We start from the raw sequence: 94,776 nt of genomic DNA, 5'->3' as shown, positions 1-94,776 counted from the left end.
TACGCTGTTGACGAGACAGGATTTCAATGAATTCTTCTTTACTCATTTTTTGCATAGTCTTTTTTCTGGCAAAGATCGAGACTTAAAGATACAAAGACAACGGGTACTTTATCGGGGGCTTACGTTATTATGATGGTGGCTAAATTTCTTATCTTAGATAAAGATACAGGAGGTGCCCCTTTTTTCATAAATGCCATTGTCGTTTCTGTCTATAACCATAAAACATACTTGAAATCGGAAGTTTTTAGGGGTATACCCCTAAAAACTTCCGATTAATTATTTATATTTGTGTCTATAACCCTAAAAACTTCAGTTGTATGATTAATCGTGAACTTTATATGGAGCAAATCACTCCTTTTATTGATAAGCCATTTGTGAAAGTTATCACTGGTATTCGTCGCTGTGGCAAGTCGGTCGTGTTGCGTTTAATTCGTGAGGAACTTTTACGAAGAGGAGTATCTGAGGATTATATTATTTATATGAACTTTGAAAGTTTCGAGTGGATAGACATGAAGGAGGCGAAGGCGTTATACGCTCATATTCGGGAAGCTACGAAAGCCTCGGGAAAATATTATATTCTCTTGGATGAGATTCAGGAAGTTACAGATTGGGAAAAGGCAGTGAATGCCTTTTTGGTTGACTTGGATGTAGATATTTATGTGACAGGTTCTAATTCACGTTTACTATCTTCCGAGTTTTCGACTTATTTGGCAGGAAGATACGTTGCCTTTCACATTATGACTTTATCCTTTAGAGAATATCTATTATTTCATGATCTCCCGCTGACAATTTCTGTATCCGACCGTAAAACGGAGTTTCTGAAATATCTTCGTATGGGAGGATTTCCGGCTATTCATACGGCAAACTATGATTATAATGCTATCTACAAAATAGTGTATGATATTTATTCTTCTGTCATTCTTCGTGATACCGTGCAGAGGCATAGCATTCGTAACGTAGAAATGCTTGAAAGAGTGGTGAAGTTTGTTTTTGATAATATTGGGAATAAACTAAATGCGAAAAATATTGCCGACTATTTCAAAAGTCAGCAACGGAAAGTAGATATCAATACGATTTATAATTATCTCAATGCTTTAGATAGTGCTTTTGTCATTCAACGTATACCACGTTATGACATCAAGGGCAAAGAGATTCTGCAAACCAATGAAAAGTATTTTGTAAGTGATCTTTCATTAATTTATTCTGTGATGGGATATCGGGACCGCTTAATAGGGGGAATGCTCGAAAATTTGGTTTGCATGGAGTTGAAACGCCGCGGATACGAAGTATATGTAGGTAAACAGGATGAAAAAGAAGTTGATTTTGTAGCCATTAGGCGTGAAGAGAAAATATATGTGCAGGTTACTTATCAACTTGGCTTGCAAGCAACCATCGATCGTGAGTTTGCCCCTTTACTGGCAATTGATGATCATTATCCTAAATATGTGGTTAGTATGGATGATCTATGGCAAGATAATATTGAAGGGGTTAAGCATCGGCATATAGCCGATTTTCTACTTGATGAGTGGTAAAGACGGACTAAAGCTTTAGTCCGTCTAACAAATCTAAATAAATCCCGATAGCCTCTTCTATCTCTTTCAGCATAATATACTCTTCGGCTGTATGTGAACGTGAAGAGCGTCCCGGACCGATCTTTACCGACGCAAAGGACATCAATGCCTGATCTGACAAAGTCGGGGAACCGAAAGGTATGCGTCCCATCTTCACCGCTTTCTGTACGAACGGATGTTTCTCATCAATTCGTGAAGAGTTGAGGCGGAACGAGCGGGCTTTCGCATCGCAGGCTATATGCTTTCTGATCTCTGCAAATAAATCTTCGTTGGAGTAAAGTTCGTTGCTTCGGATATCAACAACAAATGTACATTTATCGGGAACTACATTGTGCTGAGTGCCTGCATTGATGACCGTAACGCTCATTTTTACCGGTCCGAGTAAAGGTGATTCTTTCTCGAAACGATAATCACGGAACCAGGCGATATCGTTCAATACCTTATAAATGGCATTATCTCCTTCATCGCGTGCGGCATGTCCGGCTTTTCCCGTAGCAGTTACATCCAGTACCATCAACCCCTTTTCGGCAATGGCAGGTTGCATCTCCGTAGGTTCGCCTACGATAGCGAATGAAACAGGGGGTAACCCCGGTAATACACTTTCAATTCCCTCCTTACCCGAAACTTCTTCTTCGCAGGAAGCCAGATAGATGAGATTGTAATTTTGAGAAGTGCGACATAGTTGCAGGAACACCTGTAAGAGCGAAACAACACTGGCTCCGGCGTCGTTACTGCCCAATCCGTATAATTTACCGTTTTCCTCGCGGGGTGTGAAAGGGTCTTTGCGCCAGCCATTTACGGGTTTTACCGTGTCGATATGAGAATTGAGCAGGATTGTCGGCTTTTTAAGGTCGAACATAGGACTGAGGCACCAAACATTGTTTCCCTTGCGTCCGGTCTGCATCCCTTCGGCTTCGATATAATTTTGCAGGAAATCAGCGGCTTGCGTCTCTTCCCGACTGATGGACGGAATGCTGATTAGTGATTTCAACAGGCTTACAGCTTCGGCTGTCATGGTTGGAATATCGTATTTCATATACAAACTTGTTAATTTAGAGCTTAATATTTGCACAAAGATACTCGTTTTGCGCAATAGTTTCAAATAAAACTAATACCTTTGTACCATATTTATCAATACAAAGAGTATGACTTATCATCATTTATCTGTCTTGGTCCACCGTCAGGCTGAAAAGTATGGCGACAGGGTAGCATTGAGATACCGCGACTATGAGACAGCACAATGGATTCCGATTACCTGGAATCAATTCTCCGGAACTGTACGACAGGCTGCTAATGCTTTCGTTGCGCTAGGAGTGGAGGAACAAGAGAATATCGGTATTTTTTCACAGAATAAACCTGAATGGTTCTATGTCGATTTCGGCGCATTTGCCAATCGTGGGGTTACTATTCCGTTCTATGCAACGAGTTCACCCGCACAGGCACAATACATTATCAACGATGCGCAAATCCGTTATCTTTTTGTAGGCGAACAGTATCAGTATGATTCTGCATTCAGCATCTTCGGCTTTTGTTCCTCGTTACAACAACTGATTATTTTCGATCGTTCGGTAGTAAAAGACCCGCGTGATGTCTCTTCCATCTATTTTGATGAGTTTATGGCAATGGGCGAAGGATTGCCGCATAATGAGGTGGTGGAAGAACGTACCGCACGTGCTTCTTACGATGATCTGGCTAACATCCTTTATACTTCCGGTACGACGGGAGAGCCGAAGGGAGTAATGTTGCATCATTCGTGCTATCTGGAGCAGTTCCATACGCATGACGAGCGTCTGACGACAATGACCGACAAGGACGTTTCTATGAACTTTCTTCCGTTGACACACGTATTCGAGAAGGCATGGTGCTATCTTTGTATTCATAAAGGAGTACAGATCTGCATCAATCTTCGTCCGGCAGATATCCAGACAACCATTAAAGAAATTCGTCCGACACTGATGTGCAGCGTACCCCGTTTCTGGGAAAAGGTATATGCCGGTGTACAGGAGAAGATCAATGAAACGACAGGATTGAAGAAGGCGCTGATGCTGGATGCCATCAAAGTCGGCAGAATCCATAATCTGGATTATCTTCGGTTGGGAAAGACCCCTCCGGTGATGAATCAACTGAAATATAAGTTCTACGAGAAGACCATTTATTCTTTGCTGAAGAAGACGATCGGTATTGAGAATGGAAATTTCTTCCCGACAGCCGGTGCAGCCGTGCCCGATGAAATCAATGAATTTGTTCATTCGGTAGGAATCAACATGGTGGTCGGCTATGGACTGACAGAATCTACGGCTACGGTATCATGTACTTTGCCGGTAGGTTATGATATCGGTTCGGTAGGTGTGGTATTGCCGGGACTGGAAGTGAAGATAGGCGAAGACAATGAAATCCTGCTCCGTGGAAAAAGTATAACCAAAGGATATTATAAAAAGGCGGAGGCTACTGCCGCTGCTATCGATGCTGACGGCTGGTTCCATACAGGCGATGCCGGTTATTTCAAGAATGGGCAGTTATTCCTGACAGAGCGCATTAAGGATTTGTTTAAGACATCGAATGGTAAATATATTGCTCCGCAAGCATTGGAAACCAAACTGGTGATAGACCGTTATATTGACCAAATCGCTATTATCGCAGATCAGCGGAAGTTTGTTTCTGCTTTGATCGTTCCGGTGTACGGGTTTGTCAAGGACTATGCGAAGGAGAAAGGAATCGAATACAAAGATATGGCCGAACTGTTGCAGCATCCAAAGATTGTCGGTCTGTTCCGTGCACGGATAGAGACCTTGCAACAGCAATTTGCGCATTATGAACAGATCAAACGTTTCACATTACTTCCTGAACCTTTCAGCATGGAGCGTGGAGAATTGACTAATACATTGAAGTTGAAACGCTCAGTGGTTTCTGAAAACTACAAAGAACTGATTGAGAAGATGTACGAAGAATAAGGCTTTTCTCGGTCTGGCCTGATGATAAACGATAAACGGTGAACAAGCTGCATATTTGGCAAGCTGTTCACCGTTTGTTCTTTGTGTATCAATAGGCTATGTGTCTGCTATTTTATGGAGAACACTATGCTTTAGTAACCGAAGATTTGTTCCTGAGTGAGTTCCTCGATAGGGCCTACTGCTTTCAGCTTATTCATGTCAAGGTCTTTCTTGTCTCCCAAGATGCAATACACATACGTGCGTCCTTTCACCCATTCCTTTTGGAAATCAACGATATCTTTCAATGTCATAGTCTGCACGTCATTATAGAGTTTGATGCGTGGATCTACGCTTTGTCCCAAATCCTGTGCATTGATATAAGTCCAGATAATATCGCTTTTGATGATGCGGTCGGTACGCATGCGGTTGATTAATCCTTCTTTTGCCAATTTGAAGGCTGCTTCGGATTCCGGCATATTGTTGATAATATCGTTGAACGTATTGACGGCATCAATCATCTTGTCATTTTGAGTTGCAATCTGGGTACGTATTGTATATGGATACTTCAGATAGCTTGGCGGCATTATGCCGGCCCATGCGGAATAAGCCAGTCCGCGGGTTTCACGCATTTCCTGGAAGACGATGGAGTTCATACCTCCGCCGAAATATTCGTTATATAATTCGCGGGTAGGTTCGATAGCCGGATCATATTTCTTATCAAGATTGGAAATTTGCGCCATATAGATCTGTTTGGCTTCATAAGGAGCTACCAGTACTTTGGTCGCCGGTGTTTCAAGATAAGAAAACTCGTTTCCTGCAGGAATATCTTTCAGAGTAGCCGGTACCTGGTGATATTGGTCGATGGTAGCCAGCAGGTCTTTGCTGCTGCTAGGACCATAATACAGGATACGATGTTTGTAGTTGTTCTGATTATGAATCCGGTCAACCAGTTCCTGTGGATTCATGCTGGCGAGCTCTGCTTCCGTCAGTAAATTGGTGGTGGGAGACTTCGGACCGTACATCGCATAATTCATCAGGCGGGAGAAGTTCTGTCCTTGATTCAGTTTGGCATCTGCACGGGCTTTCAGTATATCTCCGACCAGATTGTTGTAAGCTTCCTTATTTACTTGTGCGTCTGCCAGTAACTTTTCGAATAGTTGCATGGCAGCCGGCATATTCTCATTCAGACCGGAAAGAACCACGTAGGTGCGTTCGTTGCCCGGAGAAACGTAGAAAGTACACGCCAGACGATAGAACTCGCTCTTCAGTTCTTCCGGTGTCATGTCGGAAGTGCCCAGATATTCAAGGTAGTCGAAAGCCGTTCCCAATGCCTTGTCGTTGTTGTTACCCATATCGAATACGTAGATCAGTTGGAAGAGATCGTTGGTAGTATTCTGCTTATAGAGTACCGGAATGTCGGATTTCGCTGTCAGCTGGCTCATATCTTTCTTGAAGTCGAGGAATACAGGTTCGATGGGCTTTACTGCATTCTCCTGTATGGAGGTAAGGAATGGACTTGCCACATCCCGGTTGGATACGATGGGAGTAATCTCCGGTTTTGTCATCTTCTTCTCGTTTGGGTCTTTGCCTTGTTTCTTGTAGACAACGGCATAATTATCCTCCTTCAGATATTTATCGGCAAAGGCCACGATATCCTCTTTGGTCAGTTTAGCCATGCGGTCGATGGCGGTTACTTCGTCCTCCCAGTTTGTTCCGTTAATGAATGAGTTGACGAATATGTCGGCACGTCCTTCATTGCTTTCCATGCTTTGGAGCTCGTAGAGCTTGAAGTTGTTGATATTAGCTTGCAGCATCTTCTCATCGAACTCTCCGGCACGAAGTTTCTTTATTTCGTTCAGCAAGAGGTCTTTGACTTCTTCCAGCGTTTGTCCCTGTTTGGGAAGTCCGCCCAATATGAAGGCTGAGTAATCTGCCAGTCCCATCGGGTAACCGTAGCTGTTCAGCACCTTCTGCTGCTGGTTCAGATCAAGGTCGATGAGTCCTGCCTTTCCATTGTATAATACTTGCGAAACAACTTGCAGAACCTCGAAATCCTTGCTGGCCAATCCGGGGAATCTCCATGCCAGTGCAACGCTTTCCGCATCCGGACCTAATACTTCTTTAACTATAGGTGCGGTGATCGGATCTTCTTTCGGCAGATTCAGTTTGGGAAGTTCCGGATTCGGCTTCAAGCCTCCGAAGTATTTATCTATCAAGGCAATGGTTTCATCCGGGTCTAAATCTCCGGACATACAGATCGCCATATTATTGGGAACGTACCATTGTTTATAGTAATTCTTGATATTGGTGATGGAAGGGTTCTTCAGATTCTCCTGTGTACCCAATACGGTTTGTGTTCCATAAGGATGCTTGGGGAAGAGAGAGGAGAAGATCGCCTCCTGCACTTTGCTGTTGTCCCGGGTCAGAGACATATTTTTTTCTTCGTATACAGCTTCCAGTTCCGTATGGAAACCGCGGATGACATTATTCTCGAAGCGGTCTGCCTGAATCTTTGCCCAGTTCTCTATCTGATTGGAGGGGATATCTTCCTGATAGACAGTCTGGTCATACCATGTGTAGGCATTGCTGCCGGAAGAACCGATAGCAGCCATCAGCTTGTCATATTCGTTGGGAATGGCGTATTTGGATGCTTCGTAAGAGAGGCTGTCGATGGTGTGGTAGATCGCTTTGCGCTCTGCTTCGTCCGTCGTCTGGCGGTATATCTCAAATTGCTGTTCAATTTGGTCCAATAGTGGTTTTTCGGCAGCATAATCCTGTGTGCCGTATTTGTCGGTACCTTTAAACATCAGGTGTTCAAAGTAGTGTGCCAGTCCGGTCGTTTCTGCCGGGTCGTTCTTTCCGCCCACCCGCACGGCGATGAATGTCTGAATGCGGGGAGTTTCCTTGTTTACAGTGAGGTAAACTTTTAATCCGTTGTCCAGTGTGTAGATGCGGGCTTTCAGCGGGTCATTGGGCACTGTCTCGTAGCTATACTTCTTTTGTGAGCTACAACTGCTCATCACTAATGCAAGGAAGAGCGATAAGCATGAAAGTTTCAGGAGTTTGTTCATATTGTGACAACATTTTAGTGACAGAAACAAAGGTAGCGGAATTTTTCTTACCTTTGCACCGAAAAGAGAAATTTGTAAATTGTAAATGATAAAATTGTAAATCACATGATTACTATTGAACAACTTAAAGACGTGAAAGAGCGCACTGATGCGCTGAGGAGGTATCTTTGACATCGACGGGAAGAAAATTCAAGTCGAAGAAGAGCAACTAAGAACGCAGGCGCCGGGATTCTGGGATGACCAGAAGAAAGCGGAAGCCCAGATGAAACTGGTGAAAGACCTGCAAAAGTGGATTGACGGCTATAATGAAGTCAAGACACTGGCGGACGAACTGGAACTGTCGTTCGATTTTTATAAAGAAGAATTAGTGACTGAGGGAGATGTGGACACGGCTTATGCGAAAGCCAGTGAAGCGGTAGAAGCACTCGAACTCAAGAATATGCTGCGTGATGAAGCTGACCAGATGGCCTGTGTGTTGAAGATTAACTCCGGTGCGGGTGGTACGGAAAGTCAGGACTGGGCATCTATGTTGATGCGTATGTATCTGCGCTATGCTGAAACGAACGGTTACAAGGCTACTATCGCCAACCTTCAGGAAGGGGATGAGGCAGGAATCAAAACCTGTACCATCAATATTGAGGGAGATTTCGCTTATGGTTATCTGAAAGGAGAGAACGGTGTTCACCGTCTGGTGCGTGTTTCTCCGTACAATGCGCAAGGCAAGCGCATGACATCGTTTGCTTCCGTGTTCGTCACTCCGTTGGTGGACGACAGTATCGAAGTGAATATTCTGCCTGCCTGCATTTCATGGGATACATTCCGAAGCGGTGGTGCCGGTGGTCAGAACGTTAATAAGGTGGAATCCGGCGTTCGTCTGCGCTATCAGTACAAAGACCCTTATACGGGAGAAGAAGAGGAAATCCTTATCGAGAATACCGAAACTCGTGACCAGCCGAAGAACCGTGAGAATGCAATGCGCCAGTTGCGCTCTATCTTATACGATAAAGAATTGCAGCACCGCATGGCAGAACAAGCGAAAGTGGAAGCCGGTAAGAAGAAAATCGAATGGGGATCGCAGATTCGCAGCTATGTATTCGATGACCGTCGCGTGAAAGACCATCGTAGCAACTATCAGACTTCGGATGTAAACGGAGTGATGGATGGTAAAATCGAGGAATTCATCAAAGCCTATCTGATGGAATTTTCATCGCAGGAATCATAAAAACAAAAATTAGCGAGTGTTATTTTTGGAAAGTTAAAAGATTTGTTTTTACTTTGTTAGCGTTGAACTTTAAAGCTAACATTATGGGTAAAAGTAAGAGAAAAGTAGCACATAGTAAGAAAGAGGAGGAGCAGGCCCAGCGGGTAGTCAAGATAGTATTTGTTTCACTCATTATTTTGGCGCTGATTATGCTGATCGCATATTCCTTTTTCGGCTGATTGATTCACCACAGGTTACACAGTTTTGCATGGACGGGGACACGTTGATTGTCGACGGTGAATATCCATGCTGACGAGGGTAGTCCGTGGTGAATTCTTTTTTTGTAACCCCTTTGTTATCCGTGTAACAGTATTGTAACCATTCTGTAATTTCACCGTATCTCTTTTGTAATCTCTCCGTATCTTGCTCATTGTACCTTTGCCGCGAATTAAGTAGCAAACAACTGAATGAGTAGAATTACAACAACCGTCGCCCTGCTTTTGATGGCGACAGCAGCCTGCGGACAGGCTAAAGAAGATGCCGGGGATGGCAAACAGCTGGATAAGCAGACCATGGAACTGAAAGATTATTTGCCTGAAATTCATGGGACAATCCGGGGAAAATATGAGTTTCAGACAGAAACCAACGAAAGCCGTTTTGAAGTGCGGAATGCCCGCTTCAGTGTTTCGGGAAATGTACATCCGATTGTTGCCTATAAAGCGGAGATCGATTTGTCCGACGAGGGTTCCATCAAGATGCTTGATGCGTATGCCCGTGTATTTCCTGTCAAGGACCTGAATTTTACGATTGGTCAGATGCGTGTACCTTTCACGATTGACGCCCATCGTTCTCCCCATCAGCAGTATTTTGCCAATCGTTCTTTTATAGCCAAGCAGGTGGGCAATGTGCGTGATGTCGGCTTCACCGGTTGTTATACACAAAAAGAAGGTCTTCCTTTTATCCTTGAAGGTGGATTGTTTAACGGCTCCGGACTGACTAATCAGAAGGAATGGCATAAGACCTTGAATTATTCGATAAAAGCACAGTTGCTGCCTAATAAAAATTGGAATCTCACTTTGAGCACTCAAATGATAAAGCCGGAACATACCCGTATTAATATGTATGATGCCGGCATCTACTATCAGAATAATCGTTTTCATATCGAAGCGGAGTATTTGTATAAAATGTATGGACACGAAGCGTTTAAGGACGTTCATGCGGTCAATAGCTTTGTGAATTATGATTTGCCGTTGAAAAAAGTATTCAATAAGATTTCTTTTCTGGCCCGTTATGATATGATGACTGACCACAGTAATGGGCTGGCGGACAGTGAGACAGGTGTTTTGAAGATAAACGACTATGCCCGTCATCGTGTGACAGGCGGTATCACGCTGAGCCTTTCCAAAGCTTTTATTGCCGATCTCCGTCTCAACTTTGAGAAGTATTTCTATCAGAAGTCCGGAGTTCCCAAAGAATCGGAGCGTGATAAAATCGTTATTGAGTTTATGACGAGATTTTGATTTTTAATTATCTTTGTGCTATGGCACAAGAAATAGAACGTAAATTTTTAGTTTCCGGTGATTTTAAATCCTTTGCTTTTGCGCAGAGCCGGATTATGCAGGGATATATTTGCAGCGCCCGTGGTCGGACGGTGCGGGTTCGTATTCGTGACGATAAAGGTTATCTCACTATCAAAGGTGCTTCCAACGAATCGGGTACCAGTCGCTATGAGTGGGAAAAGGAACTTCCCCTGTCCGAAGCGGAAGAACTGATGAAACTTTGCGAACCGGGAATGATTGATAAGACCCGTTATCTGGTACGTAGTGGCAATCATGTCTTCGAAGTAGACGAGTTCTACGGTGAGAATGAAGGACTTATTGTGGCTGAAGTAGAGCTGGGCACGGAAGATGAGGCGTTTGTCAAGCCCGGGTTTATTGGCGAAGAAGTGACCGGGGATGTACGCTACTATAACTCTCACCTGATGAAAAAACCGTATAAAACGTGGTGAATGTTAACAAATAAGCTGTATATTTGTTCCTAGTACTAAAAGAGCAGTATATGGAACAGTTGTACAATTATCTACCGAGGGAACTGATAACTTTCGTTCTGGTTACTTTATTTTCTTTACTTATCGGACTGTCACAACGACGGATCAGTCTGAAGCGTGAAGGGGAAACAACTCTCTTCGGGACTGACCGTACATTTACTTTCATTGGTATTCTAGGCTATTTGCTCTATATACTCGATCCTACGGATATGCGTCTGTTTATGGGTGGTGGTGCTGTGCTCGGTTTATTGCTGGGCTTGAACTATTACGTCAAGCAGTCTCAATTCCATGTTTTTGGTGTAACGACCATTATTATTGCGCTGATTACTTATTGTCTGGCTCCTATTGTGTCTACCCAGCCTTCCTGGTTTTATGTGATGGTGATTGTGACGGTGCTTTTATTGACGGAGCTTAAACACACTTTTACGGAGTTTGCCCAGCGGATGAAGAACGATGAGATGATTACGCTGGCAAAGTTCTTGGCTATCAGTGGTATCATATTGCCTATGTTACCGCACAAGAACCTGATTCCGGATATTAATCTCACTCCTTATTCTATTTGGCTGGCGACGGTTGTTGTCTCCGGTATCTCGTATTTGTCTTACTTGCTGAAACGCTATGTGTTTCATGAATCGGGAGTATTGGTTTCCGGCATTATCGGTGGATTGTATAGTAGTACTGCCACAATTTCGGTATTGGCCCGTAAAAGCAGAAAGGCTTCCGAGCAGGAGGCGAACGAATATGTAGCTGCTATGCTGCTTGCGGTCAGCATGATGTTTCTGCGTTTTATGATATTGATTCTGATCTTTAGCAGGGAGATATTTACATCTATCTATCCTTATCTTTTGATTATGTCTGTGGTAGCTGCCGTTGTTGCGTGGTTTATCCATTCCCGTCATCGACGCTCCAAGGATATGACCGATGAGTCGGAAGATGAGGACAGCAGTAACCCGCTCGAATTTAAAGTTGCTCTGATTTTTGCCACTCTCTTCGTTGTGTTTACAGTGCTGACGCACTATACTTTGGTTTATGCGGGTACAGGCGGATTGAATCTGCTTTCTTTTGTATCCGGACTTAGTGACATTACTCCTTTTATCTTGAACCTTTTGCAGAATACAGGGAGCGTAGCTGTACTGGTTGTTGTGGCTTGCAGTATGCAGGCTATTATCAGTAATATTCTGGTGAATATGTTTTATGCTTTGTTTTTTGCAGGGAAAGGTAGTAAGTTACGTCCCTGGATTTTGGGAGGATTCGGGACGGTGATCGGGGTAAATCTTGTGTTGCTTCTGTTCTTCTATTTGTAGAAAAGGGGGGCATCTTTTTTGTTGCCGAATACATTCAATGGAACTGGCTTATATTTTGTTTTTTTGAATAAAGAAGCTATCTTTGTATTTAGATATAATAGTATCTGAATAGTACTGTTTTTTAATTAATTGAATACAATTGTATGCCTTTATTTTATAATTTTGATGTAGAGAGACCCGAAGAGTTGCTGGCAATTCTGGCTCAGAATCTGCAGAAACGCAGGCTTGAGAAAGGACTTTCCCGAGAAGCTCTTACCGAACTTAGCGGAGTTCCGACGCCTACTATTGCCAAGTTCGAACAAAAGCATACTATTTCATTGGCATCCTATGTGGCATTAGCAAAAGCACTGGGTTACTCTAAAGCTATCAAGGAACTTTTATCTGAACCGCTGTTTAGTACAATGGAGGAGTTGGAAATGATTAATAAGAATAAAAACAGAAAGAAGGGGCGTAATGAAATCAGTAAATAAACTGATAGTAACCTATCATAGTAGAAGTGTTGGAACTCTCAGTATGACACCTGATAATCGGCTATGCGCATTTCAGTATGATAGAGAGTGGTTGGCTAATGGGTTTTCTATCTCTCCGCTTGACTTGCCTTTAAAACCTGATTTGTTTATTGCTAAACCACAACCTTTTTGGGGAAACTTTGGTATTTTTGAAGACAGTCTCCCTGATGGATATGGGCGTTATTTACTTCATCGTTTACTCAAAAAACAAGGGGTGAATGATAGCGAGCTAACTCCCTTGCAACGGTTGAGTATAGTCGGAACATCAGGGATGGGAGCTCTTTGTTATATACCGGAGACATACATTGGCGAAGAAAAATCTCTTCCGACACTGGATTGCCTTCAGCAAATGGCATTGGACATACTGTCAGAGAAATCGTATGAGGATGAAGAGGTACTTTACTTTAATAGTGGCAACTCAGGTGGATGCCGCCCTAAATGTTTACTTCACGATACAGAAGGAGCTTGGTTGGTGAAGTTCAGGCATACATATGATCTGAAAGATATGGGAGCGATGGAGTATCGTTATAATGAAGTCGCTCGTAAATGTGGCATAACAGTACCGGACTTTAAATTGATGGACGGAAAGTATTTTGCTACCAAACGTTTTGATATTGAAAATGGTATTAGGTATCATATTGCTACGGCAGGGGCACTACTTAATGAATCTATTATGCAACCCAGATTGGATTATAAGACTTTACTGCACTTGGTTGGTTATCTTACCCAAGACCCTAAACAGGTAGATGAAATGTTCCGGCGTATGGTCTTCAATGTCTTAACGGATAATAAAGATGACCATGCCAAAAACTTTAGTTTCATTTATAAAGAGGGGAACTGGGCGTTAGCTCCGGCTTATGACTTGACCCGATGCAATAACGGATATAATGGAGAACATGCTACCTCTGTTAATAATCATGGTAATCCTACTATAGAAGATATGCTGATTGTTGGAGAGAGCATTCGTATTCCTCGGAAAAAGGGAAAAGAGATGATATTGACTATTGCAGAAGGGTGTGCTGAGTTATTATCTAAAAAAGGCATCTGAGAAACAGATGCCTTTTTTAATGAAGTTATTTAGAAATCAATATCGTTCATGCTATTAACCAATAACTGATATTTAATATATCCTCCACTTTTAGAAGAATATTTGGTATAAATAGCGGTGATATTACCTTTGGCACCATCTGCAGGCAGAGGCTGAAGTGCGAAGTTTGAATATCCGCTGACACGCAGGATATAGTTGCCACCTGTAGATGTCGCATTGTCATAAGCAAACCAGGAAGAACCATAATAGCGATTACCTCCATAGCTGTAAGCATAGGTTGGAGTCAATCCTTCTTCTGCATAATATTTGTTTTCATATACAGCGGTGGTTGAACCGTTCGGGTAAGTTGTTTCCAGATATTGAGGATACTTGTCGCCGTCGTATGTGCCTTCTTTGTAAGTCAGTCCTTCGAAACGTACCAAACGTCCTAATGCATCATCATTCAATTCTGTTTTATAATTATTTTCATTGATAACCAATATGTCGTCTTCTGTCAGACTGCCGAGTTCACCTTTGAATACATGTTGATCTACAAATAAGGTATTCTCGAGATTACGGTTTGCATAACCTTTGGAAATGTCTTCTGCTGTCGGCATTCCACCTACACTTAACATATAACGATAGCTACCGATAGCCAGACCTTTGGTTTTAACAAAGAGAGTCTGCCCTACATGAAAATAAACATAGTTGCTAACCATCAATTTCAGTTCAATGGCTGATTTGGATGATTCATCATAGATGTATACTGATTTGTATACATTACCGGCTTGGTCGCTTGAGATGACTTTTCCGCTGATGACATAGTCTTCTGTGATTTCCAGAGTTTTTCCCAGACTGGCTGCACCGTTTCCGTATTCTTTATAGAAAAGTTGCTTAAAGTCCTTGATGGAGATTAGTTTGCTATTTGAGAAGTCTTCTTTTGTCCAGACTTTGGCTGGAGCAGGCTCTTCAAATTCGTTGTAGCAGCTACTGAAACCGAGCACTACTACCGCAAGCATAAATAATTTAAATATTTTGTTCATAACTGTTCTTTTTACTTATGATGTCCTTAGAAACGGAAATAAATGTTCATGTAATAGGTTGTACCGAACATATAGAAATATTTCGAATCAAACGGTTGGTAAGTTTGATAACTTTCATCCTTGTTCTTCAGCAGACGAACTTGTTCATAACCGCCGGTCTTGATATTCTGGTTGTTGAGCAGGTTCTTTACCTCCAGGCTGAAACCAAGAGTATAGGCACGGTTAATGTACCAGTTCTTACCAACACTTGCATTTAAAACGCAAGCAGAGTTGAATTTCTCCTGATTACGTAACGTTGCGATATCTTCTTCAGTCATTCCCGGTGTCAGTACGGCATCTGTACGATAGAGCGGACTCATAGATAAGTATATATTATTATAATAGTTCATATCTAATGACGCAAATATGTTTTTAGGACCACGGTAAGACAAGCCTACGTTCAGTGCTGTTTGCGGAGTGCTTTCTACACGGAAGTTCTTCCAGTATACTTTACCCTGGTTTTTGATTTCTCCACTATTATCCTGAATCTGTACATAATCCGGGTTATTGTCATAAGTGAATTGTCCCCAGCTGATGGCTGCATTCAGAGAAAGTCCTGCATAGATAGGTACAGAAGCTGCTGCTTCAAGTCCGAAGTGACGTTTGTTGATACCGCTCATTGCAAAGTTGGAGAAGGTAGCTTCTACGTCATCATAATAAGAGAGAACTTTGGACTGATCCATAAACTTCGTATAGTATCCGGAGATACGTGCTTTAACATCCCCCCAACGCAAGTTATAAGAGGCGTCTACACCAAATACCTTCTCGCTTGAAATACCCGGAGTCGCAGAGTTGCGGGTACGGGGAGAAACAAATGAAGCTTGGAAGGCAGGAGCATCCTGCATATAGATGATGTTGGCATCAATAGAATGAGCAGCAGAGAACTTATAGCTGAAGTTGGCTTTCAGTTTATAAGTCAGGTAATTCTGCTTCTTAGAGTCTCCTTGAGAATTGTCAAGGAACAACCCTTTTTTCCAAATACCATGACGCCACAGAGTAGTATGTCCGAGTTCTCCACCCAGATTGACTCCAAAGTTGCCGAAGTTTCTGCTATATTGTGCCCAGGCGCGTGCGTTGATAATATTTCCGTAGTAGTCGTAGCTGTATTTATCACCCTTCTTGACAGCTTGGGCATGACCGTACTTATCATAGTACTCCATGTTGTTCTGGTAAAGGATTGGGTTCATACCACCCATGTCACGTTCGGCAAACTTGTCTACGTCTACCCAGTAATCACCACCCAGCAAATCTTTCACTTCGCTATAATATTCTGTGCGATTACGACGCAAGTTCAATCCACCGTTAATTTTAGAATTGTCACGGAAGATATGAGAGAATTGTGTGTAGAGATTCCAGTCTATCTGATCGGCATGGCGTTCTTCAATCATGTTGATGGCACGATGACCGGCTCCATAGGTCGGGTTCTCTTCCTGGCTTTGGTTGATATGATACAAGTTGTCCCAGTTGATGTGGCGGATGTTATTAGTATTTCCTATCCATGCTTCATACAGTTGTGCTCCGACGTAAGTGTTGTTATAGAAACTCGGTAAATAACGGTAATAGTCGGGACGTGGGTCGGGACCACCGTACCAAGTCAGCGCAGAGTAACCGTTCTGTCCGAAACGTACAGAGGTTGCAACGTTTAATTGTGAACGGTCATTGATGTCGAATGTATAATTCAACATCGTAATAGGTTCATGATAGCTGCGCACACGTGCGTTGACACGCTTTCCATTCAGCCAACCCCAGTTTGGATTGTAGTAGTTGTTGCCTACTAAGTCGTAGACTTCCTGAGTAGAAGCTTGTTGTGCACCACGTTCTGTGGGAGCACCCAGGATGCTTAATGCCAAGCGGTGTTGTGAATTGAATTGCTTTTCTACAGCGGCAAAATATCCGAAGGCATTGTAGTACACACCGTTTACATAAGAGTTTCCTCCTTGGCGGGTTGATACGGAGAAGGCATAAGACCAGCCGTTATCCTGTAATCCGGATGCATAGGTCAGCATACCACGGAAGCGGTACATGGAGTTACCGTTAACTACGCTGGCGCGAAGGCCTTTGCGCATCTGTGAAGGACGGGTATTGATATTTGTTGTACCTGCGATACCGCCGATGCCCATATCCCCCATGTTCAGTGCAGATGTGACTTCCTGATTACGAGTCGCATCATTCAAGCCGCTCCACAAAGACCAGGGAGTATATCCTGTCATTGCGTCATTCAGTTGAATACCGTTCATATAAACGTCGGAGTATTGAGAATCATAACCACGTACATTGAAACGCATTTCACTGAATTTGTAGGAAGCGATGTTATTGAATACGTCTTTTGATGCGGACAGAGACGAGGGAAGTGATTGTGCATCCTCCAGCGTTTCTGTGTCAAATTCGGCAAAGATAGCATCGTCCATCGTAGGAGCAACGTTTTCAGGGATCAAAATGACGTTATTGATATCTCTGATCAACTTATCCACACGGACAGCCAGAGTTAAAGGTTCGAACTCTGCAGCTTCGAAAGACAGAGTGTATTCTCCTTTTGCCAGGTTTTCGATAACGAAGTTACCCGACGCATCAGTCTTGGTTGTTACATCTCCCGGGGTTAATGTCACTTTTACGCCGTCTATGGCCGCACGTGTCGTACGGGAAACGACTTTACCTTTGACTCCACCATTGTTTTGTGCAAAAACAGTGAATGACATCAAAGATAATACCATGAATAGGATTGTTTTGATTTTCATATAAACTTATTTTTTTATTTACCTATATAGATATATACGGGGAAGTGGTCACTGTAACCTCCCTGGAAGTTATTACCTACGTATGTGCGCAATGGATATCCTTTGTATTGTCCTTCTTTCTGCACCATGTAAAGTTGCTTGAAGATATTTCCATAGAATTTAGATCCGGGAGCTTGCTGCAATTTCAGCTTTCCTGTCGATCCTTTTGCTAAATTCTCGGATACTACAATATTATCAAAGATATTCCAGGCATCTCCGTAGGCTAGTGTTCCGTATCCTGCTTTGAGCATATCGGCATAAGGAGCGAAGAAGTCGCCTTCCTTCAAATCTTTCAGTTTGAATTTGGCTCCTAACCCTTGTGCTATACTTTTGTCGGTCGGATCATCATTGAAGTCTCCCATCATAACCACTTTCGTGTTAGGATTGGCCTTCATTACAGAGTCTGCAATGCTGCGCATCTGTTCGCCTACAGCGATACGTTTAAATTCTGAAGCTTCTTTTCCTCCCAGGCGTGAAGGCCAGTGTGCTACCATAAAGAAGAAGGGTTCGTTTTCAATCGTTCCCCAAAGCGTCAGGATATCACGGGTCTTGAAGTCCGGAAGTGAAGGGATGACTGTTCTTACAGCTTTTTCTCCTTCTATTTTAAACACATCGGGACGATACAGAAAAGCAACGTCTACACCGCGGGCTTCAGGAGAGTCGAAATGTGAAATCCGATAGTTTGCCGGAGCCAGTTTGCGGGTTGCGATAATATCTTCCAGTACACTGCGGTTTTCTACTTCCGATACACCGATAATTACCGGATAATCCTTGTTGATAGCTGCAATATCGAAGAATACACGTTCTGTGTTAGCCAACTTCTTATTGTACTTGGCTGAGTTCCACTTCTTAGGACCTTCGGGAGTAAATTCATCATCGTGAACTTCCGGATCATTGATTGTATCGAAGAAGTTCTCAAGATTGTAAAATACAACCTTATACGGTTTCTGCGCAAAGCTGAACGATATCAGCAGCGCAAAGAGCGCGGTTACTAATAACAGTTTTTTCATAAGCTAGCTTATTAGTTAATCCCCCATTGAGTGGGATTATTTTGTTGTTTTACACTGTTGGATACTTGTGGGAAGAAGGTAAATCCTGTCATCTTTTCGATGTCTGCTACAGAAGTACAGATAGACTTAGGAGGTTCAATGTTTCCATACGATTTGTGATCTACCCAAAATCCTATTGATATCAGTTCACTGTCTGAACAATCTTTGATGTTCTTTCCTGTTTTTCCACTCTTCGTACGCAGAAGTACTTTGAAGTAGTTCGTAGGAACCGGAACTGTATTCCTTGCTCCATCCGTAGTGGTGGTTGCACCTGCCCCAAAATATGCGCCGGTAACTACATACAAGGTATCAGAACAGTTATTTGCCCGAACTTTTGTTTCAAGTTTAGCCCACATATCCTGATTCAAACGATTAAGCTGTGGGGTCATATTGGACATATAGAAGGTTTGAGCATTCATTTCGTCTGTTCCTAGGCGATCGGCTGATGGAAGCTGATGACCACGGTCATAAGATCCTCCATAAGATCTTAATGTACAATCAGCCTGATAACTTTGAGGAATGATAGGGTCGAAGGCCCAACGGTCTGTACGTTCTCCTGAACCTTTGAGGTATGCGTTATGTATCGGATAGGCTACCCATAAAGCTGCTTTCTTTGTTTTATCAAAACAAATAGAATAATTACGTATTGTTTTATTATTCAATAGAGCATAATGAGTTACATACTGATAATTAGCATTTTCCTTGAAATCAGGAACTTCAGCCCACAGTTTGAAAGCTGGCAAGTTCTGCTGTGATTCAGATAATTGTACTAAATCAAAGACTTTCGCCTCTTGGTCTGCAAACTGGAGTGAAACTTTTGCTACACGTTGTTCTTTACCTGTATTGCTATTATAATACACGTATAAAACATTGAGTCCGTCTTTTATTTCTCCGGATTTAGAGGATAAGGTCAGATCATTGCTACTGAAAGAACACCATGTTGTGCCCTCAGTGATTTCTGCATTCCATATTGTCCCAGGAGTACCTGTGATGATTATGGCAGACGATCCGGATGCCGATTTTACAGTGGAGGAAATTTTCCAGTAGGCATCACCTGACTGTGACGAGCCTCCACCGTTGGAGTCATCATTGCTACATGCAGCTATAAATAGTATAAGTGCAGTTAACCATATTGATTTAGAAATAAATCTATAGTATTTATTGGGTGGCATTATTAGTTATTATATGGGTTTAAGACAATCCAGTCTTGATAGAACATTTCTACCAAGACTGGAATATCATTATTCTAGAAGGATATTATTCTGTTAATCTGTAGATGGTTACGTCTACTTGAGTTCCTTTATAACAAGCAAATCGATATTGATTGTTATTATTATTCCATTGTAAATTACGGGCAGCGTATTTTACTGGAATAATTTTAGTACCATCAAATTTCCATTGGAATCCATCTTTTATAGAACTATCGAAGTGTAAATTATTACCATCTTTTGTCAATCCCAAATAGGTTGATCCAAGTAGAATAGTATATTGATCTTCACTACCTTCTACCTTAGCTATAGTACATGCATATTGATTGGTCTCATCATTTGCCGCTATAGTTTCATTAGATGAATTATAGGCTGATAAAATATCTACATATCCGGCATAATCACCTGCGCCTTTTCCTGATAAAACATTGACTGTCGTTCCATCCTCCTTAGTATATGTAATCAAATACTTCCCACTCCAATCAGAAGGAGCCGATGTTACTTTTTCATATACTTTTGTTACGGCTCCCTTAGCATCTTGTTTTACAACTACATTTACTTTGCTATTTCCAAGAGCAATTACCAGGGTCTGTTCAACGGCTCCACCGTTATTCTCTATTGCAGTAACTGTAACAACATTGCCTTCAACGGATGAGGATAAGTTACCGCTTAAGCCTGTAGCTGTAATAACATTTGCTCCTTGATTTGCAGTGGTAACTGTAATTGTTTTAGTACCACCAGTTGAAAGGAAGCTTAATGAAGATGGATCTACTTCAACAATTGTTGGTTCAGTGACTTTGAATCCGCTCACGTCTTCAAGATTACGAGGTGCTAATTGTCCTGCACTTTGGTAGATGGAAGCAATACCCGTCATTGATGCAGTTGTTGCTGCATATGGCTGATTATCGAACGGAGTTGCGTTCTTGTTTATATTGACAGTGAATGATGTCCCTGCAACATTGAATGTGTGATTTTTGCCAGCATCAGCATCTTTCCACACTCCTCCTGTTGCAATATTGACATTTTCAACTGTAACAGGCATACATACAAATGCTGCTAGTTGGGATAAAGTGACTTTTACAGGTGTTACGGCATTGTTTGCAGAAATAACCTCAATATTATCTGCGCTGAATCCTTCAACTTGAGGTACATCATAACGTTTATATATTTTGGCTACATCTTTTTGTAATGTTACTTTGATCTCTTGACCTAATGCATATTGAGTTACATCTATTTGGTTGTTATATAAAGAAAGTGCATTACCCGCTGTGGTAGCTCCTTTGCTCATCAGATAAAGAGTACCATAAGAGTAGTTCTTGCCTGCAGGGTCACCACAAATAATACCTTGAATTACATAGTTTTCATCTACAGCTGTGGAAGTACTTGTCATTTTTGTTACTAAGTCTGCTATAGAAATAGGAGTTGCAGTAGACTCGATAGCGACAAATGTTTTAGGCTCACCGTAAATAGTACTAGAAGCAGTTGTTGCATAAGCACGGAATGCATATTGATTGTCTTTAGTCAGATTAGTAACAGCTACTGTCCAAGGATTTTCTTTTACCGATGCGGCTGTTTTAGTCGCTTTTGTCCAATCAATATCTGTTACAGTTCCAGTACTGAATTCAATATACTGTACACCAACTTCGGTGGCTTCAGAAATCTCAATATTAGCAACTGAACCACCTAATGTTGCAGTGGTAGCTGTGATGGCTTTTGCATCTGTTGTTGTTACTTTAGGTTCTCCTGCTGTTCCAAAATCAATTTCAGTACCACCAGCACCTGTTGCCAAAGTGATATCATCTAAACGAATAGCTGAAGCATCTAAAGCTGTGAATCTGATATATAGGTTTTCAGGAACTTGTTTTAATGTGAAGTTTGCTGTTGCAAAAACCCAATAAGGATAATCGGCATCGCCATTATTCTTAGTATATGTAATTGGTACCCAAGCCGTACCATCAGCACTTAATGCAACTTCAAATTTGGAAACATCGAAGGTGTTGTCGTATGTTCCGTTATTGTTCACAGAACGGCTGGCTCCAAATGTCAATTGCAGATTCTTTTGTTCGGAAGTAAGCGTGATCGTATTAACATTGAAGTTTGTAGGAGTTTTGCCGAAAAATACAACGTTAGGTCCTGATGCACCTGCATAAGCATCTGTATTTGCTAATCCACTATTACGGACTGAAGCATTTACGCCTGTATAAGTAACGGATTCTGAACCGACCCCTGTTTTATTCCATCCTTCGTATTTATCAACAAAAGGCCAATTCGTTTTATCAAGCTCAATTGTACCAACATTGTCGTTATAGATTACTACAGATGGCTCTACGCTTCCACTGCTAATCTTAACAGTCTCTGACATCAACACACCCACTTTATTTGAAATCTCAATAACAACGCTGGCTTCATCATTAACGTTTTCCGGAATGCTAACCTGAATAGTAGCAGAACCTTCACCTTCATATTTTGATAGAGTAACCCATGATTTGTCATCCTTTACTGTAGCTTTCCAACTACGGTTGGTTGAAATGTCAAAAGAAGCTTGGCTTCCGTTGGCTGGTTGACCGTCTAAGCCGAAAATCAAGGTTGTAGGCGAAACTTCGAGGTATGGAGCCTCGGTATCATCATTGTCGTCAACGCAACTTACGAAAGCTGTGCTAACCATTACAAGCATAAGCCCGTAGAATAACTTCAGAAAGTTCAAATTTCTCATTTTGTTGCTTTGTTAATTAATTAATAAAATTTTTGTGAATCATTTATCATTTTGTTCTCTCTCGATAATAATAGTTTAGCAAAGTTATTTTTTTCTATGAAACGTGCAAAGTTTCTAACGTCTTTTTCATATTACAACTGTGTTAAATTTTAGTGACTTAAGAACCGGCAATGAGGTGATTTTCGACATTGACGAATAGATTGATTCTTTTTATCTTCAATATATAACATTGTGAAAGAATTTAGAGATGTTTGTTACTTTTTTGAAAGATTTGCATTATGCCTTTATTGGACTTGGCCTTGTTAGCAATTGCACTGTTTACGGAGTATTAATAGAAATATTTTTGAATGGACTTCATTTATAATTTGATAGATAGAATCCTAATGGTATAAATTTATTTTAATATTTGGATGCTGAAATACCGTATTGGGAATGAATGCGTCTTTTTACTTTCATCTTGATGGTGGAATCTTATTGTATAAACTATTTATTTCTTCTTTTGTGCTCTGATTGCCGAATGTTTTGTGATGATCTTGTTGCTTTGATCTTCATCCACAATTTCTCCCACCATCCACTTTCAGCTTTACTTAGCGTATCAGAAGTTATCGTGATTATCTTTTCTCTCAACTTGTTCTGTTCGGTTGCCATCGCATACTGCTTTTCCAACACTGAAATTCTACGCTTTTTGCATTGAAGGTCTTGCTCTTGTAGCTCAATGACTTCAAGATAAACTTTGCATACTTCGGATTGGTTATTGCAGAGTTGTTCCAGCGTATGAATGTAGTCTTTGGTGGGAAGGGTTTCGTGCCAACACAAGAATTTCTGAAGGCTCTTTTCGTCAATGATAAGAGTAGTCTCTGTGAAATATGCGGTGATTGCTTCCATTTCTGCCCACAAACAGATGTCTTCTTCTTTGACTCCGTACTTGTGCGCCGCTTCGTCTATGCTAATCCATTTCGGCATAGTGTTTCTTTGTTTATGCGTTTAACAAAAAAGAGCGAATAACTCTTGCCAAGCATGGTGCAACAAGCATCCCTGCATTTTGCTTTCTAGTCGGAGGGTTATGGGGTATGGGGATTATGTAGGGGAACCGACCGGATACAAAAGAGGCATGGATGCTGTTGAACCATTATCTGATTTCGAGGCCTAGCAAAACCCTTGCAAAAGATAATGATAACAACAGACATCCACGCCAATCGTTTATATATAACACATCTTTAACTGATATGTTGATATACAGCCATCCACGTGGAGTATCTGTTGTATCATCTCTCTTTGCATAGAAAATTGCTAGTTTTCGAAATCGAGAGACAATACATTATTAATACTCCTATTTAAGGAATAAAAAACACTACCCGCTTATTACATCTCGCTGATGCGCAGAAAGTGTACAGCAAAGATATATGTTTTTTCGGAATAAAGTGGGAGAATGGGAATAAATAAAAGAAGTCTGGTATTTAGAATGATTTTTTGTGTTTAGGTGATGTTATTTCAAGGTGTTGTTGCCATTAATATCACTTAGCACATTTATCTCCTTCGTAAAGCAATGCTTTGTATCTTCAAAAGCTATGCTTTATGGTTGCTAAAGCATTGCTTTAAATAACCATACAGCAGATGTTACGAGTGTCGCCTTCACCTTCACTTTTTCCTCTCAACCTTTTATTTATCAGTGATCTCGGGTGAAGGGACGGCTATTCACCTAGTGAGTGGAGAAAACATTGTAAGTGTTTGAAATAAACTATCAATGGTTTGAAACAAACATTGGGAAGAAAAAAATAATCTATTAGCATCTTTTTATTAGGTTATAGCTAATACGAATATCATTATAGCAAAAACAAATTAGCTTATAGCAAAGTGAACGATGTCTTTATGATTACATATGAAAATTGGGTGAAGGATCGGTGAAGGGCGATATGCTTCACCCGTTATCACTTATGAATAAAAGGTTTCGAAGAAAAGGTGAAGGCTACCCTTCTATTTGAAAATTTATAGTATGGCGTATAAAAGCATCTGGCTTTGATGGGAAGGGGGCGTTTCAGCGCAAGAATTTCTGACATTATACAACTCATACCTCATACAAGTTACTTGGTATATGGTTGATGCAAGCTCAAGAGAAGGGAAATCAAGGTGATGCCTGCATGGAAGTGGATGTGCAATAAAATGAAAAACGATTCTCTGATATATCAGGAATTACTTGATATTAATGGCAAATAAAATATGGGTTCTAAATATAATACCTTTTAGTGTACAACTTAATCTCTTTTAGTGAATGAATTAATTCGTCCGCCTATAGGCAAAGTTGCGTTTGCCTATAGGCAACCTTTCGTCCGGCTATAGGCGGACGAAAAGATGCCTATAGCCGGACGAATTAATTTATGAATGCGGTGACGTTATTTTCTACAGAGAAAACCTTTATTCAATTATGCCGTTGTTCTTAAGATTTTGAAGATGTATTTATAATGTGCAGCCAAGAAAGAACTCTGCTATTTTATGGCGTAGAAATCAGTTTCTCTTTTCGTATAATCTTTTTTATCTCTTCTTTTACGATTCTTAACTCCGAAGATTTCGTAACCATAAAGAAACCATCTACTTTTACCCCGTATTTGTAAGAAATTGAAAGAAACTTCGTCTAATAAACTAAAAACTAAAACGGTTCCAAACATGAAACACAGATTGTTGCTACTATTACTATTCGTGTTCACCGCAGTGATGACAGGTTGGGCACAAAACTCCGCTACGCCGTCCTATACTGTCAAAGGGGTACTTTTGGATTCACTGACTCAGGATGGAGAACCATACGCTACTATTAAGATTACTAAAAAAGGAGCACCGGACAAGGCTGTCAAGATGGCGGTGACGGGTGCCAATGGTAGGTTTCAGGAGAAACTGAATGTAGGTGCGGGAGATTACGTCATTACTATTTCTTCGATAGGCAAGGCGCCCGTCACGAAAGAGTTCACTTTGAAACCATCGGTTAGAGTCATTGATTTGGGGACAATGCTCTCCGCTGAGGCTAATAATGAATTGAAAGGAGTGGAAGTCGTGGCGCAAAAGCCTTTGGTCAAGGTGGATGTAGACAAGATAGAGTATAATATTGAGGATGACCCCGACTCGAAATCGAACAGTATATTGGAGATGCTTCGAAAAGTGCCTTTAGTGACAGTAGACGGAGAAGACAACATACAGGTGAATGGTAGCAGCAGCTTTAAAATACACGTCAACGGGAAGCCCAACAATATGATGAGCAACAACCCGAAAGAGGTGTTGAAGAGTATGCCCGCCAATTCCATTAAATATATCGAGGTGATAACATCGCCCGGAGCTAAATATGACGCTGAAGGAGTGGGAGGTATTTTGAATATCGTAACAGTAGGTGGTGGATTCGAAGGATATACGGCAACATTCCGGGCAAATGCCAGCAACTACGGTGCCGGTGCCGGCGGCTACGCAATGGTGAAGCAGGGGAAAATGACTGTCTCTGCCAATTACAACTTTAATTACAATGACCGGCCCCGTGGATATTCGGACAGCTACCGTGAGAACTATGAGTCGGATACGGAAAAATATCTTGAATCAAATAGCAGTTCCAAGTCGAAAGGCAACTTCCAGTATGGAAACCTGGAAGGCAGTTATGAGATCGACACCTTAAGGCTGCTGACGGTGGCTTTTGGAATGTATGGCAGCAATAGTAAAAATTATGGTGATGGATTTACCACCATGTATGGTGCTAACCATGAGGACATAGCCTACAGCTATCGGACCGGCAATCATGGAGATGGCTCCTGGTATTCCATCAATGGAAACATCGACTATCAGCGCACGTCCAGAAAGAACAAGCAGCGGATGATCACTTTCTCCTATAAGATCAATACGCAGCCTCAGACAAGCAATTCTAATACTGGCTATGAAGATATTCACGCCAAAGAGGAGGTGGACGACCTCGTGAAACGGTTGCTGTTGAAAAACAGCCAGTCGGACGGCAAAACGAATACCATGGAACAGACCTTCCAAGTGGACTATACAACTCCGATAGGCGAGTTGCATACCGTGGAGGCAGGTGCGAAATATATCTTCCGCCGCAATACCAGTGACAACAAACTATATGAAGCAGCCGGAGGAAGTGACGATTATTTATATAACGAAGACCGCAGTAGCGACTATCGTCATTTGAATCATATTTTAGCCGCTTATCTCGGATATACATTGAAATATAAGGATTTCACCTTCAAGCCGGGAGTGCGCTATGAACAGACTGTGCAGCGGGTGAAATATATCGTTGGACCGGGTGAGAATTTTCACACGAACTTCAGCGATCTGGTGCCATCCGTTTCTCTTGGCATGAAGCTCGGCAAGACTCAAAACATGCGTGTCGGTTATAATATGCGTATCTGGCGTCCGGGCATCTGGAATCTGAATCCTTATTTTAATAATCTGAATCCGATGTTTATCACCCAAGGTAACTCGAACCTGAAAAGTGAAAAAAGCCATGCGTTCGACTTGTCTTATAGCAATTTTAGTGCGAAGTTCAATATCAATGTGTCGCTGCGCCATTCTTTCAACAATAACAGTATTGAGAATATAAGCCGGTTGATTACGGCGCCCGAAGGGGAGATGTTTGACAATGATCCTACACACATAGCACCGGAAGGAGCTTTGTACAGCACTTATGCCAATATAGGAAAGAGCCGGAACACAGGAATGAGCTTGTATCTGAACTGGAACGCGTCTCCTAAAACGCGCCTGTACGTCAATGGCCGTGGAAACTACAGCGACTTGAAAAGTGAAGCGCAGGGATTGCACAATTATGGATGGAACGGTTCTTTCTATGGTGGCGTCCAGCATACTCTTCCGTTGAAAATACGGTTAAGTCTGAATGGTGGTGGTAGTACTCCTTATATTAATCTACAGGGAAAAGGTTCTGGCTATTATTATTATAGTTTGGGTGCGAGCCGTTCTTTCCTGAAAGATGAGCGTTTGAGCCTGAATGTGTATTGCAGTAATATATTTGAGAAATACAGAAGCTATAACAATCATACGGAAGGCGTAAACTTCCTGTCGAAGAGCAGCAGCAAGTGGCCGAGTCGTAGCTTTGGAGTCAGCATCAGCTACCGGATTGGTGAACTGAAAGCTAGTGTGAAGAAAGCTGCCCGAAGCATCAATAATGACGATGTGAAAGGTGGTGGCGGCGAAGGTGGGAATACAGGTGGAGGAGGTGGTCAGTAGACCACTTCCACGCACGCTGTGATTTCTTTATTTCTGCCTTACATCCTGCTTATTGGTATTGAAACCTAACTTGGTAAGTCCTGCTTGTACATCGGGATGACTCATGAAGAGTTTCCATAACAGCCCTGTCCGGTAATTCTCGATCATGACTGCAATTGGTCCCTGGTCGATGGCAAGGTAACGTTGCGGATACCAGTTGTCTGTTTCGCTGAAAGCATCGTAGAATCCGAAAGGACCGAAGACTGTGTCCCCCATATTATACAGGTGGCGCATCACTTGCATCGAATATTCCGGTGTATAGACGATGGATGAAAGGGCGGCGGTGGGAGAGATGACCCCTTTGTCATCCTGTTCATTCGGTGAATGAGCAGCGTATCCATCGACGGAATAGCTGGCAGTCAGTCCCCAGCAGTCCGGTCCGAAACCTTTGTAGTGTTTGGGGTTGCGGATGCAGTAAGCACGGTTCACTAATGTCAGATTGCGCATTTCGTGGAAGTAGCTGGGACAGTATTCGTCTTTCAGACCGACGGGGTCGAGTCCGAGGAAGGAGTATTGTGCCCAGAAAAGCGGTCCGGCTTCCGTGCCCTGATAGCGGAGATGCAGTTCGATGCCTTCCACTTTATGTGGGGAGACGATAGCTCCGTTCTGCGCCCAGCCATCGTGATAGACAGCTGCCGGTACTCCGTGGGTAGGAGAGGCTGCGGCAAGGATATACATAATCATACATTCGTTGTACCCATGTATGGGGAAGTCCATTTCCCAGCCATAGGTGGGGCTCCAGTGCCAGTATAGCACATTTTGGTCACCGTTGCGGTACCAGTTCCAGTCAACGTCTTTCCATATTTGGTCAATGCGTGCTGCCAGTGCTTTTTCTTTCTCATTACCGTTGATGTAATACTGGTGTACGGCGAGCAGTCCTTGCATCAGGAAGGCAGTTTCTACCAAGTCACCTCCGTTATCCTTCTGTCCGAAAGGTTTCACCTTTCCCGTATCGCCATACCACCAGTGCGGATATGCTCCGTGAAAACGGTCCGCTTTTTCGAGGAAGGAGACGATGCGCTCCATTCGTGCCAGACCTTCTTCGCGGGTGACGTACCCCCGGTCTATTCCGGCAAGGATAGCCATGATGCCGAAGCCGCTGCCGCCGGAAGTGACTACATTGGCATCATTCTGCGGATATACCCCGTCTACATGATACCGTTCGGGGGCAAGTCCGCTGTTGGGCTCGGCACCTTCCCAAAAGTAGAGAAAGGTGCGGCGCTGAACGGTGTCCATCAAGGCATCGTCCGTGAGCTCGGAACTGGCGGTGGCTGGTCCGCCGGTCTTGTTTTTGCAGGCTCCTGCTGTCAGTATCAGGCAGAGGAGCGAAATATAGAGAGATAGTTTTTTCATTGATTGTGGATTTAAATGAGAGAATAAAATTTAGGCATGGATTACACGGATTTCACGGTTTTAAGAGATTTCGCAGTTAAAGACCGTGTGAATCCGTGTAATCCATGCCTATTGTACGATTTTTATTTTAGCGTGAATCGTGCGGATTTCACGTCCCGGCTGTTTGTTCCGATCATTACTTCAAATTCACCCGGTTCTGCTACTAGTTGCAGGTCGTAGTTGTAATATCTCAGCATTTCCGGTGCAATCTTGAACCGTACAATTTCCGACTGTCCCGGTTCAAGGAATATCTTCTGGAAGCCTTTCAGCTCTTTCACCGGACGGGTAGTGCTGCCGACGAGGTCACGGATATAGAGTTGTACTACTTCCGATCCCGGCCATGTGCCAGTATTGGTGACCATTACTGCTGCCGTCAGTTCTCCCGTCATGTCGATGGTAGAACGGCTCAGGTCGATATCACCGTAAGAGAAGGTAGTATAAGACAGTCCGTATCCGAACGGGTAAAGCGGCTCATTGTCCACATCCAGATAATTGCTGCGGAACTTTTCGAACCACTTGCCTTGTGCCAGCGGGCGTCCCGTATTCTTATGTGCATAATACAGCGGAATCTGACCGACATTCTTCGGGAAACTCATTGTCAGTTTTCCACCCGGATTGACATATCCGAAGAGTGCGTCACCGATGGCATAAGCAGCTTCGCTGCCTCCGAACCATACGTTCAGAATAGCAGGTACGTGTTCCTGTTCCCAAGTCAGCGTCAGCGGGCGACCTGTGAATAATACCAGTACGACAGGTTTTCCGGTTTTCAGCAACTCCTTCAGCAGGTTTTGCTGTACATCCGGAATGTTCAGGTCTGTACGGCTGCTGCTTTCTCCGCTCATCTCGGAAGATTCTCCGAGAGCCGCAATGATAATATCCGACTGATTGGCTACCGTCAATGCTTCGTTCAGCAATTGCTCGTCTGTCCGGTTGTCACGGTTTAGTGAACGTCCGAACATCGTGGCACGTTCTTCGTAAGAGGCGTCGCTGATCAGATTGCTCCCTTTGGCATATAGGATGTTTGCTTTTCCGGCAGTCATCTCTTTCAAGCCTTCTACCAGTGACGGACAGCGGTCGAGTACGGCAGCTACGCTCCATGTACCCGGCATGTTTGTCCGGCTGTCGGCTAACGGACCTATCACGGCGATGTTACCTTTCGGGTTAAAAGGAAGAAGAGGTTCGGCAGGAGTTCCCGGACGCAGGGTCACGTTGTCATTCTTTAAAAGAACAAAGCTTTCTGCGGCAATTCTGCGGGCAGCGTCTCGGTGCGCTTTCGTAAAGATATCACGTGCCGGACGTTTTAAGTCGCAGTACTTGTAGGGATTGTCAAACAATCCCAGTTTATATTTTGCTTCCAGGATACGGTGGCAGGCAGTATTCAGTGTTTCCATAGAAACTTTGCCTTCCTGAATGGATTTCTTGAGTGTGCTGACAAAGCCTTCGCTCACCATATCCATGTCTACTCCGGCATTGATGGCACGTGCGGAAACCGTTTGCAGGTCGCCGATACCGTGGTCGATCATTTCGGAGATTCCGGTATAGTCGGTTACCACAAATCCGTTGAACCCCCACTGACCACGCAGTACATCCGTCATCAGCCACTTGTTGGCGGTAGCGGGCACACCGTCTACTTCGTTGAACGAAGCCATTACACTACCTACACCGGCTTCTACAGCCGCTTCGTAAGGCAGCATATATTCATTGAACATCCGCTGGCGGCTCATGTCTACCGTATTGTAGTCACGTCCGCCTTCTCCTGCGCCATACAGTGCAAAGTGTTTTACGCATGCCATAATTTCGTCATTCCGTTGCATGTTCTTTCCCTGATAACCGAGTACCATCGCTTCGGCAATCATGGCTCCAAGGAAGGGATCTTCACCGCTGCCTTCGGAAACACGTCCCCAACGAGGGTCGCGTGAGATGTCCACCATCGGACTGAATGTCCATGAGATACCGTCGGCACTGGCTTCTATGGCTGCGATACGTGCCGATTCTTCTATGGCGGTCATATCCCAGGTGCAGGATAATCCCAGCGGGATAGGGAACATGGTTTCGTATCCGTGAATGACATCCATACCGAATAGCAAGGGGATGCCCAGACGGGATTGTTCTACCGCCTGTTTCTGCACATCGCGTATTTTTTCTACTCCTTTCAGATTGAACAAGCCTCCTACTTCGCCCCGTTTGATTTTGGCGGCGATGTCGCTGCTTTTGGCTTGTCCCGTAGTGATTTCTCCGGTGACAGGTAGGTTCAACTGACCTATCTTTTCTTCCACCGTCATCTTTTTCATCAATGCGTCGATGAAGCGGTCCATGTCTTGTGGCGACTTCTGCGCTGCCGCACTCAGGAAGCCGGCAGCGAGCAGCAGAAGTGAAAAAAATATTTTCTTATTTATCATATCGTTCTATCAGTTTGATTTGAATATTAATTAATAATCCGGATTCTGTACCAGTACTCCTTTGGACTTGTCAATTTCTGACTGAGGCAAAGGCAATAATGCGTTCTTATCCTGGTAGTTTACTTTCCCGGCAGCGTGCAATACTTCCGAGGCGATCCCCCAACGTACAAGATCGTAGAAACGGTCGGGCTCCAGCCCGAGTTCCACGCGGCGTTCGTGGCGGATGGCTTCCCGCAATTCTCCCTGATCGTTGGTCGTTATTTTGGGCAGTATATTCGTATTGGTGCCTCTGGCACGTGCACGTACCATTTCCAGATAATCCACCGCTTCTCCGGGGATATTCTTTTCGTTGGCAGCTTCGGCAGCCATCAATACTACATCCGAATACCGGATCAGGCGGATATTCACCCAAAAGCCTTTGTTGGTGTATTCCTTACGCAGTGCGGGGTCGGTATAAGCTTTTTTGTTGAAGTAAGCTCCCATAGCCGGAGAGACGGGGGATTCACCATAAGGTTCGTTGGTGTTTTCCGGGGTGATCGGTTCATCGTCCGTTTTGCGGAAGTAGAGCAGGGTGGCGTTTTTACGCGGGTCACCTGTCTCGTAGGCGTCTGCCATCAACTGGGTTGCCATGTGCCATCCCCAGCCTAAGTCCCACTGACCGGCTCCGCGAACGCCTTGCACTTCGCAGAATTGGCTGCCGATAACGTCACTCTGTGGAAGGGCGGCAGTGGCGGTACATTGCAGTTCGAATATAGAACCGCCGCTGTTCTCTCCGTCGTCGGTGAATATTTCGTTATACGGAGTTTTCAGATTATATAAACCTTTGTTGATAACGTCTGTAGAGGCTTTGTACATGTTGTCCCAGTCACTGCGCATCATATAGGTGCGGGCATGAAGTGAACGGGCAGCTCCCCAAGTCAGGCGTCCGGTATATTCGGTGCTCCATGTTTCGGGCAATGACTCTTCCGCAGTTTTCAGGTCGGTATCGATCTGCTCGTAGATTTTATCGGCGGTAGTCTTCGGGATGTTGGCTTCCGAGGCATCGTTGATCTTGTAAGTCACCAAAGGTACTTCGCCAAAAGCTCTCACTAGATTGAAGTAACAATAAGCACGGAAGAAAGAAGCTTCCCCTTTGTTGATGATATCTTCGGTTTCTGTTTGTCCGGCAGTCTCTTTCTCGGCAATGGCGTCGAGGATATCATTACACTGGTAGATGATGGCGTAATTCTTTCCCCAGTATGAACCTAGCAAACCGTTGGTCGGGGTGTATAAGAAGTCATCGTACATTTCGGCTACATCCGATCCGTCACTCGGAATACTTCCTTTCTCGGAGTCTTCGGAGCGTAGATAATGGATAGCAATGGCGGGAGTACCGGCGGTGATGTCGAAACTTCGCATCATGGTATAGACATTGTAGATTTTACCGTTGACCAGCGCATTGGGATTATCGTCTTCGGTGAATTGTCCCTGCGGACTCCGGTCCAGAAAGTCGCTGCAACTGCTTATCAGCAGAGCGGAAGCGGCAATAAAGGTGGAAAAAAGATATTTATTTAGTTTCATACAATTATAGATTTGATTCATTAAAGTTATATTCCGCATGGAAACCTGGCTGTGGCACCTTGCCACCCGCATGGAAACTTGGGTGTGGTACCTTGCCACGCCACTAGAAGGTCAGGTTGATGCCGAAAGTGTAGACAGCAGGTACGGGGTAGCTGCCGTCGTCTACTCCGAAGGTGGTGGCGCTACCTCCCAGTTCCGGTGTGTAGCCGGTGTTGTGCTTCCATGTCTTCAGGTTCTGTATGTTGACATAGACTTTCAGTGCCTGCAAGCGTATTTTGGCAAGGAGGGCCTTGTCGAACGAGTAAGCAAGTTGCACGTTACGGATACGGAAGAAGCTGCCGTCTTCGATGTAATACTCCGAATTCAGGTTGTTGATAGAATGTTTGGAGTTCAGCAACGGCTGGCTGTTGGAGGTACCTTCTCCGTGCCAGCGGTCCATGCGCTGTGACAGATAGTTGAACTGTGCAAAGTTATAATTGTCCCAGGTACGGAAAATTTCGTTACCGTGCTGTCCCATCATATCGATGCCCAATGACCAGTTCTTGTAGTTTACTCCGAGAGAAAGACCATAGGTGAAATCCGGTGTCGGGTTACCTATCATTGTACGGTCTTCCGGGGTAATCTTACCGTCTCTGTTCACGTCGGCGAATTTCAGATCACCGGGAGTGACTGTGGCAAGGGTATTTTCGGGTGATGCATCGATGTCGGCTTGCGACTGGTATACGCCTGCCACCTTGTAACCGTAGAAGAAACCGATAGGATAGCCCGCCATCGTGTAACTCTGCTGTTTGTCTCCGGCGATGATGGAGTATCCGTCCTGAACGAGGCTCTTCACCTTATTCTTGATGGTGGTCAGGTTGGCGCTGACAGAGTATCCCCAGTCACCGATCTGGTCACGCCAGCTGGCTGCCATTTCAACACCCATGTTTTCGATTTCTCCCAAGTTGCCGATGCCGGGTACTGTTCCGGAGATACCGGGCACTTCGGCAAGCAAGTCTTTGGTCCTCTTCTTATAATATACTCCTTCGAAGTGCAGACGGTTGCGCAGCACGTTCGTTTCGAAACCTGCTTCCCAAGCTTCTACTTTTTCCCAACGCAGATTGGGATTGGGCAGATAGGAGAGCTGGTAACCGGGATAGATAATGGACGGCTTGCCGAAAACAGCCGAGTAAGCATTTGACAACAGCGGTTCGGCGGGATAGGCCCTGTCCAGATTCTGATTGCCTAATGTACCGTAAGATGCTTTGATTTTCAACATATCGAGCCATTTGATATCCTTCATGAACTCTTCTTCGGTCATCAACCAACCGCCGCCTAGTGAGAAGAAGTTCTGCCACTCATTGCCGGTGTATGAGAAGGCGGAAGAACCATCGCGACGGAACGAACCGTTGAACAGGTATTTTCCTTTGTAGTTGTAGATCACACGTGCCAGCATGGATACCGTAGTCCGTTCCCATTGGGTACTTCCGTTGGTAGCTGTTGCTGCATCACCGATGCTGACAAACCATTTGTCCGGATCGTCAGGAATCACCAGACCGACACCTTGCTTGCGTGCTCCGTCCAGTCGGCTCAGTGAATTGTAATACGTCGTGAAACCGACTGTAGCGGTCAGGTTATGATTGCCGTGATCAAAACTATTGGTGTAAGTCAATAGATAGTCACTCTGCACTTTCGTTTCATTTTCCTTGAACTGGCTGACTTCTGTCTTGCCGGTTCCCAATGTAACTACATCTCCTGCGGCAGTATCGTCATACACCTTCATGACAGGCAGATATGTCCGTCCGTTGTTGGAAGCATAGTCCATGGAGAACATCGCTTTGAAGTTGAAATGTTTCAGGAAGTCCACTTCGCCATAGATATTACCCGATGCCCGGTAGTTTTCGGCTTTGGTCGTATTGGCTTTCAGATCGACGTCTACCATCGGATTGTTGATCTGTGCTTTCTGAAATTCGGGCAGAACACTGTATAAGCCATATTCCTTATTATATACCGGTGCGATAGGGGCAGCACGAAGAGCGCCGAGCACCTGTTTGGAGTCTGCCGGAAGCGTGCGTGCTCCGTTGAACTGGAAACCGACTTTCAGAAAGTCCGTGATCTTATAGTCATTACTTGCATTGATGGTCACTTTACTGAACTTCTCATGCTTGATGTTTCCCTGTTCGTGAGAGTAACCTACGCCCAGATAGAAACTGTGTTTCGGCGAAGCTCCGGTAATACTGATATTATTGTTGGTGATGAATGCAGTCTGGAAAATCTCATCCTGCCAGTTGGTGTTCGCGTTCCAGCCGCTGAAGTCGAACGGAGTGTCCTTCTGATTGGCAAGCTGTTCGCTGTATAGCTCCTGAAATTGCGGACCGTTGACCAAATCAACCTTATCTACTACTTTCTTGAAACCGAAAGAGGTATTAATGTTAACCAGTGTCTGTCCTTCTTTGGCTTTCTTGGTGGTGATGATGATGACACCATTCGCACCGCGAACACCGAAGATAGCCAGTGATGACGGGTCTTTCAGGATCTCCATAGATTCGATGTCCTCCGGATTAAGGAAGTTGATATTGTCATTGAATAGTCCGTCTACCACGTACAACGGTTTGTAGCCATTGATGGAGTTTGTACCACGGATACGGATTTCGGGGTCGGCACCGGCACGTCCGGAGTTTACGATTTGTACACCTGCCACTTTTCCTTGTAAGGAAGATAATGGGTTCGTTGCAGGTTTGTTGGCAATTTCTTCTCCTTTGACGTTGGTAATAGAACCTGTCAAGTCTCTTTTCTTCGCGCTACCGTATCCGATAACGACTGTCTCGGCTAGTACCTGCGAATCTTCTTTCAGGGTGACGTTGATCACATTCTGTGCTCCTACCTTGACACTCTGTGTAGTCATTCCTACATAGGAGAATACCAGTACGTCTTCTGGGGTGACAGAGATTGAATACTTACCGTCCATATCGGTGATGGTTCCGGTGGAAGTTCCTTGTACGAGCACCGATGCACCGATCAGCGGTTCATTGGCGGCATCTGTTACCGTACCGGTCACTGTCTTTGTTTGTGCAAAGGCGGATACGGAGGTCAGCAACAAGCAAGTGAGCGCCACTATGCTCTTAAACCTGATGGTTTTCTTCTGAAGATCTTGTAAAAGTCTAGTCCTCATTGCATTAAATTTTTCCATTCGTTACTATTTAGGTTGAAGTTTATTCTGCCGTCTTCCGGCGAAAGTAACAAAGTGAACAAATGAAAGGCAAAAAAGATTAGGGAAAGAGAGAGAAAGGGCAATTTTAACATTGTAATTATGATGTGTGAAAAAATTATTTGTCTTTTTGTTGCTTGTTTGTTTTATTCTATTTACATTTGTAAAACGAAACGAACTATGAAGCTACTTCTTTCTTATATTATAGGGTTGTTCCTGATTTTGTCTCTCTCTGCTTGTCATGATGGAGGTAATGCAACTACTCTTTTACATCAGGCAGACTCACTGATGCAAGAGTTCCCCGATAGTGCCCTGTCTCTCCTCGAATCCATTTCTCATCCTGAAAAGTTATCCGGCTCTGAAAGAGCTGATTATGCTATATTTTTGACACGGGCAAGGACTAAGTTGTATGTTCATGAGTCAAGTGATTCATTGATTCGGTTTGCAGTAGATTATTATAAAAGAAGTTGGAATAATGAGCGTAAGATGCAAGCCTATTATTATCGGGGTTGTGTGTATCGAGACATGCGGTGTATGGATTTGGCGGTAAAAGATTTCTTGCAAGCATTAAAGGTAATTCCTAAAGAGAGCGAGTATCTTTATTTGGGGGCCATTTATGAGAATCTGGCGGGATGTTATGCGGAACAAAATCTTTATAAGGATGCTATGCACGCCCATCATAAAGCGCATGAAATTTATATTAAGCAAAAGAAAGATGATGGTCTATTTTATGCTGTTAGAGGGATAGGGTATGTTTTTATGCTTCAACATCAATTGGATAGTGCTTTGGTCTATTATCAAAAAGCATTGGATGTTGCAGAGAATATAGGGGAAGATTATTATAAATCTATAATATTGAGTGAATTGGGAATTTTGCATAATGAAAAAGGGGAATTTCAAAAGGCTAACCAATATCTTTCTGCATCTATATCTTCTGCACCAACTGGTACTAATTTATTTTCTGAATATCTTCGAAAAGGTTGTATCTTACGTAATATCCATCAAATGGACTCTGCACGGTATTATTTGAATTTGAGTAAATCTTCTCCTTATATATTTAACCGTGGAGGAAGTTATGGAGAATTATATAAATTGGAGAAAGAAGAGAAAAATTATCCAGCAGCTATAGCGGCAGCTGATTCTTTTATTTATTATCTAGATTCAATTTATGATACAACAAAGGCAGCTGAGATAACTCGTTTGGCTGATCAATATGAAATCGAATTTTATCAGCAAAAAATTGCGGGAAGATATAAAATTGAGGTCTTATCACTTTTGCTGTTATTTATTATTGGAGGAGCGATTTCTCTTTGGATTGATAAACGTCGAAAAAAGAAGTATCTTGAGTTACAAAATCAATTAATGAAGAGTCGTACAGATATTCTATCTGGGGACTTTGAGGATCAGGGTAATGCTGAATCTGATTTTATGAGGATGTTGGAGCCGAGTTTAGAACTTTGTCTTCAGTTGTTTCGAAGGACAGAAACCCATGAGAAACTTCTTTCTTTGGAGAAAAAGATGGGCGTTGCTACCTCTTTGAGTATTCATGAAGGACAGATGATTTGTGAAAGCATTTATGAAACTTTTGGCGACATTATGCTTAAATTGAAAATTCAATATGCTGATTTAACTAAAGAAGACTTGCTCCATTGCGTATTTTTCTTATTGGGTTGCTCCAAAGAAACAATCTTATTATGTACACGTGCTTCTGAAGGAGCATTTAAAAGTCGGAAAAGTCGCATGAAGATTAAGTTAGGAGAAGAATTCTTTGAATGGATGACTATACGCCAATATCTTGTCTCATAGGTGTTTATGTTGGATTGTGACATTCCTGTAACTTTTCTGTAACTTGCAGTCGAGATCCATAGTTATCTTGTAACTTTATTGTGACCAGGCATCTGAATTTATTTAAATCTTATCCCTTACATTTGTATCATAACCAATAAAAATAAGTATTATGAAAGCAAAACTATTATTATTACTTTGTTGCTTATTTGCGATTGAAGGATGGGCAAATTCAAATGATATTCATTTACTAAAAGATAGCCGCTCTAATCCTATGGGAATACCTATTCAACCTACTTATGAGAAATGTGCTATTCTCTCTAATATTCTTAATGTAAGCTTCGGTAGAGCAAAAGATTATGCTATCATTACTGTAACGAATAAAGCTACAGGTGAAATTGTACATTCCAAAACTTATCACAACACTAGCATTGTCATGATTGATATGTCTTCTTGTGAAAAAGGAGAATATACTATTCATATAATTTTGAATGATTGTTTGTTGGAAGGTACATTTACTGTACAGTGAAACTGAACTGAATAAGGTAATGGATAAATGTACTTTTAGTCTTAGTGACAAGAAGTAACTTTTTGTGTTCCTTTTCTGTATAGTCGATATTTCTAATTGTAAAATATTAAGTTAGAGGAAGGAGGTAATTTCCTTTGGGATCTGTTATTTATTATTGTTGTAACGTATTTATCAACCTTTAAATTCAATCGGTTATGAAAGCAATTTTTTTTATGTTTTTATTATGTTGTATTTGCTGCTTATCATGTTCGGATGAGCAAAATACTCTTTCAGAAGAACAGAATGTTATTGAGAATAAGACTTTTGAAAAAGTGAGTAGTTTAGAATTGAAACAACAACTACTGGATTACTTGAATAATTCGGTAAAAACAAGAACTACTTTTAATAATGCTGAAATGAATTACGATTTAGGTATGCAAGAAATTTTGCGTCCACAAATCCAAACCTTTGGGGAGGAAATGATAGTTGTACGAAGTAAAATGGATGCTAATAATATAATGGCATTTTATAAAGAGAATGGTGTTATTGAAAACTGTCTTATAATTGAATGTGCACAAAATGCTGAAGATGCACTTGAAGAAACTATGTTCACATGTTATGATAGTAACAATATTCCTATTTTTAAAGCAATGGTTAATAAAAGAAATAATACATGTAATGTTCTTGAAATATATGATGGACTTGACGATCTGACAGCCCGTGGTGGAAATTGGGGGTGCAATGTATCTCTTGGCTTGGCTGGTGCTTTATGGTCAACCGCTTTTGGAATGGTTACGGCTGGTGCGGGATTTGTTGTGGCGGTTGGTTGGTGTGTGTTACAAACTTGGCTATGTAGCTCCCGTGTAGTCTCTCGCCCTCCAACGGAAATACAAATAGATACAATAGAATTTAAGCCGATGGAAAGAGATGATGATAGTATAGCGAGAGACACAATAGGTAAACTATTGCCCCTGCGTTGATAATTATTTAATATGTACAGTAAATGAGAAATAATATCAAATTAGCATTGTTTTATATTTTAATATTAGGTCTGTTCTCCATTCTTTTATGTACAGAAAATAGTATTTGGTTTTCTGCTTCTATTGCAATGATTTGTACATCAACGGGAGTTTGCATAGGACAACTTATTAAGAAAAGAAAACGATTTCATGCTAGTACTGACAAATTATGGGTTCTATCAGGACTGTTTTTATTATCTATCATAATTTCATTATGCATTTATTTCTTTTTTGATAATAACCCCAATAAAGTGACATATATTTTACTGATGAATCTAGTTCTAGCTTTAGGTTCTATATTGTATATCTATATCACTAGAGAAAAAACATAAAATAATTAGTCGTATGAATTGATAATTAGAATATTTCAATTCATACGACTTTTCAAATATAGTATTATGAGAAAACTTATTTTATTTTTCCTATTTGTGTTTTCTGTTACAGTAGGATTTGCACAGAGTTTTTCCGGAGATAAACTGTTTATTTCGGTAGATGGTGGAAAAGGTGTATTGTTCGGTAAGTCAAACTTGTCACCTTTTGGTGTTAATTATCGTGGGGAATATAATGGAGGCTTGACGTGTAATGTGAAGGCACTCTATCGAATTGATAAATTTTGGGTTGCCGGATTAAAGTTTAATCTCTCCGGTACTTCTGCCAATTATACAATTGATGATAAAACGAATGTAGCTGACAATGTAGAACTTTGGTATTTAGGACCGCAACTTGGATTCAAAATTCCAATAACCGAAAGAACTTTAATTAGTTGCGTATTGGGAGCCGGATATCTACATTATCGGGATGAAGGTCGAAGTAATAGTGAATTTAAATGTACTTCCGGTGCATTGGCTGGGAATATGGACTTTCTGGTAGAATATAAATTGACAGACCACCTTGCGGTAAACGGAGGCTTTTCTGTTTTAAGTGGAGACTTTAAGAAGATTGAAATGACAGCCGATGAGAAAAAGGAAACACTACGTCCAAACAAATTGGATAGACTCTATATGAGACGTCTTGATTTTCAGTTAGGACTAGTTTTCTGCTATTGAACATCTTAGGTCAAAAGATTAGCTGGATAGAGTGAACCTTGAAAGATATTTATTACTTTTGAGGTAAAGCTTGGTTTAGCTGAAAGGTATACGAACAGTCTGAATAATAAATAAAAATAGAACAATGAAATTCATGAAAAAAAATAGGCCAGATGTGATGATTATTATACTGCTTATTCTTTGGGGAATATATGAGATATTCGTAGTACCCTTTGAATATGATACTTTGGTATCTATTTTTGTTGGCTTTAATTTGGTGTATCTTTTTCCTTGGTGCTGTAAAGAAACAAGTGCTGAATATTTAAAGATAAGAAATGCTGCCTTACAATATGCTTTCACATTTATCATTGCAGTACTTTGTGCTTTAAAGATTGTCGGAGTTCTGTGTGAACGTATGTTTGATGTTGATGGTTTGAAAATGATATTTATTGGCGTCTTCTTTCAAAGTGTCTATTTCCTGATTGTTAAATTTAAACGTTCGAAGATACATGAAAGGTAATATTAAATTGGCATTATTCTTTGTTCTACTATTGGGACTGTTTACTATTCTTTTATGTACGGAAAGTAGTCGTTGGTTCTCGGCTTCCATTGCAATGATTTTCACAATGAGTGGCGTTTTTCTGGGACAACTTATTAAGAACAGGAGAAAAAGTAGTTAATAAACAGAGCGCTGTTTTATCTTGAAAAAGGATGAAACAGCGCTCTGTTTATTGATATTAATGCCTGTATGGCTCTCTTTTAGTACATCTGCTCCGCAGTCTCCATACACCGAATAACATCTTCCTTATTTCCACAGAAAGGACCGGATTTCTCGATCTTCAGCGTAGACATGGCGGCAGCAAATCGTCCTGCTTCTTCGATGCTCGCACCCGATACCCGTTGATACAAATATCCGATAGTATAAGTATCTCCACAGCCGGTTGCATCTACTACTTGTCCGGGCTTATAAGCCGGAATGCGATAAAAATCCGTACCGTCGTAAATGAGAGATCCCATACTTCCCAGGGTGACTAACACTTCTTTCACTCCCCATTCGTGCAGTTTGCGTGCAGCCTCATGCGGATCGGAAAGTCCTGTGAGCACTTCCATTTCGTGCTCATTTACTTTAAGGAAATGAATATATTGCAGAGCTTCCCGCTTGTCAGTCCAGTCTACCGGATATACGTGCGTATCACGTACTTCACGCAGGTATCCTTGCGAGTCGACAGCTATCAATCCTTTCCGGGATAACTCCTTAATTACTTCTAAAGAAAAATCATCTGCTAACAGTGAACCAAGATGATAAATTTCCGCCTCTATCTCCTGAAGTTGGGAAGCGGTGAAAGGATCGGCTTTGGCCAACACACGTTGTGTACGGTCATCCGGATTTTCTCCATAGATGTTCTCGAAGTATACAGAGTGCTGGCTGGGTAATGCGGTTACGCTGATGCCTATCCCGCGCAGCTGGTCTACGACTTTCATTTCCGTAGCGCCGACTGCTGTCACTAATGCATAATCTATGTCGTTGAAATGGCGAATAGCGTGTGAACAATAGAAAGCAGTGCCTCCAGGCATATAGACTGTGCTTTGAGGAGTGACTACCTTATCCAAAGTGATATGGCCGATACAACAAAGTTGATGTTTCTTCATATATGTAATCAATTAAAAAGCCTCCAAGATATTTCTTGAAGGCTTTCTAGTTTATATAAATGTGTGCGGATGATAGGACTCGAACCTACACGCCTCACGGCACCAGATCCTAAGTCTGGCGCGGCTACCAATTACGCCACATCCGCATGCGTCGCTTTTTGTTTAGCGGTGCAAAGATAGGAAGATTTTCTGATTTGACAAATAATTAGGCAACAAAGTTACTCACTTAAGATTTCAAAAGCCTTTTCAATCAGTGTGTCCCTATGCTTAGATTGGTCATCCTCAGTCATATCGATAGCTATATCAGGCAAAATACCTTCTTCCAGCGGCTGCATATTTTTGTCGAAATGAGGACTGGCGGAGAAGCGGATGCTCCATCCGTTCGGCAGTTCCGATGTGAAAGGAAGTCCCGAACCGCCACCTGTCTGGTCACCGACCTGGATGATCTTGCCGTTGTCTATGCTGCGCATCAGATTGACGAAATCATTGGTTGCACTGTAGCAACGGCGGTTGGTCAGTATAACGACTTTCTTCTGCCAACGGATGCTGTTGGAAGGCTCCAGGTAGATCGGTTCCGGTTTAGAGAAGTCACTATGTCCTGTTCCCGTCTTATGCTGTATGAATCCGGTCAGAATTTTACTATTGGTAAATCGGGCGGCAATACGGGAAGAATTAGTCAGATTACCTCCTCCGTTGTCGCGTACATCGATAATCAGTCCGTTGCAGGTTGCCAGATAGACAAGGATTTCATCCAGATTGCCATCGCCGACCCCGGAACTGAAACTTTCGTAGCGGATATATCCGATATTATTGTCGAATATTTTGTATTTCATCCCCGCCGATGTATAGTAGTCCTTGCTGGCACTTCCCAGATAATACTGGTAAAGAATATCTTCCCGATAATTCCACGGATACCCCTGATACCATGCGTCGTAATAAGAGACACGCTTGGCAGATGAAAGATTGACATGACCGTCTTTCAGGATATAGAGCATTTCACTGAGTTTATCGAAAAGGTCGTCATTGGACATGCCCGGTACAATCAGTTTGCTGTATTTCTCATGAACCGCATCCCAGTCAATACCTTTCGAGTCCAGAAAGCAATACCGTTCGTCAATGATCTTCCATAGTTGCTCGAAGTTTCCTACGGGATCATCAGCGTAATCATCTTCTCCGATGCACCCGGTCTGTATCGGGAGGCAACAGAGTAGTAAAAGTATTTGTATAATTCTATTTCTCATTCTTAATCTTTCAGTTCTTGTCCATAAACTCTCAATTCTCAACTCTTCACTTTCAACTCTCAACTCTCCACTTCTTCTAGTACGCCCTCACTGACGGAGGCAGATTCGTTCCTTTTTTGTTGGAAACCCGATACAAGTCTTTCACGAATCCTACCATAAATACATGAGAGTAGGTATGTGTCTTGATTCCGTTAACATTGGATTGTTGCAAGTCTGCCAGATAACTGAAACGCATCTTGGTATATCCTATCGGCAGATCGACAGAAAGCATCTGACGAAGAGACGGTTGATTGTGGAGAGAGGTAAATTGAATAACTCCACTGGAGTTGCCCAGTGAGAAGATTTCGTAATAAGACTGTCCGTAGTGCGGTGAGAACATAAGTCCGATCATCGGCATGTTGACCTGATAGCGGAGTACCATCGGATAGCGCTTGATTTTCAAATGCCAGATAGCCATTCCCGAAGCGTCCAGATTGACGTATGCCCGGGCTGAAGCCGGATTGTTCGAATTGCGGAGATTGTAGACAAATCCTCCGTTGACGTCAAACAGTCCTCCTGCCAGTAACTTGAAGTTCTCAGTGAGGCGGAACTGGTAATGGAGGCCATAGTTCCAGTTGACGAGTCCGGAGAAGGTATTGTTGTTGTCTGCGCGGTTGTGTGTATAGCCGACGTCTGCCTGAAAGAAGTTCTGCACAGAAACATTCCCGTCGAACAACTTTGTCATCCGGATCGTCTCGCGGGAAATACGGAAATCTATTCCTTTATATTCCTGAGGCGAAAGATAGGTGTCGAACACATTGGTAAATCCGACTCCGTACATGGTGGCACGTGTTACGTAGCGATGTGCTTGCAGACTGTCGGTCTGCGCCTGTAATCTTGTGCAGAGGGCGAACAGGAGGTATCCTGTCAGCCCTAAGTATAATAAGTTTTTCTTCATTGGCACATTGGGTATTTTTTTACCGCATGTATACATTAGCTAAAACAGCTTCATCTGTCCCGTAATCTCATCGATGATGTCCCCTTCGCTCTTATCGCTGTCCGGGTCCAGATTTTCCGGCTCTTCTTCCGGTTGTTCCGGTTGTTCGTTAGTCGGTTCCGGGAAACGAGTCGGTTCAAGCTCGTTGATGGTATCCACCGTATAGGTAGTGATACGCTTTCCTTTTGCCTTGAAGCCTTTGACTGCAATAAATTCTTCTGCGTCAATCACCATCGCTTCACGGAAACTGTCGTGTCCGCCGAATATGACTTCCAGACGAGGATAGTACTCATCAGTCAGCAGGATCAGACGGGTATTCTTGTTGTCTCCCAGATAGTTCTGCTTGCGGTTGGAACCTTCAAAACAGAAACGTTTCAGATACGGATAGTTCTGCTGGTCGGCATCATAAAGCGCGGCAGTCCATATCTTGTTCGGGTCGAACTTCTCGACGATGCTGACATTATCTTCGTAATGGTTGCTCAGATCGAAGTTGCTGGTATAGAACTCGCCATTGTTGAGCACTACCAGGATGGTGTCGTCGCTCTGGAATTCTCCCAGATATTCACCCCGTCCGTCATAGTTGAGGCGCAGGATATCTCGGTCGAACCATACTTTTCGTCCTCCGAGGGTAGAGCCTCCTTTCTGTTTCAGGGCAATCTTATGCACCGGCAGACGGGTGAGGATCACTCCTTGTGCCTGGCGTCCCTTGATGCTGATTTCACTGAAATCACGCTCGAAGATGATGCGTCTTACACGCGGGTTCGGCTTTAATGTCACTTTGATGATTTCGGCTTCTCCGTTCGGGTTGGCGCTGAAATAAGTGATGCGTGAGTCCGGCGTTCCTTGCGTGACATCGTATTCACGGTCGCGGACCACACCTGTCACGGCAAAACGTTTGATATACGTCGTTCCTTCTTTGCCGTCCCGGTAAGTGATATTGTAGATGGTACGTTTGTCATTCTTCTTGAAGACATTGACGTAAAGTATGTTTTTGCCCACAAACTTCTTGTCGGCTACCGGAGTGACGATATATTTACCATCCCGGAAGAAGACGATCACGTCATCGATATCCGAACAGTTGGCTACGAATTCATCCTTCTTCAGTGCTGTTCCGATAAATCCTTCATCACGGTTGATGTAGAGTTTCTCGTTGGCCTCTACCACTTTGGCGGCTTCGATGGTGTCGAAGTTGCGCAGTTCAGTGCGGCGCGGGAAGTTCTTTCCGTATTTGCTTTTCAGCATCTGATACCAGTTTACGGTATAGTCCACGATGTGAGCGAGGTGATCGTCGATTTCGGCGATCTCTTCTTTCATACGGGCGATCAGTTCATCGGCTTTGTCGGTGTTGAACTTCAGGATGCGTCCCATCTTGATTTCCATCAGTTTGAGAATATCCTCTTTGGTCACTTCACGGATAAAGCTCGGGTAGAAAGGAGTCAGGCGGTCGTCGATATGTGCGCAGGCGGCGTCCATGTCTTTGGATTGCTCGAACTCTTTGTCCTTATAGATTCGTTCTTCGATAAATATTTTTTCGAGGGAAGCGAAATGGAGTGATTCCAGTATTTCCCCTTTCTTGATTTCCAGTTCCTGTTTCAGCAGTCCCAGTGTGTTGTCTGCCGACTTTTTCAGTACCTTGCTAACGGTGAGGAAGTGAGGCTTGCTGTCATCAATCACACAGCAGTTGGGTGAGATGCTTACCTCGCAGTCGGTAAAGGCGTACAGTGCGTCGATCGTTTTGTCCGATGAAGTTCCGGGTGCCAGGTGTACCAGTATCTCTACGTTGGCGGCTGTATTATCGTCTACTTTGCGTATCTTGATTTTTCCTTTGTCAACAGCTTTCAGGATGGAGTCGATGACGGTAGAGGTGGTCTTGCCATACGGAATCTCCGTGATGGCGAGTGTCTTGTTGTCCAGCTTGTTGATCTTGGCGCGTACTTTTACCGCTCCGCCGCGTTCTCCGTCATTGTATTTGGCTACGTCGATGGAACCGCCTGTCTGGAAGTCGGGATATAGCTGGAACGATTCTCCATGCAGATAGCTGATGGAGGCCTCGCAAAGTTCATTGAAGTTGTGAGGTAATATCTTGGATGAAAGTCCGACGGCGATACCTTCCACTCCCTGTGCCAGCAATAGCGGGAACTTCACGGGGAGGGTGACCGGTTCCTTGTTTCTGCCGTCGTAAGACAGCTTCCATTCGGTCGTCTTTGGATTGAATACGATGTCCAGCGCAAACTTGGAAAGGCGTGCCTCGATATAACGGGGAGCTGCCGCACCGTCACCGGTGAGTATATTACCCCAGTTACCCTGACAGTCTATCAGCAGGTCTTTCTGCCCCAGCTGTACCAGTGCATCGCCGATAGAAGCATCACCGTGCGGATGGAACTGCATGGTGTGTCCCACAATATTTGCCACTTTGTTATACCGCCCGTCGTCCAGACGCTTCATGGAATGTAGAATACGTCGTTGTACAGGCTTCAAACCGTCATTGATATGGGGAACGGCACGTTCCAGAATCACATAAGAAGCATAGTCCAGAAACCAATTCTGGTACATGCCTGTTAACTGATGCTTTACGTTTTCGTCCCGCGCGTCCGCCGGTTTGTAGTCTGAATGTCCTTCCGTTATCTCGTTGATTTCGTCACTCATATATCAATCTTCGCTTTGCTTTAACAACAAATTTTCTTCTATCCATCAAAAAAAGGAGGATGTGCACGCAAAAATACGAAATAAATTCAATATGAGGACGAAAAGAACTCACGTTTTTTATGATGCTGACAGCTTCAGTAATCCTTTGTTTTCTTGTGTAAACTTCCCGAAGACTTGACAAAGCCCTTTTTATGTTGTATATTTGTAGTCGGCTATCCAGCTTTAATTAAAACCTGAACCAATGAAAAAAGAATTGTTTTTTGCTGCATCTGATAGGAAGTATATGCCTTTAATTTGGTATGATATACTGACAATATAAAGAACGGAAGTCTGAGAAAACAGACTCTGTGAGACTCATTTATCATTGATGGGCTGCGAACTCTTAGCGGGTTTGCAGCCTTTTTTGTTGCATAAAATTAAAGATTAATCTTTGAAAAGGGGAATTTGAGTTTATAATAAACTGGGGGGACGTTTATAATAAACGATGCAGGAATTTATTAGAAACGTTTGTCTGGTTTATAAATAAAAGGTTGAAGTTTTTCATGGGAGCTTGGTCGGGGTGTTGCAGTATCTCTGCCACGGATGCGCTTATATGGTGAAATATGATAACATAAACTCTGTTCGCTTTATGATACAAAGAAGGAGCGTGTGTCAGAGTCAATAGTAACAAAATTCTCCTCCTTCAGGAAGGAGGAGTCCCCGTAGGGGGAGGTGGTAGGTGAATACATAAACTATTGATATTCAATTGTACAGTACACCTACCACCCCGGCTTTCAGCCACCCTTCCTTCCCGAAGGAGGGGAGTTTAGTTACTTTTGACATACCCTCCAACAAAACTATAACCTAATGAAAAAACGAGGAAGAGAAGGGCGGGGTTATACCCGTATTTCCCAACCTTTTTCGTATTCTCTGCCCCAGAGCTTGTTAGCTTCCAGATCATTCAGAATACGTCCGCTTCCCGGATCAATATCTAAAGAATGACCTACACGCTGCGCGATATTGCCTAACTGTACTAACTGAGTACTGATGCAGGCATCTACAATGCCGGAATTCAGCTTACCACCTTTGCGGATGGCGTCAAACCAGTTTTCGAAGTGATAAGCATCCAGCTTTTCCGATGGATTTAGCAAATTACCAGTTTCAAACTTCAAGTTACTTTTTACATCTTTGATTACTTTCCCTTGTAAGTCTGTTATTTTGTACTCATTGCCTCCACTGATGAAAAGGGTGCCTGTTTCTCCGTAGAAAGCGGTACCTACTCCGTATCCGTCTACCGGTGTGCTGTTGCAACTACGTCCTTCCCAAGAGCAGGATGCTTCGTCGCTGAACTGAAAAGTAATGAGTTGTGTATCCGGAGTTTGCCAGTCGTCCTGAAAGCGATAACGTCCTCCGACAGAATCTACCTTTGTCGGATAATCAACGCCCAGCCCCCAACGGAGGATATCAACGAAATGAGTTCCGTTATTCAATGCTTCACCGGTACCCCAGTTCCAGAACCAGTGCCAGTTATAATGAATATAATTATCTTTAAAATTGGGCACCCGTGGTGCAGGACCTTGCCATAAATCCCAGTCCAGATAGTCGGGTACAGGAACCACTTTTCCTGTGCCGATGGAAGGACGGTTGTTGACATACCAGGACTTGGCATATCTTACTTTCCCGATTGCCCCAGACTTAATCTCTTCTATTGCTTTGATAACGTTCGGCCACGAACGGCGCTGGTTGCCGACTTGGACAATCCGGTTATATTTAAGCGTCGCCCTGACTAACATTTCATTCTCTGCCGGATTGTGGCTGGTCGGTTTTTCCAGATAAACATGCTTTCCTGCTTGCATAGCCATAATGGCTGCTTTGGCATGCCAGTGGTCAGGCGTGGCAATGACTACCGCCTCAAAATCGTCCGATTCCAGCATTTTGCGGATATCTTTTTCTCCTTTGGGAGTGCGTCCGCTTATTTTATGAATATCTGCCTGACATCTTTCAAGTGCTCTTGAATCAACATCACAAAGGTAAGTAACTTCACAACCTTTCATCTTGGCAAATCCTTGTGCCAAGGCATTACCTCTGGAGTTTACACCAATGACTCCGATTCGTATTTTTTCGTTCGCACCCAGGATTTCCTGATAACTATTTGAACCGAAGCCGGGAATAATGCTTCCCAAGGAAAGGGCGGCCGTGCCTGCAACTGTTTTTTTGATAAAATCTCTTCTTGTTGTCATAGTGTTTATTTTTCCTCAAAGTTAAGCCGTTATTAACTGATATCAGACTTCTTTTCCGTCAATCAATCTTCAAAAAACGTAAAGCTGTTACTTCTTTTTTCGAAGGAGATGACGTAACCCGATAACGAGTATACGCGGAATCCATAGTATGAAATAGATGAAAAAACTGATAACGAGCACATACCCCAGTTGAGTGAATATTTCAATCCACGGACGTGTATAGACAAGGATTGCAATAATATTGATTGCAAAAGAGAGAAGAAAGCATATCAGATAAATGTTTCTTTCCCTTTTAATTTTTTGGGAGGTGATGATGATATCTTTCATAATTTAAAATTTCATATATGGTATTTTATATTCGTCGGGGAAAAGGATATGGCGCTCTTCCTCCATTGCTTGATTGCCAAGCAGGCAAAGTACGGTGGAGCAATAGGCTTCTTCTACCACATTTTGTGCTTTTTCTCCAGTGATACATGATTGGCAGAAAGAAGAGAGAATGATATCGGAACCATCTTTGTCGGCTCCGATCATGCTCAGCCCGTTGTTGACGTTAATGTCTCCTTCAATAACAAAATGTGGCGTGTATTCCATTTTTGTTTCCGGTCTCCAACTGGGTCCGGCTGTCGGGATAGCAGCGAATACTTTATCCTTAACCTGTCCGATAAGTTGCCGGATGCCCGATGTTGAATGGTCCTCTTCCAGATAATAGATACCTTTTGCCATTTCCATAGTACCTTTGTGCCCGAGGATCTGGTCTTCCATACCGTTGAATTTATTGGAAATCAACGATTCGTAGGCAATCTTCGTTCCGTCGGAGTATCGGTAAGTCACATTTACGCTATCGTATACTTCACGACCGTCTTTCCAGTAGACGATGTCACCCATACCGATGATGCTTACCGGCATTCTTTTAGCTGCCCAGTTGCATACTTCCAGTTGGTGGCAGGCCAGTTCGGTCATTAATCCGCCTGAGCTTTCTTTGTACAATCGCCAGTTGATTTGATGTTCCAGTTCCGGTGAGGGGACGGGACGGCGCCAGTCTGCATTTCTGAACCAATGGCAGCGCATTCCTACCACATCTCCGATGAGTCCGGAATGAATCATTTGCATTCCTTTGATATACTTCTCGTCATACATACGCTGCATGCAGAAGTAGAGAACCTGGTTGGTCGTTTGATAGGCATCATAAATAGCTTTGCATTCGTCTAAAGTCCGTGCCATGGCTTTTTCACAGAATACGTGTTTGCCGGCTGCCAGGGCATCCAGTACAATGGGAGCATGCCAGTTCAACGGAGTAGAGATAATTACGCCGTCAATATCTGCCGATTCCAAAAGCTTCCGGTAGTCTGTGTATGCTTTGGCACCCGGACATAACTCTACTGCTTGTTGGAGGTTAGGAGCATAATTGTCGCAAACGGCAACAATCCGGGCATGGGGAATCTCCTTCAGATTGTGGATATGATACTGTCCCCTGGAACCTGTACCTATTAAAGCGATCCGGGCTTTCTCGTTGCGGATTTCTTTAAGCTTTTCGGGTGTGCAGGAAGACAGCCAGGGTGTGCTTGCCAGCAGTGCAGTTCCTCCTGCGATATATCCCAGACTTTTGATGAATTGTCTGAGATTCAAATCGACTCCTTTTTCTATTTTGTTTCTCATATTTTATAGAGTATATATAGTTCCTTTTATATGTTTGAAGTTCTCGTTGATCTGTTCCCGTTGTTGGTCGTCGGCAATCATCCAGACTGTACTGAGTATTTCTGCATCCAGCGGATTGTCAGATAAGATACTCGTAACTTTTCTTTGTTCGTTGCAGGTTCCTGTAAGCGGATTTATAATATGTCCGGTGTACTGTTCCGTATTCCCGGAAGTGGACAACGTATTGTCAGTAAGGCAAAATTCGTCAAGAGTTTGTTGAGTGTAAGGATTCTGCAAACTGACTTTCCAGCAGTCTCCATAAGGATGGTGTCCTATTCCCATAATCGAACTGTTGCCAAAATCGACGAAAGCATTCTCTATATTTCCCCGCAAGAGGATTTCTTGAATCTTTTTTAAGGCGTATCCCTTCGCGAAACCTCCAAAATCAAGTGTTACGGAAAAGTTGCTAAAAGAGATATGGTGATTGCCGTGAATTTGTATTTGTGAGAAATCGTTTAATGTGATGTCGAAAAGATGAAGAGTCTTTTCATAATAATATTGGCATGACCGTAGGATATCTTCCAATTCCGCACTGACAGAAACTGAATCTTGTTGTGTATGGCTGTTTAGCTTTGATACTTCACTTGTGGCATCAAATCGATTCAACATCTTATCCAACCTTTCTAACTCGTCGGTAATATGTGCCCAAAGCATGTTTAGGAGGGGAAGGTTGGAGTGAATCATCAGGATATCAAGACGTGTCCCCATAACATGAGGAATGAATCCATGAAACATGGATTCATCTGCATAATATTTTATTTCACTTCTTAACACGTGTCTGCGGTCTTTCTTATTTCTCTTTCTTTGCCAGCTCTACAGCTGTAGTGGTGATATAATATTTAGATATTGTATTCTCGTTTTCCCATTCCGGCATATTTTTATCATGCAAATAGCCAAGGAATGCTTCTGCTACTTTACTGAAGTGAGCTTCATGTCCCAGTCTGTCCGCCTGTGGAATATCAATCAGATAAAGTCCTTCATTCATTTTTTTGACGGATAGGAACGGATAGGTCGCTTGCAGTTGTTTGATTGCCTTTTGCAACTGGCTCTCAAATTCAGAGTGATCAGAGTCTGCAGCTCTTTGGATGTAGAGTTGTTTCACAAAACCACTTTCTTTGTCCTGAATTGTTTTCAATGTAGCCTTACTTCCTTTCTTAAGGGAGGTAAAAGTGTCGCCACCATCACTTGGAGGAGTGTAATTCCAGATAACCTTCATACCTATATGAATCCCCTTTACTGTGTAATTTAGGCTACCATTCGCTAAAACTTCCAGCACATTATTATTGATATATTTGTTCAAGAAGGCGGGGAAGGTGTCAGCCTGCGTCGATTGCGAAAATTCAGGTAATGTAATGCGGGTAGGCCAATGTCTGGCTTTCAATACTTCTACATCCGACTGATAACGGATGGTTTCGTTGGGGAAACATTGCCAGTTGACCAGATCGATAAGATGAGTGGTTACATCTGCAATACCTTCTCCTTGTTGCTCTGTGTCATAATACCATACCGGACGAATCAGTGGCTTGCCTGATACATTCTTAAAGAAATGATGAACACTTTCCATAGAAACTGACGGATCATTCAAAGACCCTTTTTGCAATTCACCAAAAAGATCCGGATTGTTCAGTAATGCTTTTTCGATGATATTCAGGATGTCATATCGTTCAGTCATCAAGTCGTAAAGGAGTAATTTCCTTTCCTTTGCCAATTGATATGCTTGAATCAGTAAGTCGAAATCCTTCTTGTTAATGGCCAAAGGCTTGTCGGAAAGCACATTGTATCCTGCTTTGATAGCTTCCAGAATATAGTTTGTTTTTTTCTGGTTGTTTCCGGCAAGCACAACTACGTCCCCTTGACGGTCGGAAAGCATCCTGGAAAGATAATCGCCCCCAATATATATTTCTTCTTTCCAGGATGTGGGATTCTCCGCCCGTTGATTATAGCTATTTATGTCGTTCAGATATTGTTTGACTTCCGCTCCTTCGGGAGCATATACCCGAATTGTGTCGTTCACTGAGGCCAGCGGATTCTTTTGCAACAGACTGGCATGAAAATGTCCTGGGTCGAGGACCACTATTTTTACGTTCGGATTCATATCTTTGTCATGATTGTTGTCTGCCTGCTTTTGGGAAAAAGAGCAGGAAGCAACTATTAATGAGATGGTCAGGATCCCGATGTGTCTGTATGTGTACCTCATGTGCTATTTTTATTTGTAGGTTTTAATTAGCTTCTGTGCATCTTTCAGCCCTTTTCGGTATGCCTCCTCCATGGTAACGATTTTGCCATTCTGTTCTTTGCTCATATTGGAAGCTTTCATAAAAGTGAATATCTCAATTGTTTCTTCTTTCGAAATCGGAGCTACTCCGGTCTTGAAAAAAGTGAGTATTTGATCGAGCAAAACTTTGTAACCTTCATATCCTCTTGCTGCTATTGCACCTTTGGGGGTATAAGCTGTACCGCCATAAATGGCCGGACCTTCTTTGATTCCCCTGAAAGTACCTATCCGCCCGTCTTTCCAACGGCCTACCACTACATCAGCATCTTGGGAAGACATACGGTTGACTGACTCGCAACCGGTTCCCATAAGAGTATAAAGCGTTTCTACTCCGTGAATGCCATAAAAACCGAAATCGGGGTGAGTCGGTTCTACCTTGTGAGGAGAATAACAGTCAGCTCCCAGAATTTTGCCGAACTCTCCGTTTCTCAGCTTTTGATTCTGTGGAGAATATCTGAGTGCAGAAGAAGAAAAGATAGGCACATTGTATTTCTTCGCCATTTCGTAAATGGCAATAGCTTGTCCCAATGTCGCTCCAATAGGCTTGTCGATATAGCATATTTTTCCGGATTTGAATACTTCCATTGCTTGTTCGAGGTGGATTCTACCGTCGTTTGTTTCAAGCATGACGCAATCTACCTTGTCAAGCAATTCCGCTATGGAAGATGTAATCTCCACACCGTGTTTCTTGACCTCTTCTATATATCCGGGAATTCGTTCGTAACTGGACTGGATAGTCTTTGAACCATAAGGGTAAGCTGCTACGACTTCGAACTCTTTGACAAACTTATCGTCAGAGTCTCCGTTCAGTAGCTCGGTGAAAGCTGTAGAATGGGAAGTATCGAGCCCGATAATTCCTATTTTAATTACATCCTGCGCATATAGTCTGAAGCTGACAGACAAGAAAGTAAGGAGGATAAATAAGATATTTTTCATATGTATTTATAAGTTTATTCGTTCTGCACTTTCAGGATCCAAATATAAACAAGAATTTTCTTTTTTGCGTAATATACTGGCCGGACATTTTTCGGAAATTTCTCCATAAAGAGTGTTGTATACTGCATTGGCTTTATTTTTAAAAGGCACAATGCAGAACATCCAGTCCGCTTTTAATAAGGCTGGAATGGTAAGAGTCAGTGCTTTAGCAGGAACAAGGTCGAATGCTTCAAAGCATTTTTCATTCACTTGTTGCTGGCGACATATCGGGTCGAGTTCTACTACTTTAACTAAATGGGAGTCGTTGAAATTGGCTACATCCGGATCATTGAATGCAATATGACCGTTTTCTCCAATTCCCAGACAGACAATATCGACAGGATGACGAAGCAGCAATTCGGAATAACGTTTGCATTCTTCTTCAAGGTTTTCTGCTTGTCCGTTCAGATAGTTTACAGTCTTGAACGGGACTTTGTCGAAGATGCGCTGACGGAGAAAATTTCCGAAACTTTGTGGGGCTTCCGGATGAATGCCGATGTATTCATCCATGTGGAAAGCGTTGATTCTGCTCCAGTCAATCTGTTTACTGTGAATAAGATGACTTAAGAATTCATTTTGTGAAGGAGCTGCGGCAAAAATCATATTGATTTCAGCTTTCTCTTTGAGAAGTTCGCATATTTTGTTAGTAACTTCTGTCGCAGCACATTTCCCCATCTGTTGGATAGAAGGGAACATTTTGACTGTTAATAGATCTTGTTGAAACAGGTATGTTTCATTGATTGTAGATAACATGGCCTTTTGATATAGTTGTTGTTACGTTAATTTGATTGTCGAAGATGACGATGTCGGCATCTTTACCTTCCTCCAAAGAACCCTTTTGGGAATCCACATGCAGAATGCGGGCGGGGGTAAGGGTTATCATTCGGATAGCATCGATTAGGGGTATGCCGGCTATATTTATCATGGTTCTTACCAAACGATCGGCGGTAGCTACGCTTCCGGCAAATGCCGAACGGTCGGGAAGCTTGGCTACTCCGTCTTCAATAATAACTTTCTGACCGTTGGTCAGGCTGCCTAATATGGATTCACCGTCCGGCATTCCCGCACCTCGCATGGCATCTGTGCAAAGTGCTGTTTTATCGGCCCCCTTGAACTTATATACGAATTGTAGTAAAGGTTTGGGCAGATGAATGCCGTCCGCAATGATTTCTACTGTCATACCATCAATCAGATAAGCTGCCTCTACCACACCTGCATAGCGATAGGCATTTCTACGGGTGATGGTTGACATCGCTGAATATAAATGAGTGATATGAGTATACCCTGCTTCGTATGCTTTTACCACTTCTTCATAAATGGCATCGGTATGTGCGATGGATGGGAGAATGTGACAGCTATTGAGCTTTTCCCCCAGTTCAATTGCTCCTGCCAGTTCCGGAGCAATACTCCATCGTACAATATCTTGTGAAGCTTCCAGTATTGTGTTATATTCGTCCGGATGAGGCGTTTTCAAATGATTGGGGTCTTGGGCTCCACACTGCTTAGGCGAGAAGTAGGGCCCTTCCAGATGCAGCCCGATAAATTGGGCACCTTTTTTATTAAGACTTTTGGCTTTTTGATAAACGGCAAAGGTCGTCATTAGCTCTTCGTTTGTGCTGGTCAGTGTTGTAGGTACCATGGCTGTTGTTCCATATCTGGCATGAGTTTCGGCTACTCCCAGAAAGGCCTCTACGGTTCCATCCATAAAGTCATGACCTCCGCCACCGTGAACATGTATATCGATAAATCCTGGGGAGACATATTGTTGGTTGGCATCTATGATCCGGTCGTCAGCTTGAGGAATATATGCTTCGGATGATACAATCTGTTCTATCTTACCATTCCGGCAAACCATTATTTTATTGGTTTCGATGCCGGTAGGGAGTATTAGTTCCCCATTGATAATAATCAGTCTTTCCATTTTTTTAATTTTTAATGTCTTACGTTCAGTTTTATCTCCAGGAGTTGATTTTATGCCCTTTGATGGCAAAGAATACCAGATAGATAAAGCAAGGAATAAGTACCCAGTAACCGATACGCAAACTGTACTGGTCGGCAAAGTGACCATATACCAAAGGTAAGATGGCATTGCCGCATAATCCCATAATCAGCAGAGAGGAACCGGTTTTGGTGAATTTGCCTAACCCATGAATGGAAAGAGGCCATATTCCTGCATAGATCAGAGCGTTGGGAAAACCTAAAGCATTCAGAAAGAAGATGGAAGCATTGGCTTGATGACCGAATAATGTCATATCGAAGTCTGCCCATACCACTCCGAATGAGAGAGCCAAACCTAGTAATGTACACCCTATCAGTGCATTTTTCTGGGAAATGTATTTAGGGATAAGGATGATACCAAGTATATATCCTATCATTGTGCATCCCAGTGTGTAAGAAGGGAATACTTTTGCTTCCAGTAAATCCATCCCCATAGAGTTGGCGTAATTGATTATAGTGTCAATGGCTATAACCTGTGTACCTACATGAAAGAAAATGGCCAATGCACCTAATATGAGGTATGGAAAGTCGAGAATGCTTTTTTTGTCAGTATGTTTATTGTCCTGTTCATCAGTGGCATTCTGCTCGTCAGTATTTATTTCCGGTAATACGGAGTAGCGGATACCGATACCTGTCAGCAGTAAGATGATGCCCAGAATAATGTATGGGATAATGACACGTTGTATCAATTCATTGAGCATGGCGTTCTTTGTTGCTTCGTCCAGTGCACCGGATTCAATTAATGCAAAGAGTTCACTGTCGTTTGCTTTCAGAATAAGGGCAGCGAATATGAGCGGGGAGATAATTCCTGCCACTTTATTGCAGATTCCCATGATGCTGATACGTCGTGCTGCACTATCTATCGGGCCGATAATGGTGACATAAGGATTGGCGGCTGTCTGCAAAATAGCCAGGCCGGTGCCAATAGAAAACAAGCCGATGAGGAATATTTCAAATTGCCGTGCCAGAGCTGCCGGGACAAAGATAAAGGCTCCCAAAGCAGTCAGCATAAAGCCATACATGATTCCTTTTTTAAATCCTACTTTCTTCAATAGAATGCCCGAAGGAATGGCCATGACAAAGTATGCTATATAGAAAGCAAAGGCTACAAAATAGGATTCAAAATGGGTAAGCTCGCAAGAAATACGGAAGTATGGAATCAGTATGGAATTGACCCATGATACGAATCCGAATATGAAGAACATACCGGCTAGAATAGCCAGAGATATATAATAAGTTTTTTTTCTTGCCGAAGGTTGATTGTTTCCCATAAATTGGTCTTTTATAGTATGTATTTATATAATTGATAAAACAAAGGTAGTACATTCGATTTCTTTCTTCTCTGTGAAAAACGAAAAGCTACATTCAAAAAACGTATCTTTTGAAGCGCCTGTTTGTCGAATGTCCGCCTTCATTATTGTGCTTTGGTAAAGTACGTATCGTATTTTAAGATAAGACTGTCTGCTATTTGAATCGGGTCTTCCTCTGAAACAATAGGGAAAGAGTCTTTCTGTAATGTCCAGTTGTATTCAAATTGCGTAATGTCCTGGTGGAATTTGTCTTCGTCAAAAGGTTTATCTTCCGAAACAGCAGCGATGACTCCGTCTGTGAAACGTTTCCAACGTTCCCGGTAGAAGCTTCGGGTAAGTCCGCCCCAGCCTCGATTGGCATAGTCATTCAGTTGGGTGTCCTGTTGCCCCCATACGGTCAGGATACAGCGTGCATTTTCTTCATAGTAATCCTTTTCCGACACGGTTGCACCACAGTTTCTGGCGTCTTGTAACCATTTCCCGATGGATAGAGTCGCGTCACAGGAAAGGAGGCGGTCTACGTCAAGCAAGAGGTTGTCCATACGGGTACTCCATTCTCTCATGCCTGTTGTATCTTTCCGGTTATAGCAAGCGGTAAACTGATCTCTATATTCGGAGAACAAGTTTCCTAGTACTTGTCTTCCGATATTGATTACGTCAAAGCGAAAATCACTATTGTTGATGTTCCGGGCTTTTAGTAGCTCTTTCCATATTTGCCATAAGTCGTTATTTGCGTAATGTATGCCGGGGTTTGTATTCCAACTTTTAGTTCCCGTTAGTCTGGGGCGTGCGTTCATTAATACCGATTGGCCGCATGTGGCATGTTCGGTATAAATTTTCTGATGCAAGGCTCTCCACGCTTTGATGATATTGGCATCCTGATTTCCTCCTCTGCACATGGACCAGTTGGTTATCCATTGGTCGGTAGTGACAGGATAATCCCATGCCTGGTCAAAAACAAATTCGTACATAAGAGGGTTTACATCAAAGCCTTCAAGAGTTGCTCCCAAGCCATAGACATTGTCTCCTCCCTCCTTGAAGAGTCGTTTAATCTTGAAATCAATATCATTCAGATTGCCTGCTATCATCGTATTGCCGCCAAAATTACCCAGATAACACCAAATATAGGGATTCCCGTAATATTTTTCAGTATTTCGCCAGATTTCTGTATGATCGCAATAGTAATCGAGTAATATCAGTTTGTTATCCGGTACTGCTTTTAGAAAGGAACGGATACGGGGTTGAGTCCATTTCTTTTTGTCATAGAAGAACATCCAGGTCATTTGTAACCATTGGGCTGCTGAGTCTACCTGATGAATCGACTCGTAAATCTTGCTTGAAACATTGGCTAAAAAATCCTCGCTCCAGTCAGGAGAGTCGACTTCATTGAAAGGATCGATTCCATAAATATGGTCAGTACCATATACTTTGGTTTGTTCCTCCAGAAAACGGCGCTGAATGATTGAGTATAATGAGTCCATCGGATCAATAAAATGACTGCGGTATTTTTCATCGAAGCCACCCCACTGACTCATCTGATAGATTTTTGCATTCGGATAAATTGTTTTTAATTCGGCTGGTACATGACCGGCAAATGCTGGTAATACAGGAGTCATATCAAACTCACGTTCTCTTTCGAGAATACGTTTTTGTAATTCCTCCTGATCCTTTAGCCAGGATTGAGGTAGTGGACTTTGCCAGAAATCGACATTGGACATCCGATGCCAGGGAAGATGGGCTGGCCCTGTAAAGTATGAGCGAACCTGTTCGTCGCTCAAACCCATGTCTGTCCATACTTTGTACCAAATGGATTCTTGTCCGGTAATAGCAAGAGGCATGGTGACTCCGTTTAATGCCATCCAGTCTATCAGTCGTTCCCAGTCCTGCCATTTCCAATAGGGCATAGTATAACCGAATGTACAATAGTTGAGAAAAAAACGATTGTCACATTTGGAACGGATATATACTGGCTGAGGTATCTCCGGTAGTACATCAGGCATTTCCACTGTCTCTGAGGCATACCAGGAAACATGGGTATGACAGTAGTTTTTCAGATAATGATTCAAACCGGCAGCCAATGAGTTACGATTGTTTCCTTTTATCCGTATTTTCCCTTGACTCGATTCCAGTATAAAACGGTCTGTATCAATAGAATCTGTCAGTAACTCGAATAGAAACGACTGGGCATGCCGGGGAAATAATCTTTGGCACATTTCTTTTAATACAGGAGGGCCTGTTTCTACATTGCGTTGGCAACTGACTATCAAAAATAGCAGGAGTAAGTATAGGTATTTATGATTCATAGAATGGCGATGATTAAACTGTTTATACTAATGTGAACTCCGGATGGGGCGGCTGATGACAAAATTGCAGAACTCATGATAGAGTTGGGTATCGGCTGCGTTCCCTGATTTTTTTAGTGTAAGTAGGGATGCACTTCCCTGATAATAGGCAAGGCGTTTTTTCTCCCATATGCCATGTTTCTTGAATGCACTCATATAGTTTTTCAAACGATAAGCCTTTCCTCTGCTATTCAGAGCATTGTCATCAAATTCCAGTTCCATGTGCATATCATACGTGAGTGCTTTCTGGCAGGCATCTTCCAGACGAGAATCGGGGACGGATTCGTTGAAGAAATAATTAGGCTGGAAATAAGCATAATTAAATCCTAGTGATTTCCACTGATTATATCCATCTGCTCCATAATAGGGGATCCAGTTGAAACTATATTTTAGTTTATTCAGGTAGATGGCAACCGCATTTAAAATGTCACGGGTGTCGGTCGCTTTCTCGGCAAGCCAATAAAATCCCGCTAATTCTACATGTTGATAGTTCTTTTCATTGAACTTGGCACGTACCTGATCGATATACCATTTGCAGGCTTTAATTCGGTCGGCAGAGTTGGAAAAGTCAAGCGTCTGGTTATCAATTTTCCCCCAATACTTGGTTGATGAGGATGCTTGTTCCGGGTGTTGGTAGACAATGGGCTCTGGTATACTGATCACAATCTGACGTTTCTGCCGTGGGGTTCCCAAAATGGCAGAGGCCTCTTTGACTGATGCATCTAATGCTCCGATTCCTGTTTCAGATTGGAAGTAATAGTCTATAAGTTTCGTCCAGTCTGCTTGATTGGCTGATTCCAGATTGTACCCTTTGGCGAACATTTTATTAGCGCCTCCTGTACCTGTGTCCATAATTTCCAAAAAGAGGAAGCTGTCGAATAGCCAGTGGGATTGATTGTCGGTATCTACATATCTGATATAAGAACTTACACGTTCTTTATCCCATGTATAGGGAGTGCGATGATGTCCTCCGCCATAAAGTAACACCATATCTGTAGATGTCAGTAACTCGGTGCGGTTCTTTTCCCAATCATAGAATTCTACGACTGGATCGTTTATTTCCGGATCATTCCCGGATGGGAGGGTAGGGACCGTGTGGTCTTCGTCTTGGCAAGCAGCAAGACCACTACCTATACAACAGAGAAAGAGAATAAATAGAATACGTTTCATATTTGCTTTTATTTTATAGGTGTTATTTTAATTAGGGAGACACCGTGGTAGGGGATGGAAGTTTCATAACTACCACTGAATATTCCTAAGTTTTTTTTGTCTCCATAAGTCTCTGATTTTGACTTTACCTTGGATGCCCAACTGATTAAGGGCAAAGTTAAAGTTATATTTTTGTTGCTGGATATTTACTGCTTTATCCTGATCCCATAAAATGAAGTAGGGATCCATCTGGAAGAAGCCGAGTGCATAGGAACCATCGTATAACTTTTTATACCATATTTGTCCGTTGGGAACTGTGAGCTTAGTAGCAGGGGCTACCAGTGGGTCCTGATTGACTGCAATCACTTCCGGATTGGTCAGAAGACCTAACGTGAAATCGTCTATGGCAGTCATGTCACAACCAAGCAATAATGGGGCGGAAAGGATGGACCATAGGGAGATATGTGCATATTGTTCGTCAGCGGTTAAGTCCGAATCGTGGGATTTTGCACCCCATCCCGGTCCTAATTTGCCTACTACCAACATATCCGGATCGTTATATTTTCCAGGTGCTGATACGTATGCGCAAACATCCTGGAAACATCCGATTGCCATTACAATATTCCATTGGTCGTTGATATCACGGGTTGTTCGCCACAAATTACCTCCGGCTTCCGCTCCCCAGTTCCATACATTGGGAGCTCCGTATCCGACACAATATACGATATCCCGTTTTATCTGATCTAAAGCGTTGCGCATGACGATAAATGGTTCTTGAATCGTTTTCTCTTCCGAGTTCTTCTCAATGGCAGCATAACCGCAATAATCGTATTTCAAATAGTCTACTCCCCACTTTTCCCAAGTTTTTGCATCTGTCAATTCGTGCTGACAGCTGCCTATATGCCTGCCGCAGGTCGTCCAACCTGGTGAAGAGTAGATTCCGAATTTCAGCCCTAACGAGTGAATGTAGTCAGTAAGTGTCTTAAAGTCCGGAAATTTTTCGTTAGCCGGGAGTTCACCTTCGGGTGTACGTTCATCGGCTTCCCATCCGTCATCTATGTTCACATAAGTCCATCCGTAGGCCTGAAGCTTTTCGTGCATGATTCGGGCAGCATCACGTACCTTTTGGTCATCAGCTGCAAATCGCCAGCAGTTCCAGCTATTCCAGCCCATAGGAGGAGTAAGCATAATCTCGCTACCTATTTTCAGTGTGATCTCCTTTTCATCTGTTCCTTTCTCATTTGTCGCTTGTAGGCGGACCTTAAAGTTACCATTTGTATTCGTGCTTCCGGTGATGAGTCCTGTTTTCCGGTTTAACTTTAATCCTTTCGGAAGTCCTTTGGCTTTATAGGTCATAGGTCGTTTGCCGCTAACCATAATTGGCATGAGAAAAGGATTGCCGGGACGAGCGCCATAAGTCAGTGGGTTATTGATTTGTGGAGCGTCCGGACTTTGTGGAGTCAATATGTATTTTTCTTTGGCAATGGGCTTGGGCCATACAGGAATGGGCTGTACGTCACCGAGAGTTGTGAATTTGACATTCAGCCAATCAGCGCGGTCGTACATCATTCCATCTCCGCATTCCTCTACCAATAATAAAACTTTGTCTATTCCTGATAAATCGATATTGAAAGGTTTGGCAGGATCTCCTTTTCTCATAATTCCGCTTCTCCATAGTTCTTTCCGATCTCCTAATATCTTGAACTGAAGATTACAAGCAAATGGGGTATTGTCATCTGCACCTGCTAATCCGGAAAGCGTCTTGGCTTTTTTTCCGATATCAAAGAGCATACGGCTGATTGCATGAGTTCCTATGCCGCGTTCATAGACGATGCCTTTCACAGTCAATGGCGTCATAGTGACTGCTTTGTTGATTCGGGGGAGTCCCCAATCCTGTATGTAATAAGAACTTTCGCCTAACTCGTCCAGCCAAATTTCTTTTACTTCTTCTGCCTGGCATTTCCAACTAATCGTTAGTATAACCAATAACATTATCTGCTTAATGTACTGCATAGTAAATTATTTTTTTAATACTTTCTTTATAACCGGACAAACAAGGTCTGCATATCTCATCATTCCTAAGTCTGTGAAATGAATACCGTCTACTGTTGCTTCTCCATCTTCTCCAAGCATCTTTTCGGAAGAAATTATGTATATATTCTTTTCACCTTTTGTTTTTAGAGATTTGAAGACACTGTTGACGGCTTTATTCTTTTTGTTTATTTCGATAGCTATTTTCTTGTCGAACAGAGCATGAGTGAATACGGGGTCCTCAATAAATATAATCGGAGTGCGTGGATGCTTATCCCGAAGTATGCGATAGAAGGTTTCCATCTTCTCATATATCTGATCGGAGGAAGCATTAGGGACGAAGTCTAGTACATACACTCCTGCATCTACTGAGGACATTACTTCGGCTATTTCGTAGTCTAAAAGTGCATTTCCACTGAATCCCAAATTGACGATTTCTCGATTGAGACGGCGGGAAATAATATTGGTATGTGCCATCCCAGGACGATTGGCACAGCCACCTTGAAGAATGCTTGTTCCATAAAAAACGATTGGTTTAGTCCGTACTGGAATTGCCGTTCGAGGTACTGATATAGATGCTTCTGCGTCTATTCCGATGGACAATGAAATTACTCCATCATAAAGAGGTAAATATAGCATATATTCTCGCTCGACCGGTTCCATATTTGCTATAATTGTAGCTTGATTCACTTTTCCGGTGGGGCGCCCACTATTCACAAATCTCCATGCTCCGTCTACCCATGTGTATAGATCGAGTCCTTTAGTACCGGTAGGTGTCATATGATTCATCAGGTTATTATTCAAATTCTCCCATTTGGTGGCTATTGTTGTTGAATTGGAGCAAAATCTGATTGCTAATCCTGCGGAGTTTCTGCTTAAATTCCATACCGGTTTACGAGAGACATGCTTTAATGAATCCGGCAATCGTTCGTAGCGATTTTCTGTATTCTTTGTGGCTTTACCATACAATGGAAACTTGGCAGCATCATAATATTTTAATTGAGCTTCCAGATATTCCGGCAAGCACAAGAATGTAATGAGCAAAATGATGATATGTCTTTTCATAATAAATGGTTGTTTATAAAAGCAATGCAATATACATAAAAAGAAACTTACTATGTATATTGCTATAGCTTTTATGAATATCCGGATTGGGCTAATTTTTCTTGAAGAATCCAATTGTAGAAACGACTGCCCGGTTTCCTCCGGTCATGTCATTCAAGTGTTCGTCTCCTACAACCATTCCGGTAGAACCTCCGCCATCAAGATTAATAGCTCCTACACAGCCTAATCCTTTCATTATTTGTGCCAGTTCTGTTAAAGTAGCTCCACCACTGGCGGTAATACGTCCGTCACATATGAATATGACCACTTTTCCATCTTCACGATAACCGATTGCTGTACGGTCCGGGGTTACATTCGCTCCGAAAATGTCATACGGAATGATTTCATAGTTACTGAGATAGTAATCTGTGCCCTTTGATGTCTCTGTAAAATCGAATGGGATTTTTTTGTCTTTCAGTAATACAGGACCTGCACTTAAAGCATATTTAGGACTCCAGCTAATTGCGGTAGTCGGATTTTCATTAGTGACAATTCCATATTTATTTTCTCCTTTGACAGATGGCAAAGGACGGTCGAAATAGAAAACATTGCTGGAGGCATCCGTTCCTGTCCAAACAACATTCGGCTTGCCTGAAGCATCTACGCCGAATGTTCCTCTTGTCACATTATACATACTGTTGTATTCTGTATCGCCAGTTTTTAGTGACCCCCGAACGGCTGAAACAGAGCCCGATTTAATGGAATTGATAACAGCTATTCCTGTATGGTTTCCATTATAGAAGTATCCTCCATTGACCAATAAATAACAGTCTCCATTGAATGACGCAGATTGCGTGTCGATGGTTGCGGGAGAAGATGGTATGTGGACACGTACTTCTACCTTACCGGTAGAGAGATCACCAATGGCGTACCATGCATGGAAATTACTACCATTTAAGTTACTGGTGGTTTCGTACAGTTCGATTTCTGCCGGTAATGTAGACTTGGTCAGTTTATTCCATGTCAATTGGATCGCTTGTGGCTCTGTTTCCAAGGAAACAGTCGACTCTGCACTGTAATAAGTACCGGTAGAGGTTGTCAGGAAGGCACGTACTTTATAGGATTTGCCATAGTCGAGTAAGGTATTCGGAATCACTTGAAATACTTTTCCGTCTTCAGCAACTTCCGGTCCGTTTTGCTTTTGATCATTGATAGTGGGTGTGTTTTCGGTACTCCAGCATAAACCATATTTTACGTTGGTTTGTCCAGCTATGTTTGTCACTTGATAAGAGGAACTGATACAAGTTGAGTTTGCTTTGATACTTCCTATGATTGCGATGCTTGGCTCGTCACCGAGGGCTACCAACCGATAGAGCTCGTAAATGGCACGTGAAGTATTCGTAGCCGAGAATGCTCTTACTCCGAAATAGTATATGTTTCCTTCTTCCAGACCATTTTCGATTGTATATTCTGTGACATTTGCGGATACCTTGGCTATTTCTATATTTTCACTGGTATCTGCTTTTCTTAATAAGATGCTGAATCCGGTTTCATTATTACTATTGTCTTTCCAACGTAGTAATACTTTGGTTTTTCCCATTCTTTCTATGGTTATGTCTGAAGGTGCTTGTACGCTTGCAGACTGTTCGTCGCCGTCATTGTCACTTGAGCAGGCTCCGAAGGCACATGTTAATAATATTGCTATAAATATAATCTGTTTCATTTTACTGTACTATTTATTGTTTGATTACAAAGACTGTTTATTTGCTGATTCTGATCGCATCAAGTGCTTTGACGGTTATTTGTTTTTTATTAGGCAGTGTAACCTTGTGTTCTTGTTCACTCATATTTACTATAAGGTATACGTGTTCGCCTGATACACTAGCCCATTCTGCCGCTAATACTACCGAAGTTATTTCATAGTTGGGTATCTCTTGCGTTGGGTTATCACCAGTTGGAATTATTTCCTGTATAAAACGGCCTCCCAAGAATAAATCATGTTGTTGACGGCGGAAATCTGTCAGATTTTTCAGAAATTTAGCTTCCCTTTTAGCGTCCGGGCGCATCAACAGACTGGGCTCTACCCATCCTAACTGAGAACCCCATAACAGACTACGCATACTCATGAAATTCAAAGAACCGTCTGTGATACGCCAAGGGATGTAGGTGTATCCGCTATAGATGCAACGGTCAGAATAAATGAGCGGGAACAACGGAACCATTTTTGTATAGCTGTTGTGCGGAGAATTGACAACTAACATCATGTCAAACAGGTCAATATAGCACTCTGCATTTTCTTCTGTTGTCATGGCTTGGTTCTCTTTGTATAGATTTGTGCGCATTTCGGTGAGTAAACTGCGGTAGGCAAAAGGCCACCAATCACCACCGCCAGGTGCATGTCCGTGGTTGGTTGCATAGCAGGGTTCGCTGTTGGCGCAACCTATCTGATCCATATATACACCGTTCGTTTTTAGTTCAGTTAATATCTGTTTGTTGACTCCTTTCAGCACATCTCTCCAAATATAAGAAGCTGGGCAGGTTACAGTATTTAATACCTTTGAGCTATATACTTCTGTATATAATGTACCATCAGCTTTGCGACAAGAGGCATCTTTACCATTAAGCGTTTTATAGCTGTCTGTTGCTGGATCCCATAGACGACCGTTAATATATGGAGTAATAAATCCTCCAAGTTCCTGTGTTTCTTTAATCATTTCTTTGAATCCTGCTTTTTCGGGAAAGTATTCCGGATATTTAGTATCGAAACGATGATTGTGCCAATAATACCAATGCAATCCGACTCCTTTTCCATAGTATTTCATCGCTTTACGTACTGCTTCCATTGTTTCAGCATTTACTTCTCCCGGCCGTAGCCACATATCAGCGTTTTTGATCCATTCTGCTATAGGACGTTCTGAAATAGTTTTTGCACCCCACAGTGTTTCGAAAGTAAATGGACGATACCATTGTACTGCAGCGTCCTGCCATCCCTTTTGGGTAAATCCCATCACTGTTTCCCAAGGAATGCAGAACTTCTTGTTTTGAGTCCAGGCATAGGATGTTGTCACATTCTGAATAAATACAAGACTTTTTCCTTCACTTTTCATTCTGAATACTTTGCCAGATCCCCCTTTGTCTTGTGCGGCAAAGTAGACTGTGCCTCCTTTATGATGCATCAGCACTAATTGCATTGTGCCTGTACACGAAGGATAACGTGATTGCAGTTGTCCTTCATTGCCGATTGTGTATTCGGTCCCGAATCCGACAGGAAGAATTCCTTTTGCTCCTTCCGGTCTGTTTACAGCAATACGGGGAAATTCAGATTCTGTAATCACCCATCCTTCCGGCATTTCTGCTTCAATGCGCCATTCCGGTAGTTCGGCATCTTTACCTAATGTGACTAATATGCGTACCGGACACGTCGGTCCTGCATCTATAACCATTTGCCAGGTGAATATTAATGTTGAGGCATCTTGAGTTTTTTGTATCTCGCCTCCTTTATATTCGCCCCATCGGGGCATTAAGGTCGGGTTCTCTCCGTTGGGACCCCGATAGATTAGTTGCCACGGATGTGTTGTACTTCCATCTACAGGCAATATGTTCATGCCATCCATGCGGAATTCCTTGAATAAGAATTCTTTTCCGTTGGCAAACACTAATTCAACATTCTTGTTTTTTAATACAAAGTTTCCATTTTCATTTTTAGCAGTCACTGAGGCTGATAAAGTTCCAAAACATTGTAAATAGCATAATATGCTAATAATACCGGTTATCATATTTCTCATATACAAAAGATTAGGATGAATAATTTCTATTTAATAATTTCGATGCTTTTTCTGAATAATTTTATTACTTCCTCTTGTGGAAGAGCGGTTTCCAATATGAGACGCCCTGCTGCGGGGAGGATACTTTTGCTTCCTGCTGACCGGATAGGTATTCTTTTACCACTCTCATTCATCAAAGACAGCTTGTTTTTTTCTATATCAAGAGTGAGTTGCCCTGTACCGTTCATATGCCAATAAATGATACAAGTCCTTCCTGCTTTCTGGAAAATGAATGCCCGGATTGGCTTTTCGTCATCCTTGGTTATTTGACGATAGGGGTATAACTGATAATTTCCTTTTTTATCTTTCATCAGAAGATATTCTTGTTCGGGATTTTTGAGTAATTCTTTCTGTTTGTCTGTCAGGACACCTTGAAGTTTTACTTCTTCCCACATTTTGATAACTCTCAGGTTATCTTCCGTACGAGGATGATTCTGTAACTCTTTTAAATTGCCAACTAATGATATGGGAGAATTCCATGCGACAGCTTTGCTGCAAATATATTCATACATGTCTGGTTGCATGCCTATTGTCTTGTCGTTGGGAGCCAAGTAATTCACCCATCCGAAATTGACAGAAGTAAAATCTTTGGCTATCTGCTCTGCACATCGAAGTGTATACTTCTTCATTGCCGGACGGATACGTTCCGGAGGGAATATATCGAAAGCATTCCCACGACTTAAAATATGCCATCCATAATGTGATTTCAATGCTCCTTCTGCAAATAATGGAGTTGGTTTCATTTCGTTGTATACTATCATCTGAGAGCGGGAGACATTATACCAATAAGGCATCGGTACATCTTCCGCACCATCAAAATAGACAAAACGAAAGCCTGCTTCGTGGTAGATTTTTCCTAAACGTTCGGCAATCTCTTTTTGGATTCCTGTATTTTGGTTGACACGGATAAACAGGGGCCAGTCATCTACATCCAATAGTCTGAAATGTTGTCCTTTGTCATGTGAGGCTGCTTTTGAGTTAAATACTCCCCGTACACATCCCGTAAATTGATATGGTGGTTCGGTGGTATAGTTCTCATAAGTGACAAGCTCGTTGTCAATTTGCAGGAGACGTCGTCCTTTCTCCATACGTACACCTTCCGGATTACCTTCTATAGTGATGATAGTACTTGAATCATCTAATGGTTCCGAGAGAATAAATTCGCGTACATGGTTGGTGCGGGAGTCCGGTATGCCGTTGTTGATATATGGGTCATTCACTGCTACTTTGGAATAATGAATATGAATGCCGGGTATCATGCCTGCTGCTTTGATTTTATTAGTGATTTCCTGTAAATCTTTCATTCCATTCGGATATTCTTTTCTCCATTCATAATGTCCGCAAGCTTTGGCGAAATCAACATAATAGACGACAATGGATTTGAAACCACCTTTTTGAGCATATGCAATATGTTCATCTATATTTTTAGTCGTGACATCACGTAGCTCATAATAGGAGTACTGATATTCTTTACGTTGGCGACTTTCTACTCCTAAAGGCATATGATAGTCACGTTCTACTTTATCAATACAGGTTAGCAGTTTTTCTTTTGAAGTAGTAATCAGTGCTGCACCGGAATTGAAAAGTTTCACTTGAAAATCAAGTCCTGCATACATCGTAGTATATTCCTTGTTTGCAAAAGCATCGATATAGGTGGTCGGATGGGTGCCTAGCAGGCATATGGCTGTCTGTTCATCCCATGATACATTCAGCCACTCACCAAAGTTCTCACGTTTACGTACTGGTAATTGTAATAATGAGATTTCATCTATTTCAGTTTTGCGTTTTACCCCAAAATCTTCGATACGATAATCAATTTGCTTCAGAGTGAAACCTATATAATAATCTGTGATATTTAACTCTATGATGGCAATGTCATAGGTATCCTGAAATTCTATACGTAATTCATTTCCGTTACGTTCAATTTTATTGGCTGGGAAGGTGCGTGGCTTTGCAGGAAACATTAGGAAGTTTTCATTATCGTAAGGACGGTATTGGGTAATAGCGCATAAAGGTACATCTGCATTTGTTATCAGACATTCCTCTCCCGTAGCTTTGTGTATCAGGCTGCGTGCTTTTCCGTCATTGCTAATAATTAGACGCATTTCCGCGTTCTCTATGACCACATCATTGTTTTCTTTCTGTTCATTAGGCATAGCTATACAAAATTGTGGCAACAATGTCGACACAAGCCAGACTAATAAAACCGGATATGTATAATATATTCTTTTCATCATTTATTTTATGTTTTTATTACCACTTATCTGTGCGAAATGGTCTGACCGGCAGATTGCGTGTATTAATCAGATTTCCTTTCAGGAAATTCCGAAAACAGTAACGAACGGCAACGGGAGATTTGACTGTTGGGGATTTGACAATTACTGTATGATCCTTCTGATTTAAAGAGGCCTCTGCCGGATAAAAGACTTTATCTGAACCTGCAATCTCAAATCCGGAGATATTCATCCAGGGGCTTAATCCTTTTTCTGCATGGGAAAAGGAGATTTCAATTGTCTCTCCGTTGATTTTCATGCTTTTATAAGATGGATATTCGGATTCTATTCCCTGATATCCGTATGTCTTATTCAAGGACATATATGCGAGGCGTTCTCCAATCCCTTTTTTATTGTGAGGATGCACTTGAGGAGCTTCGTATGTCTCTACTAAGTCGTTTGTTCCGATCATACCACTATTGGGAATGAGTGAAAGCGCCTTTTGTTGAGCTTCCCGCAATAATGCTCCTATGTAGCCATCTTCTTTATATTCACAGGCAAATGGGACTGTCTCAACATAGTAGAAAGGCAGGTCTCCTTGTTTCCATATTGATCGCCAATGTTTTACCATCGTAGCTAGGCGTTCGGCGTATGTTCTGCTACTTCTTACATTACTTTCTCCTTGATACCAGATAAAACCTTTTATTGTATATTTGTGACAGGGGTATAAAATTCCATTATACATTAACATCGATTGTAAATAGACTGGTGTCTTGTCACTTCCTATTAAAGTCAGGTCTTCATCCTTGTAGGTTTGTAGTATTTCCTTAGGTAGCCAACCTTCTACTCTTGAGCCTCCCCATGCACAGGTGATAACTCCTATAGGAATCTGCAAGGTCCGTTGTAAAGTTAATGCATAATGATAGGCGGCTGCACTAAACTTCGGAGCATTTTCCGTAGTTGGTTGCTGCCAGCTTCCTTCTGCATACTCCTGCGGAGATAGTTTTACTGTCGGCTTTATGGTTACCATTCGTATTCCCGGATGATTGGGAGCATCTGCTATGACATTATTGGAGTCGCTTATGGGACAATAATCAAATCCGTTCAAAGGCATTACCATATTTGATTGTCCGGCACATAACCAGACTTCTCCGATCAGGAGGTGCTGCAAAGTGACAGATTGCTCTCCATCCGTCAGTGTTAATGTATATTCTTCGAAACTGGCAGCAGGCGTTGTGATCTGTAATTCCCAACACCCCTTTTCGTCAGCATGGGTTTTGACTTCCTTATTTGCCCATGAAGGAGTTACTACAACAGTAGAATTTGGAGTCGCTTTTCCCCAGATTCGTACATTGCTTTTTTGCTGTAAGACCATATTGTCACTAAGTAGTGGAGGCAATTTGACTTTTGCCTCCATATTGATGCTCCACAGTACAATTATTAAAAAGTAGATAAGAATCTTCATGTAGCATTTCTTTTTTTAGTCACGGAAATCCATTTGTATTTTTTCTTTCTTTTTGATGACAGGACCAGCCGGTTCCGGATGGTGCTGAGGATTACGATAATCAAAGTAATAAATATTCAGCTTATCAAATAAGGTGAATGCATCTTCCATACGTGACAGGAACTTGTCGTAGTCTTTGACTGTCGGTGCGGACCAAGCTGATTCTGCCAGTGCGCAGAGGCGGGGAAAGATCATGAAATCTACCCGATCTTTAGTATGCATTAGTTCCGTCCATGTATTGGCCTGTATGCCTTTGACATGTGAGAGGTCAGAGGCTGACACTCCCCATTCGGCAAACCATTTGTCGGGGAAAGCATATACATCTTCTATTGGGCAGAATCCGTCCCAGATTCGTCCCCATTTGTGGTCTTTATATTGTACGAAGTCAAAATAAAGCGGTTTGCGCGGACACATGATAGTCGAATATCCTTTGGTCAGTGATTTGCGCAGGTAATCGGGTTTATCATGCCTCCACCACATAATGATAGTATTATCTTGCTTTACATTCAAGTCGAGAAGTTCATCCCAACCGACTAAAGTTTTACCTAGTGAGTTTACTACATCTGTCATTCTATGCATAAAGTAGCGTTCTGCTTCCTTTACAGTTTGTAACCCTTCGCGTTTCAATAGTGCTTGTACATGTGGGTCTGTTTCCCATGCCTTGATTCCGTAAGCTACTTCGTCGCCTCCGATATGTAAATATGGAGAAGGGAATAAGGCAGCTATTTCTTTTAGTATATTAGTCAGATAAGTATAAGTTTCTTCTTTGCCAACGTTAAAAGTGAATTCCGGATGTTCTTCCGTTCCTCCGCCTGAGTATTCCGGGTAAGCTTTATTGGCTGCTGTGGCATGTCCGGGCATGTCTATTTCGGGTATAATTTCAATATGACGTTCTTTGGCATATGCTATGATATCACGGATCTGCTCTTGTGTATAATATTGTGCCGGTGTATCCGGATCACTATGGCAACCTTCTCCTCCTATAGTTGCCAGTTTAGGGTATTGTTTAATTTCGATTCTCCATCCTTGTGCGTCTGTCAGATGCCAATGGAAGCGATTCATCTTATAATATGCCATCAGGTCAAGGATTTGTTTTACCCTTTTTTCGCCGGAAAAGTGACGTGCTTCATCAAGCATATATCCTCTCCATTCATAACGCGGGGCGTCTTCTATCGTTCCACATCTTAGATCTCCGTTGGTTAACTGCTGTAATAGCGTTTGAATACCATAGAAAACTCCAGCTGGACTTCCTCCTTTGATTAGGACCTGTTTGGGGGCGATAATCAGCTGATAGCCCTCTTTGTTTTGCAGTCTATTGTCTAATGATAAGTTGATTCCTTTCGCAGCTTTTTTGCCGGGGATTACTTTCATTTTATAGTTTAAATCAGCGAGTTTCTTTTCAAGGAATGCTGCTTCTTTATATAAACTGGCATCCAGATAGTGGATTTTCTGACCCGATTTGAGTTTACACGTTTCTGCTTGCATGGTGACTTCAGCAGGATAGGGGATAACCCGTACCTGTTCTTGTGCTTGCAGGCTCATGAACAAACTTAGATAGACTATTGCCAAGGTTGTAAGTAATAGTTTCATGTTTCTTGGTTTTATTAGTTATTTAATAATAATTATAGGATTTTCTCCATGTAAATCCTCTATGGATACTGTCGCAGTGATGGTACGGGTCTCATTAGGGAACAATGAAATGAAGTTATCACTCCAAAATACCGGATTTACGACTTCTTTTGTTTTTTCTCTTTGTATCATTAAGTGGTTGAAAAAGGATAATTTATCAGAGTCATTCGTTAAAGTAAGCGTGATCTGATACTCTTTTTCTTGTTTTTGAAGTTTTAAATCTTGCTTTAATGTAACTTTAGGCATATTTACCAGCCAATAGAAATTTTGATGTTGCGAGTAACGCCAATATAAGTTTTCAGAAATAAGATTTCTGTTTAAGTCTTCTAATTCCAGCTTTATATAATATATGGCAGAAAGGTCACCTCGTTGAGGTACGGTTTCTAATTCTTTATATTGGTCGGCGCCCACGGATATGGTATCTGTGTATGCCCAGCATTCTTTCATCGAATAGTCTATGATTCTGGCTTTGGCTATAACAGATTTAAGTTCTTGATGAGTAGCGTTTATCACAGAAATCCGGTTCGTATTTGCATTCATTTGAATATGAATGGGTTCCATTGCTTTCTTTGAGAAATAGTAAGAAGCATTGGGTGACAGATACCAATCATAAATTTGCCAGCAGACATCGGGCCAACAAGAGTTTAGTTTCCAGATCATTATCCCTGTTGTGATATCCCACATCCGGTGGTTGGCTGCCTCAAACATGGCACGATACCCTTCTGAACTTACTAGCTGGCCTTTATATGCATAATCCTCGCTACTGACTGGGTCGCTATAGAAGGTTCGGATTGCATTGTCGTATGCACGATAGCAGAAGTTATTGGTGTCCCATGCTCCGTGTTCCGCCCATATACTGTCTAATGGATAAATCGGATTTCTCCGGTCAAGTGGCTTATCAATGGTAGGTATAAACTTTTTCAAACTTTCGTATACAGGTACGGAAGGCATGCCTAATTCGTTTCTGAACATTTGCAGATAAACCTCTTCTACTTTGTCGAAGTAGTAATCGGAGGGTGCCCAGTTATAGTCGGGAGCGCCATCATCGGTAGTACCGGTTGGTAAGTCCGGTTTTAAATAAGGAGTTAGTTTGTCTACGTCCCAACTGATACTGGTAGTCGGTATGTAGGGGCGTGTCGTGTCGAGGCTTAATACGGCTTCTTTGGTCGGATGATACAATTCTTCATCTACCAACACTTCATTAACTCCGAACCATGCAATGATACAGGGATGATTACGGTATCTTTTGACCATGTCTTTCACGCAAGCGATAGCTAAGTCATTGTTGAGAGGATTATGCTGGTTGTCACGTCCCGGGAACATTCGGTAGCATTGATAAAATACATGCCAGTTCATCAGTCCGTATTTATCCCAGCTATCTAGCCAATCTTCGGAAGGGGAAGGCATATCTTCACTGCCGATCAAAGTAATGTTGGCATTTGCCATTAATCGTGCCTGGTCATAAATTCGTTTGGGTGAGTCGTCGAGAAGTACATCCGGTTGTATCCATCCCCCTTTACAGAAGATGCGTTTGCCATTGATAAAGAATACACGACCATATTCTTCCCCGTTTTTCATTAATTCCGAAGTTACTTCGCGAATTCCGAAGTTTACCTTCTCCCGATCGGACGATTTCCCATTATTCATGTCGAATGATAAATCGAGACTGTGCATATATTGCTCTCCATATCCGTTTGGGTACCATAAGTATGGGTTCTGTATAGATAAGACGGAAAACTTCTGGGGAGATAATATTATTTCTTTACTTTCATTGGGGAGCATTGTGACAGGCAGAGTTACGCTTATCGGTTTCATGCTTCCAGCCAGTTTACGTGTGTAACTCGGATAAACTAATTCGTTGATAAGGCGAATTGTTGCTTTAACTTTACCGCTTATCATCTTATCCGAATGATTGTGTACAGTCGCTTTGATTGTAATGTCAGCAACTGTTGTATCTTTTTGGGGTAGAGTAGTGATAATATATGGGTCTTCAATAGTGACCTGGCTGGTTGCTTCCAGGGTGATGGACTGATAAATACCCATATTCCGGTCACGCACTACAGGGGCGCAATCCCAACCACCTGTGAATTTTAATGTTTCATCTTTGAACAAATCGGAAGCCGTACCACGGTTAGGCCCAAAGGCTATAAATTGTGTTCCGGGGTTAGGAGTTCCGGGATGGTCCACTTGATATATTTTTATAGCAATACAGTTCTGTGTGGGCTGGATATAATCGGTTATATCGAATTTGAAGCGGCGGAACATGCCTACTACATCTTCTTTTTTCCCTATTTGATGTCCATTAATCCATACGTCTGCACGATAGTTAATTCCATTGAGGTTCAGCCATATTTTTTTGTTTTTATATTGCTTAGGCAAAGTGAAGGTCGTGCGATACCAATAAGGTTCCTGCCAAGGATTTTTTCCATTGCCCAGGTAACTGTATTTAGCTAAGTCCATTTTTTTATTAAACTCATCAGAGACATCAGGAATTAGAAAGTTGTTCATGCCGATTCTGGGATCAGGATAAACGTTCTGTTTCACTAATGCATTCAAAACAGTAGTCGGTACTGTGGCTTCATACCAGTCGGTAGCTTGGAATGAAGGCATAGATACTTTTTCCGCATTTTCGCTTATTTCGGTTGTACTTTTTATTTCCCAATTGGTTAATTTCAACTGGTTATCTGCTTTGCTTATCAAGCAAAACAATAGAAACGGATAGAGTATAAGTAATTTTTTCATAACAATTTATTCTACAAACATTAAAGCTGCTGCACCCATAAATCCGGCATTATCTTTTAAACCTGCTGGCTTTAACTGGATGCTTGCAGCAGTTTGCGGACAAATGTACTTTTTAAATAAAGATACCATTGAATCCCAAAATATATCTGATGAATGCATAACTGAGCCTCCGATAATTACGACTTCCGGATCAACGATATTAACAGTCCAGGAAAGGGCATAAGCTAATGCCTGGGTAAACTCTTTCCATGCTTTTAATGCGTTGATGTCTCCTTCCCGGGCTAATTTACTGATTTCTTCTCCTGAAATCTTTCTTTTTGTAATTCTCTGATATAAATTTGATATTCCAGTTCCCGATACATAATCTTCTATCATTCCTTCTTTGTATGGAGACAGCCAGATTTCTCCGGCACAACCGGTAGCTCCACGAATAATTTTTCTGTTTACCACTATAGCTGCTCCTAAGCCTGTGCCAAGAGTGATTCCTAGTATTGAATTTAGGTTTCTTCCGGCTCCCCATAGGGCTTCTCCTAACATCATTGCATTTGCATCATTATCCAGTTTGACCGGAAGTCCGAAAGTTGATTCTATTTTTTTGTGTAAAGGGTAATTGTGTAACGTTGGAAGGTTATTGCATTCGAGAATGATGCCTTTGTTGATATCTAATGGACCGGTAGAACCGATGCCGATGCCGATTAATTCTGCTCCATCGGCTTGTTGTATCATTCTTCGGATTAATAGAGTCAATTGCTCAATAATCATTTCACCGGGTTCGTGCGCTAAAGTCCGGATAGATTCGGGGATACCGATTATCTGTCCGTTAATATCGACAAGTCCGGCTTTTATTTTAGTCCCGCCAATATCGACTCCAATTGCAATTTTCTTTGGATACACAATTCTCATAGTTTATTCGATTGATGTTATTTTGGCACCATGTGTAAATTCTCCTGGTATTATTCCGCATTTGGTTGCCCATGTATTTATAAGAAGTTGTACAGGAACTATACAGGGGATTGTAAATAACTCAGCATTAGTGCTTGGGATAGTAATGGCACATAAATTATCATTTTCAAACACTAAGTTTGAATCGGTGATAAAGATAACTTTTCCTTCATATTTAAGGATATCTTTTACTAAAGATAGTGATTGTTCGTAGGTTTCTGATTGCGAGTGTGCAAATAGAATGGCTATGAATCCTTTCTTTACCATTTCTAACGGGCCATGCCTGAATTCACCACCTAATAAAGCTGATGCAGGCGTATGCGCTGCTTCCATGAACATCAATGCACTCTGGCTGGCAGCTGCAAAAACTGGTCCCCGTCCTATTAATTGCACAAAAGTGGAGCCGTCTATCAGTTCAATAGCTTTCGACATCCATGGAGTATTTCCATTGACCATGTTCTCAATAATTTTACTGAGTTTATGCCATTGGGTGCTGTCGATTTCTTGATTGCATAACTTCATTGCCAGTAAATATGCTACTTGATAACAGGTTATGAATGTTTTTGTTGACGTTTTTTCTTCCTTTCCAGCTTTGCACAATAGGCTATAGCGAGAGAATTTGACTAAACTGCTATCTTTTTCATTACAAATAGAAAGAACTGTGATGTTTGAAGATAACTTTTCTATTAGTTTGATTACTTCATAGCTTTCTCCTGATTGCGAAATACATATAATCAACGATTCTGGACTAATTAATGAAATTTGATAATGCAATAATTCTCCTGCGTTCAGAGCATATGCCGGGATTTTATATGAATTAAGTAGAGAAGCAGTTGCGTTAGCGATGAAGTAAGAACTGCCCATACCGGTTAACAGAATATTTCTATATTTGCCGGAACACCATAATTCTGAAATTTGTGACAAAACGGATTTTCCTTCTACGCTTTTGTAGAAGTTTGCCGTCTGCAGAAGTGCTTGCGGTTGCTCTTGTATTTCTTGGAAAAATTGTACCATCGGATTTTTTTAATTATAATCTAGTGACTTTAATAACTACTTAGCAACAGTTGTGCAATTATTCATATGTAATTGCCAACTGTTACTGAGTAGTTTATAGATGATCTTAAATGATATTTAAATTTTCATTTATAAATTGAATCTGGTAATTTCATAAGCAAATAGTCCCTGATCCGTAGTCAACATATAGACCTGAACGGCATTGCCATCAGCACTTCGACCGAATACAACATCTCCTGTTTCATCAACGTTGGTACCAAGTACCTGTTTGCCAGAAACGAACGAGGCTGAAGATGTCATACCAGTTACCGCATACCCCGTTCCGGGGATACTGCCTGTTCCTGTTGTACTTCCTTCACGTGAATCGAAGATAAAGCCATTAGCCATTGCTGAAGTTCCGGGATTATTCGTGATGTTGGATACATATAGGCGGTGGGACCAAACCCCATTGCTTGACAGACCATTTTGAACGCCTAACAAACATGTACCGTTAAATTCAACATATCCTATTCCCCGGACATTCTTATCATATGTAGCGCTACCGGACCACCAATGTGATGTTGGAAGTGAGAAATCTATGGCGCGTGCGCCTGTGCCTATAGGAGTGTAATTAATTGCTTGCCGGAAGTTGGCACTGGCCCAAATATATCCTAGTGGAGAAGTATTTGTCAATGGAATGACTTTAGTTGCGTTCCACATGGAGACTGATGCTCCTCCGCCCCATTCTACATAAGCGTTGCCTTGCATTGCACCATCTTTGAACATAAGGAAAACCGCACGTGGTACATTTTTGGTTGATGTGGCAATAATTGCATCCCCTGAAGTCAGATCACCTTTGACGCAGATTGTGCGTCCAAGCTCTAGTTTTTTGACTCCATTAATGCCTACAGGAGCATTGGCGAATGTACTCCCATTAATATTTGCATAAACGATGCTCTTAGGTGCATTCTCGATGCCGTTAGGCCAAACCCAGGCACGTACGTTTGGGTCGGTAACATTGGCGTCTAAAGTACTAGTGTATGCCATAGCTACTAAATGTCCAGCATCATCACTGGTAATAGCATGGATGGAGCGGCCTGCATCAATACCTGTAGTGTTGACTTTTACATCAAGTACTTTGCCGTTATAACGATCCATTACAATCATTTTATTGTAATCAGTGCTATTACTGATAATTAGATAGTCGTCAATAACAGCCATTGTACGGTTCGCTCCAACCTCAAATCCATGTGTGTCATCTGTATAGATTTGGAAACCAAATAATGAAGCTGTATAGCCCACTCCCTGAGGTAATAGATCCGGGAGTTCCAGACTAGTCTGATAGACTGTTTTGTCTGTTCCATTTTGTGCAATAACGGTTATAGTCGGTTGGTTACTTAAATCTATAATGCCGGTTGCCGGATCCAATGATGATGATTCGATAGTAGCCCATGGAGAGACTGTTAATGCCGCAGACTTCAAGGCTGCATCAATAGCTGAAGAGGTTTTATAGATGATGATTTTTCCTGTACCACCCGTACTCTCAGGTTCGACGATACGTATTGTTGCACGTGAATAGTCTGTCAGTTCTACTTTACTAATACTGGCTAATTTTGATTTCACATAAGCAGCCTTAAATGTATAAGTAATTTTGCTTCCATCTTCTTTGACTAATGTTGATTGGAAACCACTGACCAGATCACGAATGCCGGAAATGCTGGGGGAGAATTTTGCTCCTACAGGCAGGCTGGCTGAAACTTTCATTTGTGTCAGGTCACCTTGTATTTTTTCCGTATCTGAAATATAATAAGGAACTTGTATGGTAATTGTATTACTTGCCTCGTCTACGATAGCACTATATGTGGTACTTTCATCAGAAGCTAAGCATCCGGTTATGGTTAGTCCTGTAACATTTTCGCTGCCTGTCCTTGCCAGATCGTCAGGGTCCTCGCAGCTCATGAAGGCTAGCATTGATATTAGTACCCCGGTGAATAGATATTTTATTTTCATAATTTTTCTCTTATTAAATAATTATTATTTCCACAGTTCATTTTGTTCACAGAGTGTGTTATCTTGAAGTTCTGTGTATGGAATAGGGAAAATTGTATATTTTTCAGGGAATAAACGGTCTTGTGTATCGCATTCTACTCGTGCGTAACTGAAACTGCCACCGGCCTGTGTTATCTTAACGCCGTGCAGACGTTTATGATCAAGTGTTCTTACGGCGATTCCCCAACGGATCAGGTCGAAATATCGGTGTCCTTCCATTCCAAGTTCACAAATACGTTCTTTAGACAGATCTTCCAGATAATCACTCCAATTATTTTGTTGGGCGAGTTCCGGCAGTCCGACGCGGTCACGGATCGTTTTCAGATCAGCATAGGCTTTTCCAAACTCGTTTTGTCGTGCATATGCTTCCGAACGAATCAAGTAAATTTCAGCTAAACGCATTTCTATCCAGTATTGTCCACTCAAAATGCTGCTAAAGTTGATATTGGTATCATCAGAAGCGAACTTACGAATCAGATAACCTGTTGTTGATTTGTGCACATTATCTTGTCCGGTTGTAGCAAAATCCATATATCCGTCATTTCCATCTACATACAACTGGAGAGTACGTCCTTTCCATGTTGCTCCATTATAAAGAATGGAGGCGTAAAAACGTGGTTCGCGATTGGTAAATGGAGCATTGTTGTAGGAACTGAGATTACTCCAGTCAAAAGATTGGTAGCTACCGTTTACTTTGATATCGAAAGAGGAAGCGTATTCATCAGATGGAGTGACTGCCGCACCTACACTTCCTTCTGTAACACCGGCTGCTTTCCAGTCGTATGGTGGACACACGTAGATGTCAAAAGAATGTTGCTTGGCGTTCTTTCCCTGTTGGAAGTAAACCGGAAGGATTAGCTCACTATTATTGACTGAGGTGAATATTTTGTAGTAATCATTGGCAGTCGTTCCTTGCAATAAACTGTAATTCAATTTTAATACTTCATTGCAGGCATCTATCGCATCCCCCCAGCGTTTAGCATAAAGGGCCGCACGTGCTTTCATTCCGTAAGCGGCTCCTTTGGTAATACGCCCCACATTGGTACCTGTCCAGTTTTCCGGAAGGTCTTGTACTGCCTGGGTGTATTCGTTGATAATGAAATCCCAGCAATCTGATTCAGATGAACGTGCTTTAGCTCTTTCGTCAGGTCCGTCTACATAATCTTCATCAGTACGCAGGATAACTCCGCCATGACGGAGCACCAGTTCCTGGTAAGCAAATGCACGTAAGAAACGAACCTCTGCTGTACGCTTTTTCATTTCATCCTGATCTAAGTTATCTCCATAACCTTTGCTTCGGTCATAGAAATATTCGTTGAGTTGACGGATACGGGTATACATACCACTCCAGTTGGAGCGGAAGTTGCTCGTTTCGGTGACATAATTCGTCTGATAAAAGAATTTATTCATGGCACCTCCGTTCACTCCATACCAAGAGTATTTTAACAGATCTGTAGCTCCATCGTCCATTAAGCAGTAAGAATCTATATTGATAGTAGCATTATCATATAGCACGCTATATAGCCCTTTGACGTAAAGGTCTACATTTTCCAGTGAGGAATATGCTACATTCTCGCTGTACCAGCCAGTAGGATCTACGTCCAGTACATCACATTGTGTCAAGCAAATGCTAGCTGCTATGCCTATAATGTATTTTTTTATATTTTTCATATTAACTATTTGTTTTAAAATCTAACATCTATACCAAAACTGAATGTACGTTGTTGTGGATAATATCCTGTTGCTACATTTGTACTTTCTGGATCGATATACTTGAAATCGGTAAATGTCAGTAGGTTAGTCCCGTTAGCATAAACTCTGATGTTTGACAATCCCATCTTGTTGGTCCAGGCTTTAGGAAGCGTATATCCTAAAGTCACGTTCTTCAAACGTAAATACGCACCATTTCTTTTCCAGAAATCCGATTGTTGGGCATTGTTTGAATGAGATACACTGCTGACAGTCAGACGAGGATATTCCGCATTTGTATGATCGGGTCGCCAACTGTTTTCTACCAGATAAAGAGGAGCGTTGTCCCAATTTGCATACCAGGGTCTTGTCATAGGGGTCATATCTGTTGCGCCATTTAAGTCTTGCCATGAGTATTGAAGCATTTTATCACAAAGTGCCGCTCCTTGAAACTGAACAGATAAATCGAAGCCTTTGTAATTAGCGTCAGCCATTAGTGCAAACATCATTTCCGGGCGGATGCCACGTGATATTTTGATTCGGTCGTTGGAATCGATCTTTCCATCGCCGTTAATATCGGCATATTTAATGTCTCCTACTCGTGGTGTATTCCATGATACTTGAGGTGAATTAGCAATCTCTTCTTCACTCTGATACAACCCTAATGCTTTTAATCCCCATAATTCACCGACTGATGATCCGAGAACACTTTGCCAGGGTAATGTGTTATCCGCCTGTGTTCTGCTTAAGATACGGTTATGAGCGTAAGATAAGTTGCCATTCAAACTATAACTGAATTCTCCTATACGATTGCGATGTTTCAGTGCAATTTCAAATCCGCGGTTATCAAATGTTCCTGTATTTTCAGAACTTGGGTAGTGTCCACCTAAAGAAGGAGGATAGATATTACTAACACTTTGAAGAATGTCGTATGTATATTTGTAGAATACATCAAACTCAACTCCCAACAAACCGTTCCAGGCACTAAGATCGAAACCTAAGTTATATGATTTTGTTTTTTCCCAAGTCAGTCGTTCATTTGGATAAGCTACTGTGTTGCTAAGTGTTCCTTGAGTGTTAGGTGTACTGCCAAATACTACTCCATTATTAGTATAAGAGTAGGATTTTCTGTACAAGAAAGCACTAACGTTGTCGCTACCTAGAATACCAAACGAACCTCTGAGTTTAAAATAGTCTATTTTAGGAAGTGCGTCTTTGAAAAAGTCTTCTTCCGACATCACCCATCCTAAAGAAACTGAAGGGAAGAATCCCCAACGGTGTCCTTTGGCAAACTTATAAGAACCGTCGTAACGGAAAGATGCTTCGGCCAGGTATTTATTGGCGTAGGCATAATTTAGACGACCTACATAAGCGGCGTAAGCACTTTTCCCAGAAGAACCGCTATTAGTTGCAGTTTGGGCATCTCCCAAAGATATTTCGGGTAAATCGAATAAGTCGTAATCCGTACGACTAGCATTCAGTGCAGAGCTTTTTACCTGAGTTTGTTCGTAGAGGAAAAGGGCTCCTACATCATGAAGTCCGAATTTGTTGTTATATGAAATAGTCGGACGTAATATTACTTGTTGTGATTTTTGGTCACCCTGATATAGGTTACCATCTGCCAGCAGATTTGCACTTTGTACATAGCTGTAGCTTTTGGTGGAAGAATCATAGGCATTGACAGAATATGCATAAGCAAATGTTTTACTTGCCAGGTCTTGCCAGTCCCAACTGATGAACATATTTGCTTTCAAACCTTTCAGGAATGGGGCTGTATATTCGACATTTGCGGAACTTTCTATTCTGACTCTGCGAGATTCCTGGAATCCTGAATTTGCAGATCCATAGATCGGATTGGCTGCGCTGGTTGCGCCTCGGTATGCCGAAGTAGGATAACCTTCATACTCTTTCGGAACAAAAGGTATAGAGTAAAGCAACTGATGGAAAATACTATAGGCTTGTTGATTGCCATAAGAGTATCCTCCCGGCTGATAATAATCTTTGATTAATGCTGCGGTATTTAGTGACACTTTAATGTCTTTGGTCGCTTGTACATCAATATTTGAACGGAAATTGCTGCGTTCGTTTTTGTTGCCTTTAATAATACCATCTTGATGTAAATAGCCGCCGCTGATGAAATATCTGACCTTATTGCTGCCTCCGTTTATAGACAGATTGTGTTGGTGCATAAGGGTAGTCTTATATAAGTCGGAGGTCCAGTCTGTATTTTCAAATCCATCGGTAGGGTCTCCGTTATAAGTTGCCGCAATTTCTTCGTCGGTAAAATATGGATTATCTACGCCATTATTGTCTAGTTTGCGAGCCAGATTATACCATTGCATATATTGGGTTCCGTTCATCATTTTAGGCAGAGTGGTAGCGTGCGATAGAGTCATACTGCCTCTGTAGGTGATATCTGTTTTACCTTCTTGCCCATGTTTGGTTGTTACCAGCACAACTCCGTTGGCTGCCTTCATACCATAAACGGCACAAGATGCAGCGTCTTTTAGGATGGTAACAGACTCCACGTCATTCGGGTCTACTTGTCCCATAGCTCGTTCTACTCCATCAACTAAAACAAGTACCGTACCTGAACCGCTGAATGAAGAATAACCACGGATTAATATGGAAACATCATCCGATCCTGGTTGTCCGAGTGATTGTTGGGTAATAAGGCCGGGCAACTTACCGACTAATGTTTGTGACATATTACTGGCAGTTGTTTTCAACATATCTTTTTGAGATACCGTGGCTACAGATCCGGTTAAGTGAGCTTTCTTTTGTGTTCCATAACCTACTACTACAACTTCGTCCAAATTAGCGACATCTTCTTTTAAGATGATGTTGATCGTACTGCGTCCGTTCACTTTTATCTCTTGTTTGTTCATACCGATGTATGAGAATTCAAGAGTGGCAGTGTTGGATGCATTGATAGAGTATCTACCGTCAATATCGGTAGTGGTACCTGTGGTCGTACCTTTGACAACGACGCTGACTCCTGGCAACGGATCACCGGTCACGTCTGTGACGACTCCCCTAACCATGTTCTGGGCATAGCCATTTGTGGCATACGCAAAAAGCATCGACAATGAGAATAGTATGATTCTGATTGTTCGGAAACTACTTTTTTGCTTAAAGCATTGTTCCATCATAAGATAAAATTTAATTGGTTAATAAAAAAGTTTTTGGGTATTAGATTTATTGTAATTCTTCTAGTACTTTCCAGCATTGATATAAGCCCCTGGGGACATGGAAACAGCCTTTCCATTTGCCTCCTTTAAGTGGCAGAAGTACTTCTCCCTGGCGGTTTAAGTAACCGAACCATTCAGGATATTGAGCATCTTTGAAGTGCGTCCATACATACTCATGTATTTTCTCGAACCACTCCATACATTGTTTGTCACCTGTCAATTGGTAACCTTTTAGTAGGGAAATAAGTGTTTCAATGTGTACCCACCAAAGTTTTTGGTCCCATTCCAGTTGTTGGGGAGGGCAACCTTTGCGGTCCATAAAATAGTAGATGCCACCATATTCTTTGTCCCATCCGTAGTTAATCATCGTCAAGGTTACATTTTTTGCCTTTTCGATTAGATCAGGGCGATTCAGGCGTTTTCCTAAATCCATGATAAACCACATCGCTTCGATGTCGTGTCCGGGAGTCACTTGCCGTCCTTCAAAACAGTCTACGAGATTGCCGTCCACTCCTATGTTTTCAACAATAATTCCTCCTAGCTCCGGGCGATAGAATACTTCCATCACTTCATGGATACAAGTCTCTATTGTTTTTTCCAGATACTCTTTGTCCAACAAGTGTTCTATTTCAAGTGCCAGATTACAAAGGATCATCGGGAGGGCGAAATTTTTCAGATTACGTGTGCCCGGATGGATTTTGTTCCATTTACCTTTCGGATTATCTGCCTTTGAGAGAATAATATCGAACGTTTTCTTTGCAATGTCAGCATATTCCTGATTGCCTGTAGCCAGACTGAGTTGCCCGAAAGCCATTGTAGCAAATGTATAGGAAAAGATGTTGTATGGTTCTACCAGAGGATTACCTGCCCGATCCAAAGAAAAATACCAATGATAGTTTCCATCATGTCCGTATTTCTTTAGAAATTCACTGCCTTGAATAGCGCAATCCAGCCATTCCTGTTTTTTCTCAACTTTATTGTAAAGCATTGAGAATAACCAAACTTCGCGTCCTTGCAGCCAAATAAATTTATCTGTATCGAATACGTTGCCTTCACGATCCAGACAAGTGAAATAGCCACCGAATTCGTGATCCTGAGAATGCTCTAACCAGAATGGAAGAACATTATTCAGTAGTTCGTCTTTGTATTGGTTTGCTAATTTTTTTAAATCCATAATTGTTAGTTTTTTATTTAATAAGGTCTATTTTACCGTTCCGAACGGGTCCAGTATCTTTCAATCTCCTCCAGAGACTTTCCGGTAGTTTCCGGTACGAGTTTCCAGACAATGAGCATATACGGTACACACATGATGGCGAACAGGAAGAATGTTCCGGCTGGAGTAAGATTCTGGAGCATCCAGGGGGTTAGCTGTCCGATCAGATAGGTACCGATCCAAAGAGCGAATCCGGCAATGGACATTGCTAATCCGCGTATTTTGGTAGGGTACATCTCAGAGAGAAGTACGAATATCACAGCGCAAATGGAAATGGCGCAACAAAAAACATAACACAGAAAGAAGGCTAACAGAAACAGGCTGGAAATATTCCAGGCATTTCCGAAGAGGAAATAACTGCCAATGAGTATCAATGAAACGACCATTCCGGATACCCCATAATATATCAGTTTCTTGCGTCCTACTTTGTCAATGATGAGAAGTGCCAGGATAGTGGTCAGTGTATTCACAAGTCCTACAAGAACCTGATAGAACAGAGAATCCCCTCCTGAAAGACCGGCATTCTCAAAAATGGAAGGCCCGTAGTAAAGAACTGCATTAACCCCCATGAACTGTCCCAGAATAGCAATACATACACCGATAATGACTGCTTTCAGAATACCTGGTTTCAGAAGGATAGACCATTCTGAACGGGTCTCGGAAACAAGGACGGATTTTGTCTCGTTTAGCTGGAAATCAGCCTCTTTAAATGAATTGTAGATCTTTTCCAGAATATAAGTGGCTTTCCTTTCTTGTCCTTTTACTATCAGCCATCTGGGGCTTTCGGGTATGAAAAAGATAATAATAAAGAATATTATGGCTGGTAATGTCTCCATGCCTAACATACCTCTCCACACTTCTGTAACTACTATTTTTTCTAACCAGGCGATAGGTAAGTGGTTTCCACTCTCTGAATATGCCAATAACTGGTAGTTGACAAGATAAGCTCCTAGAAAACCGACAGTTACGGCCAGTTGATACAGGGAGACCATCCTGCCTCTGAATTGTGCGACGGAAACTTCGGAAATGTAAAGAGGAGATACAATAGAAACAACACCAATTCCGATGCCACCTATGATTCTATAAACAACTAACTGGTTAAAGTCAATGCAAAAAGCACAGCCGATTGCTGATGTAGAAAACAGAATGGCAGAAAGTATCATTGTTCTTTTACGTCCGATGCTGTCGCTCAATATTCCGGAAAAGAGAACACCGACAATCGATCCGATCAATGCGCATCCTACATACCATCCTTGTTGCAAGGTGTCCAACTGAAACAGATGTGTCACCTGAGCTATTGTGCCGGATATGACAGCTGTGTCATAACCGAACAGAAAGCCTCCTAAAGCAGCAACGACTGAAAGGAATATGATATAACCCAGATTAATTGTTGTTTTCATATAGTTTATTTGATTTCAAAGTATTCTCTGTATCTGTCATATAAATGTCCTGCCTGCAGATAAGCTGATTGCGGACTTAAAAAGTGAGAAAACTCAAAAGTGATTGCTTTATCATATCCGGCACGTTTTGCCGCTTCCAGTTTCATGCGGAGTTTGTCGAATTTGATCGGCAGGAACCGGATGGGCATATCGCGGTCGAATGTTTCCGCGTTTGTCCAACATTGCATTCCGTATTTGTCTGCCAGTTTCTTGTTCACAGTGAAAAAAGCATCCAGTTCGTCGTAGTCAATGTGTCCGTCTTGAAAAGCACAAGCGTCTACTACATCGTGTATACCATCAAAAATTTCATTCCATTCTCTCTCATGTTGTTCTACGGATACAGCATCCTCCCTTGTCATTTTTCCGGTTCCCATGACTGCCTTTTTACCATCAATCCAAGGGGATATAAAAGTAGGGAGGCCATTCGATACATCTTTGCATTGTTTACCCATGGTATGAAATGCACCGATAGCTCCTTTGGTATTGCGGCTGATTTCCGTGCTAATATACCAGCCTCCGAAACTCTTATACTTTTCACCGTAAGTATTCCATACTTCGTCAATCACATATTTATTATATTCCACTTCCCACGACATATCACGTGTATCCCAATAATGACCGGTGTCATACAGCCCAAAATAAAACTTCATGTTATATTTTTCAGCCAGTCGTAAGTACATATCTACTAAATCCACGGAAGGCATATAGCATCCTTTTCCTAATAGATATTTGGACGGATAAGTGATGAACTTGCGATATCCGGAACGGATCATAATAACGGTATCGATACCAATCCTTTTCATGTGCTGAAAGTCGAGATCCCATTCTTTTTCTCCCCAGTTCTGGTGTGGAATATCGTGAGATATTTCATCTAGAAAAGTGCCTGTGATTTTCAGACCATTATTCTTCGGTACAATTAATTTGCTGTCCGTCCTTTTGCTCGGAGAGAGAACGAATTCACTTCCATCTTTGCCTTCAGCGGCCAGTAGTGTGGGAGCCATTAGGGCGGAGGCTCCCGCTAATGCGGCGTTCTTTAAGAAATCTCTGCGATTATTCGCTTCCATAGTTTACTTTTTTTAGTTTCTACTCTTTTTAGTATATATTTAACCTATTGAATTTTTAATAGTTTAATATTTATTACTAACTCGGAATCATCTGCTAGCTTTATTAATTCCTTTGAGCTAGCACTTTTAATTTATTAATTATGAATTTATTATTGTGTTATTTATTAATTGGGCGATAATTTATGATTAGTTTTATTAATATGGCATTAATATTGCCCCATTCGCAGATGGGGCATTTTATGTTTTCTAGTGTATATTTTTCATAGGCTAATCATTTTAGTCAAGTAATTTAGGTTACTTGGATGAATTGATAGAACAAAGTTAGGCATCCAGAGTTGATTTTTTGCGCAAAAAAACGAAAAAGTGTATTCAAAAAACGCATCTTTCTACTCTTTGGTAGATTTATTTGCTGAATGCAAGTACCATTTAAAAAAATCATATATAATTTCGTTTGATTCAGGGGTTGGGTCATGATTGACTCTGTTGCTCATCGCGACATTATTACGGTATCCTAAGAGCCGGTTGACCGCTATTGTATGGTTTAGCGCTATCCACCGGTCTGTTCCGTCAGAGTATCCTCCGGAAACAAGAAATGGGCGAGGTGCCATCAGCGTATGCAATTCATGCAAATCATATCCTTCTTTGCGGAGCTTCGGATAAATGCCTTTAGCATAATCATGCCCATTTTTACTCCATGTATTTTCCCATGGTGGCGGATAATATCCCAAATACCAGGGTTCCCAGTAATTGATATATCCCTCTTTTGTTTCGTCGAATACAATTCCGGGGTCTCCCCATGCCGCACAAGCGAACTTTTCGTATAGGCATGAGGCAAACATTGCCCACTTCCCACCATAAGAATGCCCTGTGATGCCTATTCTTGTAGAATCGACGTCCTGTACTTTGGCTAATACTTCCCATGCATTTGCGGCTGCATAAGCTAATGCTGAAAGTGGTTGGAGAGTTGCATTTTCAATGGTGGGGTAATAAATGGAATATGTCTGATTCTCTGTGGTCTTCGTTGTTCCTATTGATAATGTGACAAATCCTCTTTTCGTCAATTGATATGCAAAGTCTCTATAAGGTTTTCCACCCAATCCGATAGCCGTTTCGGGTTCATAAAATGTAGTGATAACGGCAGGCTTTTTGCCTTCTTTGTCCGGAACCAGCAAATAACCTTCAGTCTGTTCGTTGGGAGTCCAGTAGAAGCGGACACGGTATTGCATGAAGTTTTCACGGTGGAGAGTATCCAGAATTTCAAATGTTTGTCCGGTAATGACAGGCGGCCATTGTCCTAACAGGCTCATCCATCTGTCCTTGATTTCAGTTCGTCGTCTTTGCCAGTCTTCAACGGTTCTGACTGTATCCCCATTATAATATAATAAAGGAGAGCGAAAATTCCCATATACATTTTCGTATTCTGCGGGCGGGCGGAAGTAGCTCGATAACTTATTCCATAGATCAGAGGAGTCATTGTTTCCGCTATTTTTGTTTCCGCTGCATCCTGCTAGAAATGCTGCCAGATGAACGATCAGGATGAATAGCACGATTTTCTTTTGCTCCATAAGTTGTTGATTGACTTTAAGAGTTAACATTTACCGAACAAAGATATGCCACTTTAGTAATGCCTCCGGTACTAAAAACGAAAAGCTATATTCGAAAAACGAATAATTTATTTTTTATCTGTTCGTGATTTTTTTCTCCCGATATTCCAAAGGGGAACATCCTTTGAACTTTTTGAAAATCCGGGAGATATTATTATAGTCTTTAAATCCGGCTTCCGTTGCAATGTCTGCCAATGAACGATCTGTAGTAAGAAGTAAATCGGCCAGATGGTTGACCCGGCAGTTTAAGATATACTGATAGATGGAAGTATGCATCGCATTTTTGAATTTCACTTCAAAATTTCTGCGTGAGAGCGGAATCTGTGCCAACAAAGACTCTATGGTCAGGTCGGAATTGTAATGACTCTCTATGTATTTTACAACTTCGAGAATGTAAGGGTCCTTTATATTATGCTTTTCTGTGGATTGCCGCAATTCTATGCGGATAGGGTTGATGACGATATTGAAGGTCCCTTCATGTTCCTTTTTGATTTGTTGATGAATGAGCCTGCCTATGGAATATCCTCCTCTTTCTACTTCCAGTTCTATGGAGGAGATGGGAGGATCGGAAATATTGCAGATCAAGTCATCATTGTCGACTCCTAACAGGGAGATTTCTTCCGGTATGTGTATGTTACTTATCTTGCAGGTTTCCGAAATGAATAGTGCGTGTGAGTCGTCGCAGCAGAACAACGCTATGGGTTTAGGAAGCTCTTGCAGCCATTGGCTTACTTCTATTCTGATTTCGTCTTCATGCTTATCGGATTCGAAACAATAAAAGTTGCCGCCTATCCGTTTAACTTCCTGACGGAAGCCTTCGCAACGTTCGTCAGACCAGACAACTCCGTTTATGCCGAAATAAGCAAAGTTGTGGAACATCCGCTTGGCGAAGAATTGGGCGGCCATTCTGCCCGTTCCTTTGTAGTCGCCCGTCAGATTGGAGTAAGTAGTGCTTCTATGGTGATAATTCTGCAATACAATCGGAATATTCAGTTCTTTCAGTAGATTGACGGTGTCATTGTTCCATTGTCCGATGATGGCGTCAGCTTTCCATTCTTTTGCCCATTTGAGAATACCTTTTTCTCCATACATGCCGCTGTAATAGGATGGAAGCCGATAGAAAAGCCAAGGTCCGTTTTCTTTGGAATATTGTACAAGTCCGCGGAGCAATTTTCTGTCAAATTCACTGGAATAATCGATCAGCAGTAGTATTTTTATCATAGTGTGTGCGGGTATATTAAAGTTTATGGAAACAAATATATAAATATTAGTTTGTTTTCTTTCTATAATAGTCTAACTTTGTTGCGAAGAAGATATGTATGACACCCGGGGCTCGTGCTGTACGACACCCGGGTGTTGTGATGTCTGACATCCGGGTGTCATACGTGCTGACACCCGGGTGTCGTACAGAATGAAAATATAAACGAAACAAGAAAGGAGTATAAGACATGGCAATCCCTTATGTAGTAAGAAAGAAAGCGGACTTGACGTCCGGAGAAAGAAAAGAGTTATGGTATGGTGTACCAAGTAAAATACAGGATAGAGGCGGAGTACAGAACAAAGAACTAGCCCAAGTGGTGGAGCTGCGGGGAGGTTTCCACCGTGGTCAGGTTGAAGGCATATTGGTGGAAGTAGCGGATGCCATCCGCTATTTGCTTTCTATGGGACAGTCTGTGACGATTGATGGGCTGGGTACATTCCAAACGGCTCTGACCAGTCCTGGCTTTGAACGTCCCGAACAAGTGACACCGGGACAAGTATCGGTATCCCGCGTTTATTTTGTGGCAAACAGCGTACTCCGTGACCGCATGAAGAAAACAAAGTGTATGCGCATCCCTTTTAAATATTATATGCCCGAAAGTATGTTGACTAAAGAGATGAAGAAAGCAGATCAGGAGCAGGAACAAACAGAAGAATAAGATAAATTAATACCCTCCCTGTCTTATTTATGAGATAAATGCCTATCTTTGTGGCACTTTTTACGAAAAAAGGTAATTCAAATTAATAGATATAGAAAAGAAAATGGCACAAGAAGACGTTTTTAAGAAACTTGTATCGCACTGTAAAGAGTACGGCTTCGTATTTCCTTCAAGCGATATCTACGACGGACTAGGCGCAGTATATGACTACGGTCAGATGGGCGTTGAATTGAAAAACAACATTAAAAAATATTGGTGGGACAGCATGGTGCTGTTGCACGAAAACATTGTCGGTATCGACTCTGCCATCTTTATGCACCCTACCATCTGGAAGGCTTCCGGACACGTGGACGCATTCAATGACCCTTTGATTGACAATAAAGATTCTAAAAAACGTTATCGTGCTGACGTATTGATCGAAGATCAGTTGGCAAAGTATGACGATAAAATCAATAAAGAAGTAGCAAAAGCTGCCAAGAAGTTTGGTGACTCATTCGATGAGGCTCAATTCCGTTCTACCAACGGACGTGTGTTGGAACATCAGGCTAAGCGTGATGCACTTCACACTCGTTTCTCAAAAGCACTGAATGATAATAATTTGGATGAACTTCGTCAGATTATTGTTGATGAAGAGATCGTATGTCCTATTTCCGGTACTAAGAACTGGACGGAAGTCCGTCAGTTCAACCTGATGTTCTCTACGGAAATGGGATCGACTTCAGATGGTGCCATGAAGATTTATCTTCGTCCGGAAACGGCACAGGGTATCTTTGTAAACTATCTGAATGTGCAGAAAACCGGTCGTATGAAAGTACCTTTCGGTATTGCCCAGATTGGTAAGGCTTTCCGTAATGAGATTGTTGCCCGTCAGTTCATCTTCCGTATGCGTGAGTTCGAACAGATGGAGATGCAGTTCTTTGTAAAACCGGGAACGGAACTGGATTGGTTCAAGAAATGGAAGGAGATTCGTCTGAAATGGCATAAAGCGCTGGGCTTCGGTGATGCCAGCTACCGCTATCACGACCACGATAAATTGGCTCACTATGCTAATGCTGCAACAGATATCGAGTTCCTGATGCCATTCGGTTTCAAAGAAGTGGAAGGTATCCACTCCCGTACAAACTTCGACTTGTCTCAGCATGAGAAATTCTCCGGCAAGAGCATCAAATACTTTGATCCTGAATTGAATGAATCATACACTCCGTATGTGATTGAAACTTCTATCGGTGTAGACCGTATGTTCCTGAGCATCATGAGCGCTGCTTATTGCGAAGAGCAACTGGAAAACGGAGAAAGCCGTGTTGTGCTGAAATTGCCTGCTGCCCTTGCTCCGGTGAAACTGGCTGTTATGCCGTTGATCAAGAAAGACGGTCTGCCTGAAAAGGCCCGTGAGATCATCGATGCTCTGAAGTTCCATTTCCACTGCCAATATGACGAAAAAGACAGTATCGGCAAGCGTTATCGTCGTCAGGATGCCATCGGTACTCCGTTCTGCGTAACAGTGGATCATCAGACATTAGAAGATAACTGCGTGACATTGCGTAATCGCGACACCATGCAGCAAGAGCGTGTAGCTATCTCTGAACTGAACAATATCATTGCAGACAGAGTGAGCATCACCTCATTATTGAAAACTTTACAATAAACCATTAACGAATGAGTAAAAAAATCTATTTATTCTCCTTAGTATTACTGGCTTTGGCTTTTGTTTCTTGTAGCGAAACCGAAGAAGAGGGAAAGTTTGCCAATTGGCGGGCGCGTAACGAGGCCTTTTTAGATTCTTTGCAGCAGGTGTATGATGCAAAAACTGATCCTGAATTGGAATTCTTTGTACCTTTTACGGATCCGGGAATGAAGATTTTCTATAAGAGAACGGTGAAAAATGACGAGGGGAGACGTCCTGTAATACCGAATGTTGTATCAGCGTATTATCGTGGATCTTATTATACAGGTGAGGTGTTTGATCAGAACTTTACCGGAAAAGATCCTGGGGACTTTGATTCTCCAACAGAATTCTGGGTGAATCCTATTTCAATGTCTAATCCTCCTCATATTATACCAGTGGATGGATGGATCGAAACATTGCAGAGGATGAGGACAGGAGAGAGATGGACTGTTTATTTACCTTGGGATATGGGATATGGAACTAGTGACCGGGATGGTATGCCCGGATATTCTGTTTTGGTCTTTGATATAAAACTGGAATCGGTAGTTTCAGATTATTAGATTGTTGAAAATAAGTATGTTTATGAGCTGATTACAAGTAAAGTTTGGTAGGATAGAAATTTAGTAGTCCTTGTAATCGGCGTACTTAAAATATTAAAATTCCCTTTATTTTAGTTGATTCTATTGAGAATTATACTAAAATAAAGGGAATTTTTATTGGAGAGTGATCTAATAATTTTCAATATTGAGGAACTTGTCTGGAAACAGCATATTATAAGTTCATTATATCGATATAATAAGTTCAGATACTACTCGCCTGAAATGGGGATATATATTTCTTCTGACCCGATTGGGCTGGCGGGCGGATTTAATACATACGCTTATGTGAAAGATACTAATACTTGGGTTGATGTTTTAGGTC

61 protein-coding genes, 1 tRNA gene and 2 pseudogenes are annotated in these 94,776 nt (G+C 42.1%); 18 read left to right on the top strand and 46 right to left on the bottom strand.

From position 1 onward, the window contains the following. Positions 1 to 317 precede the first annotated feature (317 nt). A complete protein-coding gene (locus tag NBH01_RS18080) occupies positions 318 to 1,532 on the top strand; it encodes an ATP-binding protein (protein ID WP_011108877.1) in 1,215 nt (404 codons plus the stop codon). Positions 1,533 to 1,539: 7 nt separating this feature from the next. On the opposite strand, the gene NBH01_RS18075 is transcribed toward NBH01_RS18080, so the two are convergent. Next, positions 1,540 to 2,607, bottom strand: a complete 1,068-nt coding sequence (locus NBH01_RS18075; protein ID WP_008767146.1) for a M20 family metallo-hydrolase — start codon at positions 2,605 to 2,607, stop codon at positions 1,540 to 1,542. A 109-nt stretch (positions 2,608 to 2,716) separates the two neighbouring features. Between NBH01_RS18075 and NBH01_RS18070 the strand changes: the two genes are divergently transcribed. Further along, positions 2,717 to 4,522 carry an AMP-dependent synthetase/ligase gene (locus NBH01_RS18070; RefSeq protein WP_008762502.1) on the top strand — a complete coding sequence of 602 codons (1,806 nt, stop codon included), beginning with the start codon at positions 2,717 to 2,719 and terminating at the stop codon, positions 4,520 to 4,522. A gap of 131 nt (positions 4,523 to 4,653) precedes the next feature. On the opposite strand, the gene NBH01_RS18065 is transcribed toward NBH01_RS18070, so the two are convergent. Continuing rightward, positions 4,654 to 7,572: a M16 family metallopeptidase gene (locus tag NBH01_RS18065; protein ID WP_181981921.1), complete on the bottom strand. Its 2,919-nt coding sequence runs from the start codon at positions 7,570 to 7,572 to the stop codon at positions 4,654 to 4,656. A 105-nt stretch (positions 7,573 to 7,677) separates the two neighbouring features. Here NBH01_RS18065 and prfB point away from each other — a divergent pair. The 6 genes from prfB to NBH01_RS18035 all read left to right on the top strand — a co-directional run bounded on the left by prfB (position 7,678) and on the right by NBH01_RS18035 (position 13,681). Further along, a protein-coding gene (prfB, locus tag NBH01_RS18060) for a peptide chain release factor 2 (protein WP_180960821.1) occupies positions 7,678 to 8,794 on the top strand; the annotation gives its coding sequence in 2 pieces (ribosomal slippage) (positions 7,678 to 7,740 and positions 7,742 to 8,794; 1,116 coding nt in all). Between the two features lie 446 nt (positions 8,795 to 9,240). Further along, entirely contained in the window at positions 9,241 to 10,293 is a 1,053-nt protein-coding gene (locus tag NBH01_RS18055; protein WP_008762504.1) for a porin, read from the top strand. Positions 10,294 to 10,313: 20 nt separating this feature from the next. Next, on the top strand, positions 10,314 to 10,781 hold the full coding sequence (locus tag NBH01_RS18050; protein ID WP_008767136.1) for a CYTH domain-containing protein: 468 nt from the start codon (positions 10,314 to 10,316) through the stop codon (positions 10,779 to 10,781). A 50-nt stretch (positions 10,782 to 10,831) separates the two neighbouring features. Beyond that, positions 10,832 to 12,124, top strand: coding sequence for an MgtC/SapB family protein (locus NBH01_RS18045; RefSeq protein ID WP_008762506.1), 1,293 nt, complete (start codon positions 10,832 to 10,834; stop codon positions 12,122 to 12,124). 143 nt (positions 12,125 to 12,267) lie between these two features. Further along, complete coding sequence (locus NBH01_RS18040) at positions 12,268 to 12,594, top strand: helix-turn-helix domain-containing protein (protein ID WP_008762507.1); 327 nt, start codon at positions 12,268 to 12,270, stop codon at positions 12,592 to 12,594. Beyond that, a complete protein-coding gene (locus tag NBH01_RS18035; protein WP_227198343.1) occupies positions 12,578 to 13,681 on the top strand; it encodes a type II toxin-antitoxin system HipA family toxin in 1,104 nt (367 codons plus the stop codon). Before NBH01_RS18040 ends, NBH01_RS18035 begins: the two co-directional genes overlap by 17 nt. Before the next feature lie 29 nt (positions 13,682 to 13,710). Here NBH01_RS18035 and NBH01_RS18030 read toward each other — a convergent pair whose 3' ends face one another. The 6 genes from NBH01_RS18030 to NBH01_RS18005 all read right to left on the bottom strand — a co-directional run bounded on the left by NBH01_RS18030 (position 13,711) and on the right by NBH01_RS18005 (position 23,449). After that, positions 13,711 to 14,703, bottom strand: a complete 993-nt coding sequence (locus NBH01_RS18030; RefSeq protein ID WP_055229066.1) for a DUF5689 domain-containing protein — start codon at positions 14,701 to 14,703, stop codon at positions 13,711 to 13,713. Positions 14,704 to 14,729: 26 nt separating this feature from the next. Further along, entirely contained in the window at positions 14,730 to 17,477 is a 2,748-nt protein-coding gene (locus NBH01_RS18025; RefSeq protein ID WP_250700208.1) for a TonB-dependent receptor, read from the bottom strand. A 14-nt stretch (positions 17,478 to 17,491) separates the two neighbouring features. Then, positions 17,492 to 18,526: an endonuclease/exonuclease/phosphatase family protein gene (locus tag NBH01_RS18020; RefSeq protein ID WP_022472124.1), complete on the bottom strand. Its 1,035-nt coding sequence runs from the start codon at positions 18,524 to 18,526 to the stop codon at positions 17,492 to 17,494. Between the two features lie 11 nt (positions 18,527 to 18,537). Then, the gene (locus tag NBH01_RS18015) at positions 18,538 to 19,737 is read right to left on the bottom strand and encodes a DNA/RNA non-specific endonuclease (RefSeq protein ID WP_117980124.1); all 1,200 of its coding nucleotides are present in this window, start codon (positions 19,735 to 19,737) and stop codon (positions 18,538 to 18,540) included. A gap of 85 nt (positions 19,738 to 19,822) precedes the next feature. Continuing rightward, positions 19,823 to 22,486: a DUF5689 domain-containing protein gene (locus NBH01_RS18010; protein WP_117980123.1), complete on the bottom strand. Its 2,664-nt coding sequence runs from the start codon at positions 22,484 to 22,486 to the stop codon at positions 19,823 to 19,825. Between the two features lie 483 nt (positions 22,487 to 22,969). Continuing rightward, the gene (locus NBH01_RS18005) at positions 22,970 to 23,449 is read right to left on the bottom strand and encodes a hypothetical protein (RefSeq protein WP_117980122.1); all 480 of its coding nucleotides are present in this window, start codon (positions 23,447 to 23,449) and stop codon (positions 22,970 to 22,972) included. 1,698 nt (positions 23,450 to 25,147) lie between these two features. Between NBH01_RS18005 and NBH01_RS18000 the strand changes: the two genes are divergently transcribed. Beyond that, entirely contained in the window at positions 25,148 to 27,709 is a 2,562-nt protein-coding gene (locus NBH01_RS18000) for a TonB-dependent receptor (protein WP_195483790.1), read from the top strand. A 27-nt stretch (positions 27,710 to 27,736) separates the two neighbouring features. On the opposite strand, the gene NBH01_RS17995 is transcribed toward NBH01_RS18000, so the two are convergent. From NBH01_RS17995 to NBH01_RS17980, 4 genes are all read right to left on the bottom strand, one after another. Then, positions 27,737 to 29,101 carry a glucoamylase family protein gene (locus NBH01_RS17995; protein WP_011108887.1) on the bottom strand — a complete coding sequence of 455 codons (1,365 nt, stop codon included), beginning with the start codon at positions 29,099 to 29,101 and terminating at the stop codon, positions 27,737 to 27,739. 122 nt (positions 29,102 to 29,223) lie between these two features. Continuing rightward, a complete protein-coding gene (bglX, locus tag NBH01_RS17990) occupies positions 29,224 to 31,539 on the bottom strand; it encodes a beta-glucosidase BglX (protein ID WP_225678926.1) in 2,316 nt (771 codons plus the stop codon). Between the two features lie 30 nt (positions 31,540 to 31,569). Next, positions 31,570 to 33,099 carry a RagB/SusD family nutrient uptake outer membrane protein gene (locus NBH01_RS17985; protein WP_061473627.1) on the bottom strand — a complete coding sequence of 510 codons (1,530 nt, stop codon included), beginning with the start codon at positions 33,097 to 33,099 and terminating at the stop codon, positions 31,570 to 31,572. Positions 33,100 to 33,202: 103 nt separating this feature from the next. Then, entirely contained in the window at positions 33,203 to 36,268 is a 3,066-nt protein-coding gene (locus NBH01_RS17980; RefSeq protein WP_011108890.1) for a SusC/RagA family TonB-linked outer membrane protein, read from the bottom strand. Positions 36,269 to 36,466: 198 nt separating this feature from the next. On the opposite strand from NBH01_RS17980, the gene NBH01_RS17975 reads away from it, so the two are divergent. From NBH01_RS17975 to NBH01_RS17955, 5 genes are all read left to right on the top strand, one after another. Further along, positions 36,467 to 38,092, top strand: a complete 1,626-nt coding sequence (locus NBH01_RS17975) for a tetratricopeptide repeat protein (RefSeq protein ID WP_022472115.1) — start codon at positions 36,467 to 36,469, stop codon at positions 38,090 to 38,092. A 151-nt stretch (positions 38,093 to 38,243) separates the two neighbouring features. Next, positions 38,244 to 38,600 (top strand): DUF3244 domain-containing protein, encoded by a 357-nt coding sequence (locus tag NBH01_RS17970; protein ID WP_008762522.1) that lies wholly within the window; start codon positions 38,244 to 38,246, stop codon positions 38,598 to 38,600. Between the two features lie 194 nt (positions 38,601 to 38,794). Next, positions 38,795 to 39,559 (top strand): hypothetical protein, encoded by a 765-nt coding sequence (locus NBH01_RS17965; protein WP_008762523.1) that lies wholly within the window; start codon positions 38,795 to 38,797, stop codon positions 39,557 to 39,559. A 437-nt stretch (positions 39,560 to 39,996) separates the two neighbouring features. After that, the gene (locus tag NBH01_RS17960) at positions 39,997 to 40,644 is read left to right on the top strand and encodes a putative outer membrane beta-barrel protein (RefSeq protein ID WP_151210219.1); all 648 of its coding nucleotides are present in this window, start codon (positions 39,997 to 39,999) and stop codon (positions 40,642 to 40,644) included. Between the two features lie 124 nt (positions 40,645 to 40,768). Continuing rightward, on the top strand, positions 40,769 to 41,143 hold the full coding sequence (locus NBH01_RS17955) for a hypothetical protein (protein WP_008762526.1): 375 nt from the start codon (positions 40,769 to 40,771) through the stop codon (positions 41,141 to 41,143). 239 nt (positions 41,144 to 41,382) lie between these two features. Here the strand turns inward: NBH01_RS17955 and NBH01_RS17950 are convergent, their stop codons facing one another. The 34 genes and pseudogenes from NBH01_RS17950 to NBH01_RS17790 form a co-directional block, all read right to left on the bottom strand. Beyond that, positions 41,383 to 42,273: a carbohydrate kinase family protein gene (locus tag NBH01_RS17950; RefSeq protein ID WP_008762527.1), complete on the bottom strand. Its 891-nt coding sequence runs from the start codon at positions 42,271 to 42,273 to the stop codon at positions 41,383 to 41,385. A 64-nt stretch (positions 42,274 to 42,337) separates the two neighbouring features. Further along, positions 42,338 to 42,419, bottom strand: a tRNA-Leu gene (locus tag NBH01_RS17945). A gap of 72 nt (positions 42,420 to 42,491) precedes the next feature. After that, entirely contained in the window at positions 42,492 to 43,514 is a 1,023-nt protein-coding gene (locus NBH01_RS17940) for a S41 family peptidase (protein WP_151210221.1), read from the bottom strand. A 76-nt stretch (positions 43,515 to 43,590) separates the two neighbouring features. Continuing rightward, positions 43,591 to 44,451 (bottom strand): DUF3316 domain-containing protein, encoded by an 861-nt coding sequence (locus NBH01_RS17935; protein WP_151210223.1) that lies wholly within the window; start codon positions 44,449 to 44,451, stop codon positions 43,591 to 43,593. Between the two features lie 39 nt (positions 44,452 to 44,490). Next, positions 44,491 to 47,136 carry a DNA gyrase/topoisomerase IV subunit A gene (locus NBH01_RS17930; RefSeq protein ID WP_225678924.1) on the bottom strand — a complete coding sequence of 882 codons (2,646 nt, stop codon included), beginning with the start codon at positions 47,134 to 47,136 and terminating at the stop codon, positions 44,491 to 44,493. An 875-nt stretch (positions 47,137 to 48,011) separates the two neighbouring features. Next, positions 48,012 to 49,355, bottom strand: a complete 1,344-nt coding sequence (locus NBH01_RS17925) for a Gfo/Idh/MocA family protein (RefSeq protein ID WP_225678923.1) — start codon at positions 49,353 to 49,355, stop codon at positions 48,012 to 48,014. Between the two features lie 87 nt (positions 49,356 to 49,442). Further along, positions 49,443 to 49,682 (bottom strand): hypothetical protein, encoded by a 240-nt coding sequence (locus tag NBH01_RS26710; protein ID WP_011108895.1) that lies wholly within the window; start codon positions 49,680 to 49,682, stop codon positions 49,443 to 49,445. Positions 49,683 to 49,685: 3 nt separating this feature from the next. After that, positions 49,686 to 51,011 (bottom strand): Gfo/Idh/MocA family protein, encoded by a 1,326-nt coding sequence (locus NBH01_RS17920; protein ID WP_008767112.1) that lies wholly within the window; start codon positions 51,009 to 51,011, stop codon positions 49,686 to 49,688. Positions 51,012 to 51,014: 3 nt separating this feature from the next. Next, positions 51,015 to 51,785 carry an FAD:protein FMN transferase gene (locus NBH01_RS17915; protein WP_195383300.1) on the bottom strand — a complete coding sequence of 257 codons (771 nt, stop codon included), beginning with the start codon at positions 51,783 to 51,785 and terminating at the stop codon, positions 51,015 to 51,017. 55 nt (positions 51,786 to 51,840) lie between these two features. Continuing rightward, positions 51,841 to 53,247, bottom strand: coding sequence for a putative oxidoreductase C-terminal domain-containing protein (locus NBH01_RS17910; protein ID WP_011108896.1), 1,407 nt, complete (start codon positions 53,245 to 53,247; stop codon positions 51,841 to 51,843). Positions 53,248 to 53,256: 9 nt separating this feature from the next. After that, positions 53,257 to 54,261, bottom strand: a complete 1,005-nt coding sequence (locus NBH01_RS17905; RefSeq protein ID WP_250700207.1) for a Gfo/Idh/MocA family protein — start codon at positions 54,259 to 54,261, stop codon at positions 53,257 to 53,259. Positions 54,262 to 54,267: 6 nt separating this feature from the next. Continuing rightward, positions 54,268 to 55,053, bottom strand: coding sequence for a glucosamine-6-phosphate deaminase (locus NBH01_RS17900; protein ID WP_008762537.1), 786 nt, complete (start codon positions 55,051 to 55,053; stop codon positions 54,268 to 54,270). Then, positions 55,034 to 56,221 carry an N-acetylglucosamine-6-phosphate deacetylase gene (gene nagA / locus NBH01_RS17895; RefSeq protein ID WP_048696318.1) on the bottom strand — a complete coding sequence of 396 codons (1,188 nt, stop codon included), beginning with the start codon at positions 56,219 to 56,221 and terminating at the stop codon, positions 55,034 to 55,036. Before nagA ends, NBH01_RS17900 begins: the two co-directional genes overlap by 20 nt. A 31-nt stretch (positions 56,222 to 56,252) precedes the next feature. Beyond that, entirely contained in the window at positions 56,253 to 57,569 is a 1,317-nt protein-coding gene (locus NBH01_RS17890) for a sugar MFS transporter (protein WP_008762539.1), read from the bottom strand. A 143-nt stretch (positions 57,570 to 57,712) separates the two neighbouring features. Next, complete coding sequence (locus tag NBH01_RS17885) at positions 57,713 to 59,911, bottom strand: alpha-N-acetylglucosaminidase (protein WP_011108899.1); 2,199 nt, start codon at positions 59,909 to 59,911, stop codon at positions 57,713 to 57,715. A 27-nt stretch (positions 59,912 to 59,938) separates the two neighbouring features. Continuing rightward, positions 59,939 to 61,120: a DUF4855 domain-containing protein gene (locus NBH01_RS17880; protein ID WP_008767106.1), complete on the bottom strand. Its 1,182-nt coding sequence runs from the start codon at positions 61,118 to 61,120 to the stop codon at positions 59,939 to 59,941. 8 nt (positions 61,121 to 61,128) lie between these two features. Continuing rightward, positions 61,129 to 63,091, bottom strand: a pseudogene (locus NBH01_RS17875) (NPCBM/NEW2 domain-containing protein). Between the two features lie 27 nt (positions 63,092 to 63,118). Further along, a complete protein-coding gene (locus tag NBH01_RS17870; protein WP_008767104.1) occupies positions 63,119 to 64,195 on the bottom strand; it encodes an SGNH/GDSL hydrolase family protein in 1,077 nt (358 codons plus the stop codon). Positions 64,196 to 64,286: 91 nt separating this feature from the next. Further along, on the bottom strand, positions 64,287 to 65,897 hold the full coding sequence (locus NBH01_RS17865; protein ID WP_008767103.1) for a phosphodiester glycosidase family protein: 1,611 nt from the start codon (positions 65,895 to 65,897) through the stop codon (positions 64,287 to 64,289). A gap of 37 nt (positions 65,898 to 65,934) precedes the next feature. Further along, positions 65,935 to 67,959 (bottom strand): DUF6259 domain-containing protein, encoded by a 2,025-nt coding sequence (locus NBH01_RS17860; RefSeq protein WP_225011872.1) that lies wholly within the window; start codon positions 67,957 to 67,959, stop codon positions 65,935 to 65,937. Between the two features lie 26 nt (positions 67,960 to 67,985). Further along, positions 67,986 to 70,235, bottom strand: a complete 2,250-nt coding sequence (locus NBH01_RS17855; RefSeq protein WP_011108901.1) for an alpha-amylase family protein — start codon at positions 70,233 to 70,235, stop codon at positions 67,986 to 67,988. Positions 70,236 to 70,251: 16 nt separating this feature from the next. Then, positions 70,252 to 71,676 (bottom strand): sialate O-acetylesterase, encoded by a 1,425-nt coding sequence (locus tag NBH01_RS17850; RefSeq protein WP_008767100.1) that lies wholly within the window; start codon positions 71,674 to 71,676, stop codon positions 70,252 to 70,254. Between the two features lie 15 nt (positions 71,677 to 71,691). Next, positions 71,692 to 73,305 carry a beta-N-acetylhexosaminidase gene (locus tag NBH01_RS17845; RefSeq protein WP_008762546.1) on the bottom strand — a complete coding sequence of 538 codons (1,614 nt, stop codon included), beginning with the start codon at positions 73,303 to 73,305 and terminating at the stop codon, positions 71,692 to 71,694. A gap of 18 nt (positions 73,306 to 73,323) precedes the next feature. Then, complete coding sequence (locus NBH01_RS17840) at positions 73,324 to 76,086, bottom strand: glycoside hydrolase family 2 protein (protein ID WP_250700206.1); 2,763 nt, start codon at positions 76,084 to 76,086, stop codon at positions 73,324 to 73,326. A 6-nt stretch (positions 76,087 to 76,092) separates the two neighbouring features. Further along, positions 76,093 to 76,989 carry an ROK family protein gene (locus tag NBH01_RS17835; RefSeq protein ID WP_008767097.1) on the bottom strand — a complete coding sequence of 299 codons (897 nt, stop codon included), beginning with the start codon at positions 76,987 to 76,989 and terminating at the stop codon, positions 76,093 to 76,095. A 3-nt stretch (positions 76,990 to 76,992) separates the two neighbouring features. After that, complete coding sequence (locus NBH01_RS17830) at positions 76,993 to 78,042, bottom strand: SIS domain-containing protein (protein WP_008762549.1); 1,050 nt, start codon at positions 78,040 to 78,042, stop codon at positions 76,993 to 76,995. 129 nt (positions 78,043 to 78,171) lie between these two features. Continuing rightward, on the bottom strand, positions 78,172 to 79,980 hold the full coding sequence (locus tag NBH01_RS17825) for a DUF5018 domain-containing protein (protein WP_229032744.1): 1,809 nt from the start codon (positions 79,978 to 79,980) through the stop codon (positions 78,172 to 78,174). Between the two features lie 75 nt (positions 79,981 to 80,055). After that, positions 80,056 to 81,741: a RagB/SusD family nutrient uptake outer membrane protein gene (locus tag NBH01_RS17820; protein WP_008762551.1), complete on the bottom strand. Its 1,686-nt coding sequence runs from the start codon at positions 81,739 to 81,741 to the stop codon at positions 80,056 to 80,058. Between the two features lie 14 nt (positions 81,742 to 81,755). Then, positions 81,756 to 84,908, bottom strand: coding sequence for a SusC/RagA family TonB-linked outer membrane protein (locus tag NBH01_RS17815; protein WP_008767096.1), 3,153 nt, complete (start codon positions 84,906 to 84,908; stop codon positions 81,756 to 81,758). Between the two features lie 49 nt (positions 84,909 to 84,957). Next, on the bottom strand, positions 84,958 to 86,124 hold the full coding sequence (locus NBH01_RS17810; protein ID WP_011108906.1) for a n-acyl-d-glucosamine 2-epimerase: 1,167 nt from the start codon (positions 86,122 to 86,124) through the stop codon (positions 84,958 to 84,960). A 32-nt stretch (positions 86,125 to 86,156) separates the two neighbouring features. Next, complete coding sequence (locus tag NBH01_RS17805; protein ID WP_008767094.1) at positions 86,157 to 87,563, bottom strand: sugar porter family MFS transporter; 1,407 nt, start codon at positions 87,561 to 87,563, stop codon at positions 86,157 to 86,159. Positions 87,564 to 87,568: 5 nt separating this feature from the next. Further along, on the bottom strand, positions 87,569 to 88,666 hold the full coding sequence (locus NBH01_RS17800; protein WP_250700205.1) for a DUF4434 domain-containing protein: 1,098 nt from the start codon (positions 88,664 to 88,666) through the stop codon (positions 87,569 to 87,571). Between the two features lie 386 nt (positions 88,667 to 89,052). After that, the gene (locus NBH01_RS17795) at positions 89,053 to 90,231 is read right to left on the bottom strand and encodes a prolyl oligopeptidase family serine peptidase (RefSeq protein ID WP_048696311.1); all 1,179 of its coding nucleotides are present in this window, start codon (positions 90,229 to 90,231) and stop codon (positions 89,053 to 89,055) included. 114 nt (positions 90,232 to 90,345) lie between these two features. Continuing rightward, positions 90,346 to 91,491: an AraC family transcriptional regulator gene (locus tag NBH01_RS17790; protein ID WP_008767092.1), complete on the bottom strand. Its 1,146-nt coding sequence runs from the start codon at positions 91,489 to 91,491 to the stop codon at positions 90,346 to 90,348. A gap of 227 nt (positions 91,492 to 91,718) precedes the next feature. Between NBH01_RS17790 and NBH01_RS17785 the strand changes: the two genes are divergently transcribed. The 4 genes and pseudogenes from NBH01_RS17785 to NBH01_RS26805 all read left to right on the top strand — a co-directional run. Continuing rightward, a complete protein-coding gene (locus tag NBH01_RS17785) occupies positions 91,719 to 92,189 on the top strand; it encodes an HU family DNA-binding protein (protein WP_061473620.1) in 471 nt (156 codons plus the stop codon). A 103-nt stretch (positions 92,190 to 92,292) separates the two neighbouring features. After that, positions 92,293 to 93,834 (top strand): glycine--tRNA ligase, encoded by a 1,542-nt coding sequence (locus tag NBH01_RS17780; RefSeq protein ID WP_055220605.1) that lies wholly within the window; start codon positions 92,293 to 92,295, stop codon positions 93,832 to 93,834. Between the two features lie 11 nt (positions 93,835 to 93,845). Next, on the top strand, positions 93,846 to 94,415 hold the full coding sequence (bamJ, locus tag NBH01_RS17775) for a BamJ family beta-barrel-assembly machinery protein (protein ID WP_048696309.1): 570 nt from the start codon (positions 93,846 to 93,848) through the stop codon (positions 94,413 to 94,415). A gap of 231 nt (positions 94,416 to 94,646) precedes the next feature. Further along, positions 94,647 to 94,776, top strand: a pseudogene (locus NBH01_RS26805) (RHS repeat-associated core domain-containing protein); the annotation flags it as partial.

The sequence above is a fragment of the Bacteroides sp. B1-V-101 genome, from assembly GCF_023656585.1.
GTDB lineage: Bacteria > Bacteroidota > Bacteroidia > Bacteroidales > Bacteroidaceae > Bacteroides > Bacteroides thetaiotaomicron.
The sequence above is the reverse complement of the archived record's forward strand: the minus strand, read 5'-3'. Positions and strand labels throughout refer to the sequence as shown.

Bases quoted from the DNA above. Each gene is read 5' to 3' on its own strand.
- NBH01_RS17975 (WP_022472115.1), top strand. From the start codon at position 36,467: ATGAAGCTACTTCTTTCTTATATTATAGGGTTGTTCCTGATTTTGTCT.
- NBH01_RS18050 (WP_008767136.1), top strand. From the start codon at position 10,314: ATGGCACAAGAAATAGAACGTAAATTTTTAGTTTCCGGTGATTTTAAA.
- NBH01_RS17935 (WP_151210223.1), bottom strand. From the start codon at position 44,451: ATGAAGAAAAACTTATTATACTTAGGGCTGACAGGATACCTCCTGTTC.
- NBH01_RS17840 (WP_250700206.1), bottom strand. From the start codon at position 76,086: ATGAAAAAATTACTTATACTCTATCCGTTTCTATTGTTTTGCTTGATA.
- NBH01_RS17795 (WP_048696311.1), bottom strand. From the start codon at position 90,231: ATGGAGCAAAAGAAAATCGTGCTATTCATCCTGATCGTTCATCTGGCA.
- NBH01_RS17910 (WP_011108896.1), bottom strand. From the start codon at position 53,247: ATGAGGTACACATACAGACACATCGGGATCCTGACCATCTCATTAATA.
- NBH01_RS17995 (WP_011108887.1), bottom strand. From the start codon at position 29,101: ATGAAAAAACTATCTCTCTATATTTCGCTCCTCTGCCTGATACTGACA.
- NBH01_RS17900 (WP_008762537.1), bottom strand. From the start codon at position 55,053: ATGTTATCTACAATCAATGAAACATACCTGTTTCAACAAGATCTATTA.
- NBH01_RS18010 (WP_117980123.1), bottom strand. From the start codon at position 22,486: ATGAGAAATTTGAACTTTCTGAAGTTATTCTACGGGCTTATGCTTGTA.
- NBH01_RS17940 (WP_151210221.1), bottom strand. From the start codon at position 43,514: ATGAGAAATAGAATTATACAAATACTTTTACTACTCTGTTGCCTCCCG.
- NBH01_RS18040 (WP_008762507.1), top strand. From the start codon at position 12,268: ATGCCTTTATTTTATAATTTTGATGTAGAGAGACCCGAAGAGTTGCTG.
- NBH01_RS18045 (WP_008762506.1), top strand. From the start codon at position 10,832: ATGGAACAGTTGTACAATTATCTACCGAGGGAACTGATAACTTTCGTT.
- bglX (WP_225678926.1), bottom strand. From the start codon at position 31,539: ATGATAAATAAGAAAATATTTTTTTCACTTCTGCTGCTCGCTGCCGGC.
- NBH01_RS17965 (WP_008762523.1), top strand. From the start codon at position 38,795: ATGAAAGCAATTTTTTTTATGTTTTTATTATGTTGTATTTGCTGCTTA.
- NBH01_RS17810 (WP_011108906.1), bottom strand. From the start codon at position 86,124: ATGGATTTAAAAAAATTAGCAAACCAATACAAAGACGAACTACTGAAT.
- NBH01_RS18035 (WP_227198343.1), top strand. From the start codon at position 12,578: ATGAAATCAGTAAATAAACTGATAGTAACCTATCATAGTAGAAGTGTT.
- NBH01_RS17805 (WP_008767094.1), bottom strand. From the start codon at position 87,563: ATGAAAACAACAATTAATCTGGGTTATATCATATTCCTTTCAGTCGTT.
- NBH01_RS17860 (WP_225011872.1), bottom strand. From the start codon at position 67,959: ATGAGAAATATGATAACCGGTATTATTAGCATATTATGCTATTTACAA.
- NBH01_RS17850 (WP_008767100.1), bottom strand. From the start codon at position 71,676: ATGAAGATTCTTATCTACTTTTTAATAATTGTACTGTGGAGCATCAAT.
- NBH01_RS17780 (WP_055220605.1), top strand. From the start codon at position 92,293: ATGGCACAAGAAGACGTTTTTAAGAAACTTGTATCGCACTGTAAAGAG.
- NBH01_RS17980 (WP_011108890.1), bottom strand. From the start codon at position 36,268: ATGGAAAAATTTAATGCAATGAGGACTAGACTTTTACAAGATCTTCAG.
- NBH01_RS17870 (WP_008767104.1), bottom strand. From the start codon at position 64,195: ATGAAAAGACATATCATCATTTTGCTCATTACATTCTTGTGCTTGCCG.
- NBH01_RS17890 (WP_008762539.1), bottom strand. From the start codon at position 57,569: ATGGGAAACAATCAACCTTCGGCAAGAAAAAAAACTTATTATATATCT.
- NBH01_RS17855 (WP_011108901.1), bottom strand. From the start codon at position 70,235: ATGATGAAAAGAATATATTATACATATCCGGTTTTATTAGTCTGGCTT.
- NBH01_RS17955 (WP_008762526.1), top strand. From the start codon at position 40,769: ATGAAATTCATGAAAAAAAATAGGCCAGATGTGATGATTATTATACTG.
- NBH01_RS17815 (WP_008767096.1), bottom strand. From the start codon at position 84,908: ATGGAACAATGCTTTAAGCAAAAAAGTAGTTTCCGAACAATCAGAATC.
- NBH01_RS18000 (WP_195483790.1), top strand. From the start codon at position 25,148: ATGAAACACAGATTGTTGCTACTATTACTATTCGTGTTCACCGCAGTG.
- NBH01_RS17845 (WP_008762546.1), bottom strand. From the start codon at position 73,305: ATGAAACTATTACTTACAACCTTGGCAATAGTCTATCTAAGTTTGTTC.
- NBH01_RS17820 (WP_008762551.1), bottom strand. From the start codon at position 81,741: ATGAAAAATATAAAAAAATACATTATAGGCATAGCAGCTAGCATTTGC.
- NBH01_RS17880 (WP_008767106.1), bottom strand. From the start codon at position 61,120: ATGAAACGTATTCTATTTATTCTCTTTCTCTGTTGTATAGGTAGTGGT.
- NBH01_RS17920 (WP_008767112.1), bottom strand. From the start codon at position 51,011: ATGAGAAACAAAATAGAAAAAGGAGTCGATTTGAATCTCAGACAATTC.
- NBH01_RS17830 (WP_008762549.1), bottom strand. From the start codon at position 78,042: ATGGTACAATTTTTCCAAGAAATACAAGAGCAACCGCAAGCACTTCTG.
- NBH01_RS17825 (WP_229032744.1), bottom strand. From the start codon at position 79,980: ATGAGCTGCGAGGACCCTGACGATCTGGCAAGGACAGGCAGCGAAAAT.
- NBH01_RS17950 (WP_008762527.1), bottom strand. From the start codon at position 42,273: ATGAAGAAACATCAACTTTGTTGTATCGGCCATATCACTTTGGATAAG.
- NBH01_RS18025 (WP_250700208.1), bottom strand. From the start codon at position 17,477: ATGAAAATCAAAACAATCCTATTCATGGTATTATCTTTGATGTCATTC.
- NBH01_RS17800 (WP_250700205.1), bottom strand. From the start codon at position 88,666: ATGGAAGCGAATAATCGCAGAGATTTCTTAAAGAACGCCGCATTAGCG.
- NBH01_RS17930 (WP_225678924.1), bottom strand. From the start codon at position 47,136: ATGAGTGACGAAATCAACGAGATAACGGAAGGACATTCAGACTACAAA.
- NBH01_RS17885 (WP_011108899.1), bottom strand. From the start codon at position 59,911: ATGAATCATAAATACCTATACTTACTCCTGCTATTTTTGATAGTCAGT.
- nagA (WP_048696318.1), bottom strand. From the start codon at position 56,221: ATGGAAAGACTGATTATTATCAATGGGGAACTAATACTCCCTACCGGC.
- NBH01_RS18080 (WP_011108877.1), top strand. From the start codon at position 318: ATGATTAATCGTGAACTTTATATGGAGCAAATCACTCCTTTTATTGAT.
- NBH01_RS17985 (WP_061473627.1), bottom strand. From the start codon at position 33,099: ATGAAACTAAATAAATATCTTTTTTCCACCTTTATTGCCGCTTCCGCT.
- NBH01_RS18070 (WP_008762502.1), top strand. From the start codon at position 2,717: ATGACTTATCATCATTTATCTGTCTTGGTCCACCGTCAGGCTGAAAAG.
- NBH01_RS18075 (WP_008767146.1), bottom strand. From the start codon at position 2,607: ATGAAATACGATATTCCAACCATGACAGCCGAAGCTGTAAGCCTGTTG.
- NBH01_RS17865 (WP_008767103.1), bottom strand. From the start codon at position 65,897: ATGAAACAGATTATATTTATAGCAATATTATTAACATGTGCCTTCGGA.
- bamJ (WP_048696309.1), top strand. From the start codon at position 93,846: ATGAGTAAAAAAATCTATTTATTCTCCTTAGTATTACTGGCTTTGGCT.
- NBH01_RS18055 (WP_008762504.1), top strand. From the start codon at position 9,241: ATGAGTAGAATTACAACAACCGTCGCCCTGCTTTTGATGGCGACAGCA.
- NBH01_RS17835 (WP_008767097.1), bottom strand. From the start codon at position 76,989: ATGAGAATTGTGTATCCAAAGAAAATTGCAATTGGAGTCGATATTGGC.
- NBH01_RS26710 (WP_011108895.1), bottom strand. From the start codon at position 49,682: ATGAAAGATATCATCATCACCTCCCAAAAAATTAAAAGGGAAAGAAAC.
- NBH01_RS18065 (WP_181981921.1), bottom strand. From the start codon at position 7,572: ATGAACAAACTCCTGAAACTTTCATGCTTATCGCTCTTCCTTGCATTA.
- NBH01_RS17970 (WP_008762522.1), top strand. From the start codon at position 38,244: ATGAAAGCAAAACTATTATTATTACTTTGTTGCTTATTTGCGATTGAA.
- NBH01_RS17790 (WP_008767092.1), bottom strand. From the start codon at position 91,491: ATGATAAAAATACTACTGCTGATCGATTATTCCAGTGAATTTGACAGA.
- NBH01_RS17905 (WP_250700207.1), bottom strand. From the start codon at position 54,261: ATGAAAAATATCTTATTTATCCTCCTTACTTTCTTGTCTGTCAGCTTC.
- NBH01_RS17915 (WP_195383300.1), bottom strand. From the start codon at position 51,785: ATGTTTCATGGATTCATTCCTCATGTTATGGGGACACGTCTTGATATC.
- NBH01_RS17785 (WP_061473620.1), top strand. From the start codon at position 91,719: ATGGCAATCCCTTATGTAGTAAGAAAGAAAGCGGACTTGACGTCCGGA.
- NBH01_RS18020 (WP_022472124.1), bottom strand. From the start codon at position 18,526: ATGAAAAAACTGTTATTAGTAACCGCGCTCTTTGCGCTGCTGATATCG.
- NBH01_RS18030 (WP_055229066.1), bottom strand. From the start codon at position 14,703: ATGAACAAAATATTTAAATTATTTATGCTTGCGGTAGTAGTGCTCGGT.
- NBH01_RS17925 (WP_225678923.1), bottom strand. From the start codon at position 49,355: ATGACAACAAGAAGAGATTTTATCAAAAAAACAGTTGCAGGCACGGCC.
- NBH01_RS18005 (WP_117980122.1), bottom strand. From the start codon at position 23,449: ATGCCGAAATGGATTAGCATAGACGAAGCGGCGCACAAGTACGGAGTC.
- NBH01_RS18015 (WP_117980124.1), bottom strand. From the start codon at position 19,737: ATGCCACCCAATAAATACTATAGATTTATTTCTAAATCAATATGGTTA.
- NBH01_RS17960 (WP_151210219.1), top strand. From the start codon at position 39,997: ATGAGAAAACTTATTTTATTTTTCCTATTTGTGTTTTCTGTTACAGTA.